Genomic DNA, 115,343 nt, shown 5'->3' with positions numbered 1-115,343 from the left:
GATCTTCGCTAAATAGTCGCGATCTCTAAGCAGGCTTCTCTCCTCTCCATTAGTCACAAATCCCCCCTCTACTAGGACTGCGGGCATCTCCGTCTCGCGGATGACGTGGAAGTTACCTCCCTTTACACCTCTAGAAATAGCTTCTGTCTGGTCGATAACTTGAAAGAGGATGCAGTCTGCAAGACGTCTAGAGGCTCTTCCTCTCCACTTCTCTTTTGTCTCGCAAAAGAAGACCTCGATTCCCTTCGCCGCCTGACTGCGCGAAGCGTTAAAATGGATGCTGACGAAAGCCGCGCCTTTTGTCCTGTTCGCGATCGAAACGCGTCTTGCAAGGGGAATATACTTGTCGCGCGATCGAGTCATGATCACTTTATACCCTCTCTCCTCAAGTCTTTTTTTTGTGAGAAGCGCTGTGATGAGAGTAATCTTTTTTTCCATGAAAGAGCTCACCTTAGCTCCCTCATCGGTTCCTCCATGTCCAGCATCTAATATGATAAGAGGATTTGCTGGATAGAGTGGAGGAGAGGTGTTCTCAGACTCTGTCTGCGAAAAGGAGGAGGGAAACGCAGGGGCAGCTTCCATCCTCGCAAAAAGGATAGCAAACAGGAAAACCAGAAAATGACGTAAATAGGACATCAAACCATCTCGCTCGGGCTGTTTATTGAGAATACCGATTATTAGAACTTAAGTTCAAGTCTCTACCTCAGCTTTGGCGACAGCGTAGTCATCAAAATGGAGAGTTTGATGAGCAAAAATCTGCGTCGTCTCATGGCCTTTTCCAGCGATTAATACGATATCTTCAGGCGCTGCGAGCTGGAGGGCTTTTCGAATCGCCTCTTTTCTATCGAGCACGACCATTGGAGCTGTAGGGTTGCGGAATCCCCCAAGAATCTGTTTCGCGATCTCCTCTGGATCTTCGCTTCTCGGATTATCGCTTGTAATGATGGAGAGATCCGAAAGAAGCTCGACAGCGCTTCCCATTTTAGGGCGCTTACCCACATCTCGGTTGCCTCCACATCCAAATACTGTAATCAGACGCCCCTTTTTAAATTCGCGAAGAGTATTGAGGACATTTTTCAACGCATCTTCTGTATGGGCATAGTCGACGAAGATATTCATCTTTTTGCGATTCTCTACGCGCTCCAACCTTCCTCGCACACTTTTAAATGAGGCGAGAAGAGGAACCATCGCCTCCAGCTCCATTCCATACGCTACAGCAACAGCGAGAGCTGCCAAACAGTTATATAAGTTAAAACGCCCGATCAGCGATGTGCGGAAAGGGATTCTCTTTCCTTTATACTGCAGCTCAAACTCGATTCCCTGGGAAGAGAGCCGAATCTCTTTTGCAAGGAGATCGGCATGCGTATCGATTCCATAGGTGATGCACTCAGCCGAGCAATCTTCAACAAGTTGAGAGGAGTAGCTGCTATCTGCATTGACGATTGCCACTTTTCTAAAGTGCTTGTTGCAGCCCACCTGACCCAAGTCGCGAAAGAGCTTAGCCTTTGCCTCGGCGTAACTCTCCATCGTCTTGTGGTAGTCGAGATGGTCCTGTGTCAAATTGGTAAAGACAGCCACATCAAACTCGATATCCTTCACTCTCTCTTGATCAAGCGCGTGAGAGGCGACCTCCATCACCGCAGCCTTGCAGCCGCTCTCTACCATCTCATGAAAGAGGCGGTAATTGGTTAGAAGATCTGGGGTGGTGTATTGAGAGGGAAGGCGTCTCTCCCCTACTAGCCACTCTACAGTTCCGATCAGCCCCGTTTTAAGCTTACTTCCTTCCAAGAGGTGTTTGACTAGATAGGAGGTTGTCGTTTTGCCGTTGGTGCCTGTGATGCCAACTAGAAAGAGTTTGTCAACGGGATTCTCATAGAATATTGCTGCAAGATGAGCTTCGATTGATGCGACATCGGGGTGAATGAGCTGAACAACTCCCGTGAGGAAGGGATCAAAAATATCTGTTAAAACTGCACTTGCTCCCGCCGCAATCGCCTCCGGAATAAAACGCGATCCGTGATGAGTCAGCCCCTTTTTTGCTACAAACAGATTCCCAGGAGCTACTGTTTTTGAATTTCCGCAGATGCCTGTAATTTCAACATCTTTGGAACCTTTAACAACCAGATCTGGTAGATCTCTAATCAGTCTCTTAATCTTCATGATCTCGCCTCTTTCCCAGAGAGTTTATCACGACACTACTCATAGCACAAGCGGGACAATCCCCAAGAGAAAAATGAGAAGATTAATGGTTCCACTGAAGGTAGAGCTCGCGGAGGGCCTTGATCTCTTTCAGCCAGTCGGCCTTGTTGGGGTCGAAGCGAGGATCTCCGCGAGGGTAGCCGTGGGGATCGTCGGGTTCGACGCCTAGATATTGAAGTGTGCGCATGGAGATCTCTTTAAAGGCGGGGGCGCAGCAGTTTCCTCCGTGCTGGTTCTTTCCGACTCCCGGGATATACTTGAACTCGGGATCGTCGATCGCAATCAGCAGGACAAACTCAGCATTCTTCGCTGGAGTAAAACCGATAAAGGTGGCGATGTGGTCTCGCTTGGAATAGGTGCCCGAAACGATCTTCTCAGTCGTCGCCGTCTTTCCAACCTCTGTGTAACCAGGCACGTCTCCCTTGGATGCGGTTCCACCGGGTTTGGTCACAAACTTCATCGAACGTATCACTCTGTCGACGATCTCAGGCTCAAGGAGGCGCCTCATCTGAGCGATCTTCTCAGGAGAGGTGTTGTCTTGAATGACCTCCTCCTTTCCTGAAGCATCAGTTTTTACAATCTTTCGAACGAGAGTCGGCCTCACATCAAAGCCGCCATTTGCGATAACGGCGTAGCTCTTCACCATCTGAAGACTGCTAACTAGAATGTTATGTCCAAAAGCAAGCGAGAAAGGGGTTGCGGTCGACCATTCGAGAGCGCCATTCGGATGTTTTTTTCCGAATGCGGGCAGTAGGCCAATGCTCTCTCCCGGAAGTTCGATTCCGGTTTTAACTCCAAAACCAAAGAGATCTTGCAAGCAGCTTCTATACCACTTCTCACCAAGAGCTTCGATCACTCTCTGGATCATGCGAGACATGTAGATATTAGAAGATTTTTGAAGCGCCAGATCCATATTCAGAAAGTTGTGCGGGTGGAGATCTGAGATAGGCTTCGATCTTCCCGGGAAGCGTCCATTTGCAGTTGCGACCTTCTCCTCTGGAAAGAAGATCGGCTTCTTTCCCTGTTTTTGAAGTTCTGCGTTCGCTTTTAAACAGATCGCAAGTGTCAGCGGCTTCATCGTCGATCCCGGCTCATAGGGGTCTGTGATCGCCTTGACCTTGGTCTCTTCTGGCTGCGTCTCGAAGTAGTGTGCGTAGTTAGAGGGATCGAAGTAGGGGTACTGTGCAAGTGCAAAGATCTCCCCTGTGCGCGGGTGCATCATGAGCGCCCAGCCGCTCTTGGCATTCGCTTTTTTTACCGCCTTCTCAATCTCTTCTTCGGCAATCGCCTGAATATAGTGGTTGACCGTCAGGTGGATATCAGCTCCGTTTTCAGGCGAGGCCAAGACCTTTACTGTATCTAGAGGATGACGGGGCGAGCGAAGAAGAAGCCTTTTCCCCTCCTTTCCCTGCAGCTGCTTATTAAAATAGAGCTCGAGCCCTCCTGTGGGAATCGTCTCCTTCGACTTGACGTCGCACTCTTCGCGGATTGTATGGAGCACCTGTCCTAACAGATGTCCAAACGGATAGGAGCGCTTATAGTCTTGAATAAAGTAGAGAGCATTGCGAGGCAGCTTATTTTTTCTGTAGAAGCCATCCCACCAGCGCAGGACGTTGTTTCTCTCCTCTTGAGAGAGCCACATCCTTAGCTTGCGATTTCGACTCTTCTTGCTGAGGTGAGCCCTAACTTTTTCGCTCTCCTCTTTCGTCAGATGAAGAGTCTGTGCTATTCCGCTTACCACCTCAGCTTTAAGTGGTTCCGAAAGAGAGCCGGGATCGGCAAAGAGGTGAAACTTTGGCACATCGACCACAAGAGGCTGCGCTATATGTGGATGCCCCTTTTTGATCGCTGTGTTCGAATAGAAGAGACCGCGATGGAATGGATCCGCAATGACAAACTGGTGCTGACGCCTCGCCTCTCTCGTCCACTTCTCCCCTTCAACAATCTGAATCTTGAAGAATTGAACAATCAGCAAACTAAACAGAACCAGAACAAAGAAAGCGACATACAAGAGTCGCTTCCTCCCCACAACCTTATTAATATCCATCTTTCAAGTTTCTCTTTAGAAAAACAAAAATAATACACGCAACTCTTATTAGGGCCAAGATAGACATGTCGGGTAGTCCAGGAGATAGGCCTTTGGCCTTCTCTCGGGGCCTCCCTGCGACCCTCTTGCGACCCTGTGAAAGAAGAGGATCGGGCACGGGCACGCACACGTTCACGAAAGAAAGGCGGGAAAGGAGAATCGGGCACGCTCTTCTTTTTCTCTCTCTTTCGTGTCCCCTCTCTTTCTCTCTTTCGTGAACGTGCCCGTGTGCGTGCCCGCGCCCGATCTTATCTCCCCTCTCTTTATTTACAACTGCGACTGGTCGCGAAAAGGACCCTTTGGCGAAGGAAGTGGGATGAGCGCCTAGGGGCAGCCCTTATAAGCTCGATTAAAAACCATAAACTAGCGGGCAGATTCGGGCATTGTTCCGATTGCGAGGGTGAAGTGCGGCTTTACGGTTGGGGTCTCTTCTCTTGCAGGAGATGTAGGAGCTAGTGCAACTCCCTCTTTCACTGTAAGAATCTCTTTGAAGAGAGGATGTTTGAGATGATTAAACTCCGCCCGTCTTGCCAGCTCCATCAGATGCTGAGGATTTTCAAACTGCTCAATCTCATAGCGCAACCTGTCGCTCTCTTCCTGGATCGCTTTGAGCTCTTTTGCAGCTTGAGGGATTTTGATCCTAAGCTCTGTCACACTGTTTTGCACATCTATAAACGAATAGAGGCAGAAACCGGCGAAGAGGATACACGAGAGAACTCTTAGAATAAAGCCTCTATTCATCTGAGACACCTACTTTTTCTGCAAACCTCAGCTTTGCGCTGCGGGCGCGGGGGTTACGTCTTGCCTCCGCTTGGGAAGGCACGAGTGGTTTTTTAGTGAGAAGGCGCAGAGTCGGAATCTCCGCCTCTTGCCCTCTCTTTGCGCGACGGCTCTGAGCTGCCGCACGAAAGATATTCTTCACAATGCGATCTTCCAGACTATGGAAGCTGAGGACGCCGATTCTTCCCTCGGGAGCGAGTAGATCTATCGCCTTCTGCAAAGCCCTTTCCACTACGCCGAGCTCGTCGTTTACACTGATGCGCAAGGCTTGGAAGATGAGCGTTGCAGGATGTAATCTTTTTTTTCCGAAGTGACCCAGCGACGAGACGAGTATGTCTACCAGCTGCTTGGTCGTTTCGATCGGCTGTTTCTTCCTTGCTTCGCAGATCGCCTCAGCCGCTCTTCTCCATCTGCGCTCTTCACCCAACTCTCGAAAGATCTGCGCGAGCTCCTTTTCGGGCCAGGTATTGACAATCTCTTTTGCTGTCAGGGGATTGGCAGGGTTCATCCGCATATCGAGCGGGCCCTCTTTTGAAAAGCTGAAGCCTCTGTGTGCTTGATCTAGCTGCATGGAGGAGACCCCCAAGTCAAAAAAAAACCGTCGACGCTTTTTACTTTTGCTCGTTTCACGTGTTGGTCTAAATCGGCGAAATCGCCGTGAACGAACTCGATCTTGCTCTTCCATGGGCTGAGCACGCTTGCCGCAAGCTTCAACGCATCTGGATCTCGATCGCAGGCGATATAGGTTTGTATCTCAGGGTGAGCTTCTAGAATGGCCTTTGCATGGCCGCCAGCTCCGAGCGTCCCATCAAAAAAAACTTTAATTTCTTTGTCTTTGAAAAAGTGAAGAACCTCTTCGAGCATCACCGGGAGGTGCGGAGCACCTGCGATCTCTCTCTGCTCGTTTTTCATCCCCCGCAGCCCTCGCCATCATAACATAGGTCAGCTTGGTCGGTCTCTAAGAGGGCAAACGCCTCTTCACACATTTTAGAGAGATCCATCTCTGGATCTTTACCGCTGAGAACGTCGCTTAATTGAGCGTCGTAGCGCTCTTTCGGCCAGATCTCTATCTTATTGAGCACCCCTGCGACGACGATCTCACTCTTAATGTTCGCCGCTTTTCGCAGTAGTGGAGGAACCATTACTCTCCCAATCTTATCGCAGCTAGTCTGATGAAGAGTGGAAAAAAAGAGGGTGAAGAACTTCTGATACTTGCCGATGTGCTGTTTCGATTGAAACCTCTGGACGATCTTCTCAATATCACTCTTACGGTAGATAGCAAGACAGCCACCTAAACCGAGCGCAAGGCTGAATTCGAGTGCGCCATTTTCCACCAGACCAAAACGCATCGACTGAGGAAGGACAAACCTGCCCTTCTCATCGAGTTTAGCGCCTACAGATCCACTGAAAAAGAAGCGAGACATCGTTTTTTTAACACCGTTTCCCACAATCTAACACCAGACCCCTAAGTTGGCAACTTTTTTGAAGAAAACTCCCACATTTACCCTGATTATAACCCCCATATCCAACAATCTAAAACCCTCATTTTCAATGGACTATCCCTGCGAAAAGAGAAATGTGGGAAATTGTGGGAATTATGTTCACAACTCCCCCATTTTCCAACTTTTCAACCACTTTAAGTTTGAAATAGCACCAACTTTCTCATCTCTGTGACCACTATCAAGTAATTTATTGACAAAACGGAAAAAGGGTGGCAAACGGAAGAAAAAGGAGATTGCACTATGTCGCTCCGCCCAAAGACGATCGATAACTTAGGAGTAGAGGCCTACACCCGCTACGCAGAAGATGAGAAGCTGCGCGGGGATGCACTAGTTAAGGATGCGCACCTGGCACCCTCTCAGGCTGCCGAAGTCGATGTTACGACCCCCTCCTATGCAAGCGAGTTCGATGCTCTCTTTGGAATTTCAAAACGCAACGCCCCCTGGGCCGACTTCTCTGCTCCTCCCAAATTCCACGAGCAGAAGAGACGTCTCTTCACCCATCAGATCCTTCCATCACTGGGGACGGCTGACAAGAAAGAGGTGCAGTCGCAGAGAATCATCGATCTGGTAGAGACGACAAAGAAGCGAAAAGAGACGATGGCATCAGAGGGGAAAGAGACCCTTCAAATGAATAGAGAGTTTGAAGAGGAGGAGAGCGAGAAAAAAGTTCTGCTGAATGCGCTGAATCGCATCTCCACTCTTGAACGCACGCTGATTGACATCAACTCGCGTCGCGGACAATATCATAAGGGCTAGGCAAGGATCATTATGAGTCAAGTTAACTGGTTAGAAGTTTTGGGATGGCATCAAGAGGAGCTGGACGATCTCCGTTTCGTCGGCTACTCCTATATTAGACAGGGAAGCTACGATCTTGCTCTCTCTTTCTTTGAGGCTCTCTCTGTTCTATCTCCTAATAATGCATACGATCTGCAAACACTCGGCGCCATCTATCTACAGAAGAATAATAATCTAATGGCTCTCAATACTATTGAGAAGGCTCTGAAATTAGAACCCAACCACTACCCCACTCTGCTCAATCGCGTGAAAGCCCTCCTCGCGCTCGGCTACAAGAAGCAAGGTCTTACCTCTGCAAAAACTCTTCTGACCTGCCCAAATGAGCAGATCGCAAGTCAAGCCACCGCACTCATTTTAGCCTACACCTGAGCACCAACGAGTTAGACAATTTTGTTGCGACCATTGCATTTTCAGTGTTAGTCTGACGACATAATATTATCCCCTAATACTCTCTAGTGTGGAAGGCTCACTTCATAACTTATGCTGACTCATAATCCACACGACACCTGGACGCAATTTCTAGAGTTCATCGGAGAGCGCTGCAGCGCTACCGAGTATGAGAACTGGATCGCTCCGATTAAGCTCCTTGAAGCCTCCTCTGAATCGCTCGTCCTAGAAGTCCCAAACATCTTTGTTCAAGAGTATCTCATCGACAACTACAAAGAGGATCTCTGTAGCTTCGTCCCTAAAAAACCAGATGGGCAGCCCGCTCTGACTTTTGTGATCGCCGAGCAGAAAAAGGTCATCTCAGCCCCCTCTATTATCACCGCCACACCCCAGGATCAGCCTCCCGCACGGGAGATGAAGCTAAACCCCTCATATACTTTTGAGAACTTCATCGAGGGACCCGCAAACCAGTTCGTAAAATCGGCAGCCCTGGGCGTCGCCGGCAGGCCGGGAAGATCCTACAACCCGCTCTTTATTCATGGCGGGGTAGGCCTCGGAAAGACCCACCTCCTCCACGCGATCGGCCACTATATTAAGAGCACAAATAAGAAGACCCGCATCCAGTGCATCACGACCGAAGGGTTCATCAACGATATCGTTGACAACTTGCGAAACAAGTCGATCGACCAGATGAAAAAATACTACCGCACCTTAGACGTACTTCTGGTGGACGATATCCAGTTTCTGCAAAACCGGCTCAACTTTGAAGATGAGATGTGCAATACTTTTGAGACCCTCATCAATCAGAACAAGCAGATCATCATCACCTCAGATAAACCGCCAGGACAGCTCAAGCTCTCAGAGAGAATGGTGGCGCGGATGGAGTGGGGCCTAGTTGCAAACGTCGGCATTCCCGATCTAGAAACACGTGTGGCGATTCTGCAGTATAAAGCTGAACAGAAGGGCCTGCGCATTCCTCAGAAGGCCGCCTTCTTTATTGCAGAGCATATCTTTAATAACGTGCGTCAGCTTGAAGGAGCGATCAATCGCTTAAACGCCTACTGCCGCCTGATGAACCTCGACGTCACAGAAGAGGTCGTAGAAAAAACTTTGAGTGAACTCTTCCAGACCGCTCCTCAAAAAAGCATCTCGGTAGAGGCCATCATAAAAAGCGTAGCAGCGGTCTTTGAAGTGCGCGTTGGAGACCTGCGCGGAGATTCAAGACAGAAAGAGATCGCCTTTCCAAGACAAGTTGCCATGTATCTCGCTAAAGAGATGATGAACGAATCCCTGATTAAGCTCGCCTCCTACTTTGGAGGAAAGACCCACTCCACCCTTTTACACGCTTGGAAAAAAGTCGCACTCCGACTAGAAGGAGATGAGACGCTCAGAAGACAGGTTCAGATGGTGCGTCGCAATTTAGAAAGCTAGCCAGGAGATGATCCGATGTTTAAAAAGCCGCCCAGAAATTTCTTAGATCAGGACCTCATACCTTCAAACCAGAGCGACTTCTCCTCCCTCACCTCATCCTTCCCCTCCTCTTTAAAGACAGCACACCAGTCCGACACTCTTGCTTCTCAGGAAGAGAGCGCGCACGAAGAGCCAGAGACCACAATTAGCGCAAACGTCTCAATGCGCGGAACCCTCGCTTTCCACAAGGTGCTGCGCATCGACGGAATTTTTGAAGGAGAACTCCTCTCTTCAGGCAAGATCATCATCGGACCTACAGGTCAGGTGAAAGCGAACATCGATCTCGATGAGGCGTTTATTTCTGGAAAGGTTGAAGGAAATATCAGAGTTAGAGGCCGCTGCGTTCTGCGTGGAAGAGCCGAAATCCGCGGAGACATCTCAGCTCACTCCCTTAGCGTCGACGAAGGAGTCATCATCGCAGGACACGTCAGAGTGGGGCCCGTCGATAGCAATCCGCTTCTCGCCGACATCGACCTCGACAATCCCCTCCTCCACTAAACAAGAAGAGAAGAATCGGGCACCAGCACGAAAGAAGAGAAAAGAATCGGGCACCGGCACGGGCACGCACACGTTCACGAAAGAGAAGAAAGGGGACTAGAAACATTTAAGAAAGATCCGGATGTCGACTTTCTTTCTCTTCATGAACGCGCCCGATCTTCTCCCGATTCCTCCCTATTTCGTGAACGTGCCCGTGTGCGTGCCCGCGCCCGATCCTATTCTTCTCTTCCTAGTTCGGATTTGGTTTTATAACCAAGACAGCGGAGCCGGTGATCTTGCCCTCTTTGAGATCGCGAAGCGCCTCGTTTGCTTTTTCAAGAGGATAGGCGTGAACGCTAACTCTTAAGGGGAACTTCTCTGCGAGTTTAAGAAACTCTCTTCCATCTTGAAGTGTGAGATTTGCAACAGAGCGAAGCTCTCGCTCTTCCCAGAGAAGCTCATACGGGAAGGAGGGAATATCGCTCATGTGGATTCCTGCACAGACTACCACTCCAGCTTTACCGACAGCTTTTAATGCTAGCGGAACAAGAGCCCCCACCGGAGCAAAAATAATCGCAGCATCAAGAGGTTTAGAAGGAAGCGTCTCACTCCCATACACCTCTATTGCACCCAGCTGTTTTGCAAGCTGCTGAGCCGCCTTATCTCCCTCTCGTGTAAACACAACCACCTCTCTACCTTGCGCTTTTGCGAGTTGCAGAATGAGATGCGCAGAAGAGCCAAATCCGTAGAGTCCGATTCTCCTTGCTTCTCTTATGAACGTTAGTGCGCGGTAGCCGATCATTCCCGCACAGAGAAGAGGAGCCGCCTCTAAATCGTCATACCCTGCAGGCAGAGAGAAGCAGTGGTCAGCATCTGCAGTACAAAACTCGGCAAAGCCTCCACCCTTCTGGTAGCCAGTGTAGACCGCATCTTTGCAGAGATTCTCCCTACCAGATTTGCAAAATGCGCACTGGTTGCACGAGCCCCCAAGCCAGGGAACTCCCACCCTCTCACCAATCCGCTTGGAATCGACCCCCTCACCCACTGCCGCTACCCTGCCCACAATCTGGTGTCCCAAAATCAGCGGGAGGCGCGGATGCAAAAGCTCGCCATCTATAATATGGAGATCTGTGCGGCAGACGCCGCACGCCGCCACCTCGACCAGCAGCTCTCCCCTGCCAGGACGCGGCACCTCCACCTCCCTCAGCTTCAGCGGCTCCCTCACCTTCTCTAGTAGCATTACTCTCATATCCCCCACCTATACCTCATAGGGGACTCACATAGAAATAAAAAAATAATTACCATTTTTTATTATCGTGTATGAATAAATTCTTTAATAAAGAAAAATTACTTAGAAATGAGCCACAATGGAAGCTCAAAACTTATAATTTACGGATAGGTTTATGGATCCAGTACGCTTCGGCTTGCCAATGGTTTTTTCTAATCGAAGAGAACTAACTACAACCCAGTGGTTAATCGAAAAAGTAGATGACGCACTGGATATTTGTGGCACTCAAATGGCATGGGTACACTACGACGGAAGAGTAGACATCACCGTGAGAAGACCCGACTCTTGGGAGGTCACTGCCTTAAAAGTGGTTGGCATCTTCACTATCGGTATCCTTCTGCTCATCGCCAAGGTCATCCTACGCTATGGTTGCGAAATCTTGCCTCCAATTCCCCCTGTCACCACGCCTCCCCTCAGAAACAACCCGTTATCTGTACCTCCACCCGTTTCAAGAAACTTCGACCCACAGACTAGAGATCCGCAACGACCAGCAAAACCTTTTGGATTGAATCTCATAAAACTCTTAAAAAAATATCCTTTTATTGCAAATGGGGTTGATCCAGTGCCAAGAGCGGCAGAAGATGGCAAGGAGAGCAAACCCTTTTATGTTTCTATTCAGGTTGCATTCAATTTTGTTGCGAATAGAATCCATCAATCCATTTCTACTCACGGACCCTCGAGAGGCGTCGTGTTCGATTTTAGAAGTGCTCCTTTGCCACCTATCGCAGAGGTTCAAATGAAAGATGTTGTGATTCCCGATCCATCACATGAGGGAATGATTACATTGATGAACCGAAGATTTGAAGAGCTCCCCGAGATTGGAGAGGCATCTAAGAATTTACTTCTGACAATTTTCGAAGTCTTAAAACTAGAAAAGATCATAACCGGTTATAGCTGCTCAGAGTTTGAAGTTGAGGTCCATACAGTACAAAAAGGCAAACTCAAATAGCTAATAATAGTGTAGAGCTCATGACAGAAGTAGGCTTTTGGATGCCAGTGACCTTTCTCAAAATGTCGTAACCATCTTCCCAGTTCTTCGTCCTGATCACGGAAGCGAAGAGTAAAAATAGAACAGGATCCTGCTAGCGAATCTGAAGCTATCTTTTTTGGAGTGCGGCGACCCGGCGCCGCTTTTCTCAAAATCGACTTGTCGATTTTCTTTGATTAGCAGGGACACTTGACTGCAGGCTTATTTGAAATTAAGAGAGATCGCCAGGTCGATCTCGAGAAAAGCGGCGCCGGGTCGCCGCACTCCAAAAAAACTATTATTTAAAATTTTATTTTATGCGGTTTTTAACGAATGACTTTACGCGCGAAATAGTGTATAATTGAGCCCCATCACATGGAGGATTTATGACAGAAGTAGGCTTTTGGACACCGATAACCCATTATAATAAATATAGGATGACTACGGAAGACGAGGTCATGCAGTTTGTCGATGAGGCTTTAAATATCTTCGGCACTCAAAAAGCTGTCATCTACAAGGATAACTTTATAGAACTCGAGGAGAAGGCGCCCGATTCTTGGGAGATAACCGCCCTAAAAATAGCTTCTGCTCTCGTAGTCGGCATCTTCCTCCTTATTGCAAAAGTTGTTCTGCGCTGCTCTCACACCTATGAGATCACACCTGCTCCTACTCCGGGTGCAAAGATCAAGCTAAATTTTGAAAAACTTATTCCAAAATATAGTCTTCCTGACCGACTGGTTACAGAGGAGATGGCTCCCGACGAACACAGACCTTTCACCCGCGTTAAATTTAGTTTTGGAATAGATAGAGCTATGGAATTTGTTATTAATAGAATTAATGCATCGATCACTTCAAGTGGCCCTCTAGCAAAGGTAGATTTCAGCTTTGATTATAGAGCCACACCCGCGCCAGAAGTTCTCTTTAATATGAGAAGCGGAGAGGCTCTCCCAAAAGACGGACCAGGGATGATTAAACTGATCGATGAGAATTATCGAGCGATACCAGAAAACCCACAGCTCGGACCATACCCCAAAAACCTGCTTGCGAACATTCTCAATATTTTAAAAAGAGAAGGCTGCATCCAAGATTATCATTATTCCCTTCATGGAGCTTGTGTGTATCCCCAGAAAGCAGCAGAAACAAAAACCGCTTAATAATACTGGAGAAAATTTATGGCAGAAGTAAGCTTTGGCACACCGGTAACCTACTCGGCTTTAAACAGGATTCAAATGACCACGACAGAGTGGTTAACAGAGTTTGTCGATGATGCTCTCGATATCTTCGGTACTCAAAAGGCTGTTATCTATATAGGAAATGTAGAACTCGAAGAGAAGCAGCCGGACGCTTGGCAGATAACCGCTCTAAAAATCGCTGCTGCGATCCCCTTTGGTATCTTTCTGCTTATTGCAAAAGTTGTTCTGCGCTGCTCTCACACCTACCAGATCACACCTCCTCCAACCCCAGGCAGAGAGATCAATCTAAATTTTGAGAAGCTTTTTTCAAAATATGAGCTCCCAGGCATTCTGGAAAAGAAAGGCCTAGAGCTTCAAACAAGTGGCGCTGTAGGTCCTGCGGATGTTATTTTGGCACGTAATGTTACTTACTCGTTTCCAACGTACCTGGCTTTTGACTTTGTGGTTGATAGGATCAATAGATCTATTGCTACACATGGCCCTCAAACAAAAGTAGAGTTCGAGTCTTACGGCGCTCCTGCACCTTCTGTGATATCGACGGGAGCCAGACAAATTACCGATATATCAGGCGCCGGAACCATCCATCTTCTGAATACTAATTACGACGCTCTTCCTCACAGAGTTGAACCATCGAAAAATCTGCTTAGTGTCATGCTAAAAATCCTAAAAGATGAGAACTACATCGACAGCTACAGAGAGGCTACGCTGAGCTGCTTTGATGTATTCCCAGTAAAAGCCCCTGAATCAAAAGACGCTTAAGAGAGAACGCTTTCTTAATCGCGGAAGCGATGTCAGGCGCTAGCCCCGCGTGAAGCGCAAGCGGAACGTGGGGAAAAATACACCCCCCAAATACCAAAGAGCCGCGGAAGCGGCGAAAGAGGTTTCTGTCGCCGCTACCGCGGCTCTGGTGTGTATGGGGTAGGGTTCTCTTCCCCACGTTCCGCTTGCGCTTCACGCGGGGCTAACACCTTACGCCACTTCCGTGGCTAACTTCTTCTTGGTATTAGCTGGCGCAGAAGGTGAGCGCATAGAGCGCAGCGGGGTAGCCCTCCTGCAGGGCTGCTGCGCAGTGGCGAAGGGTGGCGCCAGTTGTCATCACATCGTCGATAAGGAGAATGGTCTCGTCCGAGATCGAGCGCCTCTTTTTCCAGCTTATTGCATCTGAAGGAAGACTCTCGCGCTGCTTGCGCGACTGCCCTGTTTGGGGGAAGTCTCCGCTGCGCTTCTTCAGAAGATCGGCGCAGGGTCTATCCAGAAGGCGGCTGATCTCTTGCGCGAGCAGAAGGCTCTGATTGTAGCCTCGCGTCCAGGTGCGCATGAAGGGCTGAGGAACGGGGACGATGAGATCGGGAAGGGGAACCTCAAGGCGCAAGAATTGAATGAGCATCCAGGAGGCGAGATCTCTTGCCAGCTCCTGCTTCTTTCCAAACTTAAACTGCTGAACGAGTGTAGCTGCGGGCCCCGCATACTCAAAGGCGCTGCTCATGCGCTTAAAAGGGCTTCCTTTTGTTCGACACTTTGGACAGCCGCTCTCCTCTTTCTCTGTAAAGCAGCGGGGGCATCTTCCTTCGAGTTCGATCAAGCTCATCTGCTTTAAACACTCATCGCAGAGCCTCTTTTTAAGCTGGCCCGTCTGCTCCGTGCAGTGGAGGCAGAGTGGCGGGAAGATGAGTTCAAGCAGAGGCGTGATCACAGTCGATACAATTATATTCCGTACTTGGGCTTCTCTAAGGTACCGCGCACTTTTAACGTAAATGGCTCGACGAGTTTAAAGGCGACGTTCTGCTTCATCTTGATATCGACGTGGACGTTGCCCTTCAGATCGATGTAGGAGGGAGTCTCCTCTGCAAGGTAGAACTCGGAGCGGCTGCCGTCGCTGTGAGCTTCCTTGAGTCGCTCGATGAAGAATCTGCCCTCTCTTAAGTCGAGATCGATCTCTCCGTAGACGGGAACGAGCATCCCAGGATCTAAACCGAGATCTTTCACAAACTGAATGGGCATGTCGAGCAGGGAGCTCTCTTTTTTGAAGGCGTTGGTAAAGTCTAGGCTACCAGAACCATGAAAGCTGGAGGCTACGCCGATCTCTCCTCTGATATTTGAGAGGGTCAGATGCTTGATGGTGAGGGGTTTTGGTTCACCGAGTGGCTCACTACCGCGTCTGACTAGAGAGGGGCGGAGGTCTTGAACTTGGATGAGGGGCACGTCCAGATGCCACTCTCCGGTGGAGGGGCGTTTTTCTGCACGTGCGAGCTTCACCTGCATCTTCGCACCGGGATCGGCAAGCGTAAGCTGGCTGATGACGACGCGCTCCATGCTCATCTCCGCACGCGCACGTAGCCCATTTAAAGTATAGCCCATGCACTCAAAGTTCTGCCCAGCAAGGGCTCCGCGGAAGTGAGGAGAGCCCTCTTTGGGGAGAATGAGATCTCCGATCAGCTCATACCCTTTTCCTAACTTGAGAAGTGCAACCGCCTCTCTACTCTCCTTTGGAAGGAGAGAGGAGAGCTGCTTAAGATCGACTTTAATCGATCCAGAGAGCTGCTGCCCTTTTCCAGCTGAGGGGGCGCTTTCAAGATCGAGTTCTACGCCTGAAAATTTGCCGCGCGCCGACTGCCAGAGCCAGCCATTTTTACCAGCGGCTCTTCCCAGGAGTTTTACACCCTCACTCTTGGGATCGTCTTTAATCTGGATGCAGACCAGCTTCTCTTTAGAAAAATCGATGGCTAGCTGGAGAAAGAGGGGCTTCTGCTCATACTTTGAGAAACCGCCGATCTGCCAGATCTCCTCGCCTCGGACGAAGCTGAGATCGCGCGCCTCCCAATTATTTGCACCGAGCAGAGGTTTAGCAGAAGAGTGGGTCGCTTTTTTGATCGAGCCGCTCTTCATCGCAGGGTCCAGAGAGATCTTCTCAACTGTTACACAGGTCTCTTGGTGCGCAGAGATGAGCTCCACCTTCTTAACCTCTACCCCCTTCTTGGGAGAGTAGGTAAAGGGGATCTGCTTCTCGCTCTTAAAAGTAGTAGCTTCTGCTATAATATCGAGGGCCGCCTCGCCCGTCATCTCCATCGTCGAGAGGTCGACTTCAAATCGGCCTCTTCCCTTGATGGCAGCTGGAGCGGACTGCTGCTGCTCGGACGAGAAGTTTGCAAAATCGATCTGGTAGCCCTGAATGTTGCATGAGAGCCTATCTTTAACCTGCTCATAGATCCCCTCTCCATGCATGCGCGAGAGCGGATGGACGAGATCGAAGCTCTTGATGATGACTCTCTGGGGTTCAAAGAGGAGCGTAGTCTGGAGATTGATCCCACCGACGCTCAACTTTTTAATGTTCCACTCAGCGCCTCTCTTCTCACCTTTCATTGCAAACTGTGCGTAGGACTTGCCTTTGAAGCTAAGATCGCGCCCCTCTGCTTCAAAAGCGAGAAAGCCGTTGTAGCGCAGGCGCAGATCGATGTCGCTTGTAGAGCTGATCTGAGGAGGGTCGAAGGCGACGAGCCCAACTCTTTTAAGGAACTCGCACTGCTGAAAGATCTCTCTTCCAGCAACAGCGAGATCGCAGTTTAGAAGAAGGAGCTTTCCACTCTCGCTTAAAGAGAGCGTTGCATCTCTGGGCTTAGTCTGGAAGTAGTGGGAGCGAATAGGATCGAAGCGGACAGCAATCTCATCTTTTGCTCCCTTCTTGGCTACCCCTTTCACGCTTCCTGCAAGGCGTATGAGCTCAAGCTTCTCTTGAAGAAGCCTGAGGTCAAACTCTCCGCGGATCTCCCCTTCGAGCTTGAAGGCTGCCTGAGGAAGATCGAAGTTGTAGGTTGAGCCATCGCTTAAAGCAAACACTCCGCGCCCCTCTTTAAGAGAGAAGAGCTTTGCATGAGAGTCGGCAGTGAGTCCGCACGAGAGGTTTTTAAGTTGAGCAGAGGGTGAGAGCTGCACCTCTCCCTGAACCAGATCTCCAGTAAATCGCCAAGCTGCTGGCTCCTGACCGGCTCCCAGACGCGCATAGAGAGTGAAACCTTCAGCGGGGGTGACGATCTGTCCCTTTAACGGAAGTCCGGCAGTGGGAAAGCCCTTAAAATGCTGCAGAAGGCGCCAGAAGTCTGAGGCCTCTCCTGAAAGAGAGGTGGATGCGACAATGAGATCAAAGGTCTTGGGCTGCGTCTCTGTTAAGTGGAGCTCTCCTTGAAAAAGAACCTTGCCGCACTCTGCCTTCACACCGTTTAAGCTTATCTGCTCTTTTGAAAGGGTGCACATCCCGCTGATCTTTTCGATCACAAGGCTAGTAGCCTTATCGACATACCTTCCAGAGATAAGAGGCATCTCCCCTTCGAGCTCTTCGCTCTCAAAAGTGTAAGCCAGGTGCGCCTGGTGTGTGCCGCTTAATGAGAAGTTAAATAGTGGATGGTCGGCTGCAAGTTCGGAGCCTTCGACTGTGCAGTCGAGCTTCTTTTCGTTGAATGTAGCTGAGAGGCTAACTCCTCCTGTAATATCGATCTGTGGATCGAATGTGTGCACTAGATCGCGATAGACATCTGCGGTAAGTGTTGAGGAGCGCAGCCACCCCTCTTGAGGATCGAAGTGGGAGAGAAGCTCTTCAAATGAGGAGAAGGTGGGGCCTTTAACTCTAAAGCCAAATTCAACTGTGCTCTGCTCCTGCAGCGTCGCCGTCCCTACAAGAGCGTATCCCGACGCAGGAAGATCTGCTGCTCTGTGGATCTCGATATCGCTTCCTACGCCTTGAAAGAGACCTTTCAGCGAGAGGCGCTGCGCTCCCTGCTTATCCCATGCAAGCTCAAACTCATCGGCTTGGAGGGCGATCTTTTCAGCCTCTACATCCCCTTGAAATCCCTGGATAAGAAGCTGATTGAAATTCCATCCCGCTTCCGACTTCACCGCCTCGCCTGCGAGTTCGAGGAGATCTATCTTTCCACTATATTTCTGCTCAGGCAGCTCAAAAGAGAGTTTGCGCAGGCTGACATCTTGAAATCCGAGCAGCGCGAGCTCTCCCTCTTTTACCTCCACTGTTGCTTTTCCATCTAACAGCCCCTCTTTCAAAGAGAAGGGTGTCCATGGACTTACAAGGGAGAAGAGTTCGGGCCCGACCTCTTTAAATTCTGTCTGAAGAAGATAATCTCCCTCTTTCTGAGAAGAGAGCGCAAGACGCGCAGTGGCGGGCAGCGCATTTGCTTCGCCAAGTGTCATGTCGAGCGTTGTCCAGAAGGCTCCTCTCTCTTCAATTTTTCCAGAGCCCTCCATGCGGAGTGCGAGCTTCTTCTCTCCACTAAACAGAAGCGAGCTCACAAAAAAAGCGGGCTCCTTTTCTGGCTCGAGCACGAGCGCAGCTTCCGCTTTTCCAAGCACGGGAGTACGCCCACCCTCAGCCGGAATGTAGCTGCACTCAGCTCCCTCAAGCGTAAGCGATAGAGAGAGCTCCTTCCATAAATCTCCTCTTCCTTCAGAGAGAAGAGGAAGTGAGCAGTTTCCACGGAGAGCCTCTCCTTGAACCTCTATCCCGAGTTTAGGATGAAAAAGAGTAAAGCAGTGCCCCGAAACATCAGCATTGAAAGAAGAGAGCGAAAACTCATGAGAGAGAGTCGCATGAGCATTTAGTTCGATATTGCCAGCGCTGCTCTTCCATCCATTTAAGAGAGGCGGATAGAAGACTCCCACCAGCTGAAAAAGATGGGGAGCCGTGATCTCATCCGCCTTTAAGCGAGCAGAGGGCCCCTCCTCTTCCATCTTCATGTCGATTTGGAGCAAAGGGAGATGAAATAGAGCTGGATCTGAGGTGAGCGCGAGGTGGCCGATCTCCTCTTTTGCCTCTTTAGAATCGAAGGTGAAGTAGAATCTTTGCGAGTTGTCGAGATTTAATACCCCATTTCTCACCTGGAGCTTCATCCCAGCAAAGCGCGAAGGAACAAGTAGATGCAGGGGAAGCGCTGCATTCGACTGCTCTTCGCTAGAGAGGTAGATCTCTGGATGTGAGAGGATGAGCTGCGCCTCGAGATAAAGGGGCTTCAGCGCTGGGCGGAATGTGAGTTCAGCCTCATCGATGTGCAGCTGCATCCCCTCATCTTCGAGATGTACACCTTTAACTGAGATCTTTCCCTCCTTCCACTCGAGCCTCTCATAGCTCAAATGCGGAGGAAGAACAAATGAGAGCGCAAATCTAAGTAGTGGCGATCGAAAGAGAAATACGGAGACGAGAAGAAGAGTAAAAAGGAGAAAAACAAGACCTTTCTTCTTTCTTCGTTCTTTCATAATAGTGCGATGTAGCTTTTGCGATCTAGAAGCAGCTCTAGTTCTGCGGGATTTACAAGCTTAATCTTAAACAGCCAGCCTTCAGATTCAGGAGAGGTGTTGATCTTTTCCGAAGCATCTTTAAGTTGCGTGTTGATCTCGACGATCTCACCAGAAACAGGAGAGTAGATGTCGGCTGCCGCCTTCGTCGATTCGAGCACAGCGACCTCATCGCCCGCTTTCACTCTTTTGCCAACGATGGGAAGCTCGATGTAGACCACTTCTCCAAGCTCTGTCTGAGCCTGCTGGGTGATTCCTACAACTCCGATCTCGGTTCCTTCTAAGCGGATCCACTCGTGCGATGGTGTGAACTTCATATCTTATTTCTTCAGTTTAACGCTGCTCCAGAGAGCCGCTTCTTGTTCGATCGAATAGTAGCGAGAGGAGACGGAAAAATGCTGCGGACTCCCCTTGAATCTGTGAATGCGGTAGGTCAATCCCAAACGATCAAAAGAAGCCGGATCATATCCATGCAAACAATTGGAGGGAATCGTTATTTGCAGCGTGTATTTTTTGCGTCCGAAATCCGCTTTCACCTCGATCTCCTCTGGATCGCAGAGAGGGTGGGTATCCTCTGTGCGGAAGCGGGTCAGCTCCTGCACTCGAATCTCACCCACCTCCTTCGGAAGGATCACAAAGTGGTGGCAGAAGCGGGTTAAAAAACCTGCTGATTTCAGATCGCGCGTGTCGAAAAATAGTTCGACAGCATCTCCCTGGCTCAGTTGAGGAAAGAAGCACTCTTCGAAGGGCTTATCCACACTCACTTCAATGAGAAGAGCCTCCTCATTCCATCCCATGGAGACCTCAGCAAACTTCTCCTCGCCCAAAAAGGGGGTTGTGGAGGGGAGAGGAGAGAGCCGGCGGAAGGCCTTTGCATACTCGATCTCAAATGAGAGAGCGAAAAAATCCAGCGGAGAGAGCGGCTCGATCTGGTCTAAAAGACCATCATCATAATTTCTCATTAAACAGCTCTATTGGGTAAAATATTTTCGCCAATCGCTCTCTTCTCGATCATCTGATTAAGAAGCTCTCCCATGAATTTCCTGCTCGTCTCGCGCGATAGATTCTCCTGGATCTCGTTCTTCTCTTCTTGAGTGAGTTCTGTTGCACTTGTGCGGCCCTTCATCTTGCAAAAGCCGAGCTCTCCGAGGAAGCCCACTCCAACAGAAGACCAGCCCCCTTGAGGCAGAGCAAGAACTTCTTCTTTGGAAAAGGGAGAGCGCTCCCACTTCCTAATCGAGCGCTGACTCTTTTTAAGTTTCCACTGATCCTCAAAGCTCGATCCTGTCTGTATTAAACTCTGATCCTCTGGAGAAGAGATCACTCTTGCTCTCATCTCACGCATCCATGCGTAGTGGCGACGAGTTGCGTAAAACTCGAGCGGCTGGTTTCCCTCTTTTTCAGAGAGAGTGTGCCCGGTCTGCTTCCACTCCTCTTCAATTGCTTTGAGAAGCGGCGCATAAAGAAGAGCTCCAACTTGATCGCTTACGCTCTGAAGCGGCTTCCACTCTCCGTTTGAAAGTTGAAAGAGAGAGGGATTCTTCTTGCGGATCTCTGGATAGGCCTCTTCTAGACGAGCGTCCACAAGTCTATCAAGCGTTCCATCCGATGAGGCTGTAATAAATGTGAGAATCTCATTTTGAGGAGCGATCTCAATCGACTTGATGCGATATAAGCTCTCCTCATCTGCTGAAACAAGAGATAGCGTTGAAGTTTCTGATAGCTTCTCGATTAGCGCTGCTGCGGAGATTGTCGAAAGGAAAGGAAGCTCCTCTCCCTTGAGACGCACTCCCCTTTCTACTCGCTGAATCGGCGCGCGCTCAAAGGCATCTGCAATCCACTCAGGATGTGCGTCGACGATTCTAATGCGTGTGAACTGGTCGATTTTTAGACGCTCTTTTGGATTTAAACTATCGAGCAGCGCCATGCGACCTGCTGCGCTTCTCGTCTGCTCTTTTGAGAGTTGTGGAAATTGAGCTTGCAGAGTCTGCCAGTTCTTATCCTCACCCTGCCACTGCCAGGTCTCTTTTATTGTGATCCGCTGAGCTACAGCCTCCTTTTTCACTTCGCGCCACTCGAGTTTACACTGGCGTCTTACAAGCTCAGGAGCCCTCTTTTCAACCTCTTGAACAGATGGCAGCTGTCTGGGTAGATAGAGGCTGGAGCGAGAGACTCCCATCACCCCTTCTACATAGTACTGATATTTGAGAAGCGAGCGAAAATTTCTCAGACGCAAGCTATCGGCTGGAGAGTACTCTTCGACCTCTGCTCCCTCGTTTGCATAAACGCTAAAGGCGTTAAATGGAAGAGAGTCTACCTGCATCGATCTCCCCACATCTGCTGAGAGGCGGCGCATCAGCATCACCTTCTTCCACAGCTTGATCGCGCGGCCCTCGTCGAAACCGAGCATGCGCAGCTGCTGACCAAAAAATGCTTTCGCATCTTCGTAAGTGGGACTCTCTTTTATGTTTGCAGTTGCAAGGCCCTTCTGAAGATTTTTCAGAAGTTCAGTGCGCGCCTCATCATTTGAGATCGAGAGGCCGCGCTTCTCTGCGACCTTTGCCGCGTTGATGATATATTCAGAGATCAGCTGGAGATAGCCTCTTCCTAGCCAGTCCTCTATCGTCTCAAATCCAAAGAGGTGCAAATTGGCATAATTCAAGCTCTCATCGGGGCGAACAGCAGACCGTTGATTCTGCTGATAGAAAAGAACGCGTCTTACCATCTCGCTAGGCAGGTTGAGCTGTTGAACGCAGAGTCTGGAGAGAAGTCCCAGAAAATTCTGATCTGCTGCTTTTGCGCTTCTTAAAAGAGAGATCACCTGAAACGCTTCGGGCTGGAACTGCTGCCAGACCCCTACCGCGCTGATTTCTGGCGCTTCGGGATGCACGTAGAAATTTGAGTTCCTGACTTTTAGGAGCTTCTCATCGAGCTCGGGCTTTAACTTATCAAAAAATCTGTTTGAGATCGTCTCTCCAAGCCCGGTGGCGAGAAAGTCCTTCCGCACCACATCATCATTCAGGAGGTTAAGGGTTCTGTTTTTTCCAGAAAAAAGAGAGTCAGGAGCGGCGGCTGAGAGAAAATAGACCAGCTCATCCACCTCCCTTTTTGAGAGATCGGAGCCATCGACTGTCTTTCCAATTACCTCATCCTTAACCTCTTCGCTTGTTAAAAACGGAGAGAGGGTTCCTGCGAATAGGAACGAAACGATAATAAAAATGATGACGATGATGAAGAAAACGCGCTGATGTTTTCGGAAAAATCTAAGCATAGCCACTCCAGTCTTCTATAAAGAAACGAGGAGTGTAGCCGGATTATTTAATCTTTAAAAGGGCGAGAAGGTTTTTTTTTGGTTTTACACGACCGAGAGCCTTGAGAAGAGCTTCCGAAGAAGGGAGCTTCTGATCAGGCAGCAGGTGTGCCAGAAGGTAGACTAGCATATTTCACGTCCTCCTATCCCTATAATATGCCCCCCCGATTTTCTTTCCACTCCTAAAAACAAAAACTTATTTTCATTAGAAGTTTTTACCGAACCTATTCAAGTCCTAAATAGACATGTCGGATGGTGTGCGCTTCGCCACACCTCCCTTGGGCCACCTTGCGCTTCACCTCGCTTTGCCAAACCATGTGCTCGAAAACAGAGTGGGCCACTGCCCTACCCTGTACGCCTGGCCGGCTTTTCTGCGCTACGGTTTTGCTTTGCGATCTGAATCGATCGGCTGCTCAAGGCGCTCATTCCCCGCCGGACTAACGTCTCGGGTGCGGGGCCCCTTTCGCGTCCAGTCGCAGTTGCAGATAAAGAGACTGAAGACCTTTCTCTTCAAACTCTTTGCCTAGCCCTGCGACTGGACGCGAAAGGGACCCACAACGAAGGAAGTGGGATGAGCGCCTCGAGCAGCCCTTCGATTCAGATCGCACAGCAAAATTGCACCGCAGGAGAAGCGCGGCAAGCGCGTCAGGGGTCGTACAGAGGTACGCCCCTTCTCCGAGGACGCGATTTGGCAAAGCGAGGTGAAGCGCAAGAGGGTCGCGGGGAGGCCCCGAGAGAAAGCGAAGCTTTCACCTAGACCCCCGACATGTCTATTCAGCCTACAAAAAATTTAAACTCTATTTAGTAGGATTTGGCGAAGATGACGCGCTGGGGGCTCTTTTTGCCGGTGAAGGGGCAGATGCCCTCTTCTTTTTCGGCGTCTAGAGGGATGCAGCGAATGGTCACGCCGAGCTTCTCTTGAATCTCATCTTCAACGGCCCGCTCTCCGCACCAGTGGGTGTAGGCGAAGCCACCATGAATCTCGGGCTTCTCCTCATTTTTTGGAGTGAAGAAGTCGTAAAACTCCTTTTTAGAGTCGATCTTCTTCATATGCGCAGTGCGCATGCTGAGCGCACGCTCGAAAAGGCCATTCTGAATCTCGTCGAGAATAGAGGTGACTGTTGAGCTGAGCTCTTGGCGAGTGATACCAATTGCTTCTCTTGCAGGGCGGTCTCGTCTGAAGAGGCTAAGCTTTCCATTTGCGATGTCGCGAGGGCCGATCTCTAAACGAAGAGGAACACCCTTCTTCACCCACGACCAGAGCTTATCTCCTCCACCCATCTCGCGCTCGTCAACTAGAACAGTGAGTGGGCGTCCATCGTAATGGATATGGCGGAGCTCGCCCGCGAGACTGTGGCAGTAGCCGAGGACCTCCTGCTTGCTCTCAGGCTTGTGAATTACAGGCAGAATGACGATATGTGCAGATGCGATTTTAGGAGGCAGGATAAGACCATCATCATCGCTGTGCGACATGATGAGCGCGCCAACAAGACGAGTCGAGCATCCCCAAGAGGTTGTCCAAGCAAACTCCTCTTTGCCTTCAGCATCGCGGAACTGAATTTTTGAGACCCGCGAAAAGTTCTGACCTAAAAAGTGGGAGGTTCCTCCCTGCAGCGCCTTGCGATCTTGCATCATCATCTCGATGCAATAAGTTGAAACGGCGCCAGGGAAGCGCTCCTTCTCTGTCTTCTCCCCTTTAATTACAGGGATGGCGAGATATTTTTGCGCGAACTCCTCATAGGTGTGAAGCATGCGCATCGTCTCCTCTTCAGCCTCTTGACGAGTCGCGTGAGCTGTGTGTCCCTCTTGCCAGAGAAACTCGGTGGTACGGAGGAAGAGGCGGGTGCGCATCTCCCAGCGGACGACGTTTGCCCACTGGTTGATGAGCAGAGGAAGGTCGCGGTAGGAGGTCACCCACTTGGAGAACATCTCACCGATGATCGTCTCAGAAGTCGGACGGACGATGAGCGGCTCTTCCAGAGGACCAGCGGGAATGAGCTTGCCATCTTTGCCCTTTTCCAAACGGTGGTGGGTGACGACAGCGCACTCTTTAGCAAAGCCTTCGACGTGCTGCGCTTCTTTTTCCAGAAAGCTGAGCGGAATGAAGAGAGGAAAGTAGGCGTTCTGGTGGCCTGTCGCTTTGAACATGCCATCGAGCACGCGCTGCATGTTCTCCCAGATTCCATACCCCCAGGGTTTGATCACCATACAGCCGCGCACGGGCGAGTGTTCAGCTAGATCCGCTGCGCGGACCACCTGCTGAAACCATTCTGGATAGTTCTCTTCACGAGTCGGCTCAATCGCTGTCTTTTTCATTAAAATGTCTCTCCGTTATGAGAGAAACAAATTAACATGTTTTAAGTGAATTTTCCAAGAACTGACGCAACTCTTTCTTTGCTTGAGCCATTTGCGATGGGGTGGCCTCTTGGCCGAGCAGCGGATAGGTGTGGGCCAGAATCGCCTCCGCAACCTTAGCCTCTGGGAGGAGGAGGGAGCGGAGAAGAGGCTCGGGAGGCATGATAAGAGCGATCGTCCCCTGGTGGAGAAACCCCTGTTTTCGCTTGCGCTGGGCAGCCCCGGCAAGCTTTCTGCCTCCAAGAACAAGATCATACTTAGTAGGCTTTGCCATGCAGAAGCTGTTGCAGCTCTCATCGAGAGCCACCCCATCCTCCGGCGTGAGTTTAAAACTCTCTTTACCTCCTAAGAACTGCTCAACTGCTTTTAAAACCGCATTATTAATGAAGGCGTAGTTATCGAGTGTATTCAAAGAAAAGTAGGGAGAGGTAGAAGGGATCAAGACTGAAAAAGCGAGATCCCAGAGATGGAAGACGACTCCGCCGCCAGTCGGCCGCCGGGCGAGATCGATCCCCTCTGCTTGCACCCGCTTCAGATCGAGCAGTTTAGCAGGATCTGCGAAGTAGCCATAGGTCAGAGACTCCCTTTCCCACTCGTAAAAGTGCAGAATCGCATCCGCTTCAAGAGAGTCTAGCATCTGGGCGTCTAGCTGCATGTTCCTTTCAGCGCTTGAACGGCCCGTGTCGATGACTTTTAGGTGCATCGCTTAAATCGAGGAACTTCTCTCCCCTCAAACTCTACGGTTTCAAAAAACATCTTTAAAGGGCGCACCCAGACTGGATGATCGCCAAACTTTTCGCAGAAATACTGCCCCTCATAGACCACGTAGGGCTCATACTCCTCCGTATGCATGCCGATGGCTAGGATCTTGTATTTTTTACCCTTATAATGCTGAAAAAGAGCGCCTACTACCAACTCCTCGCTTCCTACCGCCATGACACCCTCCAAGGTTAAAACCAGGAGAATCGCAAAAACCTCCAAATAGTGCAACCCCATCTCTGTGTAAAAAACCCAATTATTTTGTTTATAAAGATTAATTTTTTGATTAATTAATTATAATTAAATATAATAAATAATGAATTAATGTATTCAAATTTAAAATAATTACTTTACATAAAGTAAATTGAGTCTGCTTCGCTTGTTTGCCATAAATGGGCAGGGCTCTTAGAATAACGGTAACAGCCGGTTAATAGGGTTAGCACTATGTTTGATAAATTCACCAATCGCGCAAAACAGGTCATTAAGCTCGCCAAAAAAGAGGCGCAGCGCCTTAACCATAACTATCTAGGAACCGAACACGTTCTGCTCGGCTTGTTAAAGCTCGGTCAGGGAATTGCTGTTAACGTTCTCAGAAACTTCAATCTCGACTATGACACTGTGCGCGCTGAAGTCGAGCGCCTTGTCGGCTTCGGTCCAGAGATTCAAGTTTATGGCGATCCCGCTCTCACTGGAAAAGTGAAGAAAGTTTTCGAATTTGCAAACGAAGAGGCTGCCGCTCTTAACCACAACTACGTCGGCACAGAGCACCTACTGCTTGCGCTTCTCAGACAGACAGATGGCGTTGCAGCGCAAGTTCTCGAAAACTTAAATGTCAGCCTTAGAGATATCCGCAAAGAGGTGCTGAAAGAGCTCGAAACGTTCAATCTGCAACTGCCTCCGATGGGAATGAGCGGCAGCTCTCCTAACGCTCCATCTCCAACTGGAAAACCTCAAGAGAAGGCAGCTCAAACTCCCGAGAAGACTCCAGCTTTAAAAGCCTACGGCCACGACTTAACAGAGCTCTGCCGCGAGGGCAAACTCGATCCAGTCATCGGCCGCAAGGAAGAGGTCGAACGCCTCATTCTGATTCTCTGCCGCCGCCGCAAAAACAACCCTGTACTCATCGGTGAGGCTGGAGTTGGAAAGACGGCGATTGTAGAAGGACTGGCTCATGCGATTGTAAAGGGAGAGGTGCCCGACAATCTCGCGAAGAAGAAGCTGATTTCGCTCGATCTTACACTCATGATCGCTGGCACTAAATACCGCGGCCAGTTTGAAGAGCGCATTAAAGCGGTGATGGACGAGATCAAGAAGAATGGGAACATCCTCCTCTTTATCGATGAGCTCCACACGATCGTAGGTGCAGGTGCAGCTGAAGGTGCAATCGACGCCTCTAACATTTTGAAGCCCGCTCTCTCTCGCGGTGAGATTCAGTGTATCGGTGCAACCACGCTAGACGAGTATAGAAAGCATATCGAAAAGGATGCAGCACTTGAAAGACGCTTCCAAAAAATTCTAGTCGCTCCTCCTTCTGTGGATGAGGCGACTTCAATTCTGATGGGCCTTAAAGCCAAGTATGAAGAGCACCACAAGTGCCTCTACACAGAAGCCGCCCTCAAATCGGCCGTCTTCCTATCCGATCGCTACCTAACAGGAAGGTTCCTGCCGGATAAGGCGATCGACCTGCTCGATGAAGCGGGTGCTAAAGCGCGCATTGCGATGATGCACCAGCCTCAAGACATTACCAAGTATGAAGCTGAGATCGAAGAGGTGAGAGTCGGCAAAGAAGAGGCGATCAGCAAGCAAGAGTACGAGAAGGCTGCTAAGATGCGCGATAAGGAGAAGAATCTACGAGATCATCTCCAGCAGATCCGCAACGAGTGGGAGAGCAAGAAAGAGGAGCATCAGGTCATCGTCGATGAAGAAGAAGTTGCGACAATCGTCGCTAAACAGACCGGCATCCCCATTACCCGCTTGACCGAAGGCGAGACTGAAAAAGTCCTCAAAATGGAAGAGGCCCTCAAAGGCATGATCATCGGCCAGGATGAGGCGGTAAGCACCGTCTGCCGCGCAATCCGCAGAAGCCGCGCCGATATTAAAGATCCAAACCGCCCCATTGGAGCCTTCCTATTCTTAGGCCCCACAGGCGTTGGAAAGACGCTTCTTGCCAAGCAGCTTGCGATCAACATGTTCGGCGGAGAAGACGCACTTATCCAGATCGACATGTCCGAGTACATGGAGAAGTTTGCAGTCTCGCGCCTCATGGGCTCGCCTCCAGGCTACGTAGGACACGAAGAGGGCGGCCAGCTCACCGAACAGGTGCGCCAGAGACCCTACTCAGTTGTACTCTTTGACGAGGTGGAGAAGGCTCATCCAGATGTGATGAACGTCCTGCTCCAGATTCTTGAAGAGGGACGTTTAACAGACTCTTTTGGCCGGAAGGTCGACTTCCGCAATACGATCATCATCATCACCTCCAACTTGGGAGCTGATCTCATCCGCCGCTCGACAGAAGTGGGCTTCGGCTCAACCGAGGGAATGCCCGACTTTAAGTCGATGCAGGAGAAGATCGAGGGTGCCGTGAGAAAGGGATTCAAACCAGAGTTCATCAATAGACTTGATGGCGTTGTGATCTTCAGAACTCTTGATCGCACACACCTCTTGAGCGTCATCGACCTCGAAGTGAAGAAGCTCCAAGCGAGACTCTCTCGCAAGAACATCTTCTTGGCACTCGACGAGAAGGCGAAAGCCCTCCTCGTGAACAAAGGGTTCCAACCGGAGATGGGAGCACGCCCCCTACGCCGCGTGATCGAGCAGCAGCTGGAAGATCCACTTGCAGAGAAGCTTCTGATGAATCCAGGCAAAGGCGGCAGCTGGCTCGTCTCAGTCGAAGGAGATAAGTTCCTCTTCATCGACCAGGCCCTCGTCACCCACGACTCGAAAAAAGAGATCGTCATCGCCGAGAAGAAGTAGGGAGAGAGGCGCTCGGAGAAGAAACGGACATTAACGGACGAAAGTGGACAGGAAACGGACGGGAATGGACACGCGCTGAAGAAAGAATTCTTTTCCTCTCTCTTGCCCGCTGGTCCGTTTTTGTCCATTCCCTGTCCATTGACGTCCATTCTCTTTAGCGGGCCTTCTTATGCGCGCGCTCCCAAGTGGGTGGAGAACCAGGCGCGGGCGAGTTTGGCGACAGCTTCGAGAGCTCCGGGCTCTTCAAAGAGGTGGGTAGCGTTCGGGACGATCGCGAGCTTTTTTTCACACTTTAGCTTATCGAATGCCGCTTCGTTCATTCCAATCACTTCACGGTCGCGCTCTCCGACAATGAGTAGTGTAGGCGCCTTCACAAGATGCAGAATTGAACCCGCCATGTCTGGACGCCCCCCGCGCGAAACTACTGCGCTGATGAGCGAAGCCTTTTCCACTGCTGCAACAAGTGCGGCCGCAGCACCCGTGCTTGCGCCAAAGTAGCCGATATCGAGCTCTCTTGTCTGGGAATTTTTCTGAAGCCAGTCGGTGACAGCAACTAGCCGTCTTGCGAGAAGGGCAATATCGAAGCGAAGCTCTCCTGTTACAGAGTCCTCTCTCTCCTCATCCTGTGTGAGTAGATCGATAAGGAGCGTTGCGACGCCCCCTTCTTGTAAAAATTTCGCGACAAACTGGTTCCGGGGGCTATGCCGGCTGCTTCCGCTACCATGGGCAAAGAGAACGATTCCCTTTGCTCCCTTGGGAATCTTTAAACTCCCCTCTAGCGAAACCTTTTCAGCCTGAATGTGAACGAGATCTTTTTCCATCTCTCTGCTTCATAGCAGAGAGTGCCATTCGGAGAAATCACTCTTTAAGTAGAACATCTCTTTATAGGAGCTGCAACCCACATCACGATGATCAACGCATTCGAGTTGTGAGCCTTTTGACCCGATTTTTTGAGTGAAGCTCCAGAGAAACTGCTCATGCGGACTGGATTTAATATAGAGGTATTGTTTTCCCACCCCCTGTGCGCGTCTCATTGCCTCTTCAACCAGCCTTGTTCCAATGCCAGACCTTCTATAATCTGGGTTCACGAGAACATATGTGATATGGGCCGCCTCTTGAGTGCGCATGTCAGGAGAAGCTGAGTATGTCTGCGTGACGATAACGCCGACCTTCTTGCCAGCAACATCCGCAAAAACAACCTGCAAATTCTCTGATTTAATCTGGTTCGATTGACTATGATACGACTTACTACTTCTATATGGAAAGATCTCCATCACATAATTGTTGTAGTCTCTTTGATAAGATGTCAAAGCAGAGTGCTGACAGGCACTCTTTAAGCCTTTAAAAGCTTCTTGTAGACTTTCACTCGTACCCAGCTCTATCGCATCGAGCAGTTTCACACCCGCAGCTCCTAATACCTTAGGTTTAGATGCAGCTTTTTCGGAAGGTTCCACGCTAGATGGCTGAGTAAGTTCTACTGGCTGGTCTTGTTTGGATTCTTTAACAGAAGATTCTCCATTTTTGATCAAGAAAACGGTATAGCCTGGATATTCTGGCTGTTGGTCATGTTTATCGCCCACCACTTTCGCGTAACCGTTAATACACTTTTCTTTTTTGAGGATTCTGCAAACAGTCTCTAAAAGCTCCTTGCTTGCAATTTTAAAGGCCTTTTCATAGACAATATCTGGTAGATCATCTTGAACAGCGCCATCCCCATAAAGTCGATCAACGTCATCAGCATCATCAAGAAGTCCCAGGCTTTCATAACTTTCTCCTGCCTCTTCTTTCTTACCAGTTTCTTTCGCTAAAATAATCCTACGGACAACTTTATCAAAAACTGTTTCCAGATAGATCGTATATGTCCGGTTTACAAATACAGACCCTCTTCCTTGTTTTTCAGAGATGGTGACAACATGAGGAGCTCGAAGATCGAGATTTTTTACAGACTCGAGATTTCTCCAGTTGAAACTTCTATCGATAATAACCCTCTTTTCAGGAGCTCTTGCTACTATGGGGGGCGTCGGCTTTTCAACTTTAAGAACCTGAGCAGGCGGAATCGCAGTTGCTAGGCCGGCTGTAAATCCCACATTAGTACGCTCAATCCAGACCTGGTTTACGAAGGTGTATTGCAAGCGAAGAACTGTTTTTGCAATGAGTGCAAGAATAGGAAGGATAATAGTAACGCAAGCAAGGACTTTAATCACTGTCTCGAGCAGTAGAGGTGGGGCTCTAGTCGTAATATCCACAAAATTACCTGGCGCCACCATTGATGAATCTCTGTTTAAAGAGGCCACACTATCTATGCAGAGGCAAAATGCGATTAGATCATCGGATAATTCTAGAACTTTCTCAGCAAGGGTTTGATTTGGCATATTCGCTGGATAGCGAACGGGTATTGTCCAAGGAATGTATGTATTAACAAGCGTCACTGTTTCGACTCCGCTCGAGCAGTAATCACTAAGGAAGCGCCTGCAGCTGAGGTCTGTTCGGCTGCTGGGGTAGCTGCAAATTTTTTAAACCAGAGCCAGTAGGATTCATCGGTCGAGTGTTTAAACGTTAACCCTAGCTTTTTACTCGCGCTTTCCACAAATGAGAGATCGATATGTTTAGTCGAAAAAGAGAAGTATCCCTTCCCTCTCTCTTTTGCATGCTCAATCGCTTTAGATAGTAGAGCCAGTTTCTGCTTTTCGTTATCCATTTTTACTGCAAGCCGCTCTAAAGTCATCTCATTCAGATTAAAGCCCATAGCGTCAATTTCAGGCTGCTGCACTACGACAAAACCGATCTGACCTCTTTCGGCTTGCAAAAGGAAAATTTTGCTCTTCTCTGCGCTATCTGCTTCTGGTTCGAAGACTTCTCTAAGGAGAGCTTCTGTGTATAAACGCTCAGAAGCAGGAGTGAGCTCATCCATAATTGCAACAGTAGCCTCTCTTCCGACTTGTAGCGCATCGCGGATCTCGAAGGGAACATCTACATCTGGAGTTTCTTCGACTGCGGCTGTTGGCTTAAGATTGATTTCAAAAAACTGACCACTCATTCCGGCCAATGCAACTCCTAATTTAGGTGCAGCTCGTCTAATAAACGGGGTGAATGAATCATACATTTGCATTATGGGAAGGCGGGCTACAAGTTTTTCTTTGTTTTGGCTTTTTGCATACTCAATAGCTCTCTGGAGCAGAGCCCTTCCGTAACCCTTCTCTCTACTTCCTTCCTTAACGTGTATCCACATCTTCATCTCCCTATCTGGCATCTGGGAGTAACCATCTCTGTCAACAAGGATAAGACCGACAGCTTCTCCTTCGACTTGCATCAGAAAGATCTTGATCTCACTGGTATCTCCCGGCTTTGGATTGAAAATAGCATCTATGTGCTCTTCATCATGGAAGTGATGAAAATCATAGCTGCCTATTCTCTTCATCATTGCCAAGGCGGCATCTCTTCCCACTTCCAGCGCATCGATGATCTTGAAAGGAGCGCCTGCAGTTGAGATTCCTACTGCTGCGGTTGCAGCAGAGCCTGCAGAAGCTGCGGGAGGTTCGTGAGAATGAAGGGGAGGTCTTCTTCCTTCATATTCGAAGGTGTACTGCGCGCGCAGAACCGTTTTTACGACCAGAGCAATTAAAGGGAGGATGACGGTGCAGCAGAGGAGCACTTTAAAAGCGGTAACTAGATAGTCCGCACACTCGTCATGCTTAGAAAAGGTAAGCTTGACTGTCGAGCCATGCACGACCTCCACAGTATGTTCAGGCTTTTTGAGAGTAGCTACAAATTCACTCCAGAAGAAGAGGTCGATAAGCCAGTCGGAGAGCTCAAGAGCTGTTTGGGCCCAGGTCTTCTCCTCCATATTCTCTGGATAACGCACTGGAATAGACCAGTCTATTGCACGTCGTGTATATGTTGCTTGCGCCATTTTTCCTCAAAAAATTAAAAATTAGATTGAGCCTTCTTCTTTTGCGTCGCCCTTGCTCTCTTCCGCTGCAGCTACGGGAGCCGCGGCAGGGGGTTTAGATCTAAGATCGATGGTAATAGATTGGGCATCATTCTTTTCTGGGAGGCCCAACTTTTTGGCTGCACCGCGTACAAAGTCTAGAGTTAAGGCGTACTTGTCGCCTTTTTCATCATCAGCCCAAGACGGTAAATAAACCGTCAAGCTCTCTTTACCTAGAGACTTTGCGTACTGGATAGCTTCATTTAAGAGCTGAGTTGCAACGCCCTTTCTTCTGCTGTCGGGGTGTACAACAAGTCGAGTGATATCCAGGGTCTTCTCATTGCTATATTTATTTGGTCCTACAACGATAAACCCTATGTTTTTGATACCCTCTTCTGCAAAGAAGACATTGTTACCATCGCCTTTGAATCTTCCGCTATTAAAGATTGCATCTACAGTCGAACCGGCATAAAAAGTGTGATCACCAACATAGGCTCTAAGGTCGTAAAGAGCGTTGAAACAAGTTGCTTGTCCTGCTGTTTGCGCGCTGAACATTTTAAGACTCTTTTCTCCGCTTCCACCCGACGATCCTGCAGCTGATGAGCTTGCAGCGGCCGCAGCTAAGCTGCCGCCGGACTTCTGTGAATAAATTTTTCTTTCTTCTTCAAAGGAGTAGTAGGCGCGCAGAATGGTTTTTGCGATGAGGGCAGGAATAAAAATGGTGAAGCAGATGAATACTTTGAAAGCTACACCTAGGCATGAGCACTCATCATCCTGATCTCTATGCCAAATCCTCACCGTGTCACTCAGAATCACTTCCGCATCCATCTTGCGTTTTGCCAGATCAACTCTTGCCGTCCCATCGCTACAGAAGATCCAGTCGACAACAAGATCTGAGAGCTCTAGCGCCGTTTGGCCCAAGGTCTTTCCCTCCATATTCTCTGGATATTCCACAGGGATCTGCCAATCTAACGGAACCATTCGGATTGCAACTGTTTGAGTCATCTTTCTCTCCAAATTACATTGATAAAAGAGAAATTTTATCACGTCCGTGTTTTAAAAAGAATTAAAAATATGTTAATTAATACCACTAAAATAAAATATTAAACAGTAAAACAAAAACAATATTTTATTGATTTGAAAACACCGATTAATTCATATTATCGGCTATGAAAGATAAAAAAACAGTTGTGGTGGGCATGTCTGGAGGGGTCGACTCTTCCGTTGCGGCCTACCTTTTAAAAGAGCAGGGGTACAACGTCATCGGCCTCTACATGAAGAATTGGGAGGAGGAGGATGGAAGCGGAGCCTGCCACGGGCTGGAGGATTACGAGGATGTCGTAAGGGTGTGCGATCAGCTTGGAGTCCCTTACTACTCGGTGAGCTTTGCAAAGGAGTATTGGGATCTCGTCTTCACCCATTTTCTTGAAGAGCTCAAACAGGGCTACACACCCAATCCAGACATCCTCTGCAACCGCGAGATCAAATTTAAGCTGCTTCTCGACAAGGCCCTTGCTCTGGGGGGCGACTATCTGGCTACGGGCCACTACTGCCAGCTAGATGAGAAAAAAACGCGTCTTCTGAAGGGGCTCGACCCGCAAAAAGATCAGAGCTACTTTCTCTACACGCTAACTGAGAAGCAGCTCCCCTCGCTTCTCTTTCCAGTGGGTGGCCTAGAAAAAGCCGAGGTGCGCGCGCTGGCAAAAAAGGCGGGTCTTGCAACGGCGCAGAAGAAGGATAGCGTCGGCATCTGCTTCATCGGCAAGCGCGATTTTAAATCCTTCTTAGGTCGCTACCTCACCTACCAGAAGGGCTCCTTTCAGACCCTAGATGGCAAGAGAGTTGGAGAGCATGACGGCGTCGCCTACTACACGCTCGGCCAGAGAAAAGGCCTCGGCATCGGCGGACCGGGAGACGCCTGGTTCGTTGTGGCAAAAGATCTTCAGCGAAACATCGTCTTTGTCGAACAGGGTAAGGATCATCCCGCCCTCTACACCTCTTCTCTGACCGCTACTGAAGCGAGCTGGGTAAACGGCCCACCTCTTCACCTCCCCTTCCGCTGCAGAGCAAAGGTGCGCTACCGGCAGGAAGATCAGGAGTGCATCATCACACGCATCGATGGTGATAAGATCGAAGTCTCCTTCCCCCAACCTCAACGCGCGGTCACTCCTCGCCAGTCGATCGTCTTCTACCAAGACTCAATCTGCCTTGGCGGCGCCATGATCGCCCCCTAAAGAAGAAGAGAAGAGGCGCTCGGAAGAAAAATGGACAAAAACGGACGAGAATGGACAGGAAACGGACTCTAACGGACACGCGCCGAAGAAAGAATTCTTTCCCTCCCTCTTGCCCGCTTGTCCATTTCCTGTCCGTTTTCTGTCCATTCTCGTCCGTTTGCGTCCGTTTTCCCTAGCGGGCTAGGCCGAAGGCCTTCTTTTCTTTTCTCCTTCCTAAAATATTTTTTTTACACTATGAAACAGGGTGGGGATTATTATGCCTTCATACTGGAAATTTGCTGCGCTGCTCGCTCCCCTGATTTTTCAGGGATGTATCACCGTGCCCAAACAGGAGGTGGAAAATAACCTGCAGGCTCCTGTGGTGTTTTCGGATTCTGTTCAGAAGGCGCTCAGCAGCACTGTCTTTGTCGAGGGAGAGTGGCCCTCAGAGAAGTGGTGGGAGATCTTTCAAGATCCGCAGCTCTCTCGCTACATTGAAATGGCGCTGGAAGATAGTCCCACCATGCAGCACGCGCAGGCGAAAGTTGAGACCGCACTCGAGTTTGCAAAGCTAAAGCGCTCAAGCCTCCTTCCCAACTTGAGCTTCAACACGAATAGCAACTGGCAGTATCTGAGTAAGAATGGCTTCTTCCGCAGCTTCGCACCTCAAATTCCAGCTACTGTCGATGACATCTGGTTCACTTTCAACCTCTTCTACGACTTGGATCTCTTCGGAAGCACACGCGAGCGCTTCCGCGCAGCTCTCGGCGAGTATCACGCATCAGAGGCGGAGAGAGCGGGCGTTCAGCTGTTTTTAAGTGCAGCGGTTGCAAAAGCCTACTTCGAACTCCAGGCGAACATCGAACGGCGCACGCTCCTGTCTAAAACCGCAAACCGCAGAAAGGCTCTTCTACTTCTCCATGCAGATAGAAAAAAGTATGGGCTAGATACGCAGATCGATCTCTTGGAAGCGGAAAAGGAGCTTCTTGAAATCGAGAAACTGCTCTCTAAAACCCAGGAGAATATCGAGCTTAATGAGCACATGATGAAGGTGCTGATGGGCCACTCTCCCGATGGAGGAGTCGCGCTTCAGGTTCTGCACATTCCCTTCGAAGATCCGATTGCTCTGCCAAGCGACCTCTCGCTGAACCTTCTCTCACGGCGTCCAGATCTGATGGCGCAGATCTGGCGCGTCGAAGCCGCAGCGCACGAGATCGGCGCAGCAAAGGCCGACTTCTATCCAAACATCAACTTAATGGCATTTGCGGGATTTGAGAGCTTGCACTTCAACCAGCTCCTCTCCTGGTCGAGCAGAGCGGGTTCTGCCAACCCTGCGATCAGCCTGCCACTCTTTACCGGAGGCCAGCTGAAGGCTAACCTCAAAAGCAAGTGGGCGGAGTTCCACCAGCAGACTGCGGCCTACCATGAGATCCTCCTCACTGCTGCGCAAGAGGTGGTCGACCAGCTGACAATTCTTCTGAAGCTAAACGATCAGCTGCGCATCCAAAACTTAACCGTAGAAAATCTACTCAGCCATACAAACTTAAGCCGTGCGCGCTATTTGGGAGCTGTCTCCCCTTACATGGAGGCGCTCCAAACAGAAGAGCGGCTCTTCGATGTTGAGCTGGAGCTCGTCGATTTAAAACTCATTAGGCGTCAAGCGTGTGTGAATCTTATCAAAGGCCTCGGTGGAGGCTACCATCAGACGGCTCCTCTCACTCCTTCGAAAAAGGAGGGTGCAAGTGGCTGAAGAGACGCGAAAAGCACTACCTCCTCCTCAAGATCCCCCTCGAAGAAAGGCGTGGATATTTGGCTACATCTTCATCGCTCTGCTGATTGCTGTTGCGATCTTCATCTACTGGTGGGGATGGCTCCGCTTTGAAGAGTACACAGATGACGCCTATGTGGCGGGAAACATGGTTGCGCTCACTCCCCAGATCCCTGGAATCGTCGTCTCGATTAACGCAGATGAGACTGACATCGTAGAAAAAGGGCAGCTGGTCATCGAGCTCGACCCGACCGACTTTGCAGTTGCGTATGAAGGGAAGAAGGCGGAGCTTGCCGATGCTCTTAGAAAGAGCGTCTCCCTCTTTGAAAGAGTGGGAGAGCTCGGCGCTGAGATCGAGCAGAGAAAAGCGCTTCTCTGGAAGAGCGCCCTAGATTACGAGCATCGCAAAAATCTTGTGGAGATCGGCGGCGTCTCAATTGAGGATTTTGAACACTCAGAAGCGGATCTGCGCGCAGCGTATGCAGCGCTCATCGATGTCGAGCACGCCTTGACGGGAGCTCTTGCGCAGGTCGACAGAACAACTGTCGTTACTCACCCCAGTGTAGAAAAGGTCCAGGAGGAGCTCAAAGAGGCCTACATCCAACTCAACCGCTGCAAGATCTATGCGCCGGTAAGAGGCATGATCGCTCAGAGAAGAGCTCAGGTGGGAGAGAGAGTTCTTCCTGCCGAGAAGATGCTTGCAATCGTCCCTCTTGATGAGATGTGGGTCTATGCGAACTTCAAAGAGGTGCAGCTAAAAAAAGTAAAGATCGGACAGCCGGTAAAGATGACGGCAGATATCTACGGCAGTTCGGTAGAGTACCACGGCAGAGTGATTGGTCTCTCTGCGGGTACGGGAAGCGTCTTCTCGATTATTCCTCCTCAAAACGCTACTGGAAACTGGATCAAGATCGTCCAGCGTCTACCTGTGAGAATTACCCTCGATGCCCAGCAGCTTTGCGACTACCCCTTGCGGCTTGGTCTTTCGATGGAGGTAACGGTGGATATCCATGACACGCAAGGAAGCTCGACTCCTCCAACGAAATCTCCTCAGCCAGTGTATGAGACCGATATTTTCGAAGAGCAGCTCGTTGGGATCGACGAGGTGATCGACGAGATTATTCATGAAAACGTCTCCCCAGTCTTTCTCAACGCAGCCTACTACGAGAACTTCTCAGGAATAGACGAATGAGCGCAAAACCGCTTTCAAAAGCGACGCTCATGCTCTTAAACATCGCGCTCGCGGTTGCGACCTTCATGATCGTTCTCGACTACTCGATTGCAAACGTCTCGATTCCCTACATTGCAGGAGATCTCGGCGTTAGCTACGACCAGGGAACCTATGTGATCACGGCGTTTGCTGTCGGCAATGGTATCGTGCTGGCGATCTCCGGTTGGCTCACAAAACGCATCGGGGGGGCAAAGCTATTAATCTACTCTCTTCTTCTCTTCGTCTTCTTCTCATGGCTCTGTGGCGCCGCATGGAATTTTAGCGTGCTGGTAGTGGCGAGGTTTCTGCAGGGCGCGGTTGCAGGCCCCTTGATCCCCTTAAGTCAAACTCTGATCTTGAAGCACAATCCCCCTGAAAAAAAGAACGCAGTGATGGCATTTTGGAGCATGGTGGTGATCGTAGGTCCGGTCGTGGGCCCGATCTTGGGAGGTTGGCTGACTTTTGACTACAAGTGGCCCTGGATCTTCTTCATCAACGTGCCGATCGGGATTGTCGCCGCCTTCTGCATCTGGCGCATTATTGGCAAAGAGAAGGAGGAGATAGAAAAGGTCCCTCTTGAAGTTGTCGGGCTTATTCTGCTTATTGTCGGCGTCTCCTGCCTTCAGATCTTTTTAGATAAGGGCCAGCAGTACGACTGGTTTCGTTCTCCTGCGATGCGCTTTTTTGGGGCGACAGCATTTCTATGTTTAACCTTCCTCGTGGTCTGGGAGGTTATGCACCCTCGTCCCCTGCTCGATCTTCGACTCGCTCGAATTCGAACCTACTGGATCTCGCTCGTCTCGATCGCTGTGGCATATGCGATGTACTTCGGTTCGGTTGTTCTCGTTCCCCTCTGGCTGCAGAGCAACATGGGATACACCTCCCCCTGGGCGGGAATTGCCGTTGCCCCTATCGGAATTGCACCCGTTCTCTTTACGATATTTGTGGAGAGAGTGATTAATAAATTCGGCAGAATTATTCCCCTCTGCTTCTCATTTATCGCATTTGCCATCTCTTGTTTTTATACAGCCTATTTTACTACAGATGTCGACATCTACCACGTCGCATTTTCGAGATTCTTGCTCGGCTTTGGATTTATCTTTTTTATTACCCCTCTCATCGGACTTAGCCTTCAGGGGGTACCGCAAGATCGGCTTGCGAATGCTGCGAGCATCTTCCACTTCATTCGCGCTATTTTTGGGGGGATTGGAACTTCGATCTTCACCACGATGTGGCTCAGGCGCACCTACTACCACCATGAGCGTCTCGGTTCGGCGCTCACAGAGTACACACCTAACTCGATAGAGTTTTTAAAAGATGTCGCTCAGGTGGGAATTACGGGAGAGCCCGCTACAGAGCTGCTTAACCTAACGGTCGATAACCAGGCTGCTCTCCTCTCGATTAACGACTGCTTCTTCGCGATGGGCTGGGGCTTCCTCGCCCTCTGCCTCATGCTTCTGCTAGTCCGCAAATCTGCAAGCAGCAGCACTTCTTCCCACGAAACTCCAACAATCGCAGCTCACTAAAAGAGGCCCTCGGAGAGCGCTCCCCGAGCGGGCTCTTCTTCCGGAATTTTCCTTGTGCATAATTTCTCCATTGCTAGCATGGTCCCATGCTCGGAAAAAACAGAAAATGGTGGGGGCTAAGCGCTCTTATACCCGGTGTTGCTATGGTCTTTATCGATCAGAGCGTCCTGCCTGTAGCTTTACCAACTATTCAAAACCATTTCCAGACTAGTAATGTTGCACTGCAATGGAGCGTTAACTCCTACCTTCTTGTCACCGCCGTTCTGGTACTTGCAGGAGGAAAACTAGGCGATCGCATCGGCCACCGCAGAACTTTTTGCTGGGGAATATTGCTGTTTGCTTTAGCTTCCGCTCTTTGCGGATTCAGTCCAAACATGCTTTGGCTTATTGGAGCAAGAGCTTTGCAAGGAGCAGGGGCTGCGTTAATGTTTCCTGCTTCTGCTTCTCTCACCGCATCGCTCTTTGCTCCTCATGAGCGAGGTTTTGCTTTGGGCCTTAATGTCAGCGTTAGCTCCCTTTTCTTAATTATCGGCCCCTTGCTCGGAGGGTATTTTACAGAGGCGCTTTCTTGGAGGTGGATCTTCTGGCTTAACCTTCCCCTGTCAGTTCTGGGCCTAATTGCTGTTCTACTTTTTATTCCTAAGTCTCTGCCTCAAAAACAGGGCTTCGACCTCTGGGGCTTTCTCTTTTTCTGCATCAGCTCCAGCACGCTGATTACTACCATCATGCAAGGCAGAGAATGGGGTTGGGCCTCGAGCAAAATCATTTTCCTTCTCTTAATTTTCCTTGTTGCTACCTTCTTTCTATTTTGGAGAGAAAAACGAGCTAAAAACCCCTTCTTAGATCTCTCCCTCTTTCGCCACCCAATCTACAAAGCTGTGAACATCAGCGTATTCGTTGTGCAGTTCATTCTCATGATCGCTGTTTTTCGCGCCATTTTCTTTCAAAACCTCTTAACCTGGTCTCCCATAAAAACAGGGGTCATTACAGTTGTCTCCTCCCTGCCAGTACTATTTATGTCGCCCGTAGGGGGTAAACTTTCAGACCGTTTTGGTCCCAAGTTGCCAATTGCACTCGGGTTTCTCTTGCTCATCTACTCTTTTTTCTGGCTGGCCTTTTTTGAGTCTGCCTCACTGGGAATGCTTCTCTGCGGGTTGATCGCCTTTGGCTTTGGCATCCCCCTCATTTTTACCCCCTCTTATGCCTCAGCCATGAATGCTATTCCTCGCACTAAAACGGGCGTTGCCTTCGGCATGATTGCTACAGTCCGCTATTTAGGTGGCACGCTCGGCGTAGCTGCTATTGGAGCCCTCATCGATCACGTAGAGCTCGCCTCCCTCACAGCAAAAAACGCCGAGACAAAAATCTTATCCCCATCCCTCATAGAAGAATTAATCTCTGGAACTGAAAGAGCATCAGAAATTTCCACTTTACCAAATAGTTCAGCTATTCTTGAGTGGCTAAAGCAGGCTCGTTTAGACGGCTTTTTCTATTCCCATTTTGTTCTGGGTTGTCTCTTAATCCTCGCACTTGCAATCGTCTTTTTGCTCTATCACCGCAAAGCCTCCCACCAGCTACCGAAAACTCCAGCTGAGGGTTGGGATTAAATATGTCAAAAAAAAAGCAGGATAAGAATTTCTCTTATCCTGCTTTTGAAACTTCCTTCAACTAAGGGCGGTTAGCGCTTGGGGCCCTTCGGATTGCGGATCAGGCTGTGCTTCTTTCCATATTGGAAGTAGACCACGCAGCCGATTGCCAGCCAGCCGATGAGCTGCAGCCAGGTAACGCCTGGAAGACCGATCATGAGGCCGATGCAAGCAAGCGTTCCTAGTAGAGGAACCCAAGGTGCAAAAGGAGTCTTGAACGGACGGTGGAGCAGCGGCTGCTTGAACCTAAGTACAAGAACGCCAAAGCAGACGATTGCAAAGATCAGCAGCGTTCCAATCGAAACGAGCTGGCCTAAGATCCCTACTGGGAAGAGAGCCGCGATAGTCATGCAGATCAGCGTAACAAGCACAGTGCTGAAGAGCGGTGTGTGGAAACGAGCGTTGATCTTCCCGAATACCAGAGGAAGAAGACCATCGTGCGCCATCGTGTAGAAAATTCTTGTCTGTCCAAGAAGCATGACGAGAACAACAGAAGTTAAGCCCGCGAGAATTGCAATCTTAGACACAAGTCTTAGCCAGATGAACTTAGGACCTAGAGCGTTAACTGCAATCGCAATGGGGTCTGGAACGTTCAGCATTGTATAGCTCACAACGCCTGTAAGAACGAGGGCGATGATGATATATACAAAAGTTGAAATACCAAGAGAGCCTAACATCCCTATCGGCATATCTTTCTGCGGGTTCTTCGCTTCTTGCGCAAGAGTCGAAATCGCATCGAATCCGATGAAGGCGAAGAAGACGACACCCGCTCCTCTCACAATTCCACTCCAACCAAACTGTCCGAAGACGCCTGTGTTTTCAGGAATAAAGACTTGCCAGTTGTCGACGGAGATAAATGCAACGCCGCAAGCGACAAAGAGGAGAATTACTGCCATCTTGATCACAACCAGGATGGTATTGACTTCAGAAGCGAGTTTAATGCCGAGGGCGATAAGCGTACCGATCAAACCAATAATTAGGAGAGCGGGAAGGTTGAAAAGCGCTCCTGTCGTCTGCCAGCCAAGAGCTGGATCGTAGTCAAAAGGAGAGCGCGCAAGCATCTCGGGAATGATGATCCCCCAGTCGCTGAGCAGACTCACCAGATACCCCGACCAGCCAACGGCGACCGTTGCCGACGAGAAGAGGTACTCTAGGGCTAAACTCCAACCGATGATCCACGCCACAAACTCACCCATCGTTGCATACGCATAGGAGTAGGCGCTTCCCGCAATCGGGATCAGCGAGGCGAACTCCGCGTAGCAGAGAGCGACGAGGACGCAGACAAGTGCAGCCAAAATGAATGAAAAGATAACTCCAGGACCCGCGTATTGCGCAGCAGCCTGTCCAGTCATGACAAAGATCCCCCCGCCGATGATGGCGCCGATACCCATCATGGTCAGATTCATGGGGCCCAAAGTCCGCTGCATGGAGTTTCTTTTTTGCGATGCCTCTTCTAGGAGAGATTTAATCGTCTTCTTTGCAAATAAGCCTCGTGACATGTCTCTTCTCATGTTTAGTTAAAAAAAGAAGGGAGTATACAAATCCAGAACAATTCGGGCTAGCTCAGAAACCTGACCCGAGAAAAAGAGCGTAAGTTTTTTTTAGGTTTTTTTGATTGATCATAGAAAGAGTTACAGGATAGTGAGGATCGCCTGCGGCGGCAAGATGTGTAGGATAAGAATCTCTCTATCCTGCTTATCCTGCCGCCGTTTAACGGCGATCCTCATCATCCTGTTGCTCTTCTCTTAATTATAGAGAGCGGAGCTGGGACCCCCAATTCTTGATGGAGTGGAGAAGCACGATCTCATGAGTGCGCGTCCTCACAAGCTCTATAGCACGGTTCTGAAAACTTTTGAGACAATCTACTGGCTAATGTTTCGACTTGATAGCCATCTGGTATACCGGATAGATATCAATGTAAGTCTCCTCTCCAGGATGGGCCTTCTTAATGGCTTCGATTGTTTTTTCTAAGCACGACGTATGACAGATTGTTTCTATCCTATCCTCATGAAGGGTTTCTAACGGCCCCTGCTTATTTGCTGAAGATCTATATCTGCTAATACCTTTGATGGAAAAAGTTCCATGCGAAAAGCTACCAAACTTTCCCGCTCCGGCATTTCCCATCGCCTCTCTTACCTTATCTGCGTGAGACTCAGGCACGCCTACAACAATAGTGACGTAATCGGAAACTTTTAAATTTTCTAGCATAGTTTTTCCTGTTTTAAGATTGACTCCAGCTCGTGAACGAAAGGAGTGCTTTGATTAAGCCACTGCCCAAGTTTCTCTTCTAAAATCCGACTGGTGAATGGAATAAAAGAAATGTGAGATTCGTAACTCTCCTTATACTGCCTTCGCAATTCGTCTTTAGGACAATTTTGAGTAATTTTATTTACGATCAGATGAATCTTTTTAACGTCTAGTTTTTTGGCTATCTCGAACAGGATTTCTGTCCCTTCGTTGTCATGATGTGTTTCGGTAATGACTAAACAGAGGTTTGCATGAGAAATCGAAAGCAAACTATGCTCATTTATCCCAGTGTGATTATCAATAACCAGAAAATCAAGATTCAACTCTTTAATGATTTCTTCGTAGCCTTCAGATAACAAAACAAGATCAGTGCCTTCTCTTTGCATCTTTAAGATGCTGCTAGCACTCGGATTGGGAAGCAGCAGATAGTAGTTCTCACTTGAGTGTATCGGATAAGCTGCGCTTTTGATAGGAGAGGAGTCTTCTAAAAAATTATTCAGGTAGTTTTTTTTGGAATTGTCTTTGACGCCAACAAGCTGACCTAAATTTGGCGATTCAAAATCAGCATCGATTAAGCAGGTCCTGTAACCTTTGTCTGAGAGCATTTTGCCTAAAGCTGCTCCGATGCATGATTTGCCTGTTCCCCCTCTGAAAGAGCATAGTGTGATAATATTTGTCATATCGATATTTTCTGTTTAAATGCTATGCCAAACGAATAACTGTCATTTGAATTTGATGTCACCCACACCTTATTCTTATTTAAGTAACACCAACCATTCATCTGTTCAACAGAAATAGTGTCCAGTTCTTTAAGATCTTTGTTAATTTTGTAATCGAGTGATTTTATGCAAGCTTCTTTACGATTCCAAATTTCCCAAAATTTATTAATTCTTTCCTTCGTGTTTGAGCAGCTATTAATGTAATCTTGCTCTCGCGAACAAAAATTACAATCAATTATACTCTCCATCTCAGGCAAAAATCGAACAACCTCAACATCTATTCCAATATAATCATTTAGATTTACGGCAATTGCAATTAAATCACTCGAATGGGATGAATTAAATTGCAGATTGCTATTTTTTAGGTAGGGCTTGCCATTTAAACCTTTCTCTAAATCCAGCTTGTCTGGATCAATGCCTGGCAGAAGTGAGAGAATCTGCTTGAGAGCCCACCTCCTTGCAGCGAAATTCTTGCCTTCTCTCGGGATCTGATAGGTACGCATCTCTTCTTTATCATTTTCAGATAAAGATTCGATGGAGCCTTGTATTTCACCCAAGTTCAAAATCCAGAGATGTAAGGTGTTATTATCGATATTACAGATGCTCGCAGGTATGTCATAATGGAAATGTATATCTTTCAAAAAAAACCTATGGGCTCAAGAGGCCAATTGATCGAAAATAATTAATTCCTTTTTGCAAAAGAGCAAAATTCAAAGGTTGGATCTGAAGCTTAGACTCCTTTAGCGCCATCTGCATGTTCGAGCAATCAAATTGAGGAAATAGTTCGCTATGTTGCAAATCTACATCAGAGAAGAGAACAGCGCTCGCCTGCAGTCTTGCATTATTTGATTCTCCGGCAAATTTCACCAAACTCTTTACCCACTCATTGTAAGGGACAAAAGTCATTGGATAACCGTTATCTGCAAGCGATTTAAATATATCTAGATACGCTGTCTGATTGTGATCGAAAAGATGATATTCTTTACCGATGCAGTTTGGATTCATGGAAATTATACGGATCGCTTTGCAACAGAAGTCGACTGGAGCCATATTCTCTTTTAGTCCAATCTTCGGGGCAAGTTTTAGCGAAAAAGACGCTTCTATCATTCGCCAGAGGAAATCTTCGGCATTGTTGGCGCCAGTTTTCGAGTGCCCCCCTACTCTTCCAAGCCTTAGAATATTTACAGGCAAGCCCCTTTTTCTAGCTATCAGCACAAGTTTTTCTGCTACCCATTTACTTTGGGCATATCCATTCGTAAGGTATTTTCCATCATCAACATTTTTGTCCTCTTTTATGAGTTCGTTTCTATATGTTTCAAAAACATCAGGGGTGGAAATAAAATGAAGCGGCTTGGTCTTGCCTTCACATGCCAATCGAAGCGTCTCAGCAGTCCCTTCAACGTTGCTGGGTTTTAATTGCATATACGGAAGGGTATGGTTAACAAGTGCTGCAATATGAATTATGCTATCAACTTCATTTGCAAGTTCATCGAATAGCTTTTTACCGATGCCAAACTCGCGTTTGCTTAAATCCCCAGCTATCGGCACTATTCTTTCTTTAAGGTCTTTATTATATAACTGATATTTGCTTAGAGCTTCCTGAATACGGTTTGAGGCCTCTTTTTCATTTTCCGCTCTTGTAAGGCAGAAGATTTTCGCTTTAGTGTTCTCTAGAAGTTCAGAAAGCATAAAGGCGCCAACAAATCCTGTGCAGCCAGTGAGGAAAATCTTCTTTGGGTTTTTATATTGTTCGCTTGTTGGGTAGTTTGAGCGCTTTAAATAAATTGTCTTATCAAGCCTAACTTCTTTATTTCTCCAAATCCAAAAGAGATCGGAAAGAGTTACAAATCTATTCTTGCTACCTGGCTTTAATAAAAGATTGATGTGCTTAGCATAATTTTCTAATACCGCTTCTTCGAATATTAAATTTACCGGAATGGAAACTGAAAAATGCTTGCTTAGAGAAGAAGCCATTTTGGCAGAGATGATGGAATTGCCACCAATTAGAAAGAAATTATCCTTTTTGCTTATTGCCACAATTTTTAGATAGGAAGACCATAGTTCGCTGATTAACTTTTCAGTAGAAGTAGAGGGCTTTTCTATGTCAGAGATCTCTCTTTTCAAGACCTCTGGTTCAGGCAGAGCTCTACGATCAATCTTTCCGTTCGGCGTAAGCGGGAGTTTTTTTAGAACAATAATAAAAGTAGGGACCATAAAATTTGGAAGTTTCTCTTCCAAATATTTTTTAAATTCAGAGGAAGGAGGTAGAGGTTCAATGGCAGGTTCAATATATGCAATAAGCCGCTTTTCTCCCGGCTCATCTTCTCTGACTAAAACTACGCCATTAGAGACATGAGGATGGCTTTGAATGACCTTTTCAATCTCTTCCAATTCTATTCTAAAACCTGAGATTTTAACTTGAGAATCGACTCTTCCGCGGTAATCGATGTTACCATCTGGTAGAAACCTTACAATATCTCCAGTGCGATAAAGAGTTCCTATTCCGAAGGGATTATTAACAAACCTCTCTTTAGTAAGATCAGCTCTATTGTGATATCCTCTGGCAAGTCCATCTCCACCAGTAACAAGCTCGCCATTTACTCCTATCGGAGAGAGCTGAAAGTACGGGTTTACAACATAGACGGTTGTTCCTGCAATCGGAGGTCCAATAGGCACTCCATGTTCTATGACTTCGCTGTTTTTGATTTGATAGACGCATGTCATCACGGAATTTTCTGTAGGGCCACACCCATTGAAAATTCTAGTCTTGGGAAGGGCTTCGAAAGCCATTTTAGCATAATGGGGAGACATTGCTTCGCCGCAGGACATCAGAGCCTTTAGTTTTTGCAAGCTTTGAAGTTTGTGTTCAACCATGAGATTAAATACGCGTGCGGTGAAGAGAGCGTGAGTAATATTATCTGAAACAATTAAATCGCCAAGCTCATCCATGGAAAGTTTAATCGAGGGAAAAATACATAGGGTTGCACCGTTTAATAGAGCTCCCCATACTTCCATACCCATAACATCAAAAGAGGTGTTAGCCATCTGAAGTATTCGATCCGTCGGATCTATGGCCAACCAGTTGCTATTGCAAACTAGATTAATTATTCCTTTATGAGTTAATTCGACTCCTTTAGGCATTCCAGTTGAGCCTGATGTAAATAGGATGTTAACAAGATCATCAGCATGAGTTTTGATATTTAAATTGTCATTGGGGTATTTTTGATACTCTGCCTCTTGAGAATCCATGCAAAAAAAGGAGAGGTCTTTTCTGGAATCTGTTAAAAAATGCTTTTTTTCTGTCTCGGTAGTTAATATGAGTTTTAAGTTGGCATTTTCAATCATGTACTCTTTGCGATTATGCGGATAAGTGGTATCGATCGGAACATAAGCTGCTCCAGTTTTCAATATTGCCAATAGTCCAATAATAGCACTTATTGAGCGATGCATCGAAAGGCCAACAATTGTACTTTTTTGCACTCCAAGAGTTTGAAGATGCCTTGCTAGTTGATTAGCCTTTTGATTAAGTTCACGGTAAGACAGAGCCTTTCCCGAGCATTTTAACGCTATTTGGCCTGGATTTTTCTCTACAACTTCTTCGAATAGCTCTGCAATCGCCTTATGGGGATATGCTCTTTTTACTCCTAAAGCCATCTGCAGAAGCTGCTCTTCTTCTCTTTTGCTTACGCAGGAGACACTCCCTGCAGGTGCATCAGGATTGTTGATTAAATTAATGAGAAGCGTCTCAAAGTTATGGACCAAATTTTCCAGAAAAAAGCTGGGGAAACGATTTTGTGAGGCGTGAAAATCAATGTGAAGTGCTTCATTTTCAAATCTACAATTTAATAATAATTCCTTCCCTTGCTTGAGCTGCTCTTTTGAATTAAATGAAAACTCAACGGTTGGCAATACATTTGGATGATTGGACAAATCCAGATCTTCCAATATTTTTTTAAAGCTATCCTCTAGATTAATTTGTACTTTAATTACATTTTTGGCATCTGCAACTCCCACTACTAAGTCGCTTTGAGATGTGTATCTAGACAACAATACAAGATACGCCCCCAAAATTACTTGTTTAGGAGGAATATTTATTGTCCTAGCGAATTGCTCCAGAAAAACTTGCTGGCTTACTTTGCTAGCGTAGATAGAAAAATTATCTGCTAAGGGGAATTTGGGAAGATCAAGAGCTATGGCTTCCATAAAGCCAAGAGATAATTAACTAGCCGTAATTATACAAGGGAATTTTACACAGAGATCACAGAGACACAGAGGGGGAAGAGCAGAAAATACGATCTTCTCCTCTTTCTGATCTCTGTGTACCCCCCTCTCCTCTTAGCTCTCTTGTTAGAGAGTGCGGAGCTGGGACTCCCAATTTTTGATAAAGTTGAGAAGCACAATCTCAGGCGGACGCGCTCTTACGAGCTCTAGAGCCTTCTCGTTGCTGCTGAAGTGAGCGAGCTTGGAAAGGAGGTGCAGGTGGCGTTTGTCATTACTTGAGAAGAGGAAAAAAAGAGTGTGTACAGGTAGGCCGTCGAGCGAGCCATACTCAAGAGGTTTTTTAGGGAAAGCGACGACTACCTTGTCGATAGGCTGCTGTAGAAGAAAGTCGCGCGCATGAGGAACGCCGATTCCATGGCCGAAACCGGTAGGCATGAGCCTTTCGCGGTCGAGAAGAAGGTCTGAAATAACCTCGTGATCCAAGTTCAGACGCGGAGCAATTGTGCGCATTGCATTGCGGATAACATCCTCTTTACTCTCCCCTTCGACATCAAAAAGGATCCCCCCGTTGTGAACGGCGCGATAGAGGCTGAACTGCTGAGGTCCGCCTTTCTGCTGAGAACCCTCGTGAGCAGAGGTCTGCTGCTCGACGAATGGAGAGAAGCCCTCTTTAGTGGGTGAGGCCTGTTTAAAGCCCATCATCCAGTTCTCGATTTCGCTGCGGCTGAAGCGGTACTGCTGATTGAGGCGGTAAGCGGGTATCTTGCCCGCAAGAAGCCAGCGGCGAATGGTCTTTTCAGAAACATTTAGAAGGTCAGCGACATCCTTTACCTTAAGATCCATAAGTAGTTCTCCTCACGTTCACCACCCTTCAAAAAGGGAGATGACCTCTTCCGGTGTTTTAGCCTTAAATAGTTTTTTGCGTCTCTCTTCGTCCTTAACTGCCATCGTGAGCTTAGAGAGGATATGCAAATAGTCTGTCTGTCTGTTTTCTGGGCCGCCGATCATAAAGATGAGGCGTACAGGAGCTCCATCCAGAGCATTCCACTCAATTCCGCGTTTATGCTGCAAGCCAACTGCGATAAAAAAGTCTTCATAGCCTTCAAGCTTCGCGTGGGGAATCGCAACACCCATGCTAACACCTGTGGAGACGATCTTCTCCCGCTCCAAAATAGCGCGGTAGAAGCGCTCTTTGTCTTTCAACTTGCCTGCGGCGTCTAAACTTTCAACTAGTGCCCTAAGAGCTTCATCTCTAGTAGAGAGTTCCAAAAACGAGACAAGGCGAGGATCTAAATAGTTGCTAATCGTCACGTTGATTACTCTTTTAAAGCGGCGATAGAACCCCCCTATACCAGAGGAGATCTGATGATTAATTCGTCCCAGTATGACCAAACCCTCCCTCTCCCCTAGATGTTGCTGCCAGGTTCTCCTCTTGCACGAAGCGAGCGCGCAAGACAGGGGCCAGCACAATCTGAGCAATGCGCATGCCGGGGGTGATCACAAAAGGCTTTTTCCCGTGGTTGATGAGAATCACACCCAGCTCACCTCGATAGTCTGAATCGATTGTTCCAGGCGAGTTGAGGACGGTGATTCCATGTTTCAGGGCAAGTCCGCTACGCGGTCTAACTTGGATCTCATATCCTTGAGGGATGGCGAAACGCAGACCGGTGGGAACTAGAAGGGAGGCTCCAGGTTCAAGAGTGAGCTCTTCTTTAATAAAGGCTCTAACATCTGCGCCTGCAGCTTCTGCAGAACCGTAAAAAGGAAGATACTCTTCCTCTGAGGTAATTGTAGGTACCTCTACCTGTTCAGATAAGATAGAATTCATGATTTCGACAAGCCAGCGGGTTTTATTTTGCTGACGATGAAGCGAGTTCGCTGTCGGCATATGCGAGAAGCTCTTTCAGCTTCTGAGGTAGCTTTTGCATCGACTTCTCCGAGAGAGCCTTATCAAAAGTGTACCCGCGCTCATTGCCTGTAAAGAACCCGATCAAAGTACATAGCTTATCTTTTAATGCATGTCGATTAACAATGCAATCGATCATCCCTTTTTCTAAGAGAAATTCTGATTTTTGGGCTCCAGGCGGCAATTTTTGCCGGATTGTCTGCTCGACAACCCGAGGGCCTGCAAACCCGATTAGCGCATCTGGCTCTGCCACGATGACATCGCCGAGTGCTGCGAACGAGGCGGTGACTCCGCCTGTTGTGGGATTGGTAAGAACCGAGATATAAGGAAGAGCTGCTTTGTGAAGGCGGGCCAGAGCTGCTGAAGTTTTTGCCATCTGCATCAGAGAGAAGATCGACTCTTGCATCCGCGCCCCACCAGAGGCGGAGACGATGACAACGGGAAGTTTATCTTCGATGGCGAGCTCAATTAAGCTGGTAAGACGCTCTCCTACCACAGACCCCATCGATCCACCCATGAAGCTAAAGTCTAATACTCCAAGCGCAATCGCCTTTCCATTAAGAGTGCACGTTCCAACCATGGCCGCATCATCTCTGCCCGACTTCTCTTGGGCTTTGATGATTCTCTCGGCATAGGGTTCGGTATCGACAAAGGTGAGAGGGTCAGCGGGTTTAAATTCGGTGAAGAGTTCGACGAAGCTATCATTATCTGCCAGCAGCTCTACCCGTTGGGTAGCAGACATGCGGTAGTGGTGGTTACACTTGGGGCAGCAGTGAACGTTCTGCTGCAGCTCTTTAGCATGGATCAGCTCATTGCAGTGGGTGCATTTGACCCAGCCGCTATAGCCATCCTTCTTGCTAGTCGACACCTTGATCTTCGGCTTATTTCTCGAAAAGAGTCCCATAAATTAAACACTATATTGATCAATAATTTAACAGTAAAAATAACAAACAAAACAAATGAAAACAAGTCAATTAATTATCTTAGAAAGTAATTTTTAGACTTTCGCCTGTCCAAATCTCTCTTCAACGTTCTTCCAATTGACGATCTTCCAAATGTTTTTTACATAGTCAGCGCGGACGTTTTTATATTGTAGGTAGTAGGCGTGCTCCCATACATCTATTCCTAGAAGCGGAACGTAACCGTGTGTGCTTAAAGGATCTTGATTGCTGCAGGTTGCAAGGACGAGTCTCTTGGACATCTTGCAGTAGCCGAGCCAGCCCCATCCCGAGCCCTGAACGCCTACGGTCATATTGTTCATCTGCTCCACGAAGGCCTCAAAAGAACCAAAATCTTTTTTTATCTCTTCCAGAAGCGCTCCTTTAGGAGAACCTCCGCCGCCCTTAGCTGTTGGAGCCAGATTTGTCCAAAAAATACTATGATTGACGTGGCCGCCGCCATTAAATTTGATCGCCTTTTCAAGAGCAATCATTGCAGCGAGATCCCCTTTCGCTTCCGCATCGCGATACTTCTCGATCGCGGCATTTAAGTTGTTAACATAGGCCTGGTGGTGCTTCGAATAGTGGAGCTGCATGATCTCTGCAGAAATCACGGGTTCTAGTGCATTGAAGTCATACCCTAGGTCAGGGAGTTTGTAAGGTGCGCCGTTTGTCATAAAGTTCTCCTAAAAAATTTTTCTATACCCCGGATTATAGAACCTACTCTCACTACTTGCAAACGGAAAAGAGCCCGCCAAGAGAATGGACATTAGTGGACGAGGTGGACAGGCGGGCAAGAGAGAGGAAAAGAATTCTTTCTTTCTTCGGCGCGTGTCCACTTTGTCCACCTCCCGTCCACCTCGTCCACTTATGTCCATTTCTTCTCCGAGCGCTCCTCGCGGAGGGCTTCTTCGGTGATGGGTCCGATTGCGATGAGCTTCTTATCCTTAGGCAAGTGGCCGAAGATCTCCTTAAAAGCGTGAACAGTAGAGGGGCTTGTAAAAATGATCTCATCAAAGTCTCGAAGTTCGGGAGTCGGCTCGAGACGCTGAACGACGGTATCATAGAGATCGACAGCGGTATAGTTAACTCCCTTCTCCTGCAAAAAGTGGACGATCTGAGGCCGCGCGAGCGATGAGCGCGGCATAAAAATATTGGCTCCTTTCAAATCGAGTGTCTCAAGAAGCGCGATGATCCCCTCTTGCGACTCCTGCTCGGCGACATGGTCTACTCGAACTTTCTGAAGGTTTAGATGAGCAGCTGTGACCCTGCCGATCGCAATGATGCACTTTCCTTCAAGCTTCTCTCTTTCTACCTGCTGAAGGAAAACAGCTACTGTGTTCTTGCTGGTAAAGATGATATGGGTGCAGCTGGACAGATTCTCAAACGCCTGAGCAATCTCGGGATGGTTTGGACTTCTGGGAACCACCTTAATCACAGGATAGTGAATGAGGTGGCCTTCAGAAGCAAAATGCGCAGGGCTTGTTCCTAGATAGAGGGTTCTCTTCACTTGATTGCGATGTGCAGTTTAACCTCGGGGTTATTCTGAGGATGAAATCCCGCTGGATAGACCTCAAAATCACCTGTATATGTGCGTTTTAGAGCCGAGGTCCAGATCTTCTTCCATGTTTTGATAAGCGCCTCTGGAAATGGTCCCATCGCTTTCACGATAGCATAGCGCGCTCTCGGAATAGTTTTTGCCACCATCCCTTCGGGAATCTCATCTATTTTTGAAACCTCGCAGCCGATGATCATCGAGTAGGGTTTCGTTGCATCACCTTCATAATCTGTGTAAAGAGCTAGCGTATCATCGCTAACTTTATGAGGGATCTTTGCAGCAACTCCCTCTTTAAAAAACCTCTCCCAGTGCGCGGGAATCTCTCTTTCGGCGCGTCCATCTTCTCTGCAGGTTTTAAGCTCGATTCCGATCATGTACTTTCGATCGGTCTTCTTGGTCGTATAGTCCATCTTCGACTCTTTGCACTTCTCTGCATAACACTTCCACAGGCTGGCATGAACTGCTGTGTGGCCCCCCTCATCGGCGATGATCGCAGTCGTTGTTCCGCTGCTGTTATACTTCTTGAGTCGTTCAATAAAGAGAGCGTCATCTCGGTTTGAAAGAACGGCATCAGGCTCTTGGAAGTAGACGATGATCTCCAGAGAGAGATTCTCTAGGTGGCGGATCGAGTCGATAGGGCGCAGATCATTCTCGCGATAACGTCCTGAAACAACTTCTAAATCCGGTGTGCTTCCCCGAGCATGAATCACCTCATCGATAGATTTAAGAGGGGTCTCTAAAACGACGATTCCTCTTTGTATCGCTTGTAAAATCTGCCTCTTATCTTCTTGTGTAACACCGATTCCTTTGAGCTGCTCATCGTACGTTGTGGTGTTGAGAATAGCTAAGACATTGACCGCGGCGCCGCCGCCTGCTGAGAATCCGTAGAGATCGATCTCTTCAAGACCTTTTTCAACCACGCACTTTTTAAGAACGTAGATCGCAGGAAGAAGCTCCTCGATACTTCCAAAGCTCGTCTTCTCAGGAGCGACGCTTCCCTCTCTCAGACCGTGATCTGGGAAGTTGAAGCTCACAAGGTTCTCTCTTACTCCGACCTTTTTCTTAAGTATGTGTGCAATCCTGTAATCTCCTCCGTAGCCGTGCAGACAGACGATCGTCCTCGACCCTTTACCCGAGATCGTATGGATGTGTAGGTCGTGCTTAAATGAGGGCTGAACAGCTTCCAGTGTTTGAAAGAGCGCAGAAAACCCGACGAGAATATAGAGAAGAAATCTCATAACAACTCTGTTTTTACTGTTTGGTGAAACATCCAAATTTAGGTTGAACAAGCGAAATCAGATCGGCGCTCTTCATCACAATCGACTCTGTGGGGAGACCGCAGTTAAACGCGACCTGCTCGAGCTTTTTAATCTGCTCATCGAAAAAGGTATCAACATTCAAGAGCTGGCCGAAGGGTGGGACGCCGCCAATAATTAGACCAAAGCGCTCTTTAATCACCTCGGGATCTTCAAACTCACACTTTTCACCCACCATCTCCGCAACTGCTTTCATATCGAGTTTAAAATGCGATGGGATGTTGAACTGGTAGTTCTTCTTCGTGTTTTTCCCTTTGAGAATAAGAGCTTTTACTCCCTCTTCCATCTTTGTGCCTCTCACGCGGGCTGAGTCCTCAGATGTAGGAGTCACCTCATGCGTCGTGTGTTTAAAATCAAACTCATTCTTTTTAAGAAGGTGAATGATCTCGTTTCGGATATTCTCCCCGCCAAAAAAGAGTTTAGCTTTAATGCGGTTACCCGCGATCCGCTTCGGATCAGAAGGGAAGAGGCAGACCTCTCGAATATTCTTCAACTTGAGTAGTGTCATGGTAATCCGCTCCAAGCCCATTCCAAACCCACCGTGTGGAGGCATCCCATATTTAAAGATGCTCAAATAATCTGTAAAGTGGTTCGGGTCCATCTCCTTGAGCCTAATCCCCGCTACCATCGAGTCGTAGGTGTGTCTTCTCTGACCGCCGGATGTGATCTCGGTGCCTGCGCAGAGAAGGTCAAAGGTGTTTGTTAGCTGAGGATTCTCATCGCTTGGGTAGGAGTAGAAGGGGCGCTTCACTGTCATCCAGTCGGTGATAAAGATCAGATCTGTGCCAAACTCATCATGTGCATACTTGCAAAGATCGCGCTCCGCTGCGGGACTTAGATCCGTTTCGTGACGCTCATCGATTCCCGTGCGCTTAAAGTAGAGCTCTAGCGCCTCTTTGAAGGTCAATCTAGGGAAGGGCACATCTTGAGGCGCTTTGATGATATTGCCGCCTAAAGTCGCGATCTGTTCCGCTGCATGCTCGTGTAGATACTTCACGATGAACTTCACGCAGTTTTCTTGAACATCGAGAATCTCGTGCCAGTGGTCGAAAAAGCCCATCTCAAACTCGAGCTGCTTGCCCTCTGCAAGGTGGCGCGGTGTTTGTGAAGGCTCTGCGCGGAAAAATGGAGCGAGTGCAAAGACCCTCTCGTTCACGCCGACCATGATCTGCTTATAGAGCTGGCTGCTTTGTGCAAGTGTCGCAGTGTGTCCGAAGTAGTCGACATTGAAAAATTCTGCGCCACCCTCTGAAGAGGCTCCGATGATGTTTGGAGAGAAGTACTCAACGGCCTGCACCGTGTCGTGCATGAAGAGTCTGTAGGCGTGGACGATCTCAGCTTGAATCTTAAAGACAGCCTGTAGCTGGCGGTTTCTGAGCGCAACTGCACGGTGGTCTAGAATAAATTCCAGGTCTGCGGGAATTTCTGGTTTGTAATACTCGAGAGGTGGAGCGTCTAAAATAGGAACCTCGATCTCAACTACAGGATCGATCACTTCAACCCCAAGGCCCGCTTGGGTGGTCGCTTGAGCCGTCCCTGTAACTTTTAGCAGGCTTCCTGGCTGAAGACGAGAGAGTTTTTTCCCCTCTTCTACGTCCTGAACCACCACCTGCGCCATGCCCGTGCGGTCTCTCAGCACGAGGAAAGTGAGTTTTCCAAAGGGGCGAATATTATTTAGCCAGCCGCGTAAAAAAACCTTTTTACCCGTGTGCTGTGCCAGTTGTGAAGCGAGTATCCTTTTCATTGTACTATCCAGATAAGGTGGCAAAAAGTTTGAGCATCTCTTCGTCGCTATCGCGAACAATCACTGCAAGTTTACCTTGTAGAGGGAGAGTCTGACCAGGCAATTTTAGCCTATTGAGATGTGTGAGCCCTAGGCGGATGAGGGCCGCCTCTGCAACCACGACCCCTGCTACCTCTCCCTTTTCTATGAGAGTTAGTCGTTTTTCAATCGTTCCGCGGATGTCGACGGGTTTTAGATCTGAGCGCAGAGTTAGAAGTGTCTCCTCGCGCCTTTGAGAAGAGACGCCGATCTTCGCATGCATGGGAAGTGTTTCTAAAGTTACTCCCTGAGAGAGAACAAGGCTATCCCCGGAATCGACACCTCTGGTGATCGCTGCGATGACAAGCCCGCTGGGCAAGGGGTCGGGCAGATCTTTTGCTGAGTGGATCGCGACTCGGCATCCACCTGCAAGAAGGAGCTGGTCGATCTCGCGCGTGAAAAAATCGGTCTTATCAAGCGTCCGAAGAGAGGTGGTCTGGTTGAGATCTCCGGAGGTCTCTATCCAGATCGGAGAGAAGCTCACATCGGGGTGGAAGTTCCGAAGCTCTTCAAGAACCTCTTGGACCTGGACTCTCGAGAGCTTTGATGCGCGCGCCGCGACGAAGAGAGCGCTACTTTCCGATGAGGACATCCGTCGCCTCTTCTACAAACTCGACACTCTTGATGGAGATCTTCTGCAAGAGATCGTGCGAAATCTCTTTCAAATTGCGTTTGGGTAGAATGCAGTAGCGAAAGCCCATGTGAATCGCCTCTTTAACACGCACCTCTATCCGAGGAACGCCGCGCACCTCTCCCCCTAAGCCCACTTCGCCAATCACAAGAGTTTCTTGATCGATAGGACGGTTGGAGAAGGAGGAGCAGATGGCCATAATAATCCCCAGATCGGCAGCAGGCTCTAAGACCCGCATGCCACCCGCAACGGAGACGAAGACATCCGAGTGGTGCAGGTTATACCCCTGCCGTTTTTCGAGAACCGCAAGAAGAAGCGCAAGGCGATTCTGGTCGAGGCCGCTCGACTTCCGCGTTGAAGTTGCAAATGCTGAAGCAGCGACAAGCGCCTGCACTTCGATTAGAAGAGCTCTTGTTCCCTCAACAGTTGGAACGATTGCGGAACCTGGCACCTCTCTCGTCCTCTCTTGCAGAAAGAGTGCCGAGGGGTTTGAGACCTCTTTGAGGCCTTGACCGACCATCTGAAAGATGGCGATCTCCTCACTCGGCCCAAATCTATTTTTTACCGAGCGCAAAAGCCTATACCCCTGATGGCGCTCCCCTTCAAAATAGAGAACGGTATCGACGAGGTGCTCAAGCACCTTTGGCCCGGCGATCTCTCCAGATTTTGTGATGTGACCAATCAGAAAAGTCGAGATCCCAAGCCCCTTAGAAAGATGGAGAAGCTCTGTTGTAATCTCTCTTACTTGCGGAATACTGCCAGGGGCAGAGGGAAGTTCGCTTTTATAGAGAATTTGAATCGAATCAACGATGAGAATATCGGGCTTCAGCTTCTCGATGTGCGACTTGATATTCGAGAAGAGCGTCTCATTCAACAAAAAGAGATTTTCACTTGCGATTTTCAGTCTTTCTGCGCGCAGCGAGGTCTGCTCAACAGACTCCTCTCCACAGACATACAAGACGATAAGCCCTTGAGAAGCGAGCGCTTGAGAGATCTGGAGCATGAGCGTCGACTTTCCAATGCCAGGGTCTCCTCCAATCAGAGAGAGAGAGCCCCTCACAATACCTCCGCCAATGAGCCTATCAAACTCTGAAAGGCGCGTCTGAATTCTTTGAAAGCTAACCTTCTCAATCTCCTTCAGGCGAACGGGCTTTGCTGGCTGTTTACCCTCCGCTTCAAATCTTCGCTTCTGATCGACAATCTCCACTTCTTGAACAAAAGTATTCCACTTGTGACACATCGAGCAGCTGCCGGTCCACTTCGCCTGTGAGTGTCCACACTCTCCGCAGCTCCAGAAGCTCTTCTCTTTTGCCATCATTGACTCATCTTTTTTAGTGCGTTTTCAGCAGCAGACTGCTCGGCCTCCTTCTTTGAAGAGCCCTTTCCTTCCCCAACGAGCTGCTCTCCAATGTAGGCGGCCACTTCAAAAACCTTGCTATGATCTGGACCCGTCTCGCCCACAACTTTGTAAACGGGCGGACGCTGGTATCTCTTCTGCGAATAGTCCTGGAGTTCAGCCTTCCAGTTGCGCAGAGGCTCTTTTACCGAATGCATGAGATCTTGAGCAAAGCTCTTCACAAAAAAGAGCCTAGCCGCTTCAAGGCCTCCATCGAGGTAGAGGGCGCCCATAAGAGCTTCAAAGAGATCCGATAGGATGGTCTCTCTTCCCTTCCCTTCATTCATTCGCTCGCCTCTTCCCAGAAGTATAAATTTTCCCAAATCAAGCTTCTGGACATATTCTGCGCAGGCACTTGCTTCCACTAGCTGAGCGCGCAGATGGGAGAGCTCCCCTTCGGGATGCGAGGGAAGCTCCTGATAGAGAAAATCTGAAACGATAAGACCTAGTACCGTGTCTCCTAAGAATTCGAGGCGCTCATTGTGCTGCTTGACCAGCTCGCGCTGCTCGTTGAAAAATGAGCGGTGAACAAAGGCATTCAGGAGCAGGTTTCTATCTTTAAATTTATAGCCGAGCTTCTCTTCGATGTCGGGACACCGCTGCTCAAGTTCATCGATTGGATTCATAGGCAAGTTGAAAAAATCTTTGCAAAGTTTTCTATTGAAAAGCGCTTAGCTTGGTCACTTTCTAGCCAAACCGCAATCCGTTTTAAGTAGCCCTCATACTCCTCTTTCGACATCTTTTTTAGAAAGGAGTAGAGCTCATCATTATCTTTAAATTTTCTTCTATCGATGAAGCAGTTTTGAGGAACATACTCTTCGATGTTGCTCGCTCCCCAGTAGATAGGAACGCAGCCAGCAGCAAAGCTATCGAAAATCTTCTCTGTTACATAGCCTCGCCCCCCCTGCATATTCTCATAACAGAAGGAGAAGCGGAAGTCTTTTAAAACTTCGAGTTTATCCGCAGCAGTGCCTCGATAGTTTGAATAGCCTGCACTCTCCCATCCCCAACCGTAGAACTCAAAATCGCTGCCGCCCTTCTGCTCAAAGAACTGAATCACCTCTTCTCGGGCAGTGTATAGCTCTTGAGGGTGGCGGCTCTTCTTATTTGAGATAACGAGCGTGCATAGCTTCTTCTTCTCAAACGAGGGAAGATCGCTCCTCATCTTTCTGAGCACCGGGTAGTAGAACTTGAAGAAGCGGACATTATCTACCAGGGAGTCGTCCCAAGTGTAGATCTTGGAAAAAAAATCCTGGACCTTTTTGGTGTAGAGCCTCTTCTGGACTGTCGGCGGCTCCCACATGAAGAGAACGAGCTTCTCTTTCGGAAGGCGCCCAAACTTCAGCTTACTCATTTTTTGAGGAATATTCCAGAAGACGAGGCGCTTAATATCTGGATTCAACTTCAGCGTCTCTCTGCACTCTTTTTCTAGAAAGGGCCTGTAGGCCTTAAGGTCGGATAGAGCAAGAGCATCTCCCTTCTCTATTAAAATTTTGCTTATCGCATTGCAGACAGGATCATTCTCTGCAATCGGCCAATCCGCGATCAGCTCCACCTTATTCCCAAACAAGAGAAGCGGTATAGCTGCAAAGAAAATTACGATTGTTCTTATCATAGACATCCGCAAATTGTATGCGAGCCCTCTATTATACTCACACAGCATAGACATAGAGAAGAAAAAAGTAACAGAATCTGCACCTCCTTACTTAATAGAACACTTAATGGTTGTATTAGCAGGAGAGACATGTCGGGTAGGCCAGGAGAAAGCTACGCTTTCGCTCGAGGCCTCCCCGCGACCCACTTGCGCTTCACCTCGCTTTGCCAAACCGTGTGCTCGAAAGCAGAGTGGGCTACTGCCCTACCCTGCACGCCTTCGGCTTTCCTGCGCTACGGTTTTGCTGTGCGATCTGAATCGATCGGCTGCTCCAGGCAGCTCATTCCCCGCAGGACTTACGTCTCGGGTGCGGGTCCCCTTTCGCGTCCAGTCACAGGGCCATCTGAAGAGTCGGAGGAAAAAAGTCTTCGCTCTCTCTATCTGCACCTGCGACTGGACGCGAAAGGGACCCGCACCGACAGGTGTGGGATGAGCCGCCTGAAGCAGCCCGCCGATGCATATCGCACAGCAAAATTGCACCCGCAGGAGAGCGCGGCGAGCGCGTCAACGGGGTAGTACTGTGTACACCCCTTCTCCGAGGACGCGATTTGGCAAAGCGAGATGCAGCGCAAGAGGGTCGCAGGGAGGCCCCGAGAGAAGGCCAAAGGCCTATCTCCTGGCCTACCCGACATGTCTATTCAGACTAAAAAACTCAATATTACATTCTTCGTGTTTTTTATCTGTGCTCCATTGTCCAGTATAGTTGCTTCTGGTAAGCTGGCCTGATATGCCCAAAATTAACCCTCACTTCTTTTCGATTAAACGTGAGTATATCTTCCCCGTCATCGAACGGAAACTCGCGGAGCTCAAAGAGCGACACCCCGGTGTTCAAGTCTTGAACATGGGAGTCGGCGACGTCTCTCTCCCTCTTGCGCCTTCTATTACCCATGCGATTTGCGAGGCGTTGCAAGAGATGAGCCGCCCCGAATCGATCCGTGGTTACGGACCTGGAGAGGGTTATCTCTCTCTGAGAAAGGCGATAGTCGATCACGAGTATGCTCACTTGGGAATCACTCCGGATGAGATCTTCATCTCCGACGGAATCAACAGCGACATCGTCAACATCCTCGATCTTTTTAAGGTCACAAGAGGAGTGGGGATCTGCGATCCAACCTACCCTGTCTATCTAGACGCCTCTGTGATCGCGGGTCTTGGAAAAAAGGTGGTGATGCTCCCTTGTACGGAGAAGAATAAGTTCGCGCCACAACTTCCAGACAAGCCCTGCGACCTCATCTTCCTCTGCTCTCCCAGCAATCCCACAGGCGTTGCACTCACTCGAAAAGAGCTGAAGAGATGGGTCGACTATGCAAAAAGAGAAAAGGCGATCATCCTCTACGATAACGCCTACGTCGCGTTTATCACCTCTCCTGACGTCCCGAAAAGTATCTATGAGATTGAGGGAGCAAAAGAGGTCGCTATCGAATTCCGCAGCTTTTCAAAAACGGCGGGCTTTACAGGACTTCGATGCGCCTACACCGTGCTTCCAAAGTCTGTATGTGGGTTAAAAGGCAAGAAGGAGGGCTCTCTCCACCCCCTCTGGATGAAGAGACAGAATACAAAGTTCAATGGGGTCGCCTACCCGATTCAAAAAGGGGCAGAGGCGGTTTATTCTGAGATAGGCCAGAAGGAGACTAGGCAGCAGATCTCCTCTTATCTCGCTCAGGCAAAACTGCTCTCAGAAGGCTTAAGAAAGTTAGGCTACACCTGTTATGGCGGCGCCGACTCTCCCTACATCTGGTGGAAGACTCCTAATGGAGCGGGATCTTGGGATTTTTTCAACGTCCTGCTGGAAAAGTGCCACCTGGTAAGCATTCCCGGAAGAGGCTTTGGTCCTAGCGGAGAGGGATATATCAGACTCTCAGCATTTACGACAAAAGAGAGAGCAACAGAAGCTCTAAAACGCATCGCAAAATTATAAGAGACCGCCCCTAATGCAAGTTTTTTTGACTCCACAGCAGCGCTCCTTCTTCATCAACAACAAGTGCATTGAGCTCGAGATGATCCTGCCTGAGAATGAGCTGCTCGCTTTAAAAAACAGCGCAGAAAATCTCCTTGCTAAACGCCTGCATGTAGCCCCAGAAAAACTTCTTCAGAAGCCTTCTGCTGATCTGTTCAAAGAGGGAAGAGATCTCTGGAGAGATGATGTAAGCGTGAAGAGAACATTCATCTCCTCGCGCGTGGTGCAGATGGCAGCAGCTCTATTTCAAGCTGACTCTCTACGCGTAGGTTTTACCCACTACTTGATTGCAGGGGCCGATGGCCACTCCCCCTTTCCCTCAACACCTATCGCATTAAAAGAGATCTGCTCGTTCAACAACCCTCTGGGTGCCGTCCTCATCAAAGTGGATGAGACGCCATCCCCTATTTCAGAACAGTGCCCTCTTCCTCAGGCAATGGGAGCTGCTCTCTTCGTCAGCGCAGACTACAAGTTCTCTTTCGACCTGCTCTTCCAAACCCCTGGGCAGAAGTTCTACATGATCTTCTTCGCTCCCCAAAGGGCCGTCTACATCCTGCAGAAGAACGATCCTCTCACACACCTTCTTAAGAAGAGCGGCTACGCCTTCGGAGACGCTCTCCAAGACAGCACTCACCCCCTCTTCTTCAAGAACGCTCTTTAGACTCTCTTTAAAATGGGCAGGCTACTTGGTTTATTGGTATCAAAGCGAACGATCGCCCCATAGCTGTTTCCAGTGATCAATGTTGTGCCTTTTAGTACAAGATGCGTGATCTCTCCAAACTGCGAAAAGACCTTATACTCGCCCGTCTTCCAATTCCAGAGTCTCGTTTTACAATCATCGGATCCTGTTGCAACCAGGTCATCTTGCATCTGCAAGCAGTTGATCCGTCTCTCATGACCTTTGAGCTCGCGAGTGCAGATACCGCTCTCGAGATCCCAAACTCTGCAGATCCCATCCTTTGCTGCTGTAATCAGAACTCTTCCTTCGAATTGGAGAGCAGTAACTTCTGACCCGTGTTCAAATTTTTGGAGAAGTTCACCTGTCTTTGCATTCCAGCTGATGCATCTTCCATCCGAAGACCCCGTAACCACAGTATCGTCACTCAGCTGAATGGTAGTGATTGGGGCTGTGTGCTCTTTAAGAACTCTTTTGCACTTTCCTAAAGCTACATCCCATATTCTACAAGTATGATCAAGCGATCCTGTGGCGAGCAGCCCGCTATCTATCGACAAGCAGCCAACCCCTTCTGTATGCCCATCCAGGACATACTCTCGTTTATTGGTTTTGAGATCCCAGACACTTGCCGTTGCATCATCAGTGCCAGTAACTAGAGTGTGACCCTCAACTTGAAGGCAGTTCACTTTGGTACTACCATGATTTAGAGTCTGACTACTTACTTTACTTACAGAATCCCATATTCTGCAGGTTCCATCGTGTGATGCAGAAATTAGGTGATCTCCATGAAAAGCGAGTCCAGAGATTCGAGCCCGATGCCCTACCAGCCAGGTGTTCTTGTCAGTGACTATATCTAAAATGGAGAGCTGCCAATCTCTATCTTTATTATCTGAAGCCATACCGAGCATATGTCCTGAGAGCTTCAGCGCAGTCATCGGGTTATCTCCCACAGCTCCCTTTTCGTAACTTCTCGCCTTAGAAAGGTCTCTATTCGAAGATGAGATCTCGCGCTGAGCTCTCTGAAACGCTCTCGAGGTTAATGTCTCATGCGAAACTGCGGATCTCGCAATAAGTCCTAAAGGCAGAAGAGTGCGCGCCGAACGGACGCCAACTTGACAAGCTCTGATAGACATACCTAACTCCCATGTAGAAAAGAAAAAGAAGAGATAGAGTAAGTTAGAGCTTCTGAATTTTCCTAGAAAATTCTACTGCTTTTTTTCTTGAATACAGCACAGCATCGCTGACTGCTGCTCCGCCAAGATAGTTGCCAACAAGAGTGAGGCGCGGGAGAGAATTTGCCAGCTCTCTCTCAAGACCTTTCATACGCGCTTCATGCCCCACTTCAAATTGTGGTATTGCCCACTTCGACTCGGTTACCGAGAGGTGGTCGCACGGCACGTGAATGCCGAGATGATTTTTTACCGCTGCAAGCGCGTGCGCCTCGTGATCTCCTCCTTCGAGCAGAAGCATTGTAGAGAGGCGAGTTTCGGACTCATTGGAAAAGAGGTTGGAATCAAAGACAGTGCCCAGGATCTCCTGCTTTGCGTGGGATGGAACGAGATAGCCGAACCCGCGCGTTTCTAATACTGATGAGCGGAAGCCAAGATGTACCGTTGCGATATCTTGAAATCTGATCTCTGAAAGCGTCGTTGCAGCAGCAGGCTCGACCTCTTTCAAGTAGCTCGCAAGCTCATATGATGGAAGTGCGCTAAAAAGGTAGTCCGCCTCCCAGCTCTCCTCTTGCGTGTTCACTCTCACTGTATCTTTGAAAAACCGGAGAGTTTCCACTTTTTTACCGCACACGATCGTAGCAGGAATCTTCTCTTTAAGGGTGTGTATGAGCGTCTCTATCCCCCCCTTTAGTGAAAAGAGAGAGGAGCGAGGCAGGCCAAACGTATCGATCGCATCTGCCCTGCTTCTCGATTTTAAAAAGCCGGCAGTTACCGATCCATGCTCCTCCTCCCACTTTTTCAGTTGAGAGAAGCAGCTCTTGATTGAAAGTTTTCTGATATCGCCTGCATAGATGCCTACGATTAGAGGGTCGAAGAGCTCTTTTGCCACACTCTCTCCAAACCTGCGACATACAAACGCGTGAATGCTCTCATCACCAGCAAGGGAGGGCTTCTTCCACTCTGAAAAGAGAGAAGCAATCAGCGGACGCGTAAGGGGTGAAGAGAGAAAGCCTGCGAGATTTTTTGGAAAGAGCTGCAGCGAGCCCCCTCTCCAGATATACCTCAAATTTGCATCTTTTGCAGAAACAACTCTTTGAGAAGAGAGCCCAAGCTCATCTATTAATCTGAGGAGAGCTTCTGAACGAGAGGTTTTAAAAATTCTCGGTCCTTTCTCAAACTGAAATCCGTCGTGAACATCAGTTCTGAGAAAACCGCCGATACGCGGCTGCTTCTCGATCAGGGTGATCTCGCACTCGCATGTTTGGGACAAGTACCAAGCGGCAGCAAGGCCTGAAATTCCGCCGCCTAAAACGATGACTCGCGTCTTTTTTTTCTGCTGCATGAAAGCAAGCTTAACAAATAGACTAAGAGGATGTCTACAAAGACGGAAACATGCTTTTTTAGCCTTTTCGGCAGAATTTAAATTGTCTTTCTTGGTCTACTTGCTCAAGTATGTCCTGCGAAAGACAATTTAAATTCTTCCAAAAACTCTTAAAAAATCAAAGCTTCCGACTTTGCGACACCCTCTAACTCTTATGAACAGAAAAACAGAGATCGTACACTACTTAAAAGCGCTGCGCGAAACGATCATTGCGAGTTTTGAGTCCCACGAAAATGGACAACGTTTTGAGCGGAGAGCGTGGGAGTACCAGAAAGGAAGAGGCGGAGGAGAAATCGCAGAGCTCCGCGGCAGTGTGTTCGAAAGAGCTGCAGTGAACTGGTCTGGTATTGAAGGCGACAACTTTCCCATGAATGATGGCATGGGCCCCTTTTTTGCTACGGGAATTAGTCTAATCACTCACATGAGCAACCCCCACGCTCCTACAGTTCACATGAACTTGCGCTATTTAGAAACTAAGGAGAAGTTCTGGTTCGGAGGAGGCTACGATCTGACGCCCATGGGACAGCCCTACGAGGAGGACACGCGCCACTTCCACAGCGTTGCAAAGTCCACGCTCGACCCCTTCGGCAGCGAGATCTATCCCGAGTTTTCACAGAATGCAGCCACCTACTTTTTTGTTCCCCACAGAAACAAAGAGCGCGGCGTTGGCGGCATCTTCTTCGACCACTTTAATCGAGGTGATTTCGACACAGATTTTCTGCTCTGGAAGAGCGTTGGAAACACCTTTTTAGAAGCGATCAATCCCATCTACACACGTCGCACCACCCAGCCCTTCACACCAGAAGAAAAAGCGCAGCAGTATAAGATGCGAGGCCACTACGTCGAGTTCAACCTCCTCTACGACAGGGGAACTCAGTTCGGCTTCCGCTCCGGCGGCAACCCCGACGCGATCCTCTGCTCCCTCCCTCCCCTCGCCTCCTGGTAAAAAAGCGCATGGGAAGAAGCGCTCGGAAGAAGAAATGGACGTCAACGGACATCAATGGACGGGAAACGGACAGGAAAAGGACACGCGCCAAAGAAAGAAATTCTTTCCCTCTCTCTTGCCCGCCTGTCCGTTTCCCGTCCATTAATGTCCATTCCCTGTCCGTTGACTTCCACTCTCCCGGGCGGGCTTTCTTCTTCCGAGCGCCTCTCCCGGGCGGGCTTTTCTTATACTTAGCTTCTTAAAACTGCTTGTCCCAGAGAGATGAGTTGTAAGTAATAAAGAATGTAGGTTTTTTTTCTTTTCCATTAACTTTTTGAAAGTCCGCAGAAAATCTCTTTAGCAAAAGCGAGAATGTCTCTTTAAGCGCCTTTTGAAGATCTTGACCCTCATCCTTTACATAGATAGACCAGCTTCCAATATTGGAAGAAATGTACTCCTTATTCGTCATCATCTGAACGGCGCTGCTTGCTACTAATTCCGCTCTCAAAATAGGAAGCTGCTTGCCCTCTTTATCGACCAATCTCTCAATCGAAAATTTCAAACTTGGATTCGCAAAACACTCGAGATCGACTCCATTCGAAGTGAAAATATCTTTTTTCTCAACTTTACCAAATTGCGCAAGATCGCGATCGATAAACTTTACCGTTTTGTCGACTTCGTTCTTCTCCATCTTCAAACAAAAAAAGAAGACAAAAGAATTAATGCCCTTTAGAGATGAAGACTCATCTGAAAGTTTTTCAGAAGAAAGCAAAAAGGAGTTGTCAGCATGTCCAAAAACCGCAGATAGACAGAACAGAATAACGAAACAGAATATCTTCATATTTTTTTCCTCTAATCATCCCAAGATGGATCTGCAGGAATTCCATATGCTTTCCAATAATGCAGTTTGTTCACTAGTTTTTGTATGCATCCTTTCCATAAACCACCCGCAACACAGCAGTTTCTAGCCTGATCTCCTAATCCATTTATCACCATTGCTGCTAGAGCTCGAACTTCGGTCTTTTTTACTACAGCAATAAGAGTTGTTAGAGCGCTAATTGTTCCATTAACACGTTCTACACAATCTCCTACAGAAGCGTAATCTGGTCCAAGAACAGGCCAATCTTGACGTGTTTGTTGATAAAAACAAGGCATATCCATACCAAAACAAAATGAACGCGGGGTTGTTATACCCAGCATCTCTTTACACTCATGGCAGGAATAATTTTTTAGGATATCTTCTAGAAATTTGGCTGTAGATTTTACCTTTTCGAGATCTTCCATACGCGCGTAAACAAGAAATGCTCCAAATGCCGAGCGAAACGTTAAGGAAGTTTTAATGTTTTTTTCTGTGCAATTTAGTGCATGAATGTAAGCTTTTCGAAAATCAGCAAATGCTTTTTGATCCTCGCCTAAGAGTAGGTAGCTTTCACCTCGTGAGCAATAAAGATCAGATAAAATATGGGCTTCTGAAGAGCTGGTATTATCGATCTGAAAAGTCTCTTGTTCAACAAGACTTTCAAGGGAAAAATTTTCATGATCTGGAGAGTTTTGCGCACAAAGGGCAACAGAGAAAATAGTTACCAGTAGAAAAATAGACCTTTTGAGCATGAAAGAACCCTTAAAACAAAGTAAAAGTTTTAGCATGAGTTTTTAAGGGCGTCAATGGGATTTTTGTAGCAAATTGTTAAAAATAGAGAAGAAAAAGAGGGGCGATAGTAAACTGAGGTTGTTTTTTCACCAAATCGAGGTACTTATGTTCCGTTCTTTTTTTATTGCATCAGTAATGGCTTGCGCAGCTCTATCTGCTGAAGAAGTGGCTCAAGAAGAAGCTCCAGCTCCAGTCGTTGAAACTGAGATGAACCTCTCTGTTTCCGATGCTGAATCTCGTCCAACAGACGAGCTCGTAGATTCTAAATGCAAAAAGCGTAAATCTTTCGACTACGCTTGCGGCAAATGCGGTCCTAGAAAACTCAACAACGCATAATCGAAAATAAAAAATCTCCTCCCTGTTTGGGGAGGAGATTTTTTTTATCTGCATCTATTTTGCAAGAACTGCGGGGCTTGCAAGTCCATTTTTAATCAGCATCTCCACCACCTGAGGACTCTCTCTTCCGAACTGGATCTGGCGTTCGGTGTGACCCAATTTAGAGTAGGGCTCGAGGAGGCCTGGGGCGATGTTGAGTTCTAATAATCTCTCCCAGAGAAACTCTTGACGTGTGCCTGGCGCATAGCGCTGCACGCCGCCTGTGAGTTCGATGCAAGCGGGAATCGGATCGAGAGGGGTCTCATCGGTTGGATGAACAAAGAGAACCATCGAGTAGCGATTCTTATTCGGCTCTTGCGCTACAACGCGGTGTTTAGCGCTGACAAAGAGGCCGTTGGTGAGGTTCTGCAACATATCTCCGATATTTACGATGAAAGCATCTTCAGGGACGATAACATTAAGCCACTGGCCGTTCATCTCTACCTGAAGCCCTTTTTCAGTGGCAAATGGCAAGATAGCCAGAAGATCGATGTCGGTATGCGGAGCTGCCCAGTAGAGCGGCTGTTTTAATCCCTTTATCTCTTCGTCAGATAGTGCGGGATAGTAGAGCGCTCGGAGGAGCGTATCTCCCTTTTTCGTGTTCGCATTTAGGTAGTCTAAAGGGAGCTGAGTAGTAGCCTTTCTATTGATCGTCTCGATAATCGCCTCTTGCAGAGGAATGACATACTGCTCGAGCTCATTGTAGAGCGTAGAGAGAGAGCTCTTAAACGAAGGTCTTCCAGACCAGATATTTGCAGGGAGAGAGCCCTCGCGGCCGATATGATAAAACTCTTTGCGATCTTTCGCCTGGTTGCCCTTTGCTGTCTCGCCAGGAACGAAGCCGCGCTGTCCTTTTAGCTCGGGAGCATAGCAAGCTGCTTTAACTGAAGCATCCTGTCTAAAAAAGGCTTCCGCCTCTGCGTACGCTGCTCTGATCACTTCGGCATCAACTCCTGTGTTGCGCACTGCAAAAAATCCCACACTTGTCATTGCGTCATAGAGGGTATCAAGAAAGAGCGCCCTCTTCTCAACATCATAATAGTCTCTCATGTCGACAACTGGGATGCGGATATCTAGCTGCTCGGCAGCAGCAACAGGTTGCGGTTCAGAAGCTGAGATCTGAGTTGAAAAACTGAAAAGCAGACAGAAAGCAAGTAGAAATGCGTACATAGCCATAGCTCCTTTAAAATTGCGGAGCTCCGATTCTGGATCTTAAAAAGAATTTTTTCAAGCGCGCAACGATGCGAGTCTTCTTCTTAGAAGGAGTGTAGCCAGTGCAAAGACGATGAAAAGAAGAGGGAGAAGATAGGGCTTATCAATGGGAATGATCTCAATAAAAAAGAGCGCTACAACGGCCATTCCCATATTGATGAAATTCATGACCGAAGAGGCGTTTGATTTATCTTTTGCGTGAAACATAGCGAGCGCTGAGGCGTTAGAAAAGAGAAAGGTGAAACCAACGTAGAGAAAAGGCATCGGAATAAATAGAGTCCAGACACTCACCTGCTCAAATAGAAATAGAACGAGCATGAGAAGCGAGATAAATACCGAAAGCAGACTGCCCCAGTGCATCACAACAAGAGGATCCTTTTTTCCTGCAAGAAGTCTCGTGATTAAAGATCCGACGATCATTCCCATCGCTGGAATAAACGTGAGCAGGCCATAAGCATAGGGAGTGAGGCCAATCTCTTCGATGCCGATAAAAGGGGCCTCCGTTGCAAAGAGATAGGTAATTGCGCTCATGCAGCCCATGATCAGCGCGCAGGAGATCAGTTTTTTATTCCTAAACTTCTCGAGATACCCCTCTTTGATCTTTACGAAGTTCAATGCCTTTGTATCTCTTTCTGCAAGCGTCTCGGGAAGAAGAGCTGATAAGAGACAGACCAGCAAGCTATAGCCTGCAAGCAGATAAAAGCAGCTCTGCCACCCGAAATGAAGCGTAAGGGCACCCCCGATGGCAATTGCCGCGCAGGGCCCCAGAGCAAAAGCGTAAATAAACGAGGAGATCTTTCTCGTCGCCTCCGTCTGATCGCACACATCCCCTACCATTGTGAACGCGACCTTCATCCCTACAGCACTTCCGATCGCCATCAGAAAGCGGCCGAGAATAAAGAGCCAGAAGAGCTCTCTGCTATTTACGAGGACGATAAGCAGGCAGCCGATTACAGCAATTAGCCCTCCAAGGTAGATCGCGGGCTTCCTTCCAAATCTATTCGCGATCGGGCCGTAGGGAAGATTTCCGAGTGCATAGCCAATCAAAAAGGCGGTCATCGTCAGCTGAACTTGAGCCTGGCTCATCTGAAGCTTCATCCGAATCTCGGGAAGCGCAGGCGTGAACAGCACCGCCGAGACGGATGCAAATGATGCAAGCATCATTAAAATCGGAACCGAAAGAGGTCGTTTCTGTTTTGGAGGGCGCATTCTCCGGATCCTAATCAAAAGACTATTTGAAAAGGGAGAGAAAAATTTCGCTGCTCTTTCTCAATTTCATCCCTTGAGGATAGACAGCAGTGATCTGATACTTAGGAAGAGTTAAATCCATCTCGCAACGGCGAAGTTTGAGCTGTTTCGAGGATGCGATATAGTCTGGAAAATAGCCGATGCCTAGCCCCTCGGCCGCCAGAGTGGCAGCAACCACCCAGCTGCGCGCTTTTAAAAAGAGTTCGGGCTCCTTTCCATGCCTCTCTTGGTAGATGTGTTGAAAAACAGCAGCGTCCTCCGATTCAGAGAGAATGAAACCCAAACGCTTCTCCTCTTTCTTGTCTACCTCTGATGATTTATAGAGGCCGTAGCTTCCCTGATATACCGTCTGTTTTGTAAATCCTGAAAAATCGAAAGCTCCTAGCACTGGGACAATTCCAAAGTCGATTGAACCCGCTCTTAGCATCTGTTTGATCTCATCGAGATTTCCAGAACAGATGAAATTCACCTTCACCTGAGGGTGCATCTCTCTAAACTTCTTTAAAAGGCGAGGAATGACAGCGAGTCCAAAGCTAAATGTACACGCAAACTCAAGCGGCCCCATCTCCTGTGCATTCTCTTCCGAGAAGTTCTCCTGAAAGGCTTCCGCTCTTTTTAGAATATCGATCATCTCTAGAAAGGCCTTCTCTCCCTCAGGAGTAAGACGAAATCGATTTGGATGCCTTGCAACAAGAGAGCTCCCCAGAGAGTGCTCTAGCTTTGCGATCCCCTGACTGATAGCCGATTGCGTCACGAAATTAGCCTTAGCTGCAGCCGTGACTCCTCCTAGTCTAACCGAGTCGCAGAAGTACTTCATATAGAGCAGGCTTAGTGTCATAGCTTAAGTATTTCTAATGCCACTATTAAATTCTATTAATTTCTCTTAATCCACATAGAGAGTTTATATTCTGAGCTATTAACAACCCATCGTGGGTTAGTTAACAACAAAGGAGAAAAATTATGAGTATGACAACAGGAGCTGTTTCAACAGCAAGCACCCCTTTTCAACAGGTAGTTGTAGAAACGCTAGAAGTTCAAGGGAGAGCAATTAGAGGAGTGCGAGACGAGCTTCGATTAAGTGATCAGGTAAACAATACGCGACTCGACACTCTGAATAAACAGGTGGAAGAGTTAACCGTTTTTGCAAAAACAGCGAAAGCGGTCGGCTTCCTCATTGGCTGCCTGTTCTGCACAAAACAGATGATTAAATAAGAAAAAGGAGAAAAACATGTCCGCGATAAATGCCGTTTCAAATGCAATAACAGCAAGCACATTGCAAACCACCACTGAAGGTGACCTAGTAGCCAGATTGTTAGCACAGAACACTCAGCTAGTCGGAATTATCCATGAACAGAATGTAACCATCAGCGAAATGAGAAGAACGATCGACGCACTAAATGGCCGTATCCAGGAGCTTGAAAGAAGACAGAGTTCAAATTACTTAAACACGCTCATTGTGCCAATCCTTCCTACGTTAGTCTCTTCTCTAACTTCTTGCCTGGCAGGACGCACCGCGCAACCTTTAACGACTTCTGCATAGCTACAAATAGAAGGGAGTTCTTCAAACTCCCTTCTTGCTTCAAAACACATGCCTATGACATAGCTCGAGGAAACATCTAACAAGAAGTTTTTCTGAGCTTAAAAAAGTATGCGAGCAAGCGCGATCTTGCAAAGACAAAAGAGCCTCCCCCTAAGCTTAAAAAGGGCAAGGGAAAGGAGCTTCGCTTTGTTGTGCAAGAACATAAAGCGAGGCATCTCCACTACGATCTGCGCTTGGAAGTAAATGGCACCCTCAAAAGCTGGGCAGTTCCCAAACGGCCCTCTTTAAATCCCGACGAGAAGCGTCTTGCAATCATGGTTGAGGACCACCCCTACGAGTATCAATATTTCGAAGGGGTTATCCCCGAAGGATATGGAGCCGGAAGTGTCACTATTTGGGACAAGGGCACCTATGACATAGACGGATCTCCCGCACGGGAATCTGAGCGCCTCATGGAAGAGGGGTTGGAACTAGGAAAGGTCCACTTCACCCTTCACGGCGAGAAGCTGCGCGGTGAGTTCGCCCTCATCAAACTAAAGATGAGCAAGAAAGAAGATCAGTGGCTCTTCTTCAAAATGAAATAAGTTCCGAAAAAAGAGGCTTATCACATGTGTTTTTCAGCGCCGGTAAGCTTTGGTGCAAGTGCAGCTCTTGCTGCTGTGGGCTGCGCCCTCGTCTCTCGGATAAAATCGAGACGCTACCTTCCGCTTGCTCTCATCCCCTTCTTTTTTGCCGTTCAACAAGCGGCTGAAGGAGTTATCTGGTTATCTCTTCCCAAAAGTTCGCCAGCTCAAACTATTTTCCTGTTTTTCGCTTATGCCATCTGGCCTGTCTGGATTCCCTTCTCTCTCTATCTAGTGGAGAGTTCTAAGAAAAAAAGAAAGGCTTTGGCAGGCTGTTTGGCTTTAGGAGTAATGGTTGCGGCCACTCTCTTTCTTGAAATTCCCGATATTCATGCAACAGCAGGTCGATATAACATCCACTACCTGCAGCATTTTCAGTGGAGCCTGTTTAGTGTAATAAAGGTTAGCTTCTACCTTCTTGCTACAATCCCACCCTTTTTTATCTCATCTCTAAAAAAGATCTGGATTGCAGGCCTTCTACTGCTTCTATCTGCTCTGATTACCTACTTAATCAACGCGCTAAGCGCGATCTCCGTCTGGTGTTTTTTTGCGGCGCTCTTTAGTCTTGCACTTCTCTTCATACTAAAGAGGCAATTGTAAAAATCCCGCTGGCCGCTTTTTTGCGCTTTCACCGATTTTTGGAGCTTGACACAACCACCCTACTCTCAAGAGTATGTGAAGTTGCGTCAAACTCCAAAAATCGACAAAATCGCGAAAAAATCGGCTAAACGGTACTTTTGCAATTACCTCTAAGAGGCAACATGGGAATTAACGTTGGATTTGTTGGGCTGGGAAGCATGGGTCTTCCCATGGCGCAGAACATCTTAAAAAAGGGAAATCACCTCTCGGTCTACAATCGAACAAGAGAGAAGGCCGCTCCCCTCCTTGAGCAAGGCGCCAAGTGGGCAGCATCTCCTTCTGAGCTTGCAGCTGGATGCGACATCCTTGTCAGCATGGTTTCTAACGACCTCGCACTTAAAGAGCTTGTCGAAGGCTCATCCGGAATCTTGAGCGCTGCGAAAAAACCCTCTATTCACATCTCAATGGGCACACACTCTCCTGAATTTGTCGCAGATTTAGAAAAGAAGCACCGCGATCTCGGCATCTCATTTCTAGCGGCTCCCGTATCTGGGCGTCCCGAAAGGGCAAGAGAGGGATCTCTCTGGATATTTCTGGCGGGCGATCCCAAAGCAAAAACCAGGGCTCTTCCCGTTTTAGAAGCGATGAGCTGTAAGGTCTTCGATCTGGGCGATAAGCCTAGCCAGGCCGCTCTCTTTAAGCTCTGCAACAACTTTATGATTCTCAGCTTCGTCGAATCTTTTGGTGAAGCTGCTGCTATGCTTGAAAAAGAGGGAATCTCCACAGAAAAAGCAGTAGAAATTTGGGGAGGCTCTCTCTTTAACTCCCCTATTTTCCACGCCTATGCTCCTATGTTTTGCAAGCGCAGCTACGCCGATGCGGGCTTTGCGTTAGACCTTGGACTTAAGGACATTAGGCTTCTTCAGACGTGTGCGGACAGGTCTCAAGTCCCTATGCCATTTCTCTCAGAACTGCACGAAAAGCTGATCATCAGCATGACGCTTGGCAGAGAGAAGTTCGACTGGGCAGCTATCGCCCTTTTAACCCGCGAACTCTCTGGTTTAAAGCCCTAGTAAATATTTCTTTAATTCAATTAAAGTTTTTTACTTTAATAAACTGCAATTATTGATAAAATCAATAAGAACAGAAATAAATAAAGAGAATTAATGAGATATAGACTACCAAGACAAAATATCAATTCCGAGATCAACAAGGTAATTACGCGAGAAGCTCGGAAGCAGAGCTTCACACTCTCCAGAGCTTCAAAACTTGATTTGAAGGAGATGGTAGAGGTGATGAGGGCTATTGAGAGATCTGGCCTCCCCAAACATCTCGTCTGTAAAAAGCTGTCGGATAAGCTCGGCTACGGGATCTTTTTGCATCCAGATGCCGCTCCTCTTAAAAAAGGGCAGGTGATCGCTCCCTATGCCGGTGAGGTCTCGATCGTCCCTCAGGCCACTTTTGCTGAGAGCTCCTACGCTTTCGCCCCCATCGAAGAGATGCTTCTAACCAGGGAAGAGCAGCAGCGTTTTAGCAAAAAGGAGAAGTACCATCCCAAGCGCCACTACTCGCTTAGAATAGACGCGGATAAAAAAGGCAACTTCACTCGCTTCATCAACCACTCGGATAAGCCGAATGTCATCGTCTATCTCCTCACCATCCCGCCAAATCCCTACAATCTAGAGCCTGCGCGGATCGAAGTTGTTTACACGGTAAAAAAGACGATCCAACCCGGCGAGCAGCTGCTTGTAAATTACGAAGCAGACGGCGAAAAAAGCTACTGGGGCGCCGTCAAAATCAAACCCTTTTCTATGAATCCCCAGACGTTTACACTCTCGCCTTCTCTCAAAGTCGTTAAATCTCATTCTTGATTAGAGGGGGCGAGGAAGGCGCTAAAGTACCACTTGGGCTCATAGCCGAGCTTGGTGCAGATGCCGAGGGCCATGCCTTCCGACATGAGGAAGGAGGCGCCGATGCAACAGCCTTTGGAGATCGCGTGTCGAAGGGCTAGGTAACGTAGGGCTGTACTAAGACCCTGTTTTCTAAGTTCCGGAGCTGAAGCTCCATTCCAAAAACTAACCATATCCCCTTCAATGAATGTAGTAAGCGCAGAAACTACTCTGCCTTGCTTTCTTGCAACCCAGTGGTACATCTTGGGAGTTGTGCCGACAGCTGCTTTCCAAAGCGTTTTACGATAGAGATCCCTGCTTTCGCCATGGTATTCAAAAGTTGTGCATACCAGCGCATTAAACTCATCCATTTCAGCTTCTGTGGTTACAAGCTCTAGGGTACAATCTGCTGGCACATCTGGCTGTGCTATGGGTTTATCCAAAGTTCCGATAACACCTCTAAGCACTCCTAAATCCTTAAAACCGCGAGAGATTAGCTGATCTCTAAAAGCCTGGCTGCTCTCCTCATTGACGTACCAGACAAAGGGCATCTTCCTCTCTTTAAAAAATTGCTGTTCCCTATCGATATAAGCACTCGCATCGGCATCAGGTGGCGCACCAAAGACCGCGTTCATGAAGGGATGCAAGATGCCGGTTGAGCAGCGCGGAATGCCATCTGCTTTTTCAAAAACAGCATCTGCAACACCGCTGCCTTCAGAAAATGTGCGATAAACAGACTGGCAGTGCTCTTCTAAGCGCTTCTGGTCGGAGGCTTGAGTATTCATGCTAAAACCGATGAGTGTTAAAGAAAGAAGAAGTGCTCTTTTCATATATGGTCTTTGACAGCTTCTACGAAGCATTTTACATGCTCAAAAGGGGTGTCGGGTAGAACGCCATGGCCCAGGTTGACAATGAAGCCGGGGTCGTCGTGCATGGAGTGCAAGAGCCTCTGGACCTCGGAGCGAATCATTGCAGGCGGCGCCTTCAACAGGTGAGGATCGAAATTTCCTTGAACGGCAATGTGCGGAGGCACTTTGCGTCTTAGAATATTGAGCTCTCGATGCCAATCAAAGCTGATCCCAGCCGGTTCAATGGAGGCTAGCTCCTGTGGAAAGAAGGAGGAGCCTCTGCAGAAGAGGATGATGGGAACGCCTGTGGGTTTTAGCGCGTGCACGATCTGCTTGAGATAGTGGTGGCAGAAGGTGAGAAAGAAGGGGGTGCTGAGCACATTCGCCCAGGAGTCGAAGATCTGTAAAACCTGCGCACCCGCCTCTACTTGCAACTTTAAATATTCGATCGAAGCTTCTGTGATCTTCTTGAGCAGAAGATGAAAACTATCCGGATGTGAAAAGAGCCAGCTCTTTGTTTTGGAGAGCTCTTTACCGCCTGGCGTTCCCTCAATGAGATAACTCGCCACAGTGAAGGGTCCACCGCAAAAGCCGATGAGAGGCACTTTAAGATCTTTTTTTATGATCTTGATCGTCTCAAAAACATAAGCAACTGTTGTCGCGACATCTTTTGCAACGAGGCGCTCGACATCTTGAGGCTGAGTGAGCGCTGGCGTGATGAGCGGCCCCTTTCCTTCAAGGAAGCGGACTTCAAAGCCAAACACCTCTGCTATCGTGAGAATATCTGTAAATAGAATCGCTGCATCAACGCCCAGCTGATCGACGGGCATCGCAGTTACCTGCGCTGCAAGCTCAGGATGGTGAAAGATCTCTTCGAGAGAGTGCTTCTCGCGCAGCTTGCGATACACAGGAAGGCACCGACCCGCCTGTCGCATGAGCCACACCGGCGGTCTCCCCTCATTCTTACACTGCAACGCCTCTAAAAGTTTCATACAACCCTCTCACAAAAGAGTGAAAGAAGCTTCTTTTTTCTTTCTTTGGCGCGTGTCCATTTTGGTCCATTTCCTGTCCATTCTCGTCCATTTTTGTCCATCTCTTCTCCGAGCGCCTCTTTTTTAGATGATGCGATCGAGGATAGAGTCGACGTTGAAGCCAAACTCGGCAGCCAGATCGCTGATGGGCGCTGACTCGCCAAATGTTTCAATGCTGATCGCAATTCCATCCATGCCTATCCACTTGTGCCAGCCGAGGCTTACACCAGCTTCGATGCTGACGCGTTTGCCCAAATTGCCGCCGATGACGCTCTTTTTGTAATCGTCGCTCTGAGCTTCAAAGAGCTCCCAGCAGGGCATTGAAACAACGCGCACCGACTTTCCTCTCTTCTCAAGAGCTGTTGCGACGTCGAGTGCGAGTGAGAGTTCGGATCCGGTTGCAAAGAGGCAGAAGTCGCAAGCTCCGCTCTCCCGTTTAACGATGTAAGCGCCTCTTCCCATTCCCTGCTCGTAAGGAACGTTTGTTCCAGAAAGTTCTGGCAGATTTTGTCTTGAGAGGGCAAATGCAGTCGGTCCGCGGTAGCGAAGGGCAGCGATCCACGCCATCTTCACCTCCCAGGTGTCAGCAGGGCGAATGAACTGCAGGTTCGGAATTGCTCTTAAAGCTGCATAGTGTTCAACAGGCTGATGCGTAGGTCCATCTTCTCCCAAGAAGATCGAGTCGTGTGTGAACTGGTAGATGACCTGCACTTTTGAAAGCGCTGCCAAGCGAATGGCATTGCGCATGTAGTCAGAGAAAGTGAGGAAGGTGCCGATGAATGGCAGGATCATATCCGTCTGTGCGAGGCCCGATGCAGCTGTTGCCATGCCAAACTCGCGGATACCATACTTAATATTACGGCCTGCGAAGTTGCCCGGAGAAACAAGGGGGAACTTCTTCATCATTGTGAGGTCTGATCCAGAAAGATCGGCCGAGCCGCCATACAAGAATGGGAGAAGATCTCCGAGAGCATTGAGCACTGTCTGAGAAGCGCTTCTTCCCGCTACAGGCGACTTGATCTCAATTTTTCTGAGCTCTTCTTCGAGATTTGCAGGCAGCTTCTTCTCGACCATCTGCATGAACTGCTTGTAGAGATCGGGTCTTGTTTCAGACCAGGTGCGGAACATCTCTTTCCACTTCTGCTCAAGTGCAGCATCTTTCGCGAGCTTCTTTTCAAAGAAGGCGTGAACGGACTGAGGAACAAAGAAGGCCTCTTCTGGCAAGCCGAGCGCTTTTTTGGTCGCTTCGACCTCTTCTGCGCCAAGTGGAGATCCGTGAACTTTGTGCGTCCCGGCTTTATTTGGAGAGCCCTTGCCGATGATTGTGTGCATTAAGATGAGTGTAGGCTTCTTCTGCGAAGTTAAGAGGTTAGAGAAGACCTCATCCATCTTATCCAGATCGTATCCATCGATCTCGATCACATCCCAACCATACGCTAGATAGCGCATCTTGGTATCTTCCGAGCCAGACTCTGAGAGAAATCCATCGAGAGTAACTTTGTTGGCATCGTAGATGAGCACCAGGTTGTCCAGCTTCAGGTGGCCAGCAAGTGATGAGGCCTCTGCTGAAACCCCTTCCATGATGCAACCATCTCCTGCTAGGCAGTAGACCTTGCTGGTGAACAGAGGAAATCCTTCGCTATTAAATTTAGAAGCTAGAAGTTTGATTCCAAGCGCCTGTCCCACTGCATTACCGACCCCCTGGCCAAGAGGTCCTGTGGTCGCCTCTACGCCTTCAGTGATGTGAAACTCGGGATGCCCAGGTGTTATAGAGTGGATCTGTCTAAATTTTTTAATATCGTCCATCGAGACTTTAAATCCTGCGAGATTCAAGCAGGAGTAGAGAAGCATCGAGCCGTGACCCGCAGAAAGAACAAAGCGGTCGCGGTTGAGCCACTTGGGGTTTTTTGGATTGTGGCGCAGGAGCACTCCATAGAGATAGGCGCCAAATTCGGCACAGCCCATGGGAAGCCCAGGGTGTCCAGAGTTGGCTTTCTGCACAGCCTCTATCGACAATTCGCGAATCGTGTTTGCTATTTTGCTAAGTTGTTTTTTTACCTCTGCGTCCATGAAAACGATCCTTCCGTATAAATTTGTACAACATTTTTAATGGCCTCACTATAATCCTGCAACTAAAAACCCAAAGAAAGAAACTCCATGCTATCACAAGAGATCCGCCGCGGCTTTTTGAACTACTTTAAGAACAAGGGACACGCACTCGTTCCCTCTTCTCCTGTCGTTCCACACGACGACCCCACTCTGCTCTTCAACAACGCGGGAATGAACCAGTTTAAAGATGTCTTTCTGGGAAAGAGCCAGCGCGACTACCAGGCGGCTACAACATCGCAAAAATGCATCCGCGTGGGAGGCAAACATAACGACCTCGACAACGTCGGACACACCAGCCGCCACCTCACCTTCTTCGAGATGCTCGGCAACTTCTCTTTTGGAGACTACTTCAAAGAGAAGGCGATTCTCTACGCTTGGGAGGTGACAACGCAGGTGTTCGGTTTCTCTCCTGACAATCTCTGGATCACCGTCTTCGAAGAGGATGAAGAGGCTAGAGAGCTCTGGAGAAAATTCATGCCAGATAACCGCATCATCAGCATGGGTGAAAAAGAGAACTTCTGGGCGATGGGAGACACTGGCCCTTGCGGTCCCTGCTCCGAGCTTCTAATTGACCGCGGCACAAAGTATGGAAATGCGCGCTCACCCAAAGAAGATATCAGCGGAGAGCGCTACCTCGAATTCTGGAACCTCGTCTTCATGCAGTTCAATCGCGATAGTTCTGGCAAGATGACTCCACTCCCCTCTCCTTGTATCGATACGGGGGCGGGCCTCGAGAGAGTCGCCTCCCTCAAAATTGGCGTCGATTCTGTCTATGCTACTGACATCTTGCGCGGACTGATCGCACAAGTGGAGAACGTCTCAGGAAAGAAGTACAATGTGGAAGATCTAGTGATGGCTCCCGCCTTTCACGTGATAGCAGACCACATTCGCAGCCTCTCCTTTGCAATTGCAGACGGAGCGCAGCCGAGCAACGTCGAACGCGGCTACGTCTTGCGCAAGCTGCTCAGAAGAGCTGTGCGCTACGGAAGAGGGCTGGGCCTCCAAGAGCCCTTCCTCGCAAAAATTCTACCAACACTCGTATCGAGCATGGGTGAAGACTACCCAGAGTTAAAAGCAGCTCAGGGCCGCATCGCAGAGATCCTCACAGTGGAAGAGGAGGCCTTCTTGCGCACGCTTAAAAAGGGTGGAAATATTTTAAATGCGGTGATTGAGAAAGCGCAAAAAAGCCCGATGAAACAGATCAGCGGAGAAGAGGCGTTTAAACTCAAAGACACCTACGGCTTCCCGCTCGAAGAGATTCTGCTCATTGCAAAAGACACAAGCCTCACAGTAAATCTAGAGACCTATCAGCTTCTTGAAGAGCAAGCAAAAGAGAAGTCGAAGAGCGCGCACACAGTTCACATGCAGCAGGCTGAAGAGAGTCTCTTTAAAGAGTATGTCTTGAAGCATGGTGCCTGCGAGTTTGTCGGTTACACCGCGACCTCTGGAGAGGGAACGGTCATGGCGATCGTCGTCGATGGCAGATTTGTCGATACCCTCACAGAAGGGCAGGAGGGTCTAGTCATCTTAAATACGACTCCTTTCTATGCCGAGAAGGGCGGTCAGATCGGCGATATCGGCACGCTCTCGCACAAGCGCGCGCGCTTCACTGTCAAAGGCTGCCAAAGCCCCTACACCGGCGTGATTGTGCACGTGGGAAGGCTTGAGAGCGGAGTGCTGATTCTGGGAGAGCCCGTAGAAGCAGAAGTCGATGCAAAGCGCAGAAGTGATATTGCACGCCACCACACTGCGGCTCACCTGCTCCACTATGCCCTTGTTAAAGTTCTTGGAGCGCACGTGCGTCAGGCGGGTTCTCTCGTAGAATCCGATCGCCTGCGCTTCGACTTCAACCACCATAAGCCCGTCTCTCAGGAAGAACTGCGCCAAATTGAACGCCTTGTGAATGAGAAGATACGCGACAACACACCCGTAAAAACTTATGAGCTCTCTTATGAAGAGGCACAGAAGAGCGCAGACATCAAGCAGTTCTTTGGAGACAAGTATGGAAAAACTGTACGCGTCATCGACATCGACTACTCAAAAGAGCTCTGCGGGGGCACTCATGCGACAACTGTTGGAACCCTAGGCTTCTTTCGCATCATCAAAGAGAGCAGCATTGCAGCTGGCGTGCGCAGAATTGAAGCCGCATGCGGAAAGGCAGCAGAAGATCTCGTCTATCAAAATGAAGAGATCGCTCTGCAGGCATGCATGCAGCTTAAGACCACGCTCCCCTCTCTTCCTGTAAAAGTCACTGCGCTTCAAGACGAGAACAAGGAGCTCCTAGCTCAGATCAAAACATTAAAGCGCGGCTCGCTAAAAGAGGTCGCTCAGACCCTCGCAACAAAAATTAGAAAAGTGGGATCTGTCCACCTTCTCGCGGAGATCGTCGACCTCGACCAAGAGGGTCTTCTTCTTTTGGGAGAAGAGTTAATGAATAGACACCCCTCTCTACTCCTTCTGCTCGCATTTAAACTTCCCGATAGATGCCAGATTCTCGTGCGCATCTCTCCTGATCTCGTCGCAAAGAAGATGAGCGCTCAGGAGCTGGTTAAAGAGATCTGTCCTCACATCAAAGGCGGCGGCGGCGGAAAGGCCGACTCAGCACAAGCCTCTGGGAAAGACCCTTTGGGACTATCCAAGGCGTTTGAAGTCGCTGAACAGTATATCAATGCAAAATGAAGAGTCCATCCCTAGAGGTTTTTCAAAAGGCGCTAGCTAGCGAGCGCTCGCTTCTCATTGAAGAGCTCTGGGACTCTCCAAAGGCCTGTTTAATCGAACTGGCACAAAAGGCGACAGGCAAGAATATTCTTGTGATCACTGGAGAGGCGCGTGAGAGCAGGCTCCTCGATGATCTGCCTTACTTTGGCGTAAGAGATGCTGAGGAGTTCCCCTCGTGGGAGACGCTCCCCGGGGAGGAGATTCCTCCAAGCAGCGATATCGTAGGCCGCAGGCTTGAAATTCTCCGTTCTCTTCTCTCAAAAAAGGGTCCCCGCACTCTTCTCTGTTCACTTCAAGCATGCCTACAAAAGACACCATCGAAAAAAGCTTTAAAACCTCTTTTAAAAGAGTTGAAGGTCGGAGATGAGCTCTCATTTGAAGAGTTCTCATCTTTTCTCACCTCCATCGGCTATAAGAGAGCAACCGTTGTTTCTGATAAAGGTGAGTTCGCAATCCGCGGAGGATTAATCGACCTCTATCCAGTGACCTCACTTCACCCCTACCGTCTCGATTTTTTTGGAGACACCCTGGAGAGCATTCGCATCTTTGATGCCGGCTCTCAGAAGTCGGTCTCAAAGGTAGAAACTCTCTCTTTAAGCCCCGCATCTGAGTGGGAGCTTCTCAAGTCGGAAACAGCCCCCTCAACAATCTTCGACTTCCTCGGCCCCAACACGATCGTTATCTTTGACGATCTACTCGCCATCGAAGATCGATACGTCGCTTTCAAGAATATGCCCGGCTCAGCTTCGCGCTACTTTTCAACCTTTGACGAGCTCATCAAGATCACCTCCTCTCTTCAGCAGCTCTTCTGGTCAAAAGAGCGGATCGAAGAGCTATCGGAGGTACAGGTCAAAAAAAGACCCGGCAGAGACTACTACACTGGAAAAGAGCCCTTCCAAGAGCTCCACTTCTCCATTTTTGGAGATCACAAGATAACTACAAAACGCTGGCAGCACCCCTTCCAAGAGGTCTCGACCTTCTTCTCCCCTGGTGAAAATAGCGCTTCTCTTACCATAGAAGAGCTACTGCAGACAAATGCGCGTGGCTATAGATTTAATCTCCACTTCTTATCTGCGACAGCTTCAGAAGAGCGCCTATTCAAAGAGAAGCTGGCAAAAGATGAGATTCCCATCCCTTCAAATGCTCATTTTGAACTGAACTACCTCTCTTCAGGATTTGTCCTTCCTGATAGTAATCTTGCAATCGTCCCGATGACCGAGTTCACCCACAGATTGCGCATCCGTCGGCAGAAGTGGCGCTCGATCTCGCACACTCCCCCTTCCGAATTTCATAGCCTCGCTCCGGGAGATGTCGTCGTCCACTTTCATCAGGGAATCGGAAAATTTCTAGGCACGGAAAAACGGCTCAACCACGTCGGTCAAGAGACCGAATTTCTCGCGCTTGAGTATGCGGAAAACAGCAAGCTCTACGTCCCCATCTCACAGTCGCATCTCGTCAGCCGCTACATCGGAGCAAAGGAGGAGATCCCCACCTTCTCTACTCTCGGCACTACTCGCTGGCAGAAGACGCGCATGCATGCTCAGAAAGCGATCATCGGCTACGCGCAAGATCTCTTAAGACTTAATGCTGAAAGAGAGATTGCCGGCGGCTACTGCTTTCCTCCCGATGGCGATGAGATGATCTCGTTTGAGCAGGACTTCCCCTTCGATGAGACTGAAGATCAGCTGAATGCTATCGATGCCCTGAAAAAAGATATGCTCAGCTCAAAAGCGATGGATCGCCTCATCTGCGGCGACGTCGGCTACGGAAAAACAGAGGTTGCGATGCGCGCTGCTTTTAAAGCCGTCGCAGATGGAAAAAAACAGGTTGTCGTCCTCGTTCCCACCACTGTTTTGGCCTTGCAGCACTATGAGACCTTTGCTGCGCGGATGGCCAACTATCCTATTAACATCGCACACCTCTCCCGCTTTTCAACGGCAAAAGATGCAAAAGAGACGCTAAAAAAAGTGAGCGAAGGGAGCATCGATATTCTTGTAGGCACTCATAGAGTGCTTAGCAAAGATATTAAGTTCAAAGATCTCGGCCTTATCATCATCGATGAAGAGCAGCGTTTTGGAGTACGCGCTAAAGAACATCTCAAACACTTAAAAGCTGGCGTCGACTGTCTTACGCTGACGGCAACGCCGATCCCCAGGACTCTATACCTCACACTGATTGGCGCTCGCGAGATCTCGACGATCAATACTCCACCTCAAGATCGCCTCCCGATTAAGACGATCATCATTGAACGCGAAAGCAGCACGATCCACAACGCTCTTTTAAGAGAGCTCTCCCGCGATGGACAGGCCTTCTTCATCCACAACCGCGTCGAGACGATCTTCAATGTTACAGATGAGATTCAGAAGCTCCTTCCTCAGGCGCAGATCGTCACTGGACACGGAGGCATGTCCTCCGACGAGCTCGACACTGTCTTCCACGCTTTTAAAAAGGGCTCTGCGGATATTCTGGTTGCAACGACGATTGTAGAAAACGGCGTCGATATTCCAAATGCAAACACGATCATCATCGATCGCGCAGATACATTCGGCCTCGCAGATCTCTACCAGCTGCGCGGCAGAGTGGGAAGATGGAATCGGCCCGCCTACGCCTACTTCCTCGTTCCGAAACAGAGAGAGCTCTCAGAGCTCTCTCGCAAGAGGCTGCATGCTCTCGTCGAGTCTTCGGGATTTGGAGGAGGAATGAAGATCGCGATGCGCGATCTGGAGATCCGCGGTGCGGGAGATATCCTCGGCACAGAGCAGTCGGGCCAGGTCTCAGCCATCGGCTTCCACCTCTACTGTAAACTTCTCAAACGCACCGTGGATGCGCTGAAAAACAAGAGCGCGCCAGCCTTCTACGAGACGAAGATGGAGTTTCCCTTCAAAGCCCTCTTTCCAGAGGAGTATATTGCAGAGCCCTCTCTGCGCATGGAGCTCTACCACAGAATGGGCGAGGCGACCTCCCCCTCCGAAGTAGATGCGATTTTAGAAGAGATCAAGGATCGCTTCGGCCCTCCTCCACCAGAGGTTCTCTGGCTCTACCACCTCGCACGCTTAAGACTCTTCGCCTCTCTTCACCAGTTTCTACTGCTCAAGTTTGAGACGCGCACCCTCTATGCCGAACGACAGACAGCAAATGAAGTGGAAAAAAAGAGAATCCTCTACAAAGAGAGCAAGAACCCCGCCGCCCTCGAAGCCGAGATCATCGCACTCCTTCGCCACGACTTCTCTCTAAAATGAATGTACGCGTTTTCCTATAGGAAAACGGTGTCGTAATTTATGGTTTCAATTAAATTTTATCTTGAACCAGGAGAGACATGTCATCTTAAAATTTAGTTAAAACTATAAACTAGTGAGTCCGGCCCCTCAACGGGGCCGAGACGTTTACAAGTTATTTTTTTTCGAGGATCTTGCGGAGGACGTAGGGCATGATGCCGCCGGCGCGGTAGTAGTCGATCTCGATAGGGGTGTCTAGGCGAACAATGAGTTTAACTCGATCCACCTTGCCACCACGCTTGATCTCTAGAGTTGCTTCCTGCCCAGTCTTCAGCTCGCCTTCCACTCCTGTGATTGTGAAGAGCTCATCTCCTTTGATGCCGAGACTCTCGTGGCTCTCTCCTTTCTGGAACTCGAGCGGCAGAACCCCCATGCCAATCAAATTGCTGCGGTGGATCCGTTCGAAGCTCTGTGCAATAACAGCTTTAACACCGAGAAGAGCAGCTCCTTTCGCAGCCCAGTCGCGCGAGCTCCCCATTCCATAATCTTTGCCTGCAAAGACGATGAGAGGAACTTTTCTTTTAGCATAAGCCTGGCACGCATCAAAGATCGTCTGCAGCTCGCCCTCTGGCATCAGCTTTGTGAAGCCCCCCTCTTTTCCATCTGCCATCTTGTTTTTGATGCGCACGTTGGCAAAAGTGCCGCGCATCATTACATGGTGATTCCCCCTACGGCTTCCATAGCTATTGAAATCGCTTTCTGGAACGCCGAGAGAGTGGAGATACTTCCCTGCAGGGGTGTTGCTGCTGAATAGACCCGCTGGAGAGATGTGATCTGTTGTAACCGAATCCCCAAACAGAGCAAGGCAGCGCATCTCTTTAAACTCGGTCTTCTTCGTCCCCTTCAGTTCGAAGCCTTCAAAATAGGGAGGGTTTTGTATGTATGTGCTCTTTGACTCCCAGGGAAACTGCGCGCCTTTAATCCCCTTAATCTCAGACCATACGGGGTTGTCTGTGAGAATATTTGAATAGCGCTTTTTGAAGATCTCAGGCTGAAGATACTTCTTAAGGAGGGCTTCGATCTCCTGCGATGTGGGCCAGATGTCGCGCAAAAAGACGGGCTTGCCCTGAGGATCCTTGCCTATCGGCTCTTTTTCAAAATCGATATCCACCCTTCCTGCGAGCGCAAATGCTACAACAAGCGGTGGAGACATAAGAAAGTTGGCCTTCACAGAGCTGTGAATGCGCGCTTCAAAGTTGCGATTTCCACTGAGTACGCTCGCTGCAATCAGATCGTGCTCTTTAACCGCGTTTTCTATCGTTTCATCCAGAGGACCGCTATTGCCGATGCACGTCGTGCAGCCGTAGGCGACAAGATCAAAACCCAGCTGGTCTAAATACTTCTGAAGGTCGGCATTTTTCAAGTAGTCGGTTACCACGCGGGAGCCTGGTGCCAGGCTCGTCTTTACCGTGTGGCTTACGGTTAACCCCTTTTCAACCGCCTTTTTCGCTACCAGCCCTGCAGCTAGCATGACAGAAGGGTTGCTCGTATTTGTGCAGCTTGTAATCGCCGCAATCACCACCGATCCATGAGTCAAGACCGCATTGCAAGGGGCTGCCTCAGAATATCCCGGATTTACAACCGCTTCGGTAAAAGGCCGGTTGGCGACCATCTCATCCTCGCTCCATGTCGCCCTGTTCTCGATAGAGGATTTACCACCTGCGTCGTGATGAAATTTTAAAGTAAAAGAGCCATCGCTATGCATGGAGACCACTGGCCACTGCTTCTCATCGCCCTTCTCATATCCACCCTCAGAGACTGGCTTTTTTAAAAGCTCTCTAAACTTGGATTTTAGATTGGGAAGCGGAATGCGATCCTGCGGACGTTTAGGCCCCGAAACGGAAGGGACGATATCGGAGAGATTCAGATCCAGAGACTTTGTAAAATCCACTTCACCTTTTTTTGGAATTCCAAAGAGCCCTTGAGCTGAGAGGTACTCTTTAACAAGCGCGATTGATTTCTCATCTCTTCCCGTCATGCGCAAATAGTCCAGCGTCTTCTCATCGACAGGGAAGAAGCCGATCGTTGCGCCATACTCAGGAGCCATGTTGCCGATCGTCGCTCTATCTGCAACAGTTAAGTTGCTCGCCCCCTCTCCGTAGAACTCGACAAACTTATCTACCACATTCTCTTTGCGCAGCATCTCTGTGATGCGCAGTGTTAGATCTGTCGCTGTCACACCCTCTTTTAGCTTTCCAGAAAGGTGCACGCCGATAACTTCAGGCGTTGGAATCGTAACAGGCTGTCCCAGCATCGCCGATTGTGCTTCGATCCCGCCAACACCCCACCCCACAACGCCCAATCCATTAATCATCGTCGTGTGAGAGTCGGTTCCGACGAGCGTATCGGGATAGAGAAGCGTTCCATCCTTACTCTTTTTCTGAATCACCACTGACGCAAAATACTCGAGATTCACCTGGTGGCAGATGCCGATGCCAGGAGGCACCACTCCAAAAGATTCAAACGCCTGCTGTCCCCACTTCAGAAAAGAGTAGCGCTCTCCATTGCGATCGAACTCTATCTTGAGGTTATAGAGAAATGCGTCTTCTTTTCCGGCGCGGTCTACCTGCACCGAGTGGTCGACGACGAGATCGACAGGAACTTGCGGCTCGATTATCGCAGCATCAAAACCCTTTTTCGCTGCAGCATCGCGCATCGCAGCGAGATCCACAACGAGAGGCACTCCCGTAAAATCCTGCAGAAGCACGCGTGCCACAATAAAAGGAACACCACCACTCTGCTTTTTAGTCGGACTCCACTTTGCTAGAGACTCTACATCCTCTTTCCGCACCAGCTTCTCATCGCAGTTGCGCAGCAGCGACTCGAGCATCACCCGAATCGAAACGGGCAGGCGAGAGATCTTCCCAAGACCCTGCTCCTCAAGAGCCGAGAGAGCATAGTAGTGGGCCTGCTTGTCGCTTTTCAGAGATCTCAGAGCGTTGAACGGATTTCTAGATGGATTCATACTTTCCTTCATGATGGGTTTGAAGAGAGACCGATGTTTCTGTGGTAAGCGCCCTTGACGTTGCGCGACTGCAGAGTGCGGGAGTAGGCGAGGATTGCAACCCCCTTCTCCACGTGATCTGCCATGTATTTCTCGTAGACGAACTCCGAGCTCTTCTTGGTCTTAATTCCATCCGCATTCAGCGGAAGATCAGAGATAAGAAGAAGAGATCCGAGCGTGAACTTGCGCTTGTAACTTGCGGCAAAGAGGGTTGCGCACTCCATCTCGATCGCTTGAGCTTTTGTCATTTTTAGCCGCGTTTTGAACTCCTCGTTAAACTCCCAGAAGCGCATGTTTGTAGTAAACGTGATGCCGATGTGGTAGGGAGTCTTCTGCTCATCCAACACATTTGTCACCGCCTTCTGCATCAAGAAGTTTGCAAGAGCTGGCACCTCTGGGGGGAAGTAGAAATCGGAGGTCCCCTCTCCTCGAATGCTCGCTACCGGCACGAGGTAGTCGCCCACCTTGTAGCGTCTGCGCAGACCGCCGCACATCCCCAGAAGAAGACTCGACTTGATCGGAAGAAATGAGCAGAGATCTACAACGAGCGCTGCTGCTGGAGAGCCGATCTTAAAATCTAGAATGCTCACATCCTCTTCGGGACTGTGCGCGATTTTAAACATCGACCCTTCAATCACCTTCAGATTCCGCTTTTTGGCAAAGTAGTCGACGTAACGAGGGAAGTTGGTAAGGAGAAGATTGCTGCGAAACTCAGTGACGTTGCAACCCGCATAGCGTTCAAGTGTGTCTCTGGCAAACTGCTCTTCTCGAGGATCTAGCTGAATCATATTCTCTCTACTTTACTATAAAATACGCATCCTAACCGATGACCTCCCAAAAAGCAATCCAGCGTGTTTAAAGATTGAATAAAAAGAGTGTAAAAAATATATAAATAGCCAACGCTTCCACTATTTCTGCACTGCACTGAAAAATAAACCTCTCTCTCAGAAGTCCGAAGCGCCCAAGAAAGTCGTTGGACGAAAAAACTAAACGTGAGGAATGTGTTATGGCAGGCAAAGTAACAAGTGTTGCACCTGGTCAAGTACCAGCAGTTATCATCCAGATGCCGCAAGCTCCAGAGCAGCAACAACAAGGGCCAGCATCTGCACAAGGTGATGATTCATGGTTCGATTGCGACTGCATCACCAGCCTTGTTGGACGTGTTGCACAGTACTGGCGAGAGATCCCCATCGTCGCAGCAACAGTCTACCTCATCATCTGTGCAGTTGAAGCACTCTTCTCAGGAGCTCTCTTCTCTGCGCTAGGACTTGCATTCTGCGCAACCGTCCTCCTCTTTGCCCTCGATTCCATCGGAGCGCAGCGCCTAGTGCAGCAACTACAATCTGCAAATGCTGAACTCAGATCTCAAGTCGATCGCGTACATAGTGTCGCTGGAAGATTTGAAACTGTGCTTCCAGGATTCCAGGAAGAGATTCAAAAACTCGCCCATGAAAATACTAACCTCGCAACAACGAGAGAAGCTGGCGACCTCTTGGCTACGCGATTTGAACAGATCGCAGGAAGAATTGAAGCGATGATGGCGCAACCAGCGTATCAACGACTCCTTGATTCTGTATCAGCTCTCGAACAACAAAAAGGTCATCTTGAAGGAGCTATTGGAGCACTCCAGAGACAGGTCGTACAGCAGCAGGCAGCAACCGACAGCTTGACCGCAGCTTCTGCAGTTGCTTCTGGCGTACTCACAAGCGCAGCGTCGCACATTGCAACACACGAACTTCCCCTAGCTGCTCTTATGGGGAGAGGAGCTCTCTTCCCATCTCAACAAAGAACATCTGCTGGAATTGTTACATGAGCGGAGCTGCTAGTAGAGTTGGCGCGGGCGCAGGCGGCGCAGGTCATCTAAGTCTAGATGTTCTTCCGGCAGCGGCGCCAGCCGCTGCCGCTGCTGCTCCAGTGGGTGCAGCCCCATCTAGATGGACCTGGACCCGTTATGATCTAGCTTTCGGAATGAGTGAAACGCTAACAGCTGCAGGATTCGTCTCCTCTTTTTTTAGCGGCTCTTCGTTTGCACCCTATTTTGAAGCTGGCCTTGCGCTTGTCGAAGTCTGTCTAGTTATAGGTCATGTGAAGCAGAGAAATAGCCACCAGATAACACGGCAGTTAGTTGCGGATATGGGCACACGCGCCACTCAAATAGAAAAACTCACAGACGAAAATAGATCGCTTCTAGAGCGGATCGAGCAGCAGACAGTACGCTGGCATGATGATGGCGCAGCAATTGGCAAAGAGACCAAGGATATGGCTGCTGGGGTTGCAAAGGTTATCGCCGACTCATCACACTCCTTTCACGATGAGAATTCTCACTTAAAAGACAATACGAATACCCTTCAGAAGATCGTCTCTTCTCAAGCTGCCCAGCTCAATACGCTGGGAGGAGATCTTGCAAAGTTTCAAGCTCAGATCTCAGAGCAGGGAAAGGCGAGCGCCTTTCTTCAAGCAGTTGTTGGGAAGCTCAGCGTGCAGATCCAGGCTAGCCAGCAAGAGAGCCAGAAGGTGGGCACCTTTACAATACAGATCGATTCGACGCTTGCCCAAGACCTTCAAAAAATTAACGAGCTGTCAACAAGCTCTTCACAGTTTTTTGAATCTGTAATGAGAGATGTAAGCGAGAAGAGCGCAGCTTTGGCAGCGATAGGAAAGACGCTGGAGGCTGCCGCTGGAGAAATTGCAAGAGCAGGCGACGCCTTCCATGCAGATACCACCGCCTTTGCCCAACTCCAAAAACAGCATACGGAGACTCAACAGAAGCTCGAAAGTACGCAAGGAGCATACGCCTCGCTCGTCGAAAACATGAAGAAAGAGAGAGAAGCTTTTGCGCAAGAGAGAGCCTCTCTTACAACTCTACTTGAGAACTCCAAGAGCGCAGGCGCCGACCTGCAAAAAATATCCGCAGAGGTCAAAAGCGCCGCTGCGGGATCTGCACCCCTACTCGCCGATGCAAAAAGTGCAACTGACGCTCTAAAAAAAGAAGCGGATTCCATAGACGCTCAGATCGCAGCTCTTAACAATGTATGATAGCAACCTCTCCTCGCTTTGATGCCTCCTCTCAGATTGCTAATCAGGCTCTCTTGGAGCTCCTCCCATGCGTGGGTTGCTGCGAGAGCTGCTTCGAATGGATAGACTGCATCTTGATGGCAACGGCAACAGTTCTAGCTGTCATCGGGGTCGCTCTTGCATTCTTCTCTGGCGCTCCCGAACTCGGCATGATCTGCGGCCTCATCGGCATTGTCACCGCCTACAAAACGGTAGTAGAGTGTCTGGATAGCGACGATAAAGAGATCGAAGTAGGAGCTGAAGTTCTTGAACACGCAACAGGGGATCTCGCAAGCGGAGCAAAAACACTCACTAAAGCACAGGCTATCTTTTCTAAGCAGCTAGCAGACTCCCAGAAAATTATTGATGGTTTGGAAAAATCAAAAAACAGCCTTGAAGCTTCTCTAAGCAGCGTAAGGGCCGAACTTCAAGCAAAGAGCAGTTCAGAAGGCTCTCTAAAAACACAAAATGACACTCTTGTGAAATCCGAAAGCGCTCTGCGCACGCAGCTTGAAGAGTTTCAGAAAGGCATGGAAGCTCTTAACAAGCTCTGTTCTGGCTATTCAGATCAGACAAGAGAGCTCATGTCAGAGATTGGGCTTTTGGGAAAAGAGAAAGAGAGCTTGGGACAGGCCACTACAAAACTCTCCGGTGAACGCGCGAGCTTCACAGCACTGGTTGACAAGGGTCAACAGGCACTTGCAGAGAAGATCCTCCTCGGACAGCAAGCGGCTCAGAAGATCCTCGCTCTCCTAAAAGATGAGAGAGCCTCCGCTGAAGCCGCCACTCAAAAATTAGCTGCTGCTGGCAAAGAGTTAGATAAAGATAGCGCCGAGCTGGAAGGGAGAGTGGCTCAACTAAAAGCTGTTGAAGCGGAGATCACTACAAAAACGGAGCAGCTCCAGAAACTCTCTGCAGATCTACAAGAACTCAGAAGCTCATTTGATCAAGCAGTAAAAAGCGTGCAGGAGCAGCAAGCTGCGCTTCATGCCTTGAGTGCAGAGACCGCCACCGCTCAAGCCAATTTAAACGCTACAACCCAGCTCCTAGATACAAAAAACCAGGAACTGGTCGCTGCCCAACGCGCCCTCACCGCAGAGCTAGAATCAGTTGCGGCAAAAAAAGAGCAGCTCAGCGCTACCTACGACGCAAAAATCAAAGAAAAGACCCAAGCACTGAGCGACCTCCTCGCAAAAATCAAAGCCGCCACCCCCACCTCCCAATCTTAAGAAAAAAGAAAAGAACGGGATCGGGCACCGGCACAGGCACGCACACGTTCACGAAAGAAGAGAGAGTCCGCTCTTTCCCCTTCGTAAACGTGCCCGTGCCCGCTCTTCTCCCCTCTCTTCCCGATTCCCGTTCCCCCTCCTTCGTAAACGTGCCCGTGTGCGTGCCCGTGCCCGCTCTTCTCCCCCCTCTTCCCGATTCCCCTCCCACCCCCTGCTCTTGAAGTTTATCCCCGCGCAAGGTAGAGTCTCCCCTTTATCACCATGAGGTTTTTATGGCACAACAAGTCGCCACAAATGAATTTAAGATGGGCATGAAGGTAGAGGTCGACGGAGAGCCCTACACTATCGTCGGGAATGAGTTTGTTAAGCCCGGCAAGGGCCAGCCCTTCAACCGCACAAAGTTAAAAAACCTCAAGACTGGAAGAGTCATCGAGCGCACCTTCAAATCCGGTGAGAAGCTGGATCTTGCAGACGTTCACGAGTCTAAAATGCGCATGCTCTACAAAGAGAGCGATGCTGTAGTCTTCATGGATGATCAGACCTTCGACCAGATCACCATCTCTCTAAAAATTATTGGAGAAAAAGCACAGTGGCTCATGGAAGAGATCATCTACGATGTGATCTTTTACAAGAACGAGCCGATAGATTTTAACCCGCCGACCTTCATGGAGATGACAGTCACCGAGACCGCTCCCGGCCTCCGCGGCGACACCTCAGGACGCGTCCTTAAACCTGCGACAACAGATAGCGGCGCCAAGATCCAAGTGCCTATCTTTGTCAACGAAGGCGACAAAATTAAAGTCGATACTCGTACCGGTGAATACGTCTCAAGAGTTTAAATTAAAAAATCTTCTTTTAAGAGACCGTGCGGCGATGCTAGCGCGGTCTCGTTCATTTTTCGCCCAAAGAGATGTTTTAGAGGTCGACTGTCCAGCCCTTAGCCTCTCCGCCTGTGTCGACACGCATATCGATGTGATGCAGGTCCAGGTAAAAGAGGGAGTTGTCGGCTACCTGCACACCTCTCCTGAATATGGGATGAAGCAGCTCCTCTCCCAAGGAATCGGCGACATCTACCAGCTAAGCCACGTCTTCCGCAAGGAGGAGGTCGGCCCCCTGCACCAGCCCGAATTCACCATGACAGAGTGGTACCGCTGCGGCTACACCTTCGAAGCGATGATCGAAGAGACCCTTGACTATATCCGTCTTTTTTTAGGAGATCAGCAAGCCCTCTATTTCGACTACCGCAAGCTGATCCTCACCCACGCAGGAATCGATTATGTAGATGCTACAGTAGAGCAGCTCATAGAGTGCGCCAAACAGCACAAGCTCGCCCTCTCTTTTGACACTCAGGAGTGGGACCGAGACACCCTGTTGCAGTGCCTGATGAGCTTTGTCATCGAACCGAAACTACCTAAAGATAAGCTCTCCGTTGTTCGAAACTATCCCGCATCTCAGGCAGCCCTTGCGCGCACCGAGATCTTGGATCGGGCCGAAGTGGCCAAACGTTTTGAAGTCTACTTCGATGGAATCGAGCTCGCCAATGGCTACCACGAGCTAACCGACCCGCTTGAGCAGCGCAGGCGCTTTGAAGCCTCTAACCGCGAGCGCCAGAAGATGGGAAAGGCTCCTCTTCCAGTCGACGAGCGCCTCCTTGAAGCTCTTGAGCGGGGCCTTCCCGACTGCTGCGGCGTTGCTGTCGGATTCGACCGCCTCCTCCTCTTAAAGCATCATAGTAGAGCCCTCACCGACATTCTCCCGCTCTCTATTGATAATATATGAGCAGAGAGCTTACTCTTCCCCTCGGTTAATTTTTTTATCTGGAGAGAGAGTCTATGGCACTGAAAAACACGATCGCCCTGATGAGAACTATTCTTGGAGAGATCTGCGAAGACCTCGACAAGGCTGAATCTGGCAATAGAGCTGCTTCACAAAGAGTGCGCACAGCTTCCGTTAAATTCGCAAAGACTTCCAAGACCTTCCGCAAAGAGTCCATTGCAGAAGAGAGAAAGGGCAAAACAAGTAAAAAATCTACTAAACCCAAAGCTGCAGCACCGAAAAAAGCGACAGCTAAGCTCCCTAGCAAAAAGAAGAAGTAGATAGGTGCAAGAGCAACACCCACTCTGTCCACATCTCGATTCTTGCGGCGGCTGCAGCACTCAAGCAACCGCCTACTCCGAGCAGCTCAAAAAAAAATCTGAGACGATCGAGCAGCTCTTCTCCGCACTCGGCCTCCTCGAAGGAGTCAAGCTTGATGAGATTATCCCCTGCCGGGATCCGTGGCGCTACCGCAACAAGATGGAGTTCTCCTTCTCGCAAAATAAGGCTCAGGACCACTTTCTGGGCCTCATGCTCAAGCGAAGCGGAAGACGCGTGCTCAACGTCGAAGAGTGCTACCTCACCTCCCCCTGGTTCACAAAAACATTAAATAGCGTTCGCGACTGGTGGAAGAGCACGCAGATCAAAGCCTACCACCCCTATGCGAACACCGGCTCGCTCCGCACCCTCACGCTCAGAGAGGGCAAGCGGACGCAGGATAAGATGGCGATTTTAACCGTGTCGGGACAGAGCGACTTTGCCCTCACAAAAGATCAGCTAGATGGGTTTGTAAACGCCGTAAAAAGAGTTGTTCCCGAAGAGGAGCAGATGCGCATCAGCATCTTTCTCAGAATTCAACAGATCCAGAAGGGGTCGCCAACCCAGTTTTTTGAGATGCTTCTCTCCGGCCCGGACCACATCACAGAGCGCCTAGAGATAGAGATCGAGGGGAAAAAGCGAATCTTCACATTTAAGATCAGCCCCACCTCCTTCTTTCAGCCCAACTCCCTGCAAGCGGAGATCCTCTACGGCCGCGCGCTTGAAATGTGCGCCGTTACCCCAGAGATGCATGTGCTTGATCTCTATTGCGGCACTGCAACCCTCGGAATGGTCTTTGCAGAGCGCGCGGGAAGAGTTACCGGAATCGAGTTAAACCCAGAAGCGACCTTTGATGCGGAGAGCAACCTAGAGCGCAATGGGACGAAAAATATGGAGATCCACTGCGGGGATGTCGGGAAGATCCTCAAAAGCTGGGAAGATCAAGCGCTCCACCCCGACCTTGTTATCGTCGATCCTCCACGAGCGGGCCTCGATCCCACCTCGATCGCGCAGATCCTCCGCCTTGCACCGAAAAAAATTCTATATGTCTCCTGTAATCCGGCCACACAAGCGCAAAATGTGAAGGTTTTTATAGAAAATGGATATAAGCTGCTTAAGCTCCAGCCAGTAGACCAGTTCCCTCATACACCCCATCTTGAGAGCATCGCCCTACTCAGTTTTCCTTGATTTCGAGCCCCTTTTCGGGCATGCTTGGGCAGTTAAAGCATTTTTCTAACAAGGAATTTTTATGAATAAAGTATTTGCATTTTGCCTCGGCCTTCCTGCGCTGATGTTCAGCACACTCCCCCTTTTCGCAGATGCAGCAGAAGCGCCCGCTCGTGAGAACAACTTCATGCAGACGCTAATCATGATTGGCATTGCACTCGTCTTCTTCTACTTCATCCTCTGGCGCCCAGAGCAGAAACGTCGCAAAGCGATGGAAAAACAGCGCAGCTCCCTGAAAAAGGGCGACCGCGTGACTGCAATGGGAATCGTTGGCACTGTATTTAAAGTCCAAGACGCCACCGTCATCCTGAAGATGGTCGACGGCGCAAAAATCGAAGTCCTCAAAGGCGCCATCACTGATGTTCAGGCTGGAACCGAGGAAGAGGAGTCGAAGCGCGTTGAACTCAACCCTAACGATTCAGACCGTTAAAAGTTTGTCTTTAAGAGCCGTATCTCTGCGCCCAGGTTAAGTAGTGCTGAACTTCAGCATGCTTTTTCTGGGTGTGCCAGAAACTCTCTGCACTCTGTCCATCTTGTTGGGCAGAGGCTGCCTTCTCCGCAGCAATAAACCATTTTTCTAGAGTAGCATCCTTTTTTCCAGCGTAGATGTTCGACTGAATCTTATCGACTAGACCCTGGTCACTACTGTTTAGCATCCCTAGAAGCTCATCGTTTCGCTTTCCTTTCAAGTCCGCTTTCTTATGTTTTTGCAGAAGCGCGATCTTCATCAGTTTTCTCGCGATGCGCTGTGCGGCATACTTAGCTGCCCAGTACTTCTCAAGAGCCTTTTGTCGCAGGCCTACTGTTCCTGGCTTGCTCTGGGTTCCAACGAACTCATCCTTGCTAACTCCTCCTCCCAGCACAACGACTGATTGGCAAGCTGGAGTGCCGCGGCGGCGTCTGAGTGCCTGATAGAGATCGTTCTCGCTAGCTATGCGCGCAGGATTTAATCCCTCTACATCCGTGAAGTTATAGAGGATGAACTGCGAGATATCGCGCCCTTCTACAGCTCGGCTTAAGTCTCCGAAGTCTCCACCCTGCAGGTTGCTGCGGTCGTAGAGCATCACTGTGACTCCAGGAGCCTGCTCCTTTTTCGAGAACTCCTCTAGAGAGACCATGCGAGGCTTCTCGCTTCCATTAAACTCGATAACCCACTTATTTCCTCGAACCTCTCGTCCCTCGAATTTCAAACCGGCATCCGTATGCGAGTCTTGGTAGACGAAGCGCACAGGTCTCTTCTCTTGAGCATAGAGCTCGCGCAGTTTACTGATGAGGGGGCCAAACTCTTTACTTTGGAAGCGCACACCCGGGAAGATTAGCTGTACAGCATCCTTCACCCCGCCTTTCTTATACAGAGCAGAGACGCACTGAGCTCCTAATTCTGGGGTAAGCTTTACCAGATGCTGCGTTGAGATATACTCGCAGCTTCCAATCGCCTCTTTGCGCTTCTCTGGAAGGGCAGCAAAGTAGCTCTCATTTTCTGTAGGAGCCTGATCAACTCCTGCCGTTTTCCACTTCACAACCTTTTCTTGAATCGCATCCGCCATCTTCTCCAAGCGGGCAATCTCTGCATGTGCAGCTCTCTCCTCAGAAGTAGAATCGACTTCAATTCCAGAAACCATCAGCTTATTCAGTTCCATTAGGGCGTCTCTGAACCTGTTCTGAAGCTTCTGAAGCGGTATATAAGTAGAAGTGTCTTTCTTTTGACTACGGCTCTGCTCTTCTCTTTTAAGCTGATCAAGCCCCAGCTGAATGGCTTTAAGCCTTGCATTGGAACTATCTCTCTTATTGATATCGGCATTTAAGATCACCCTGAGCTCTTCCTTGATCTCGGCTATATCTCCCTTCTTGAGTGCAACCAGGAGCGCGTCAATACGATCTCCGAATTTTTTTCGCTGTCCCTCTCCAAGAATAAATTGGGAAAGATGTTTAACCACATCATTTCTAACAGCGAGAATCTCATTATAAATATTCTGCACCGCTTGATGGAACGCCTTCAGCTTGATCTCAGCGATCTGCTCTTTTCTCTGATGAATCTCTATATTTAACTTTTCGAGCTGCTCGCTGTACCGCTTTAGCTGCTCTTGTTTAAACGCCTTCGTTCCATCTACAGGAATCACAGGCGTAGCTGTGATGAGAAGAGGGAAGACCTCTCTCTCTACTCCATCTTTCACAAGCAGAACTCTGCAGCTTAGCTCTTTATCAGGAGCCAGAAGGTGAGCCTCATCCACCAGGACGATATCGTTTAAGCTTGAAGCTGGAATACGCAAAACACCTTCAAACGTCTCAGGTGTGTGGCAGCGCATCCCTTCTATGCTATTTGCAAAGGGGCTGACAAAGTGAACAGTTCTCTTTTCAATGCCCATTCTAGGCAAGAGACGCATCATGAATTGCGCTGTGACAGTCTTTCCCTTTCCTGCTTCCGCAAAGATAGGAGATCCCTGTTCTGAGGTGTACAGATTATGTAATCCGCGCGCCCACTTCACCTGATCGGCAGTAAGCACACCGCCCTTAAAGTTGGGGTCTTCCTGCAGAGTGTTGAGGAGCTGAATCAATCTTTCTGCAGATTGACCATCCGTTTTTCCACGAGTGAGCCACTCCCAGTGGTGATGAGCGGCAGCAATAAACCCCGGCTTTGCGTTCTCGCACGCCTGGTAGTAGTAGAGCATTTTTGCAAGGTAGAGAAGCTCTCTTCCACCATGTTGTTTGAGTATGCGGTCGAGCAGCGGAGAAAACTTTCCTGTCCTTGCGCATTTTGCAATCTCTTGAAAGCAGGCGTTGATCTTATTTCCATCTGTGGGAGCAGTAAGCCCCGTAAGCTTTGCAATCCTTCCTACAACGTGCTTCTGGATGTTTTGCAGAACTCCGGTGCGTCCTCCCTCTCGGCGACCTTTATCAATAGCTGTTTGGATCTCCTCATCTGAGACAGGAGCAAGCGTGCTGGGAACAATCTCACCAGCAAATTTCGCGTGAGTCAGCACCTTATTCCACGTATTTAGATCGAGGCACTTACCAATCGCACCCATGATCTGCTCCTCTCTCTCTGCCAGTATAGTATCCCATCCAGCGCAATCTCTAGAATCTGCTGCAATATGGTCATACTTTGGATTCTGCCTTAGCTGTTCAATGAGAGAATAGGAGTTCTCTGGTTTATTTTTTCCATTTGGAACCCAGAGGGTTTTTGCGCCTTTGTCAAGATCTCTGAGTTCTCTGGTTAAGAGGTCAATGAAGAGAGATTCTATGATCGTCTTCTCTCCCTTTGAAGCAATAAGACCACGAGCCCATTCAATAAGTGCGTAGCCGCCCTCATTTCTTTTGCTCACTATTAACGCGCGTACTTCTTCTAACCCCTGCAGAGCGTTCGCAAGGTCCTTATCGGAGAGTGCCGAAAGAAGAGAGTGTCTTAATCTCTGCTCTTTTTTGCCTAATTTTTCACTCTCCATTGCTCGCTGAATCAGCCACTGTTTAAGTTTCGCCTTATCAATTTTTTGAGGTGACACAAGAGCGGTGTAGGTAGCGAGAGCGTAGATCTCTGAAGGCTTAGCACCTTCTGTAAGCGCCTTTGCGAGTTCTTCAGCTGCACGTGCGGCGAGTTCTGCTCTGGGGTTTGTGAGATATTGTGTTAGGTCGCCTCTGCGGATCGCATCGATCGCCTCTTCAATTGAGGGATCGGGCTTGTCGAGAGCTGCAACTTGAGCGGCAGCGGCGGCGGCTTGCGCCTTTTTGGCTGCTTCGGCTTCGGCAGTAGGATCTCTCTTCCTCTCAAGACGTTCTGGAGCACGAGCAGGAGGAGGAGAGATGACCTCTACAACCTTCTCACCGCATTTGGCATGTAGTGCTCTAAGAGCATTAAGCTCCGCCTCCAGCTGCTTAATGCGCGCTTGAGCCAGATCGTTTACTGACTTGATCGTATCTCTCTCTTTTTCAGCTTTTATTGCTCGAGCTTCAAGTGCTATTGCGCGATCTTCCGCTTGGGTTGCACGCACCTCCATCTCCGCTAGGCTCTCTTCTATAGCCGTTTTATCTCTTACGGCTTGTGCAAGTTGTCGTGTTAAATTACCGACTTTAATTGTGAGCTCTTGTTGGGCGGCTGCATGTTGCTCCTGGGCAGTAGCAAGTTCCTGCTTCGCAGCGGCAGCTTCCTCTGTAGCAACCTGAAGTTGAGTGCGAAGTTCTCTTTGCCCCTGTAAAGCCTCATCCGCTATTGCACTCATTTCTGCTAGTTCTTTTGTAATTTCGACAACTCTTCTCTCGACAATCAGCTTCTCAGCTGCGACTTCTGCAGCCTGAGCTGTAGCGGCTCTAAGTTGATTGTTAAGGGTTTCATTTGTTTCACCAGCTGCTGCTGCTTGCGCTTGAGCCTCTGACAGCTGCTGTTGAAGACTAGCTACTTTTTGCTGTGCTTCCTCAACGCGGCGGTTTAGCTGTTCTAAGCCTTCGTGATATTGCCCAGCGCGCTCTACTGCCATTTGACGTTCAGTAGCAAGGTCATCAGTCGCTGCTTGAAGTCGTGCTTCTACGGCAAGCTTCTGCTGCGTAGCTGTAGCTGTCGCAGCTTCTGCATCAGCAATAGACTTTCTTAGCTGTGTGCGCTCTTGTGCGAATGCCGCTTGAGCCTGGGTTAACTCTGTTTGAAGCCTCTCAGCTCTTGCATGTGCATCCTGAGCGGTTTTCGTAAGTGTTGCTAGTTCTGCTTGATATTGAGCACACTGCTCTGTGAGCTGAGTAATTTGTGCCTGTTTCTCACCACCTGACGCTGCTGCGGCTGCGAGTTGTGCTGTAGCCGTTTGAAGTTGTGCTTGAACCTCAGCCTTTTCCTTGGCGACTGCTGCTACTGTAGCTTGCGCTTGTTCGATACCTTGTTGAAGTTGGCCGATCTCTCCCTCAGACGCTTTTCGAACAGCAGCGAGCTCAGCCTGAAGCTGTACCGCTTTTGCGTGTTCATCCTGAGCTGCTTGTCCGAGTCTTCCAATCTCTGCTTTTGCTGTATCTGCTGCGGCTGTATGCGCTCGCTGCGCAGTTTCTAATTCTGTTCTAAGCTGGGCGGCTGCGGCTCTGGCATCATCAATATCTTGTGTAAGCCGTGTGCGCTCTTGTGCGAATGCCACTTGAGCCTGGGTTAACTCTGTTTGAAGCCCATCAGCTCTTGCATGTGCATCCTGAGCGGTTTTCGTAAGTGTTGCTAGTTCTGCTCGGTATTTTTCGCACTGTGCTGTGAGCTGAGTAATCTGTGCCTGTTTCTCACCACCTGACGCTGATGCGGCTGCGAGTTGTTGCGTCGCGGCTTCCAGTTGTGCTTGAACGGCAGCCTTTTCCTGAGCAGCTGCTGCTACTGCAGCTCGTGCTTGTTCAACACCTTGTTGAAGTTGGCCGATCTCTCCCTCAGACGCTTTTTGAACAGCAGCGAGCTCAGCCTGAAGCTGTACCGCTTTTGCGTGTTCATCCTGAGCTGCTTGTCCGAGTCTTCCAATCTCCGTTTTTGCTATAGCAGCAGCTTCTGCATGGGCTTTCTGCGCGGCTTCTAGCTTTTGCGCTACTGCATCTCTTTGTCCTACTAATTCAGCTGCGGCAGCCGCTGCTTGGGCAGCAGCATGTTTAAGCTGCTCAATCTCTTTTAATGATGCTTGCTGAGCCTGTTGCACCGCCGCAATTTCTGTGCGAACAGCTGCTTCTCTTGCTTGCGCTTCTAGAAGTTGCGCAGCTAGTTCTTTAAGTTGACCTTCAACAGCTGCTTTATCTCTACTGAGAGTTGAAGCAGCTCCAGATGCCGCCTCAAATTGCTCTTTCGCTGCAGCTAGCTGCGCTTGTAAAGTTCCTGTAAGGGCAGTAGCAGCCCGCGCTTCTTGATCTAATCTTGTTAATGTTGCTCGATGATCAGCAGCTGCAGCCTGAGATGCCTGCTGTGCAGCGGCAAGTTCAGCTTCTCTGGCTTGAACTGCGCTCTCAGCCTGTGTTGCTCTTTCAGTGAGAGCTCCAATCTGCGCTCTGCTCTGATCCAGTTCTGCGGCGAGCTTTGCCTGCTCTTCTTGTGAAGGGAGAAGTCTTGCTCTAACAGAGGGCTGCCTTCCACCCGCTCCACCTGCGCCTGTTCCACGGGGGGAGTCGCTCCCGCTAAAAAGCTTACGGCGAGTTCCACCGGAAGATGAGCCGGCTGAACCACTACGTTTAGCAGCAGCGGCTCTTGCAAGAATGCGCCTACAAATGTCTTGGACTTTCTTCGGCAATTCTTCCATTTTCTTTTTAAAGATGCGGTTTCCCTCCTCATCTTTAATGGATAGCCCAGTTGGTTTGATCCCAATTTTAAGTTTTGCGTTCTCAGGAAGTGCCGTTCCTAGAGCCTCAATTAATTCGCTCTCCTCATCGCGAATCTCATCATCTGCTTTAAAAGCAGGAGAGCCTCTAACCGTTGTATTGAGAATTTTTGCCGGCGTAGAAATATTATTAGTTGATGTCATAATTACACTCTTATTAGATTTTCAAATAATTATAGTATAATTTTATTAAAATGTCAAAATAAATTTATAATTTAACATTGAGCTCTAAATTACTAATAATCAGTGAAATTCTTGCAAGAAACTCTCCTATAGCCCACCCTTACAGGTCTATGACTCTAAGAAAAATACAAGGCTGGTTTTTAGCCCTTCTTCTCCTCTCCGCTGGGCTCGGGGCTGAGGAGCCCTCTGCCCTCTACCTCAGCTGGACGAGGGACCCCACCTCTACGATGGTGATCCGCTGGCACACCTCCAAGAAGGATCGAGAGACGGAGGTCTCCTACCAGAAGGAGGGAGAGAAGACGTGGAAGAAGAGAGAGGGAACAGCAGCCCTTCTTCAGAAGAGCTCGCTCCTCATCCACTCAACGGAACTCACTGATCTTGAGGAGGATACAACTTACCTCTTCAAAGTTGGCGAAGAGGAGACAACCTACAAGTTCCGCACCTGCCCCAAGAGCCTTAAAAGACCCCTCCGCTTTGCAGTGGCTGGAGACGCCTACTTCTACCTCTACCTCCTCCGCAAGATGAACACTCAGATCGCCGCCGCAGACCCCGACTTTGTAGTCGTGGGAGGCGATATCGCCTACGCCCATGGGCATAAGTCCCTCTTCAAAGGAAGGGATTGGGAGGCGAAACGCTGGGGCACCTTTCTGCAAGAGTGGCAGAAGCAGATGGTGACCTCCGATGGACGCCTGATTCCAATGGTCGTCGTCGTGGGCAACCATGACGTCAAATCTCGCCAGATCGGCGGCGCCTTCTACCAGCTCTTTCCCTTTCCCCAGGAGAACATCCCTTACAGAACGCTCGATTTCGGCTCCTATTTTAGCCTTTTTCTTCTCGATACAAACCACACCTATCCCATTGATGGTGAGCAGTCTAAGTGGCTTGATTCAGCGCTTTCTGCCCGCATGGATGTGCCCTTCAAAATCCCCGTCTACCATGTAGCCGCCTACCCCTCTGTCTACCAGTATGAAGGGAGCGTCCCCACAAAGATCCGCTCTACCTGGGTTCCTCTCTTCGAAAAGTATGGGGTAAAACTCGCCTTCGAAAATCATAACCACGCCTACAAGAGATCCCACCCGATTAAAGCGGGCAAGATCGACCCTGAGGGGATCACCTACTTGGGAGATGGGGCTTGGGGGGTCTCTCCGAGAAAGCCTCGTCCTCTGGCCAGCAGCTGGTACCTAGCAAAGGCGGCTCAGCTCGACTGCTTCTGGTTGATTACTCTTGGCCAAGAAGGGTATACAGTTAGATCATACGATGAAGAGGGGTCCCTCATTGAAGAGCTTCCCTCGCCGAGAAAATCCCTATGAAAAAGCTTCTCGCCGCTACTTTTGTTATTCTCGGTGTGGCCATCTTCTCCCTCTGGCAAAAAGGGGAGGGCTCCCCCTCTGCCCTCTACCTCACCTGGCTGCACGATCCTGCGACGACGATGACCGTGCAGTGGCATAGCGAAAAAGAAGAGCAGCCACGCGTCTATTATAAGAGCGAGAGCGAGGGCTCCTGGCACGAGGCATGTGGAGCGGCGCACGTCGTGGGACAAGCGACGCTCATCTGGGGAGATCTGCGCGTGAATACGGTTGAGCTCACCCAGTTAAATCCCGATACCGTCTACGCCTTTCGCCTCGGAGAGAGCGAAGAGATCTACCGCTTTAGAACCATGCCCCAAAATCCAACGCGGCCGATCCATTTTGTGGTGGGTGGAGATGTCTATCAAGATGAGATTCTACTGCTCAAAAAGATGAATAGCCAGGTGGCGAAGATGGATCCCGATTTCATCGTGATCGGAGGCGACATCGCCTACGCCCGCGGCAGAAACTACCTTTTCAAAGGACGCTACTTCGAAATCAAACGCTGGAAGACCTTCTTTACTGCTTGGAAAGAGCAGATGGCAACCTCCGATGGAAGGCTCATTCCGCTCGTTGTTGCTATCGGAAACCACGACCTAGAGAGCACCCATCCGAATCCGCGTGTAAAACCCGTTCTCTTCTACGAGTTCTTTGCAATGAGCGAGCCCTACACCTCTTACCGCACCCTAAACTATGGCAGCTACCTCAGCCTCACACTTCTAGACACAGGACACACCTATCCGATCCGAGGCGAGCAGACGAGCTGGTTAGAAAATACGCTGAAAGCAAACGAAAAGATGCAGCACAAGATGGCGGTCTATCACGTTTCGGCCTACCCTTCGGTTTACAATTACGACAAGGGCAACCGAAAGCAGATCCGCAGATACTGGACCCCCCTCTTCGATCAGTATGGCGTAAAGACAGTGTTTGAACACCACGACCACGCCTTCAAACGGACACACAGATTGAAGCAGGGAAAGATAGATCCAGACGGCACCCTCTATTTTGGCGACGGCGCCTGGGCAGTGAATCTCCGCACTCCCAACCCAGCAGATAAGCTCTGGTACCTAGCAAAGACCGACTCTCGCAACTTCGTCTACCTCGTCTCTCTAGATGGCCCCGTTGGCGTCGTCCAAGCGATCGACAACGAGGGCACTATCTTCGACGAAACCCACCTCACTTCTCAATGAGTTGCTCTAGGACGCTACTTGAGCGAGAGACAAAATCGGCAAGAGCTGTCGGCTCGAGCTCTTTTTGCGACAGAAGCGACAGGTCGTAGACGTGGCGCACCATCTGCTTGGCAAGATCCGGCTGCTTACTCTGCATCGCATAGATTGAAGAGATCAGCTTGCTATTTGTATTCACTACAAAAGTCTTCTTGTCTGTCAGGGCAAAAGGAAGGCTCTGACCCGTCAGAGCCATGTAGTCGCGCATGCGCCTTGCCTCCTCATCAAGCACGATGAATGCAGGAAGGGTATCAGAGGTTAAACTCTTCGCTTCCACCTCAACCTTTTCAAGCCCGAGAGAGGCGCGAATGAAGTCGGCGATCCTTCCCGCTTGAGTCTTCCCATCGGCATCAAGGAGCGTCTTCTCTCTCGAAGAGTCGAGAGTTGCAGCTTCGATCGCTCCGTCAAGACGTTGAAATTTTGCAGAAGAGAGCTTGTTTTCCAAAGTATTCATGAGGGCTGTATCCACAGGAGATGTGGCATAGAGAACCTCATGTCCTTTGTAGAGTTCAAGCAGATATGATGGGGTCTTCTCCTCCGTTGTATAGAAGATCTTCTCCTTCGTCTTCTCTCGATTGCGCTCTAAATACTCTTCGGCTGTTGTCCACTCCCCCTCTGTGTTCTTCCAGATGAGAGCACCCTTAACGCGCTCGTAGAACTTCTCATCCTGCACAGCGCCGAGCTTCACGATCAGCTCGATATCGGGCCAAGCCTCTTGGAACTTGACCTTCTCCGTTAGATGGAGGCTAGTTAAACGATCGGAGACCTTTTTAGAGATGTGAGAGGCCAGCTGCCGCACCGTCTTATCCATCTGCAGCGTGCTTCTGGAGACGTTAAGCGGGATGTCTGCGCTATCAAGCGCTCCCTGAAGAACAGCGAGATACTCTGGGATCAGATCCTTGCAGTTATCCGAGACAAAAACGCGGTTGCAGAAGAGCTTAATATTTGCGCGGTTCCAATCAAATCTGCGCTGGACTCTTGGGAAGTAGAGGATCCCCTTCAGGTTGAAAGGGTAGTCGACATTCAAGTGGATCCAGAAGATCGGATCCGGCTCTTGAGGATAGAGATCCCTGTAGAAATCGAGATACTCCTTGTCGGTGCACTCGGAGGCGTTTTTCAACCAGAGAGGATCTTTGTGGTTGATCTTCTCTCCATTGAGGTAGATCGGGAAGGGAAGAAACGCGCAGTACTGCTTCAAGATCTGTTTAATCTTGCTCTCTTCCAAAAACTCATCGCTATCTTTATCGATAAAAAGCGTGATCTCTGTTCCGCGTTCTGCTCTCTCACCTTGCGCAACCGAATACTCTGAAGAGCCATCGCACGACCAGAGCACAGCTGCAGATGAGGGACGATAAGAAAGGGTGTCGATCTCCACTTTTGTCGAAACCATGTAGGCCGAGTAGAAACCGAGCCCGAAGTGGCCGATAATCTGGTCCTGCTCGTTCTGACTCTTATACTTGTCTAGAAACTCCTCAGCTCCGGAGAAGGCGATCTGGGAGATATACTTCTCCACCTCCTCTTCGCTCATCCCAATACCAGTATCTACAAATTTCAGCGTGTGCCCCTCTTTGTCGATGATGAGGTCGATGCGCAGAGACTCCTCTGAAAACTCCGCCTCTCCCCTCTCTCGCAGAATGCGCAGTTTGTGCAGGGCGTCGCACGAGTTAGAAATCAGCTCTCTGACAAAAATATCCTTATCGCTATAAAGCCATTTTTTGATGATCGGAAGAAGATTTTCCGTGTGGATCTTGAGTTTTCCCATCTTTAATGCTCCTTCTTGTAGTATAGGAAATCATGCGTAGATAAAAGGTTTTGAGTCAAGTTATGAGAGTCATTGCAGCTCAATTAAATCCAACCGTTGGCGATCTTGAAGAAAATACTAAAAAAATTCTTCAAACGATCGAACGCGCGCGGGCCCAAAAGGCCGACCTCCTCATCTTCCCCGAGATGAGCATCTGCGGCTATCCGCCTGAAGACCTCCTCCTCCATTCCGCATTCATAGATCAGGTGCAGGAGTGCCTCGAAAAGATCATCAAGGCCTCATCGAAGCTGATGCTCATCGTAGGCCTCGTAAGATGGGCGCCCAAAGATGCGGAGAAGCCTCTCTACAACAGCGCTGCTATTATCGAAGATGGCAAACTCCTCGGCTACGAGGATAAGTGCCTGCTTCCCACCTACGACGTCTTCGACGAGAGGCGCTACTTTCAGCCAGGATCATCTCTTCAAACATGGACGTGCAAGGGGAAGAAGATCGCCGTGATGATCTGCGAAGATATCTGGCAGCACTCCGGTTTTGTCGATCTCACGCGCTATTCGAAGGATCCCGTCCTCGACATCCTTCCCTCTAAACCCGACCTTCTTGTCAACATCTCCGCCTCTCCCTACCAGTATCAGAAACCCGACGTCCGCATTCAAGTCTGCGCCAAGAGCGCCAAGACGCTCCAGTGCCCCGTCATTCTCTGCTGCCAGGTTGGAGGCAATGATCAGCTGATCTTCGATGGATACAGCATCTGCGTCGACAGAGATGGCAAACTCAGGCAGATCGCTGCGGGATTTAAAGAGGAGGAGATGCTCATCGACTTCGACGCGCTCCCTCCCGCTTTTACTTTTTCTTATGACGCGATGGGCGATCTCTATGAGGCCCTCGTTCTCGGAACGCGCGACTACTTTCACAAGTCGGGATTTAAGAAGGGGTGCTTAGGCCTCTCTGGCGGCATCGACTCCGCACTCGTTGCCTGCATCGCAGCCGACGCACTCGGGAAAGAGAATGTGCTCGCCATCACAATGCCCTCCCGCTTCAGTTCAACCGGAAGCGTTACAGATTCACAAGAGCTCGCGCGCAGGCTCGATATCGAGCTCATTGAAGTTCCCATTGAAGGCCCTTTTGAAGCGTATTTAGAACTTCTCGAGCCCCTCTTCAAAGAGATGGGCAAACCAGATTTCGATGTTACTGAGGAGAACCTTCAAGCACGCGTGCGCGGAACGATCCTGATGTCGCTATCGAATAAATTCGGACACATCGTGCTCAGCACAGCTAACAAGAGCGAGATGAGCATGGGCTACTCGACCCTTTACGGCGATATGTGCGGAGGTCTTGCTGTGATTTCCGACGTCAGCAAGACGCAGATCTACGCACTCTGCAAGTGGCTCAATAGAAAGCAGGAGATCATCCCGCAAGCGATCATCGACAAGCCCCCCTCTGCCGAGCTCAGACCAGATCAAAAAGATAGCGACACACTCCCAGACTATGCAACTGTCGACGCCGTTCTGCAGGGCTACGTCGAAGAGTTCCTCTCACCAGAGGAGATCTCAAAGCGCTGGAAAATTCCTCTCGAGCTCGTCATCGATCTCATCCATCGCATCCACAGAGCCGAGTACAAGAGGCGCCAAGCCGCTCCTGGCATACGCGTCTCCAAGAAGGCCTTCCGCGTCGGCAGAGCCTACCCCATCGTCCAGCGCTGGATGTAAGATTTCAGCTGAGTTAAAATAATTTGTTGACGCTAATTTTGAGCGAGGCGATGAGTTGCTGGACTTGCAAAAGAGCCTTGTGGTACAATCGTTAATGTTGTTGATCCCGTGTATTTTGAACTGATTTTATGTCTGTTCTTGTTCCAGCGATTGGAAAAGCCCGAGTCAACTCCTAAAGGTGTGCGCCTCTCCCAGAAAAACGTTTTCGGGCCGGCTCACACGGAAGTAAGTATTTAGATCTTTAAGGAGATTTTTTTTAGTATGAATCAAGCAGCAAACAAAAAACTTTATGTCGGAAGCCTTCCTTACAGCGTAACTGAAGAGGAGCTACACAACCTCTTTTCCGCTTATGGAAAGATTGAATCAGTCCGCATCATCACAGACAAATTTACTGGCCAGTCGAAAGGCTTTGGCTTCGTAGAAATGGCTGATGGCGATGAGGCTCAAAAGGCTATCGAAGCTATCAACGGCATGAAGTTAAACGGCCGTACACTCATCGTCAATGAAGCGCGCCCTGAGCAAAAAAGAGAGCGTTCATTCGGCGGCGGTGGTGGCGGTGGTGGCGAGCGCAGAGAGCGTCGCGGCAGCTGGTCTGGCGAAGGCAGAAGACAAGATCGCTTTTCACAAGAGTAGTAAGTAGTCCCTCTCTTCTTAGAGTTGGATGAAAAAAGCCGCTAGGGTTAACCCCCCTAGCGGCTTTTTTATTGCCTCAATCTAGCACATGCAAACAAAATCAAAATTTTAATTTAACAAAATACCAGCATTGTAAAAGAGGGCGAAAAATGTTATTATAGAGGGCCTCAATAAAACGATCTACTCGCTGCTCTCTTCGGACCGTTTTGAAGAAGCAGTAAAATTTTAAACTAAAATCTTTAATTTACAGATTATTAAGCAATTGCATAAGAAAAATAATAATGCTATAATTGCATTACTTAATTAATCTAAATCAAAAACGAGGAAAGTATTATGGCAATGTCAGCATTAGGCGATCACTTAGCAACTCTCTCTTCTCAGCCTACAGGCGCTCAAGTAACAGGCATTGAGTTTGAGCCGGGAACCATCCTCGTTACCCGCCCCCTTCACGAACTCTTGGCACACGTCTCAAACTGCGAGCTTCCTTCTTGGACTCTACTCGCTCGCACCGTCTCCGTTCTGTTCATGGCGATCTTCCGCTGGCACTTCTGCGATAACGTACTCCTTGAGCGCGCAGAGAAAATCGTACATAGTATCGATGGACGAGTAGAGATCATTAAAGCTACAGACACCCGTGTGGATTCACTCATCGGCGACCACTTCTCCCCAGTATTCACGCCTCAAGACCTAAGCGACTTCAACCAGCGCTTCCCGCACATGCTCGACTCTTCCCTACAGCTTAAACCCAAAACCACTGATACCCTTCCAGATCCTCAGACACCTCACCCTTCCGGCATCTGGCAGCCTCTCAATCAGAAGCATCCCGCGCATGTTCCGCTATTCGATGCCTACACTGAGATCACCCCTCAGACCGTGAGCGACTACTTCAGAAACTTTGCAAACACGGCAATCACAAGCCACGCAGAGGGCAATACGATCTACTCACTCCTCACCTCTGAGAACTTAGTAGTAGCGCAGGGCTAAAATTGCAAGATTATGACAGCAGAGATCAGCTTCCTTAGCGCCGCTGAGAAACTCACTCTTCACACCTACTTTTTTGAACAAGAGCTGGGTTGTGAGGAGTATACCCCTATTAGCCGAGTGGTGGCAGCTGCGCTTCTCTCTGTAAGTGCTGCACTGGATATCGCCTTCCACACCACCATGATCTTTCCAACGTGTGTTTATGCGTTGGGAAAGAGCCTCCTATGCTGTGAATTGGACTTTGTGCTGCCCTGGCAGCATCTCCAAAGAGTGCGCAATGCGGTAGCCCCTCTTCTACTGGGCAGCGTCTTTGGTCTGATACACCCCTTTGCTGGCTTTGCCGTCTCCGAACCGGTGGATAAACACGCAGTAGTCGGAATGCTCTCTTCCAATACATCCTGCCGCTTTACAACACCGTGCAGCCCCATCCAGAGCTTGTCTATTGTTGAAACGATCGCAAGAGGACACCAGACCAGCGAAGTAGCTGGTGTGAGACATCAGATTTATTCAGACGAGTGTATCGAAAGCATCCGCTTTGCCAGAGAGTTTGAAGGATCCCTTGAATCGTTACAGGCGCAAGAGTTCATCCACAAGATCACCAATCTTACTCTGCTTGCAACGGGCTATCTTGTTAAAGAGATCCGCGGGGAGTACCAGTATGAGGCTGTAACAAGAGAGGTTCTAATTAGATGTGCAGTTCTTTTAATGCCGATCCTTGCGACGATTGATCTGACTTTTGCGATGCTCCTTCACCTCTTCCTCCTAGCCACAGGCGTCATACAATTTATCTCTGGACGCGGACCAATTTACACAGAGATAACCACAAATCCTCTCATGCACCTATTCTTCCTGCTTCAGAACATCATGAAGGTAGTGGGAACGCTTGTCGCTACACTTGTAGGTATTGTTGAGCCAACTACAGGATTTAAAGTGGGCCTTTATATGGGAAGCCTCTTCTATTACATGCAGATGAGTTGCCTTATGAGCCAGCTGCAAGCAAAAATGGAGTCTTTACCGCTTAATGCTCGCTTTTTTATTCCGATCGTCTATGGAACTGAAAACTACTCGGCTCTATCGCTTCCCGTAGACAGCATGCATAAGACCTATCTAATCATCGAAAAAAAAGCCGGCGAGCTCTTTAACCTCTATTGGGTAAATAGAAGTAGTGTAAGTCAAAAAATCAATACAACCCTTGATCAAGCTATTACTGTTATTCGCCCCATGCTAGATGCGCGCTTTCCTTTTATGAACGTTGAAAAGACCTTCAACTCCTATCCCATTAAAGGCGACAAGCCAGTTCTTCCTGAAAATATACCTTATCCTATGAATCCCAACCTTGCTAGCCAAGGAAATCATACAAACTGCGTCGTATCCAACCTCTTCGCCACCTTTGAAACTCTAGACCGTTTGCAAGGCTCTTCAGTGGATACAACGGAGGAGCGCTACCGCGTTACTCGCGAGGCGTTAATGCACGATTATAGCTTCTACAGAGATGCCTTCTTCCCGTTTAGGATTGATTTCAACTATCTGCGTTCTGCAGAAACTCGAAACGCCTCTCTTACCGAAATCTGGGAAGCGTTCGAACAGAAGCCTAACGCAGCCATCTAAAAAAAAGAGCGCTCGGAGAAGAAATGGACATTAATGGACGAAAATGGACAGGAAACGGACGAGAACGGACACGCGCTAAAAAAAGAATTCTTTCTCTCCCTCTTGCCCGCCTGTCCATTTCTTGCACGTTTTCCTCCCTTCCTTGCTTTTTGCACTGTCCTGGCTTTTTTTTGAGCAGAATCGTCAGTAAAAATCTCAAAAAAATCGGCTGAACGGTACTTTTGCAATCACCTCTCCAGGGATTTCGCTACACTCAATCAAAGAAATCCGTTAAGCGATAGAAAGAGAATTCTTTCTCCAGCGCGTGTCCATTTTCGTCCGTTTATGTCCCTTCTTTTCCGCGCGCGAAAAATGCGGGCAAAAAAAAACCCTAGCTGAGTAACAGCTAGGGTTGGAAAAAAAATCTTGGCGACGTCCTACTCTTCCACACTCTTGTGTCTCTGAACTCCATCAGCAGCATCTTGATTGCCGCTTCCTTGATCTTTTTCTCTGCCTCTGCGTCGCGACATCTCACCGATGCCACTAGGCATCGCTTTCGCTGCCGCTCCTTGATCCAGAAAAAAATCTCAAGAAATCGTCTAATCAATCTGCTACTGATGAAATTCTGGGTACCATCGGGGCAAAAAAAAACCCTAGCTGAGTAACAGCTAGGGTTGGAAAAAAAATCTTGGCGACGTCCTACTCTTCCACACTCTTGTGTGTAGTACCATCGGCGATGAAGGTCTTGACTTCTGAGTTCGGGATGGGATCAGGTATTTCCCCTTCTCTATGGTCACCAAGAAAAATCTAGATAAGTGTTTGTCCTATTAAAACCGCATTCATTGACAAAAAAAGGCGCTTGAAAGAGCTGTCCTTCACCAATTGGTGGTTAGGTCAGACGCAGATTATCACTGGCGAATCTCCTATCAATTTAGGAGATAAGCCAGCGATATAAAGAAAAAAAATCAAGCCGATGGACTCATTAGTATTGGTTAGCTAAACACATTACTGTGCTTACACATCCAACCTATCAAACCGGTAGTCTTCCGGTAGTCTCATAGGGATACATTATCTTGAAGGAGGCTTGGCGTTTAGATGCTTTCAACGCTTATCCTTTCCGAACATAGCTACCCGGCGGTGCACTTGGCAGTACAACCGGAACACCATTGGTTCGTCCACTCTTGGGACCTTCTCCAGCCCCAGGATGCGATGAGTCGACATCGAGGTGCCAAACCGCCACGTCGATATGAACTCTTGGTGGCGATAAGCCTGTTATCCCCGGAGTACCTTTTATCCGTTAAGCGACGGCGATTCCACTTTCCACCGCCGGCTCACTAAGCCCTACTTTCGTACCTGATTGACTTGTTGGTCTCTCAGTTAACTTGCCTTATACCTTTACGCTCTACTCGCGATTGCCAACCGCGATGAGGCAAGCTTGGGACTCCTCCGTTACTCTTTAGGAGGATACCGCCCCAGTCAAACTGCCCGTCTGACAGTGTCCAAATCCCAGTTTCATGGGACTTTGTTAGACTTCCGACTCCCCAAGACCAGTATTTCAACGGTGACTCCAAGAGCCCTAACGAGCCCTCTTCACAGTCTCCTGGTTATTCTACACATGGAAAGTCAGAAGCCAATATCAGAGTACAGTAAAGGTTCACGGGGTCTTTCCGTCTTGTTGCGGGTAAACGGCATCTTCACCGCTACTACAATTTCACCGAGTCTCTCGTTGAGACAGCGCCCAGATCGTTAGGCCATTCGTGCAGGTCGGAACTTACCCGACAAGGAATTTCGCTACCTTAGGACCGTTATAGTTACGGCCGCCATTCACCAGGGCTTAAATTCAGTGCTTTGCCCTTACGAGCTGACACCTCCTTTTGACCTTTTGGCATTGGGCAGGCTTCACACCATATACATCGTCTTAGACGACTTCGCATAGTGCTGTGTTTTTGTTAAACAGTCGCCTGGGCCATTTCTCTTCGACCTAACTTCGCACCTACAGTAAAGTAGTCACGAGATTAGGCCCCCCTTCTCCCGAAGTTACGGGGGTAGTTTGCAGAGTTCCTTAACGAGAGTTATCTCGCGCGCCTGAGAATATTCTTCACACCCACCTGTGTCGGTTTTGGTACGGTCACCATCGACGACTAGAGATTATTTCTTGGAAGCATCGCGCTACGTCATCGGTTCCCCCGAGGGTTCCCCTTGGCCACTACCAAGCATTATGCTAGCGGATTTTCCTACTAGCCTGCCCCATAGTGTCACGGACACATCCAATGGTCCGCACGCTTAACGTCCTTCGTCATCTCATTGCCATAGTCTTAGGTGGCGCAGGATTATTTAACCTGCTTCCCATCGCCTACGCTTTTCAGCCTTGGCTTAGGAACCGGCTAACCCAGGGAAGACGAGCTTTACCCTGGAAACCTTAGGTTTTCGGCGAGAGGGATTTTCACCCTCTTTATCGTTTACTCATGCCATGCATCCTCACTAGTATGCGCTCCAATACTCCTCACGGTATATCTTCGTTGCACATACTACGCTCTCCTACCGCGCATATCTTGCGATATGCACCCGTGATTTCGGCTCTATGCTTTAGTCCCGTATATTTTCGGCGCGAAGTCTCTCGATTGGTGAGCTGTTACGCACTCTTTAAATGATGGCTGCCTCTAAGCCAACATCCCAACTGTCTTTGAAACTTCACTTCCTTACTCACTTAGCATAGAATTTGGGGCCTTAATCGACGATCTGGGCTGTTCCCCTTTTGACTATGAAGCTTATCCCCCACAGTCTATCTCCCAGCTGCCCTTTCAGTATTCGGAGTTTGGTTCCCGTCGGTAAGGCGGTAAGCCTCCCTATTGGATCCAGTGCTCTACCCCTGAAAGAGTCTACACTGAGGTTAACCCTAAAGTTATTTCGAAGAGAACAAGATATCTCCAAGTTTGATTGGCCTTTCACCCCTATCCACAACTCATCCAAGGCTTTTTCAACAGACACTAGTTCGGACCTCCACAAGGTGTTACCCCTGTTTCATCCTGGTCATGGATAGATCACTTGGTTTCGTGTCTAAACTAAACGACTAAACGCGCTATTCACACTCGCTTTCGCTCCGGCTCCGGAACGTATGTCCCTTAACCTTGCCGTTTAGCTTAACTCGCTGGCTCATCATGCAAAAGGCACGCCGTCAGCCATTGCCCTAAAAGGGCCATAGGCCTTCGACCGTTTGTAAGCTGCTGATTTCAGGTTCTATTTCACTCCCCTAACAGGGGTTCTTTTCACCTTTCCCTCGCGGTACTGGTTCACTATCGGTTATCAACGAGTATTTAGCCTTAGAGGGTGGTCCCCCTAGATTCAGACCAGATTTCACGTGGCCAGTCTTACTCAGGTACCGATCTCGCTTTATTACGCCTTTTCGCTTACGGGGCTATCACCCTGTATCGCGCATCTTCCCAGATGCTTCTGCTAAAACGTAGTTAAAACTTTATTGACCGGCCCTACAACCCCAAGAATAAAATTCTTGGTTTGGGCTTTTCCCACTTCGCTCGCCGCTACTATGGGAATCTCTTCTAGATTTCTATTCCTCTGCTTACTGAGATGTGTCCCTTCAGCAGGTGTAGCTTTCCTATCCTATGTATTCAGATAAGAATAGTGGGTGATTACTCCCACTGGGTTCCCCCATTCGGACATCTCCGGATCGAAGCTTCTATCCAGCTCCCCGAAGCTTTTCGCAGGTTAGCACGTCCTTCATCGCCTGTTGATACCAAGGCATCCGTCAGCAGCCCTTAGTAGCTTGAACTTAACTTTATCGCTACTACTGAGCTTGTGAACTAGTTTTCCAATCTCTTGCGAGACTGAAACACAGTCCACTCACTTATATATTGCTTACGCCTTCCCTAACACACTAATTAATGTGAAGTATTTCTCCTCAAGCGCCGTTCATTGTCATTGATATATTTACTGCGCTTGTTTTCGAATCTATAGAATAGATTCGAGGGAATTGTCTCCTCTTACGAGGAAGCAAAACCCTAATAGGATTCTCTTCTCTGATTATTCTCAATTATCAATCTTTCGAGATAGTTTTGCTGTTTGACAGCAGAGTAGAAGCGACGTGAAGTGAGAGAAGCTTGTCTCAACCTAGAAATACAGGTAGACCTGTTATCTCTTAAAGGAGGTGATCCAGCCCCACCTTCCGGTAGGGCTACCTTGTTACGACTTCATCCCAGTCAT

The 115,343-nt window shown here is 49.0% G+C and carries 89 protein-coding genes, 3 rRNA genes and 1 pseudogene (1 of these 93 running past the window's edge); 40 read left to right on the top strand and 53 right to left on the bottom strand.

The features are described 5' to 3' along the window. The 6 genes and pseudogenes from HYX48_03150 to HYX48_03125 form a co-directional block, all read right to left on the bottom strand. A protein-coding gene (locus HYX48_03150) for an N-acetylmuramoyl-L-alanine amidase (GenBank protein ID MBI2742894.1) crosses the window boundary here: on the bottom strand, positions 1-582 show its 5' portion. 45 nt of this gene lie to the left of the window's left edge; the window shows 582 of its 627 coding nt (coding positions 1-582); the start codon lies at positions 580-582; its stop codon lies beyond the left edge, outside the window. A 108-nt stretch (positions 583-690) separates the two neighbouring features. Then, the gene (locus tag HYX48_03145) at positions 691-2,160 is read right to left on the bottom strand and encodes a UDP-N-acetylmuramoyl-L-alanyl-D-glutamate--2,6-diaminopimelate ligase (GenBank protein MBI2742893.1); all 1,470 of its coding nucleotides are present in this window, start codon (positions 2,158-2,160) and stop codon (positions 691-693) included. Positions 2,161-2,242: 82 nt separating this feature from the next. Continuing rightward, positions 2,243-4,246 carry a penicillin-binding protein 2 gene (locus HYX48_03140; GenBank protein MBI2742892.1) on the bottom strand — a complete coding sequence of 668 codons (2,004 nt, stop codon included), beginning with the start codon at positions 4,244-4,246 and terminating at the stop codon, positions 2,243-2,245. A 402-nt stretch (positions 4,247-4,648) separates the two neighbouring features. Then, positions 4,649-5,026 carry a hypothetical protein gene (locus HYX48_03135; protein MBI2742891.1) on the bottom strand — a complete coding sequence of 126 codons (378 nt, stop codon included), beginning with the start codon at positions 5,024-5,026 and terminating at the stop codon, positions 4,649-4,651. Next, a pseudogene (gene rsmH, locus HYX48_03130) lies at positions 5,019-5,977 on the bottom strand (16S rRNA (cytosine(1402)-N(4))-methyltransferase RsmH). Before rsmH ends, HYX48_03135 begins: the two are co-directional and overlap by 8 nt. Beyond that, entirely contained in the window at positions 5,974-6,489 is a 516-nt protein-coding gene (locus HYX48_03125) for a hypothetical protein (GenBank protein MBI2742890.1), read from the bottom strand. Before HYX48_03125 ends, rsmH begins: the two are co-directional and overlap by 4 nt. Positions 6,490-6,807: 318 nt before the next feature. On the opposite strand from HYX48_03125, the gene HYX48_03120 reads away from it, so the two are divergent. The 4 genes from HYX48_03120 (at position 6,808) to HYX48_03105 (ending at position 9,717) form a co-directional block, all read left to right on the top strand. Continuing rightward, a complete protein-coding gene (locus tag HYX48_03120; GenBank protein MBI2742889.1) occupies positions 6,808-7,323 on the top strand; it encodes a DUF5399 family protein in 516 nt (171 codons plus the stop codon). Positions 7,324-7,335: 12 nt separating this feature from the next. Continuing rightward, positions 7,336-7,731, top strand: a complete 396-nt coding sequence (locus tag HYX48_03115) for a type III secretion chaperone (GenBank protein MBI2742888.1) — start codon at positions 7,336-7,338, stop codon at positions 7,729-7,731. A gap of 111 nt (positions 7,732-7,842) precedes the next feature. Then, positions 7,843-9,180 carry a chromosomal replication initiator protein DnaA gene (gene dnaA, locus HYX48_03110; GenBank protein MBI2742887.1) on the top strand — a complete coding sequence of 446 codons (1,338 nt, stop codon included), beginning with the start codon at positions 7,843-7,845 and terminating at the stop codon, positions 9,178-9,180. A 15-nt stretch (positions 9,181-9,195) separates the two neighbouring features. Further along, the gene (locus HYX48_03105; GenBank protein MBI2742886.1) at positions 9,196-9,717 is read left to right on the top strand and encodes a polymer-forming cytoskeletal protein; all 522 of its coding nucleotides are present in this window, start codon (positions 9,196-9,198) and stop codon (positions 9,715-9,717) included. A 229-nt stretch (positions 9,718-9,946) separates the two neighbouring features. Here the strand turns inward: HYX48_03105 and HYX48_03100 are convergent, their stop codons facing one another. Further along, the gene (locus HYX48_03100) at positions 9,947-10,945 is read right to left on the bottom strand and encodes a zinc-dependent alcohol dehydrogenase family protein (GenBank protein ID MBI2742885.1); all 999 of its coding nucleotides are present in this window, start codon (positions 10,943-10,945) and stop codon (positions 9,947-9,949) included. Between the two features lie 154 nt (positions 10,946-11,099). On the opposite strand from HYX48_03100, the gene HYX48_03095 reads away from it, so the two are divergent. The 3 genes from HYX48_03095 to HYX48_03085 all read left to right on the top strand — a co-directional run bounded on the left by HYX48_03095 (position 11,100) and on the right by HYX48_03085 (position 13,903). After that, positions 11,100-11,933 carry a hypothetical protein gene (locus HYX48_03095; protein ID MBI2742884.1) on the top strand — a complete coding sequence of 278 codons (834 nt, stop codon included), beginning with the start codon at positions 11,100-11,102 and terminating at the stop codon, positions 11,931-11,933. A gap of 455 nt (positions 11,934-12,388) precedes the next feature. Next, on the top strand, positions 12,389-13,105 hold the full coding sequence (locus tag HYX48_03090) for a hypothetical protein (protein MBI2742883.1): 717 nt from the start codon (positions 12,389-12,391) through the stop codon (positions 13,103-13,105). A gap of 18 nt (positions 13,106-13,123) precedes the next feature. After that, the gene (locus HYX48_03085; protein MBI2742882.1) at positions 13,124-13,903 is read left to right on the top strand and encodes a hypothetical protein; all 780 of its coding nucleotides are present in this window, start codon (positions 13,124-13,126) and stop codon (positions 13,901-13,903) included. Positions 13,904-14,147: 244 nt separating this feature from the next. Here the strand turns inward: HYX48_03085 and HYX48_03080 are convergent, their stop codons facing one another. From HYX48_03080 to HYX48_03045, 8 genes are all read right to left on the bottom strand, one after another. Beyond that, positions 14,148-14,837: a ComF family protein gene (locus tag HYX48_03080; protein MBI2742881.1), complete on the bottom strand. Its 690-nt coding sequence runs from the start codon at positions 14,835-14,837 to the stop codon at positions 14,148-14,150. 11 nt (positions 14,838-14,848) lie between these two features. Beyond that, positions 14,849-19,399 (bottom strand): hypothetical protein, encoded by a 4,551-nt coding sequence (locus HYX48_03075; GenBank protein MBI2742880.1) that lies wholly within the window; start codon positions 19,397-19,399, stop codon positions 14,849-14,851. After that, entirely contained in the window at positions 19,396-19,755 is a 360-nt protein-coding gene (gene gcvH / locus HYX48_03070) for a glycine cleavage system protein GcvH (GenBank protein ID MBI2742879.1), read from the bottom strand. Before gcvH ends, HYX48_03075 begins: the two co-directional genes overlap by 4 nt. Positions 19,756-19,758: 3 nt before the next feature. Continuing rightward, a complete protein-coding gene (locus tag HYX48_03065) occupies positions 19,759-20,400 on the bottom strand; it encodes a hypothetical protein (GenBank protein ID MBI2742878.1) in 642 nt (213 codons plus the stop codon). Beyond that, positions 20,400-22,709: a hypothetical protein gene (locus HYX48_03060; GenBank protein ID MBI2742877.1), complete on the bottom strand. Its 2,310-nt coding sequence runs from the start codon at positions 22,707-22,709 to the stop codon at positions 20,400-20,402. The genes HYX48_03065 and HYX48_03060 overlap by 1 nt, the downstream gene beginning before the upstream one ends. An 840-nt stretch (positions 22,710-23,549) precedes the next feature. Then, the gene (locus tag HYX48_03055) at positions 23,550-25,064 is read right to left on the bottom strand and encodes a proline--tRNA ligase (protein ID MBI2742876.1); all 1,515 of its coding nucleotides are present in this window, start codon (positions 25,062-25,064) and stop codon (positions 23,550-23,552) included. Positions 25,065-25,095: 31 nt separating this feature from the next. Then, positions 25,096-25,806 (bottom strand): lipoate--protein ligase family protein, encoded by a 711-nt coding sequence (locus tag HYX48_03050; protein ID MBI2742875.1) that lies wholly within the window; start codon positions 25,804-25,806, stop codon positions 25,096-25,098. Beyond that, positions 25,797-26,039 carry a DUF1653 domain-containing protein gene (locus HYX48_03045; GenBank protein MBI2742874.1) on the bottom strand — a complete coding sequence of 81 codons (243 nt, stop codon included), beginning with the start codon at positions 26,037-26,039 and terminating at the stop codon, positions 25,797-25,799. Before HYX48_03045 ends, HYX48_03050 begins: the two co-directional genes overlap by 10 nt. A gap of 267 nt (positions 26,040-26,306) precedes the next feature. Here HYX48_03045 and HYX48_03040 point away from each other — a divergent pair, with 267 nt between their 5' ends. After that, positions 26,307-28,835, top strand: a complete 2,529-nt coding sequence (locus tag HYX48_03040; GenBank protein ID MBI2742873.1) for an ATP-dependent Clp protease ATP-binding subunit — start codon at positions 26,307-26,309, stop codon at positions 28,833-28,835. Between the two features lie 167 nt (positions 28,836-29,002). Here the strand turns inward: HYX48_03040 and HYX48_03035 are convergent, their stop codons facing one another. The 4 genes from HYX48_03035 to HYX48_03020 are packed head-to-tail and all read right to left on the bottom strand — an operon-like array spanning position 29,003 to position 33,768. Then, positions 29,003-29,656 (bottom strand): dienelactone hydrolase family protein, encoded by a 654-nt coding sequence (locus tag HYX48_03035; GenBank protein MBI2742872.1) that lies wholly within the window; start codon positions 29,654-29,656, stop codon positions 29,003-29,005. Between the two features lie 9 nt (positions 29,657-29,665). Continuing rightward, on the bottom strand, positions 29,666-31,264 hold the full coding sequence (locus HYX48_03030) for a GNAT family N-acetyltransferase (protein ID MBI2742871.1): 1,599 nt from the start codon (positions 31,262-31,264) through the stop codon (positions 29,666-29,668). Further along, complete coding sequence (locus tag HYX48_03025; protein ID MBI2742870.1) at positions 31,261-32,745, bottom strand: GNAT family N-acetyltransferase; 1,485 nt, start codon at positions 32,743-32,745, stop codon at positions 31,261-31,263. Before HYX48_03025 ends, HYX48_03030 begins: the two co-directional genes overlap by 4 nt. Before the next feature lie 21 nt (positions 32,746-32,766). Further along, entirely contained in the window at positions 32,767-33,768 is a 1,002-nt protein-coding gene (locus HYX48_03020) for a GNAT family N-acetyltransferase (GenBank protein MBI2742869.1), read from the bottom strand. A gap of 164 nt (positions 33,769-33,932) precedes the next feature. Between HYX48_03020 and mnmA the strand changes: the two genes are divergently transcribed. The 5 genes from mnmA (at position 33,933) to HYX48_02995 (ending at position 41,087) form a co-directional block, all read left to right on the top strand. Continuing rightward, positions 33,933-34,997, top strand: a complete 1,065-nt coding sequence (gene mnmA, locus HYX48_03015; protein MBI2742868.1) for a tRNA 2-thiouridine(34) synthase MnmA — start codon at positions 33,933-33,935, stop codon at positions 34,995-34,997. Positions 34,998-35,253: 256 nt separating this feature from the next. Further along, a complete protein-coding gene (locus HYX48_03010) occupies positions 35,254-36,726 on the top strand; it encodes an efflux transporter outer membrane subunit (protein MBI2742867.1) in 1,473 nt (490 codons plus the stop codon). Continuing rightward, a complete protein-coding gene (locus HYX48_03005; protein ID MBI2742866.1) occupies positions 36,719-37,936 on the top strand; it encodes an efflux RND transporter periplasmic adaptor subunit in 1,218 nt (405 codons plus the stop codon). The genes HYX48_03010 and HYX48_03005 overlap by 8 nt, the downstream gene beginning before the upstream one ends. Further along, positions 37,933-39,480 carry a DHA2 family efflux MFS transporter permease subunit gene (locus tag HYX48_03000; GenBank protein MBI2742865.1) on the top strand — a complete coding sequence of 516 codons (1,548 nt, stop codon included), beginning with the start codon at positions 37,933-37,935 and terminating at the stop codon, positions 39,478-39,480. Before HYX48_03005 ends, HYX48_03000 begins: the two co-directional genes overlap by 4 nt. An 86-nt stretch (positions 39,481-39,566) precedes the next feature. Beyond that, positions 39,567-41,087: an MFS transporter gene (locus HYX48_02995; protein MBI2742864.1), complete on the top strand. Its 1,521-nt coding sequence runs from the start codon at positions 39,567-39,569 to the stop codon at positions 41,085-41,087. Between the two features lie 71 nt (positions 41,088-41,158). Here HYX48_02995 and HYX48_02990 read toward each other — a convergent pair whose 3' ends face one another. The 17 genes from HYX48_02990 to HYX48_02910 form a co-directional block, all read right to left on the bottom strand. Then, positions 41,159-42,625, bottom strand: coding sequence for an amino acid permease (locus HYX48_02990; GenBank protein MBI2742863.1), 1,467 nt, complete (start codon positions 42,623-42,625; stop codon positions 41,159-41,161). 370 nt (positions 42,626-42,995) lie between these two features. Further along, complete coding sequence (locus tag HYX48_02985) at positions 42,996-43,334, bottom strand: hypothetical protein (GenBank protein ID MBI2742862.1); 339 nt, start codon at positions 43,332-43,334, stop codon at positions 42,996-42,998. Continuing rightward, complete coding sequence (locus tag HYX48_02980) at positions 43,328-44,053, bottom strand: P-loop NTPase (protein ID MBI2742861.1); 726 nt, start codon at positions 44,051-44,053, stop codon at positions 43,328-43,330. The genes HYX48_02985 and HYX48_02980 overlap by 7 nt, the downstream gene beginning before the upstream one ends. Next, positions 44,050-44,649, bottom strand: a complete 600-nt coding sequence (locus HYX48_02975; protein ID MBI2742860.1) for a 4'-phosphopantetheinyl transferase superfamily protein — start codon at positions 44,647-44,649, stop codon at positions 44,050-44,052. The genes HYX48_02980 and HYX48_02975 overlap by 4 nt, the downstream gene beginning before the upstream one ends. A 91-nt stretch (positions 44,650-44,740) precedes the next feature. Further along, positions 44,741-48,295 carry an amino acid adenylation domain-containing protein gene (locus HYX48_02970; protein ID MBI2742859.1) on the bottom strand — a complete coding sequence of 1,185 codons (3,555 nt, stop codon included), beginning with the start codon at positions 48,293-48,295 and terminating at the stop codon, positions 44,741-44,743. A gap of 144 nt (positions 48,296-48,439) precedes the next feature. Then, complete coding sequence (locus HYX48_02965) at positions 48,440-49,156, bottom strand: PTS sugar transporter subunit IIA (GenBank protein MBI2742858.1); 717 nt, start codon at positions 49,154-49,156, stop codon at positions 48,440-48,442. 18 nt (positions 49,157-49,174) lie between these two features. Beyond that, on the bottom strand, positions 49,175-49,630 hold the full coding sequence (locus tag HYX48_02960; protein ID MBI2742857.1) for a PTS sugar transporter subunit IIA: 456 nt from the start codon (positions 49,628-49,630) through the stop codon (positions 49,175-49,177). A gap of 52 nt (positions 49,631-49,682) precedes the next feature. Next, on the bottom strand, positions 49,683-50,141 hold the full coding sequence (dut, locus tag HYX48_02955) for a dUTP diphosphatase (protein ID MBI2742856.1): 459 nt from the start codon (positions 50,139-50,141) through the stop codon (positions 49,683-49,685). Positions 50,142-50,163: 22 nt separating this feature from the next. Beyond that, the gene (locus HYX48_02950; GenBank protein ID MBI2742855.1) at positions 50,164-51,123 is read right to left on the bottom strand and encodes an acetyl-CoA carboxylase carboxyltransferase subunit beta; all 960 of its coding nucleotides are present in this window, start codon (positions 51,121-51,123) and stop codon (positions 50,164-50,166) included. Between the two features lie 93 nt (positions 51,124-51,216). Continuing rightward, positions 51,217-51,834 (bottom strand): superoxide dismutase, encoded by a 618-nt coding sequence (locus tag HYX48_02945; protein MBI2742854.1) that lies wholly within the window; start codon positions 51,832-51,834, stop codon positions 51,217-51,219. Positions 51,835-52,025: 191 nt separating this feature from the next. Continuing rightward, positions 52,026-52,667 carry a uroporphyrinogen-III synthase gene (locus tag HYX48_02940; GenBank protein MBI2742853.1) on the bottom strand — a complete coding sequence of 214 codons (642 nt, stop codon included), beginning with the start codon at positions 52,665-52,667 and terminating at the stop codon, positions 52,026-52,028. Continuing rightward, the gene (locus HYX48_02935) at positions 52,664-53,125 is read right to left on the bottom strand and encodes an AraC family transcriptional regulator (GenBank protein MBI2742852.1); all 462 of its coding nucleotides are present in this window, start codon (positions 53,123-53,125) and stop codon (positions 52,664-52,666) included. Before HYX48_02935 ends, HYX48_02940 begins: the two co-directional genes overlap by 4 nt. Positions 53,126-53,966: 841 nt before the next feature. Beyond that, entirely contained in the window at positions 53,967-55,775 is a 1,809-nt protein-coding gene (gene aspS / locus HYX48_02930; GenBank protein ID MBI2742851.1) for an aspartate--tRNA(Asn) ligase, read from the bottom strand. A gap of 4 nt (positions 55,776-55,779) precedes the next feature. Further along, complete coding sequence (gene hemC, locus HYX48_02925) at positions 55,780-56,445, bottom strand: hydroxymethylbilane synthase (protein ID MBI2742850.1); 666 nt, start codon at positions 56,443-56,445, stop codon at positions 55,780-55,782. Beyond that, the gene (gene radA / locus HYX48_02920) at positions 56,426-57,799 is read right to left on the bottom strand and encodes a DNA repair protein RadA (protein MBI2742849.1); all 1,374 of its coding nucleotides are present in this window, start codon (positions 57,797-57,799) and stop codon (positions 56,426-56,428) included. Before radA ends, hemC begins: the two co-directional genes overlap by 20 nt. Then, positions 57,799-58,506 (bottom strand): ribonuclease III, encoded by a 708-nt coding sequence (gene rnc, locus HYX48_02915; protein ID MBI2742848.1) that lies wholly within the window; start codon positions 58,504-58,506, stop codon positions 57,799-57,801. Before rnc ends, radA begins: the two co-directional genes overlap by 1 nt. Further along, the gene (locus HYX48_02910; GenBank protein MBI2742847.1) at positions 58,503-59,495 is read right to left on the bottom strand and encodes a hypothetical protein; all 993 of its coding nucleotides are present in this window, start codon (positions 59,493-59,495) and stop codon (positions 58,503-58,505) included. Before HYX48_02910 ends, rnc begins: the two co-directional genes overlap by 4 nt. Before the next feature lie 129 nt (positions 59,496-59,624). Here HYX48_02910 and HYX48_02905 point away from each other — a divergent pair, with 129 nt between their 5' ends. From HYX48_02905 to HYX48_02895, 3 genes are all read left to right on the top strand, one after another. After that, positions 59,625-60,050 (top strand): hypothetical protein, encoded by a 426-nt coding sequence (locus HYX48_02905; protein MBI2742846.1) that lies wholly within the window; start codon positions 59,625-59,627, stop codon positions 60,048-60,050. Positions 60,051-60,261: 211 nt separating this feature from the next. Continuing rightward, the gene (locus tag HYX48_02900; GenBank protein MBI2742845.1) at positions 60,262-61,452 is read left to right on the top strand and encodes an LL-diaminopimelate aminotransferase; all 1,191 of its coding nucleotides are present in this window, start codon (positions 60,262-60,264) and stop codon (positions 61,450-61,452) included. A 13-nt stretch (positions 61,453-61,465) separates the two neighbouring features. Beyond that, positions 61,466-62,152 carry a hypothetical protein gene (locus HYX48_02895; protein ID MBI2742844.1) on the top strand — a complete coding sequence of 229 codons (687 nt, stop codon included), beginning with the start codon at positions 61,466-61,468 and terminating at the stop codon, positions 62,150-62,152. Here the strand turns inward: HYX48_02895 and HYX48_02890 are convergent. After that, positions 62,149-63,300, bottom strand: a complete 1,152-nt coding sequence (locus HYX48_02890; protein ID MBI2742843.1) for a WD40 repeat domain-containing protein — start codon at positions 63,298-63,300, stop codon at positions 62,149-62,151. The two genes, HYX48_02895 and HYX48_02890, sit on opposite strands and share 4 nt — an antisense overlap. A gap of 43 nt (positions 63,301-63,343) precedes the next feature. Then, positions 63,344-64,681: a protoporphyrinogen oxidase gene (gene hemG, locus HYX48_02885; protein MBI2742842.1), complete on the bottom strand. Its 1,338-nt coding sequence runs from the start codon at positions 64,679-64,681 to the stop codon at positions 63,344-63,346. Positions 64,682-64,874: 193 nt separating this feature from the next. Between hemG and hemF the strand changes: the two genes are divergently transcribed. Next, on the top strand, positions 64,875-65,666 hold the full coding sequence (gene hemF, locus HYX48_02880) for an oxygen-dependent coproporphyrinogen oxidase (protein ID MBI2742841.1): 792 nt from the start codon (positions 64,875-64,877) through the stop codon (positions 65,664-65,666). 238 nt (positions 65,667-65,904) lie between these two features. Here hemF and HYX48_02875 read toward each other — a convergent pair whose 3' ends face one another. Together HYX48_02875 and HYX48_02870 are read right to left on the bottom strand one after the other, a co-directional pair. Beyond that, a complete protein-coding gene (locus tag HYX48_02875; protein MBI2742840.1) occupies positions 65,905-66,486 on the bottom strand; it encodes a hypothetical protein in 582 nt (193 codons plus the stop codon). An 11-nt stretch (positions 66,487-66,497) separates the two neighbouring features. After that, complete coding sequence (locus HYX48_02870) at positions 66,498-67,292, bottom strand: hypothetical protein (protein MBI2742839.1); 795 nt, start codon at positions 67,290-67,292, stop codon at positions 66,498-66,500. Between the two features lie 109 nt (positions 67,293-67,401). On the opposite strand from HYX48_02870, the gene HYX48_02865 reads away from it, so the two are divergent. After that, a complete protein-coding gene (locus tag HYX48_02865; GenBank protein ID MBI2742838.1) occupies positions 67,402-67,632 on the top strand; it encodes a hypothetical protein in 231 nt (76 codons plus the stop codon). Positions 67,633-67,686: 54 nt separating this feature from the next. Here the strand turns inward: HYX48_02865 and HYX48_02860 are convergent, their stop codons facing one another. Genes HYX48_02860 through HYX48_02850 form a run of 3 tightly spaced genes read right to left on the bottom strand, consistent with a single transcriptional unit; the run spans position 67,687 to position 70,969 of the window. After that, positions 67,687-68,847, bottom strand: a complete 1,161-nt coding sequence (locus HYX48_02860) for an isopenicillin N synthase family oxygenase (GenBank protein ID MBI2742837.1) — start codon at positions 68,845-68,847, stop codon at positions 67,687-67,689. Positions 68,848-68,898: 51 nt separating this feature from the next. Next, a complete protein-coding gene (locus tag HYX48_02855) occupies positions 68,899-70,092 on the bottom strand; it encodes an MFS transporter (protein ID MBI2742836.1) in 1,194 nt (397 codons plus the stop codon). A gap of 22 nt (positions 70,093-70,114) precedes the next feature. After that, positions 70,115-70,969 (bottom strand): LysR family transcriptional regulator, encoded by an 855-nt coding sequence (locus HYX48_02850; protein ID MBI2742835.1) that lies wholly within the window; start codon positions 70,967-70,969, stop codon positions 70,115-70,117. A gap of 122 nt (positions 70,970-71,091) precedes the next feature. Here HYX48_02850 and HYX48_02845 point away from each other — a divergent pair, with 122 nt between their 5' ends. From HYX48_02845 to HYX48_02820, 6 genes are all read left to right on the top strand, one after another. Continuing rightward, positions 71,092-71,343 (top strand): hypothetical protein, encoded by a 252-nt coding sequence (locus tag HYX48_02845; protein ID MBI2742834.1) that lies wholly within the window; start codon positions 71,092-71,094, stop codon positions 71,341-71,343. 97 nt (positions 71,344-71,440) lie between these two features. Next, positions 71,441-71,671 (top strand): hypothetical protein, encoded by a 231-nt coding sequence (locus HYX48_02840; GenBank protein ID MBI2742833.1) that lies wholly within the window; start codon positions 71,441-71,443, stop codon positions 71,669-71,671. Between the two features lie 92 nt (positions 71,672-71,763). Beyond that, complete coding sequence (locus tag HYX48_02835; GenBank protein MBI2742832.1) at positions 71,764-72,255, top strand: DNA ligase; 492 nt, start codon at positions 71,764-71,766, stop codon at positions 72,253-72,255. Positions 72,256-72,279: 24 nt separating this feature from the next. Further along, positions 72,280-72,894: a hypothetical protein gene (locus HYX48_02830; protein ID MBI2742831.1), complete on the top strand. Its 615-nt coding sequence runs from the start codon at positions 72,280-72,282 to the stop codon at positions 72,892-72,894. Between the two features lie 161 nt (positions 72,895-73,055). Continuing rightward, positions 73,056-73,946, top strand: a complete 891-nt coding sequence (locus HYX48_02825) for an NAD(P)-dependent oxidoreductase (protein MBI2742830.1) — start codon at positions 73,056-73,058, stop codon at positions 73,944-73,946. A gap of 93 nt (positions 73,947-74,039) precedes the next feature. Beyond that, complete coding sequence (locus tag HYX48_02820; protein MBI2742829.1) at positions 74,040-74,744, top strand: SET domain-containing protein; 705 nt, start codon at positions 74,040-74,042, stop codon at positions 74,742-74,744. On the opposite strand, the gene HYX48_02815 is transcribed toward HYX48_02820, so the two are convergent. The 3 genes from HYX48_02815 to HYX48_02805 form a co-directional block, all read right to left on the bottom strand. Next, complete coding sequence (locus HYX48_02815; GenBank protein ID MBI2742828.1) at positions 74,735-75,592, bottom strand: GNAT family N-acetyltransferase; 858 nt, start codon at positions 75,590-75,592, stop codon at positions 74,735-74,737. The genes HYX48_02820 and HYX48_02815 overlap by 10 nt on opposite strands. Beyond that, on the bottom strand, positions 75,589-76,602 hold the full coding sequence (hemE, locus tag HYX48_02810; protein MBI2742827.1) for a uroporphyrinogen decarboxylase: 1,014 nt from the start codon (positions 76,600-76,602) through the stop codon (positions 75,589-75,591). The genes HYX48_02815 and hemE overlap by 4 nt, the downstream gene beginning before the upstream one ends. Before the next feature lie 123 nt (positions 76,603-76,725). Then, positions 76,726-78,711, bottom strand: coding sequence for a transketolase (locus tag HYX48_02805; GenBank protein ID MBI2742826.1), 1,986 nt, complete (start codon positions 78,709-78,711; stop codon positions 76,726-76,728). A gap of 87 nt (positions 78,712-78,798) precedes the next feature. Here HYX48_02805 and alaS point away from each other — a divergent pair, with 87 nt between their 5' ends. Both alaS and mfd read left to right on the top strand, forming a co-directional pair. Continuing rightward, positions 78,799-81,429 (top strand): alanine--tRNA ligase, encoded by a 2,631-nt coding sequence (gene alaS, locus HYX48_02800; GenBank protein ID MBI2742825.1) that lies wholly within the window; start codon positions 78,799-78,801, stop codon positions 81,427-81,429. Continuing rightward, a complete protein-coding gene (mfd, locus tag HYX48_02795; GenBank protein MBI2742824.1) occupies positions 81,426-84,707 on the top strand; it encodes a transcription-repair coupling factor in 3,282 nt (1,093 codons plus the stop codon). Before alaS ends, mfd begins: the two co-directional genes overlap by 4 nt. A 151-nt stretch (positions 84,708-84,858) precedes the next feature. Here the strand turns inward: mfd and HYX48_02790 are convergent, their stop codons facing one another. Both HYX48_02790 and HYX48_02785 read right to left on the bottom strand, forming a co-directional pair. Further along, on the bottom strand, positions 84,859-87,708 hold the full coding sequence (locus tag HYX48_02790; protein ID MBI2742823.1) for an aconitate hydratase: 2,850 nt from the start codon (positions 87,706-87,708) through the stop codon (positions 84,859-84,861). An 8-nt stretch (positions 87,709-87,716) separates the two neighbouring features. Beyond that, the gene (locus tag HYX48_02785) at positions 87,717-88,535 is read right to left on the bottom strand and encodes an AMP nucleosidase (protein MBI2742822.1); all 819 of its coding nucleotides are present in this window, start codon (positions 88,533-88,535) and stop codon (positions 87,717-87,719) included. A gap of 218 nt (positions 88,536-88,753) precedes the next feature. Between HYX48_02785 and HYX48_02780 the strand changes: the two genes are divergently transcribed. The 8 genes from HYX48_02780 to yajC all read left to right on the top strand — a co-directional run bounded on the left by HYX48_02780 (position 88,754) and on the right by yajC (position 95,820). Further along, positions 88,754-89,560 carry a hypothetical protein gene (locus HYX48_02780; GenBank protein MBI2742821.1) on the top strand — a complete coding sequence of 269 codons (807 nt, stop codon included), beginning with the start codon at positions 88,754-88,756 and terminating at the stop codon, positions 89,558-89,560. After that, positions 89,557-90,783: a hypothetical protein gene (locus tag HYX48_02775; GenBank protein ID MBI2742820.1), complete on the top strand. Its 1,227-nt coding sequence runs from the start codon at positions 89,557-89,559 to the stop codon at positions 90,781-90,783. The genes HYX48_02780 and HYX48_02775 overlap by 4 nt, the downstream gene beginning before the upstream one ends. After that, positions 90,780-92,030: a hypothetical protein gene (locus HYX48_02770; protein ID MBI2742819.1), complete on the top strand. Its 1,251-nt coding sequence runs from the start codon at positions 90,780-90,782 to the stop codon at positions 92,028-92,030. The genes HYX48_02775 and HYX48_02770 overlap by 4 nt, the downstream gene beginning before the upstream one ends. A gap of 272 nt (positions 92,031-92,302) precedes the next feature. Beyond that, positions 92,303-92,869 carry an elongation factor P gene (efp, locus tag HYX48_02765; protein ID MBI2742818.1) on the top strand — a complete coding sequence of 189 codons (567 nt, stop codon included), beginning with the start codon at positions 92,303-92,305 and terminating at the stop codon, positions 92,867-92,869. Positions 92,870-92,903: 34 nt separating this feature from the next. After that, positions 92,904-93,809, top strand: coding sequence for an EF-P lysine aminoacylase GenX (genX, locus tag HYX48_02760; GenBank protein ID MBI2742817.1), 906 nt, complete (start codon positions 92,904-92,906; stop codon positions 93,807-93,809). Positions 93,810-93,862: 53 nt separating this feature from the next. Further along, entirely contained in the window at positions 93,863-94,126 is a 264-nt protein-coding gene (locus HYX48_02755; protein MBI2742816.1) for a histone, read from the top strand. A gap of 4 nt (positions 94,127-94,130) precedes the next feature. After that, complete coding sequence (gene rlmD / locus HYX48_02750; GenBank protein MBI2742815.1) at positions 94,131-95,351, top strand: 23S rRNA (uracil(1939)-C(5))-methyltransferase RlmD; 1,221 nt, start codon at positions 94,131-94,133, stop codon at positions 95,349-95,351. Between the two features lie 103 nt (positions 95,352-95,454). After that, complete coding sequence (yajC, locus tag HYX48_02745; GenBank protein MBI2742814.1) at positions 95,455-95,820, top strand: preprotein translocase subunit YajC; 366 nt, start codon at positions 95,455-95,457, stop codon at positions 95,818-95,820. 10 nt (positions 95,821-95,830) lie between these two features. Here yajC and HYX48_02740 read toward each other — a convergent pair whose 3' ends face one another. Further along, complete coding sequence (locus HYX48_02740; GenBank protein MBI2742813.1) at positions 95,831-101,845, bottom strand: hypothetical protein; 6,015 nt, start codon at positions 101,843-101,845, stop codon at positions 95,831-95,833. 149 nt (positions 101,846-101,994) lie between these two features. Between HYX48_02740 and HYX48_02735 the strand changes: the two genes are divergently transcribed. Together HYX48_02735 and HYX48_02730 are read left to right on the top strand one after the other, a co-directional pair. Continuing rightward, positions 101,995-103,194 (top strand): metallophosphoesterase family protein, encoded by a 1,200-nt coding sequence (locus HYX48_02735; protein ID MBI2742812.1) that lies wholly within the window; start codon positions 101,995-101,997, stop codon positions 103,192-103,194. Next, positions 103,191-104,420 (top strand): fibronectin type III domain-containing protein, encoded by a 1,230-nt coding sequence (locus HYX48_02730; GenBank protein MBI2742811.1) that lies wholly within the window; start codon positions 103,191-103,193, stop codon positions 104,418-104,420. Before HYX48_02735 ends, HYX48_02730 begins: the two co-directional genes overlap by 4 nt. Here HYX48_02730 and htpG read toward each other — a convergent pair. Continuing rightward, positions 104,407-106,218 carry a molecular chaperone HtpG gene (htpG, locus tag HYX48_02725; protein ID MBI2742810.1) on the bottom strand — a complete coding sequence of 604 codons (1,812 nt, stop codon included), beginning with the start codon at positions 106,216-106,218 and terminating at the stop codon, positions 104,407-104,409. The two genes, HYX48_02730 and htpG, sit on opposite strands and share 14 nt — an antisense overlap. A gap of 62 nt (positions 106,219-106,280) precedes the next feature. Between htpG and HYX48_02720 the strand changes: the two genes are divergently transcribed. From HYX48_02720 to HYX48_02705, 4 genes are all read left to right on the top strand, one after another. Beyond that, a complete protein-coding gene (locus tag HYX48_02720) occupies positions 106,281-107,924 on the top strand; it encodes an NAD+ synthase (GenBank protein MBI2742809.1) in 1,644 nt (547 codons plus the stop codon). A gap of 261 nt (positions 107,925-108,185) precedes the next feature. After that, positions 108,186-108,557, top strand: a complete 372-nt coding sequence (locus HYX48_02715) for an RNA-binding protein (protein ID MBI2742808.1) — start codon at positions 108,186-108,188, stop codon at positions 108,555-108,557. Positions 108,558-108,890: 333 nt separating this feature from the next. Then, complete coding sequence (locus HYX48_02710) at positions 108,891-109,541, top strand: hypothetical protein (protein MBI2742807.1); 651 nt, start codon at positions 108,891-108,893, stop codon at positions 109,539-109,541. A gap of 12 nt (positions 109,542-109,553) precedes the next feature. After that, positions 109,554-111,146, top strand: coding sequence for a hypothetical protein (locus HYX48_02705; protein ID MBI2742806.1), 1,593 nt, complete (start codon positions 109,554-109,556; stop codon positions 111,144-111,146). A gap of 665 nt (positions 111,147-111,811) precedes the next feature. Here the strand turns inward: HYX48_02705 and rrf are convergent. From rrf to HYX48_02690, 3 genes are all read right to left on the bottom strand, one after another. After that, positions 111,812-111,926: ribosomal RNA gene (gene rrf / locus HYX48_02700) — 5S ribosomal RNA — on the bottom strand. A 159-nt stretch (positions 111,927-112,085) separates the two neighbouring features. Next, positions 112,086-114,912 (bottom strand): 23S ribosomal RNA (locus tag HYX48_02695). A 367-nt stretch (positions 114,913-115,279) separates the two neighbouring features. Next, positions 115,280-115,343: ribosomal RNA gene (locus tag HYX48_02690) — 16S ribosomal RNA — on the bottom strand; the annotation flags it as partial.

This window comes from Chlamydiales bacterium, assembly GCA_016185065.1.
Lineage (GTDB): Bacteria > Chlamydiota > Chlamydiia > Chlamydiales > Rhabdochlamydiaceae.
Note: the sequence above shows the minus strand (reverse complement) of the source record. Positions and strands in the feature narration are given on the sequence as shown.

What these genes read in the sequence shown, in the direction of transcription:
- HYX48_03145 (MBI2742893.1), bottom strand. Translation starts at nt 2,160, where the DNA reads ATGAAGATTAAGAGACTGATTAGAGATCTACCAGATCTGGTTGTTAAA.
- HYX48_03140 (MBI2742892.1), bottom strand. Translation starts at nt 4,246, where the DNA reads ATGGATATTAATAAGGTTGTGGGGAGGAAGCGACTCTTGTATGTCGCT.
- HYX48_03135 (MBI2742891.1), bottom strand. Translation starts at nt 5,026, where the DNA reads ATGAATAGAGGCTTTATTCTAAGAGTTCTCTCGTGTATCCTCTTCGCC.
- HYX48_03125 (MBI2742890.1), bottom strand. Translation starts at nt 6,489, where the DNA reads ATGTCTCGCTTCTTTTTCAGTGGATCTGTAGGCGCTAAACTCGATGAG.
- HYX48_03120 (MBI2742889.1), top strand. Translation starts at nt 6,808, where the DNA reads ATGTCGCTCCGCCCAAAGACGATCGATAACTTAGGAGTAGAGGCCTAC.
- HYX48_03115 (MBI2742888.1), top strand. Translation starts at nt 7,336, where the DNA reads ATGAGTCAAGTTAACTGGTTAGAAGTTTTGGGATGGCATCAAGAGGAG.
- dnaA (MBI2742887.1), top strand. Translation starts at nt 7,843, where the DNA reads ATGCTGACTCATAATCCACACGACACCTGGACGCAATTTCTAGAGTTC.
- HYX48_03105 (MBI2742886.1), top strand. Translation starts at nt 9,196, where the DNA reads ATGTTTAAAAAGCCGCCCAGAAATTTCTTAGATCAGGACCTCATACCT.
- HYX48_03100 (MBI2742885.1), bottom strand. Translation starts at nt 10,945, where the DNA reads ATGAGAGTAATGCTACTAGAGAAGGTGAGGGAGCCGCTGAAGCTGAGG.
- HYX48_03095 (MBI2742884.1), top strand. Translation starts at nt 11,100, where the DNA reads ATGGATCCAGTACGCTTCGGCTTGCCAATGGTTTTTTCTAATCGAAGA.
- HYX48_03090 (MBI2742883.1), top strand. Translation starts at nt 12,389, where the DNA reads ATGACTACGGAAGACGAGGTCATGCAGTTTGTCGATGAGGCTTTAAAT.
- HYX48_03085 (MBI2742882.1), top strand. Translation starts at nt 13,124, where the DNA reads ATGGCAGAAGTAAGCTTTGGCACACCGGTAACCTACTCGGCTTTAAAC.
- HYX48_03075 (MBI2742880.1), bottom strand. Translation starts at nt 19,399, where the DNA reads ATGAAAGAACGAAGAAAGAAGAAAGGTCTTGTTTTTCTCCTTTTTACT.
- gcvH (MBI2742879.1), bottom strand. Translation starts at nt 19,755, where the DNA reads ATGAAGTTCACACCATCGCACGAGTGGATCCGCTTAGAAGGAACCGAG.
- HYX48_03065 (MBI2742878.1), bottom strand. Translation starts at nt 20,400, where the DNA reads ATGAGAAATTATGATGATGGTCTTTTAGACCAGATCGAGCCGCTCTCT.
- HYX48_03060 (MBI2742877.1), bottom strand. Translation starts at nt 22,709, where the DNA reads ATGCTTAGATTTTTCCGAAAACATCAGCGCGTTTTCTTCATCATCGTC.
- HYX48_03055 (MBI2742876.1), bottom strand. Translation starts at nt 25,064, where the DNA reads ATGAAAAAGACAGCGATTGAGCCGACTCGTGAAGAGAACTATCCAGAA.
- HYX48_03050 (MBI2742875.1), bottom strand. Translation starts at nt 25,806, where the DNA reads ATGCACCTAAAAGTCATCGACACGGGCCGTTCAAGCGCTGAAAGGAAC.
- HYX48_03045 (MBI2742874.1), bottom strand. Translation starts at nt 26,039, where the DNA reads ATGGCGGTAGGAAGCGAGGAGTTGGTAGTAGGCGCTCTTTTTCAGCAT.
- HYX48_03040 (MBI2742873.1), top strand. Translation starts at nt 26,307, where the DNA reads ATGTTTGATAAATTCACCAATCGCGCAAAACAGGTCATTAAGCTCGCC.
- HYX48_03035 (MBI2742872.1), bottom strand. Translation starts at nt 29,656, where the DNA reads ATGGAAAAAGATCTCGTTCACATTCAGGCTGAAAAGGTTTCGCTAGAG.
- HYX48_03025 (MBI2742870.1), bottom strand. Translation starts at nt 32,745, where the DNA reads ATGGCGCAAGCAACATATACACGACGTGCAATAGACTGGTCTATTCCA.
- HYX48_03020 (MBI2742869.1), bottom strand. Translation starts at nt 33,768, where the DNA reads ATGACTCAAACAGTTGCAATCCGAATGGTTCCGTTAGATTGGCAGATC.
- mnmA (MBI2742868.1), top strand. Translation starts at nt 33,933, where the DNA reads ATGAAAGATAAAAAAACAGTTGTGGTGGGCATGTCTGGAGGGGTCGAC.
- HYX48_03010 (MBI2742867.1), top strand. Translation starts at nt 35,254, where the DNA reads ATGCCTTCATACTGGAAATTTGCTGCGCTGCTCGCTCCCCTGATTTTT.
- HYX48_03000 (MBI2742865.1), top strand. Translation starts at nt 37,933, where the DNA reads ATGAGCGCAAAACCGCTTTCAAAAGCGACGCTCATGCTCTTAAACATC.
- HYX48_02995 (MBI2742864.1), top strand. Translation starts at nt 39,567, where the DNA reads ATGCTCGGAAAAAACAGAAAATGGTGGGGGCTAAGCGCTCTTATACCC.
- HYX48_02990 (MBI2742863.1), bottom strand. Translation starts at nt 42,625, where the DNA reads ATGTCACGAGGCTTATTTGCAAAGAAGACGATTAAATCTCTCCTAGAA.
- HYX48_02985 (MBI2742862.1), bottom strand. Translation starts at nt 43,334, where the DNA reads ATGCTAGAAAATTTAAAAGTTTCCGATTACGTCACTATTGTTGTAGGC.
- HYX48_02980 (MBI2742861.1), bottom strand. Translation starts at nt 44,053, where the DNA reads ATGACAAATATTATCACACTATGCTCTTTCAGAGGGGGAACAGGCAAA.
- HYX48_02970 (MBI2742859.1), bottom strand. Translation starts at nt 48,295, where the DNA reads ATGGAAGCCATAGCTCTTGATCTTCCCAAATTCCCCTTAGCAGATAAT.
- HYX48_02965 (MBI2742858.1), bottom strand. Translation starts at nt 49,156, where the DNA reads ATGGATCTTAAGGTAAAGGATGTCGCTGACCTTCTAAATGTTTCTGAA.
- dut (MBI2742856.1), bottom strand. Translation starts at nt 50,141, where the DNA reads ATGAATTCTATCTTATCTGAACAGGTAGAGGTACCTACAATTACCTCA.
- HYX48_02950 (MBI2742855.1), bottom strand. Translation starts at nt 51,123, where the DNA reads ATGGGACTCTTTTCGAGAAATAAGCCGAAGATCAAGGTGTCGACTAGC.
- HYX48_02945 (MBI2742854.1), bottom strand. Translation starts at nt 51,834, where the DNA reads ATGACAAACGGCGCACCTTACAAACTCCCTGACCTAGGGTATGACTTC.
- HYX48_02935 (MBI2742852.1), bottom strand. Translation starts at nt 53,125, where the DNA reads ATGGACTATACGACCAAGAAGACCGATCGAAAGTACATGATCGGAATC.
- aspS (MBI2742851.1), bottom strand. Translation starts at nt 55,775, where the DNA reads ATGAAAAGGATACTCGCTTCACAACTGGCACAGCACACGGGTAAAAAG.
- hemC (MBI2742850.1), bottom strand. Translation starts at nt 56,445, where the DNA reads ATGTCCTCATCGGAAAGTAGCGCTCTCTTCGTCGCGGCGCGCGCATCA.
- radA (MBI2742849.1), bottom strand. Translation starts at nt 57,799, where the DNA reads ATGGCAAAAGAGAAGAGCTTCTGGAGCTGCGGAGAGTGTGGACACTCA.
- rnc (MBI2742848.1), bottom strand. Translation starts at nt 58,506, where the DNA reads ATGAATCCAATCGATGAACTTGAGCAGCGGTGTCCCGACATCGAAGAG.
- HYX48_02910 (MBI2742847.1), bottom strand. Translation starts at nt 59,495, where the DNA reads ATGATAAGAACAATCGTAATTTTCTTTGCAGCTATACCGCTTCTCTTG.
- HYX48_02905 (MBI2742846.1), top strand. Translation starts at nt 59,625, where the DNA reads ATGTCGGGTAGGCCAGGAGAAAGCTACGCTTTCGCTCGAGGCCTCCCC.
- HYX48_02900 (MBI2742845.1), top strand. Translation starts at nt 60,262, where the DNA reads ATGCCCAAAATTAACCCTCACTTCTTTTCGATTAAACGTGAGTATATC.
- HYX48_02895 (MBI2742844.1), top strand. Translation starts at nt 61,466, where the DNA reads ATGCAAGTTTTTTTGACTCCACAGCAGCGCTCCTTCTTCATCAACAAC.
- HYX48_02890 (MBI2742843.1), bottom strand. Translation starts at nt 63,300, where the DNA reads ATGTCTATCAGAGCTTGTCAAGTTGGCGTCCGTTCGGCGCGCACTCTT.
- hemG (MBI2742842.1), bottom strand. Translation starts at nt 64,681, where the DNA reads ATGCAGCAGAAAAAAAAGACGCGAGTCATCGTTTTAGGCGGCGGAATT.
- hemF (MBI2742841.1), top strand. Translation starts at nt 64,875, where the DNA reads ATGAACAGAAAAACAGAGATCGTACACTACTTAAAAGCGCTGCGCGAA.
- HYX48_02875 (MBI2742840.1), bottom strand. Translation starts at nt 66,486, where the DNA reads ATGAAGATATTCTGTTTCGTTATTCTGTTCTGTCTATCTGCGGTTTTT.
- HYX48_02870 (MBI2742839.1), bottom strand. Translation starts at nt 67,292, where the DNA reads ATGCTAAAACTTTTACTTTGTTTTAAGGGTTCTTTCATGCTCAAAAGG.
- HYX48_02865 (MBI2742838.1), top strand. Translation starts at nt 67,402, where the DNA reads ATGTTCCGTTCTTTTTTTATTGCATCAGTAATGGCTTGCGCAGCTCTA.
- HYX48_02860 (MBI2742837.1), bottom strand. Translation starts at nt 68,847, where the DNA reads ATGGCTATGTACGCATTTCTACTTGCTTTCTGTCTGCTTTTCAGTTTT.
- HYX48_02855 (MBI2742836.1), bottom strand. Translation starts at nt 70,092, where the DNA reads ATGCGCCCTCCAAAACAGAAACGACCTCTTTCGGTTCCGATTTTAATG.
- HYX48_02850 (MBI2742835.1), bottom strand. Translation starts at nt 70,969, where the DNA reads ATGACACTAAGCCTGCTCTATATGAAGTACTTCTGCGACTCGGTTAGA.
- HYX48_02845 (MBI2742834.1), top strand. Translation starts at nt 71,092, where the DNA reads ATGAGTATGACAACAGGAGCTGTTTCAACAGCAAGCACCCCTTTTCAA.
- HYX48_02830 (MBI2742831.1), top strand. Translation starts at nt 72,280, where the DNA reads ATGTGTTTTTCAGCGCCGGTAAGCTTTGGTGCAAGTGCAGCTCTTGCT.
- HYX48_02825 (MBI2742830.1), top strand. Translation starts at nt 73,056, where the DNA reads ATGGGAATTAACGTTGGATTTGTTGGGCTGGGAAGCATGGGTCTTCCC.
- HYX48_02820 (MBI2742829.1), top strand. Translation starts at nt 74,040, where the DNA reads ATGAGATATAGACTACCAAGACAAAATATCAATTCCGAGATCAACAAG.
- HYX48_02815 (MBI2742828.1), bottom strand. Translation starts at nt 75,592, where the DNA reads ATGAAAAGAGCACTTCTTCTTTCTTTAACACTCATCGGTTTTAGCATG.
- hemE (MBI2742827.1), bottom strand. Translation starts at nt 76,602, where the DNA reads ATGAAACTTTTAGAGGCGTTGCAGTGTAAGAATGAGGGGAGACCGCCG.
- HYX48_02805 (MBI2742826.1), bottom strand. Translation starts at nt 78,711, where the DNA reads ATGGACGCAGAGGTAAAAAAACAACTTAGCAAAATAGCAAACACGATT.
- alaS (MBI2742825.1), top strand. Translation starts at nt 78,799, where the DNA reads ATGCTATCACAAGAGATCCGCCGCGGCTTTTTGAACTACTTTAAGAAC.
- mfd (MBI2742824.1), top strand. Translation starts at nt 81,426, where the DNA reads ATGAAGAGTCCATCCCTAGAGGTTTTTCAAAAGGCGCTAGCTAGCGAG.
- HYX48_02790 (MBI2742823.1), bottom strand. Translation starts at nt 87,708, where the DNA reads ATGAATCCATCTAGAAATCCGTTCAACGCTCTGAGATCTCTGAAAAGC.
- HYX48_02785 (MBI2742822.1), bottom strand. Translation starts at nt 88,535, where the DNA reads ATGATTCAGCTAGATCCTCGAGAAGAGCAGTTTGCCAGAGACACACTT.
- HYX48_02780 (MBI2742821.1), top strand. Translation starts at nt 88,754, where the DNA reads ATGGCAGGCAAAGTAACAAGTGTTGCACCTGGTCAAGTACCAGCAGTT.
- HYX48_02775 (MBI2742820.1), top strand. Translation starts at nt 89,557, where the DNA reads ATGAGCGGAGCTGCTAGTAGAGTTGGCGCGGGCGCAGGCGGCGCAGGT.
- HYX48_02770 (MBI2742819.1), top strand. Translation starts at nt 90,780, where the DNA reads ATGATAGCAACCTCTCCTCGCTTTGATGCCTCCTCTCAGATTGCTAAT.
- efp (MBI2742818.1), top strand. Translation starts at nt 92,303, where the DNA reads ATGGCACAACAAGTCGCCACAAATGAATTTAAGATGGGCATGAAGGTA.
- genX (MBI2742817.1), top strand. Translation starts at nt 92,904, where the DNA reads ATGCTAGCGCGGTCTCGTTCATTTTTCGCCCAAAGAGATGTTTTAGAG.
- HYX48_02755 (MBI2742816.1), top strand. Translation starts at nt 93,863, where the DNA reads ATGGCACTGAAAAACACGATCGCCCTGATGAGAACTATTCTTGGAGAG.
- yajC (MBI2742814.1), top strand. Translation starts at nt 95,455, where the DNA reads ATGTTCAGCACACTCCCCCTTTTCGCAGATGCAGCAGAAGCGCCCGCT.
- HYX48_02740 (MBI2742813.1), bottom strand. Translation starts at nt 101,845, where the DNA reads ATGACATCAACTAATAATATTTCTACGCCGGCAAAAATTCTCAATACA.
- HYX48_02735 (MBI2742812.1), top strand. Translation starts at nt 101,995, where the DNA reads ATGACTCTAAGAAAAATACAAGGCTGGTTTTTAGCCCTTCTTCTCCTC.
- HYX48_02730 (MBI2742811.1), top strand. Translation starts at nt 103,191, where the DNA reads ATGAAAAAGCTTCTCGCCGCTACTTTTGTTATTCTCGGTGTGGCCATC.
- htpG (MBI2742810.1), bottom strand. Translation starts at nt 106,218, where the DNA reads ATGGGAAAACTCAAGATCCACACGGAAAATCTTCTTCCGATCATCAAA.
- HYX48_02720 (MBI2742809.1), top strand. Translation starts at nt 106,281, where the DNA reads ATGAGAGTCATTGCAGCTCAATTAAATCCAACCGTTGGCGATCTTGAA.
- HYX48_02715 (MBI2742808.1), top strand. Translation starts at nt 108,186, where the DNA reads ATGAATCAAGCAGCAAACAAAAAACTTTATGTCGGAAGCCTTCCTTAC.
- HYX48_02710 (MBI2742807.1), top strand. Translation starts at nt 108,891, where the DNA reads ATGGCAATGTCAGCATTAGGCGATCACTTAGCAACTCTCTCTTCTCAG.
- HYX48_02705 (MBI2742806.1), top strand. Translation starts at nt 109,554, where the DNA reads ATGACAGCAGAGATCAGCTTCCTTAGCGCCGCTGAGAAACTCACTCTT.